We start from the raw sequence: 115343 nt of genomic DNA on the forward strand, positions 1-115343 counted from the left end.
TCCACGATTGGCCCAGTATTGGGAAAGCTCTGGGGGTAGCTGCATTAACTCGGCAGTCTGGACCATGTTATAGCCGTGATTGGCCAGTCGCAGGGTCTGGTCATTGAGGTACTTATACAGGTCGCGCTGCTTTTTCAAATGGTTGACGACCTTCTCCGGCCCCCAGGTGGGCCAGTGGTGTGGAGCAAAGAGCACCTCCGCCTGCCCCCCCCAACGCTGAAGTGTCTCATTGAGATAGCGAGACCAGGCTCGGGCATTGCGCACCTTGGCGCCGCGCAGGGTGTAAAGGTTGTGCAGTGTGTGAGTGGCATTCTCCGCAGCAGTAAGCGCCTTTAATTCGGGAATATAAAAGTGCATTTCTGCTGGGGCCTCGGAGCCCGGTGCCATCAAAAACTCAAACGTGAGGCCATCAATTTTTCTTGTTTCACCAGTTTTACTGATCGTATCGGTAGGCTCAATCAGAGTGACCGTACCTGTGGACGTTTCCAGCCCCAAGCCCGACCCCAGAGTACCCATTGGGCCTTTGGGTATAAGGTTGCCATACATAAAACTGGCACGGCGCGCCATATGATTACCGGCAAACACATTTTCACTGACCGCCTCAATTAAAAAATCTTTGGGTGCGATCACTTTCACCTTGCCAGATTTTACCTCCTCCTCATTAACTACCCCACGTACACCGCCGTAATGATCGACATGGCTGTGGGTATAAATCACTGCCACTATCGGTTTATTTCCCCGGTGCTCACGATATAAATCCAAGCCGGCTTTTGCGGTTTCCGTAGAGATTAAGGGATCCATAACAATGACCCCAGTATCCCCTTCAATAAAAGTGATATTGGAAAGATCTGCACTGCGTACCTGATAAATACGCGGAATCACTTCATAGAGACCGCCCTGGGAAATTAACTGGAGCTGGCGCCAGAGGCTTGGATTAGCAGTGGCTGGGGCTTGCTGGTCATTGGCGAATTGGAAGGCCTGCAGATTCCATACTTGATTGCCTTTTTCATTGTTGATAATACCGTCATTCAAAAGCGGGGCAATAAATCCCCTTTTTACATCGGCAAAATCCTCTCGATTGGCAAAGGGCAGCTCTTTCAGCACTGCCTGATTTGCTTTTTTTGTAATCACGCTGGCAGGCTTTGGTTCATGTGCCAGCAGTGAGTAAGGGATGGAAAACAACAAAAATAAGATGAGAGTAGTATTTTTAGTGAAACTATTTTGGTGTTTTTTCATTTTTCTCACCCGATCTTAAGCCGCGCCAAACCCTACAGCGGACCTGTCGATAAACAAAAAATAATGATAGAGACCAAAGCGGAGAAAAAACTCTCCTATAGAGGACATGAGGGATTATAGGCAGGTAGAAGGCAATCGTTTGGAACTGACCCCGCGAAGAAAGGCGGGGCCAGCTAGGGTGTCCTGGCTGGGACACTATAAGGTGCGGCTCCGGGGGCACTGGGCAAGTCGGAAATAGTCGACCTCCCCAGGGCCACAAGTCACTGGCTACATAAATCCATCAACGCACATCGAGTAGATGCCGGGCGATAATCAGGCGTTGTATTTCGCTGGTTCCCTCGTAAATAGTGGTAATGCGTACATCGCGGCTCATACGCTCCAGCGGATACTCGCGGGTATAACCCACCCCACCGTGAATTTGTAGGGCCAGGTAGCAGGCTTCATTGGCTTTTTCACTGGCAAACAGCTTGCCCATAGAGGCCGCAGGGCCGAATGCCTGACCGGCATCTTTTTGCCAGGCGGCTTGTAACAACAGCAAACGGGCGCCTTCCAACTCGGTATATTTATCAGCCAGTTGCCACTGCAAACCCTGGAATTGCGCCAACTTCTTGCCGAATTGCTCGCGCTCGTGCATGTAACTGCGAGCGCAGTCCAATGCCTCAAGACCGATGCCCAGCGCTAGTGAGCCGATACCAATGCGCCCACCGGCCAACTCGCCGGCGGCAATGCGGAAACCGCGGTTCTCTGCACCCAACAGATTGGCGGTGGGAATTCTGCAATTGTCGAAGGAGACTTCATTGGTAACAGACGCCTTCTGCCCCATCTTTTCCTCGGCCTTACCGATAATCAGACCCGGTGTGCCAGCCTCCACCAGAAAGCAACTAATGCCTTTGCCTTTGGCCGCCTCGGGATCGGTTACTGCCCAAACTACAAAAATGCCAGCGAACTCAGCACTGCTGATAAACAGTTTGCTGCCACTGAGCACATATTCGTCACCGTCTTTCACGGCGCGGGTGCGCATGGCTGCGGCATCGGAACCTGACCCCGGTTCTGTCAGGCAAAAAGAACCCGCGGCATATTCACCGCTGCAAATCTTGGGTAAATACTTTTGTCGCTGCTCTTCATTGCCGACGGCCTGGATGACCTCGGCCACCATATTGGTAACGGAAGTGGTCGTAGCCGTGGAACTGCAGCCGCGGGCGAGCTCGGTAATCGCCAGGCTGAAAGCTATGGTGCCGGCACCGGTGCCACCGTAGTTGGGATCGATATTGATCCCCATAAAACCCAGTTCAGCCAAGGCTTTCAGCTTGGCCAGCATCAACTCGCGGTTACCGGTTTTATCGAGCTCTGCGGCGATGGGCTTCAGTTCGCTCTCGGCAAACTGACGCGCCGCATCCTGAATCATCTGCTGCTCTTCGCTCAGTGAAAAATCCATACAGTACCTACTTTATCGTTATCGCGGTTGGATGGGCGGCACAGGGCACCGCTCACTCATAATGTTGAGGATAATAAAATCCTGGCAGACATTGGTTGCCAATTCGCCATTTTCCCCTGGGAAATCTGCAATCAATAGAAAGGTTTGCGGTGCTGGGAAGTGTTTAGGTGTGTAGCCCTGTTCGAGCTTATCCCGGAAAGATACCTAAGAGTGCTCTCTCCCCCACCGTCTCGGCAACCTTGTTTGTTTATTATCTGCCAAGTGGTGAGCGTTTCGGCCATCCTTGACCGTTCAAACGCAGGCCTAGCGCCTGGTAGTTTTACCTTTAGGCTCTGGATCAGGTACCGCCACGGCAGTATCTGTTTTTACTTCCTCCATCACCACATAGGTGTGGGTTTCCCGTACACCCGGTACCGAGGCCAGCTTCTCACCGAGAAAACGGCGGTAACCCAGCATATCCTTAATGCGAATCTTCACAAGATAATCAAAGCCGCCGGCCACCATATGACATTCCTGCACTTCCTCAAGGCCTGCCACATGCTGGTTAAAGGCCTCCAGGGCCTCGGTAGCGGTGTTATTCAACGTCACCTGGATGTATACCACCAAGCCGGCATGAACCTTGAGAGGGTCCAGCAACGCCACATAATCACGGATAAAGCCCTCTCGCTCGAGGCGCTTGACCCGCTCCAGGCAGGGGGTGGGACTGAGGTTCACACGGCGCGCCAACTCTACGTTTGGCAGGCGGCCATGCCGTTGAAGAATCCGCAGTATTTGGCGATCGATACGATCCAGATCTTCCAACTGTCGAGACATTACAAAATACCCTACTGGCAATCACGCATTTAGGCGTGATATTTAACCACAACCGTCGCCAAAATGGCGATTAATTCTAAGCACTTTCGCACATAATCCGGTCTTTTATTCTGACCCTAGATATAGAGCTTGGGAGACGATATGTCGACAAACTTCGCCGGAGATCTCCAGAATGCCCGAGAGCGGGCACACGAGTATTTGCACGCCGACGAAAACCAATGTGTTAGCGAGCTCCTGGCCGCCCCCCGCCCCAGTGACGCCCTACGCAAGAAAATTCTGAACACCTCGCGCGAGCTGGTGCGCCACTCGCGCCAGCAGCGCAGCAAGCGCGGTACTCTCGATGCCTTCCTGCAGCAGTTCGGCCTTTCCAATAAAGAAGGCGTGGCACTGATGTGCTTAGCGGAATCCCTCCTCAGGGTTCCCGATGCTGATACTGCCGACAAACTGATTGCCGAGAAAGTGCATTCCGGCAACTGGTCCAGCCATCGTGGCCAGTCAGATTCTCTGTTTGTGAACGCATCTACCTGGGGGCTGATGCTCACCGGCAGCGTGGTCGAGCTGGACCCGGATATTACCGAGCGCCCCTCTCACTGGATGAAGCGCCTGATCAGCCGCATCGGCGAACCCATGGTGCGCACCTCTATGATGCAGGCCATGAAAATTATGGGCGGCCAATATGTATTGGGCCGCACCATCGAAGAAGCCCTGAAGCGCGGCCCCAAGGAAAACCTGCCCGGCACCCGCTTCTCCTTCGACATGCTCGGCGAAGGTGCGCGCACCATGGCCGACGCCCAGCGCTATTACGACGCCTATATGATGGCCATCGAAGCCATCGGCAAAGACAACAGTAAACGCGATGTCGTCGAAGCTAACGGCATCTCTATCAAACTCTCCGCCCTGCACCCCCGCTACAGCGTATTGCAGCGCGAGCGTGTAATGGGCGAACTGCTGCCGCAGGTTAAACGCCTGTGTGTGGCCGCCGCCAAATACGATATGGGCCTGAATATCGATGCGGAAGAGGCCGAGCGCCTGGATATTTCCCTGGATATTTTTGAAGCCCTGGCCCGCGACCCGGAACTGAAAGATTGGCAGGGCCTCGGCTTTGTTTTGCAGGCCTACCAGAAGCGTGCCCCCCATGTGGCCGACTGGCTGATTGCCCTGGGCCGCGACACCGGCCGCAAGCTGATGGTGCGCCTCGTTAAAGGCGCTTACTGGGATAGCGAAATCAAGCACGCCCAACAAATGGGCTTGAGCGATTACCCGGTGTACACGCGCAAATGCCACACCGACTTGTCCTACCAAGTGTGTGCAAAAAAACTGCTGGACGCGGAAGAAGCGATTTACCCGCAGTTCGCCACCCACAACGCCTATACCGTGGGCCTGATTTTGGAAATGGCCGGCGAGCGCACCAATTTTGAATTCCAACGCCTGCACGGCATGGGTCACCTGCTCTACGCACAGATCGAAGCCGTACACGGCAAGCGTGTACCCGTGCGGGTTTACGCCCCCGTGGGTGCCCACCGCGACCTGCTGCCCTACCTGGTGCGTCGCCTGTTGGAGAACGGCGCCAACAGCTCCTTTGTGAACCGCTTTATGGATGAAGACACACCCATTGAAGCACTGGTGCAGGATACCCTCGATTTAAGCGAAGCCTGCAACCCACTCCGCCACCCGCAAATTCCTGTACCGGAGAATATTTATATGGGCGCAGAGGCCCTGCCACGGAAAAATTCACACGGCATCGAACTGACCGACCCACTCGCAGTAGAACCCCTGCTGGAAGAAGTACAAAAACAACAAGGCAAGCACTTCCTCGGTGGCCCTATTGTTGATGGCGTAATGGGCAAGTCTGAAGAGCCGGTTTACAACCCAGCCAGCGGCGAAGTAATCGGCCATACCGCCAATACCGACAAACATTTAATTGAGCGGGCCTACGCCTCCGCCACCGAAGCGCAGATCGACTGGGACCGACAGGGTGGCAACAGCCGCGCTGAGATTCTCGATCGTATCGCCGACTTCTATGAGAAGAAAACCAACGAACTGGCAGCCATTATCTGCCTGGAAGCGGGTCGAACTCTCAACGACGGCATTAGTGAAGTGCGCGAAGCGGTAGACTTCTGCCGCTATTACGCCAATGCCGCGCGCCAACACTTTGCTGAGCCCACCGAGCTGCCCGGCCCTACCGGTGAAAAGAACCAACTGTTCCTTGGCGGCCGCGGCGTATTTGTGGCCATTAGCCCCTGGAACTTCCCCCTGGCCATCTTTACTGGCCAAGTGGTTGCCGCCCTCGCCGCCGGTAATGCCGTACTGGCCAAGCCCGCCGAGCAAACCCCAATCATCGCCGCGCACGCCGTGCGTATCATGCTCGACGCCGGCGTTCCCCCCAAGGTACTGCACCTGATTACCGGTACCGGCGCCGCCGTGGGTAAACTGCTGATCGAAGATCCGCGCCTGGGCGGCGTAGCCTTTACCGGCTCCACCGAAACTGCGCGCCTGATCAACCAACAGTTGGCCGCTAAAGAGGGCCCGATCGTACCGCTGATCGCCGAAACCGGCGGCCAGAATGTCATGGTCGTAGATTCCACTGCCCTGCCCGAGCAAGTAGTGGACGATGTAATTCAATCCGCCTTCCTGAGTGCAGGCCAACGCTGCTCCGCCCTACGTATTTTGTGTGTGCAGGACGTAATTGCAGATAACCTGCTCAATATGCTCAAAGGCGCTTGTGAAGAATTGACCCTTGGCGACCCCAGTAAACTGGAAACCGATATCGGCCCAGTGATCGACGAAAAAGCCCTGGGCTTGCTGGAAACCCACCGGGAACGTATGGCCAAAGAAGCAAAACCGCTATTTGCCTTCGACGAAAACAAAAAACCCAGCCAAGGCACCTTCTTCGGCCCGCAAGTGGTAGAAATTGAAGATTTCTCCCTGCTCGAGCGCGAAGTCTTCGGCCCCTTCCTGCACGTGGTGCGCTTTAAAGCCGAAGAACTGGAGGACGTGATCCGCCGTATCAACGCCACCGGCTACGGCCTCACTTTCGGCCTGCACTCCCGCATCGAAGGCCGCGCCGACGCGGTATTCAAGCGTGTGAACGTGGGCAACTGCTACGTAAACCGCGATATGGTAGGCGCAGTGGTAGGTGTAAACCCCTTCGGCGGCCAAGGCCTCTCCGGCACCGGCTTCAAAGCCGGCGGCCCCCACTACCTGTTCCGCTTTGCCACCGAAAAAACCAAAACCATCAATACCGTTGCCACTGGTGGTAATACGCAACTGTTTAGCTTGGGGCAGTAAGCCTTCAGAGCTGAGAGAGCGGGCAAAGCCCGCTCTTTTTTACTTCAAAATCACAATCACCTACCACCCCCTCCCCACCTCACAGCCCACCCTATTTAGCCAAACCCACAAATGTCACTGTTAAATGATAATAATGCTTAAAACAATGTAGCTACGGCGCTGTTCGCTCGATTATCCCAAGATCAAAAGCCACGAAATAACAAGGTAACTATGCAGCTTCTTATATCCACATTTTGACGTTCGTACTAATTATGTCTTAAAGACTGAATTTTCTGATTTTTTTCGCTAGGCCGGTAGCTTATGGTGTTGGGATATATGAATGGGGATATAATACAGCTGCTTTTGAATACACTGTTATGAATCAAAAAGGTGAATTTATGGATGAAGTTAACGGCGCAATGGAGAGTGTAAAGGTTGGTTTGTCATTACTCTCAGATGCCATTGGACTTGCCAAAAAAACTAAAGATGCTCTGCCTAATTCGAAAGATAAAGATCTAATTGATAAGGGGCTTAACGAAGCTGAAAAAGCATCGAAATTGGCAGAAGCTCAGATTGCTCAAGCTTTGGGATATAACCTCTGCAAGTGCACATTTCCTCCTCAAATAATGTTGTCAGCAGGTTACAAAGAAAATATAGAAGATTTTCGTTGCCCAAAATGCTCTAAGAGTTCTATTGCTCCAAAGAAAGTAGTTTCCAGACCTCAGACTATCAAGCCTATGGGCCCGAGGTAGAAACTCATAACAAGCACATCAACTTCGCTCCAGCCACTACGTGGCTTCCGCCGAACAGCCCACGCTTTGCACGGTCTGCCGGTTATGCGGGGCGTTATATGTATGGAAGCATCTCATGAAATTTAAAGGTTATTTTTTCATATTGATTCTGGTTGTCTCTGGCTGTACCACCTACCAATTAGAACCCGTAGTGAAGCAAGCAACCAATGAATCTCCCATAAAAATACACTCTTATTCAATTAGTATCAGTGAAAATACAAAAGTATGGACTAGGAATGATATTCTTGAAAAAACCAAAGAATCTCTAAATACTAGCGAACGGCTAGACTCCGTCCCAGTAAACACAGCCCAAGCTAAGAGCAATTACCACCTTGATATAGATATCAAATATTGGCACGGAGGTGCAGGTGGCGATTCTTTTATTAGTGCGCTGAGCTTAGGCCTCATCCCAACTTGGGGAGAAAATAAAGACCTCTTCATATATAAATTTGACCTATATAAAAACGGAGAGCTCCATCATTCTAATACCTATTCAGTTAATGAAAAACATTATAGTCATATACTCCTACTACCTTTTACAATCATAGATTTAGGGTCGCCCAATAAACCACTTGAATACTATGTAGAGACCCTACATGCTAATAAAAACATATAACAAGGCGTTCAAAATGGACTCTGATCTTGCCCCGTTTTAACGGACACCAAAGTCAAACAGACGAGGTGTCTTATGCCGAAATACAACAAACCTAGAAAGACTTGGCAGTATTCAAACGAATTCAAAGTGAAAGCGGTAATGCTTAGCTTGATAGAGGGTGTTCAAGTTAAGGAAGTGGCCGAAACTCGCGATATTCACCCTTTTATGCTGTCACGATGGCGAAAAGAGTTTCAGGAGGGGAAGATTGTGGCAGATAAACGAAGAAAGCTTACTGGTGCAGTCTCTAAAGCAGAGAAAGAACTTTCTAGGGTAAAGCGTTTAAAGGCGGAGAATCGTAAATTAAAGCAGGAGCTTGATTTGTTAAAAAAGTGGCAACGGTTTCTTGCGGAGGAACATCAGCAAGATATCGATTCATCCAGAGGTTCGGATCAGAACTAGGTATCAAAAGAACTTGTCAGTGGCTGGGAGTATCGCGCAGTTGCTATTATGATTGGCTGAATAGGCAGCGATCGCACCGAAAACACCAAGATGATGATCTAAAGGTTCAGATTCAAAAGATTTCGGATGACTCTGCAGGGCGCTATGGTAGTCCAAGAATTTGGAAAGCCCCGCTGACCAAGGGACATGAAGTTAGCCGTAAGCGCGTAGCCCGGCTGATGCAGGAATTAGGAGTCGTAGCCAGAGTTACGAGAGTGACACGTAGGGCACCAGGCATAAAGCGTTTCCTAGCCTCTGGGGAGAATCTTAGACCGGATGGAGCTGTGCCTAAAAGCAAGAATCGAGTTTGGGTTGCTGACATAACCTACCTTAAAATTAAGGGGCAATGGCAGTACTTGTCAGTGGTGATGGATTTGTATTCTCGCCGAGTAATCGGTTGGAGTTTAGATACGAAAAGAACAACAGAATTAACCCGAAGAACCCTGATGAATGCTGTAAGGAAAAGAGGATCACAACCGGGATTAATATTACACACGGACAGAGGTGTAGAGTACAGAGGGTCCGAGTATCAAAAAGAGTTGAAAAAATATGGAATCCAGCATAGCTTGAGTAGAGCGGGTAAATGTACGGATAATGCCCATATGGAGTCGTTCTTTCATAGCTTAAAAGCTGAACTGATTAGAGAAACTAGATTCCAGACAATGAGCCATCTAAAGTATGCTTTGACTCGATATATTAATAATTTTTACAACCGTAGGCGGCTGCATTCAGCTCTAGGCTATCAATCACCAATGGAATATGAGCGAATAGCAGTATGAAAAGTAGTGTGTCCGTTTTATCGGGGCAAGAACAAGTCTCAAGAATGTCAGGGTCACCGACACCAAACAAAAGAATATTTAGACTCAATTAGTCTCACATATAAAAAATTCAAATATAGCCGTTGTCTCTTTGGAAGATCATACTCGCACTCAGTCTATACCTATTTCAATCGAGACATTTTCACTACAATTATTCCGGAATTCGCGCGGTGATTGTCCAGTCCATTTTTTGAAGCTTCGAGAGAAACTACTAGTATCACAGAAACCTAGTTTATAGGCAATTAAAGTGATAGGAAGCTCATGTTGTTTAAGGTATTGAACCGCTTGATATTTACGTATTTTATCCAGAATGATCTGATAACTGGAATTTTTTTCTTTGAGTTTTCTATGTAGGCTACGACAACTAATAGCAAGCTCCCTGGCCACTGCCTCTTGTGAAAAATCTCCTGAGGGCATCAGGTCAATAAGCACTCTATTAGTCATGCTGACTATGTCACTCTTCCGCAATCGCTCTAAATAACTTATCAAGGCCTGTTCATTAATGCTAACTAACTCATTGTTTCCTGAAGCGAGCTTCCGGTCAACAAACTCTTGCTTAAATCTAATCTCACAAGAATCAGCCGAAAAATTGATCGGACATCTATACATCCGTTGATGGTATTTAAGAACGGAAGGTCTCGGTCTCTGTAGATCAATAGATATTAAGTGTTGATGGACATCTGGGCATATCTTCCCAATGGACTTTATTAGCAAAGCCATAAAGGCATCTATAGCATGAATACTTGGCTCATAAATAAAGTCATCGACTTTTTTCCAAGATACTATAACTTGCTTCTTTTCATCATGTATATTAATTCTCATTGCGGTGGTGACCACCTCTGAAAATCGTGCTGACCTCAATAAACTTTCTCTAATGGAGCTACTCGACAAGTGAACATAACTTAGAGCGTGAAGATTTGTATGTTTGACGTACTTAGTAACTTGCAATCCAATACAATCATCACCTGAGATAGCTTCGGCGAATTCCCATAGTTTTTTCATATTATCTAGAGGTATTCTTTGATTTGCATCCTCAATACATTTTGGGTCAATTTCTGCACACCGTAGGATTTCTTGGGCAGAACAATATGGTTTCAAGGTCTCAATAATGGGTAATACCCAGGTTGCAATGGTCGTGTGTCCATACTCAGCCATTTACACATATGTCCTAATTAGTCAAGAGATTGGCCTTATCGGCAAAGAAACCTATAAGCCAATCGATTAGCATCCACTGACTCATTTCCTTGCCTGTCAAGATTATCCTAACAATCTTGGCATGTTAAGTGAGTCTATGCTTTAAAAAAGCTAACCGGCTATAACGATTAAAAACATGAAAAGTCTTATAAAAAAAGTTGTGTATCTTACCGGGCTGGCAGTAATCACTGTGCATCATGTTGCTATTGCCAATGAGCCGACTCAGCTTTTTTGGGGAGATATGCACCTTCATACCTCATACTCATTTGATGCCTTCTTAAGCCAAAATTATTCGGCAACCCCGGATACCGCTTACCGCTGGGCAAAGGGGCAACCGGTCATTCACCCTTATACCCATGCAAAAGTACGTATCGATACACCTCTGGATTTTCTAGTGGTATCGGATCACGCTGAAGGATTGGGTGTTATGAGAGCAGTGGTTAATGAAACAGATGAGCTCGATAGCGAGATGTCCTTTTATCAGTCGATGATGCGCTGGTTTGCCAAGCAGCATATTCGCTATAAGGTATCGATCAATGAGGGTATGGATATTTTCAATGAGCTGCTGCCAGCTAAAGCACTAGACTCGGAAACCTACCTTGATCCTGTCCAGGATCCAGCTAACCAGCCCCCGGAACCAGTGCTTGGAGATTTGAATAAAACCCGGACAAGCGCCTGGAACGATATAATCAACGCTGCAGAGCGTCACAATAATCCCGGTACCTTCACCAGCTTTATTGGCTGGGAATGGAGTTCAACGCCAACCGGGGCTAATTTACATCGGGTCGTGGTATCCCCAGATGGTGCAGAAAAGGCTAAGCAGTATCTTCCTTTTGGGTCTGACCAGAGCCAATATCCAGAGGATTTATGGTACTGGTTAGATGAGACTTCTCAACGAACTGGCAGTGAATTTATTGCCATTCCTCATAACTCCAATGTTTCCAAAGGCTACATGTTCGCAGAAACCACACTGCGCGGTGAGCCAATTGATGCACAGTATGCGCGCACACGTATGCGCTGGGAGCCCTTAGTCGAAATAACACAAATTAAGGGGGATTCAGAAACCCATTCAAAACTTTCACCGCGAGATCCCTTCGCCGACTTCGAAAATTATCCATTTTACTTACAAGCTGATCCAGAGGCTTACCGTATTGCTAAAGGTGACTTCATTAGATCCGCCTTGCGTACTGGCCTGGAGATACAGGATAAAATTGGTGTAAACCCTTATAAGTTGGGTTTTATAGGGTCCACGGATTCACATACTGGTATGTCTACTGCAGAGGAGAACAATTTCTGGGGTAAATTTGCCCATGATTCCATACCAACTAGTAAGCGTACCAACACTGTCATTGGCGGTACCAAGGCTACTGGCTGGAATATGTCTGCTTCTGGACTCGCTGCCGCTTGGGCAGAAGAAAATACAAGAGAGAGCCTTTTCGCTGCGTTTAAACGCCGTGAAGTGTATGCCACTACCGGACCTAGAATACAGGTACGTGTCTTTGCCGGCTGGAACTTCCCTAAGCACGCCATAGATGCTGAAAATATCGCCGAATTGGGATACATCCATGGCGTACCTATGGGAGGAGATTTGACCAAACCACAAGAAGCTAACAAACCAATTCAGCTGCTCATACGTGCGGTTAAAGATCCCAAAGGAGCAAATCTGGATAGAATCCAAGTTGTTAAATCCTGGTTAGATACGACAGGAAAAAGCCATGAAAAAATATTCAATGTTGCTTGGTCTGGGGAACGTACTCTTAACAACCAAGGGAAATTAGATTCTGTGGGTGATACAGTAAATCGAGAAACAGGACAATATACCAATAAGATTGGTTCTATTGAATTATCCACTTTATGGCAAGACCCAGAATTTGATGTAAATGCACGCGCTTTTTACTATGTTCGAGTATTGCAGATCCCTACTCCACGCCATTCACTCTACGATGCCGTAGCCTCAAAAGAAATTAATGATGGAAGTATTCAGATACCACCTGAAGGGCCCGCGGTTCTCCAGGAGCGTGCTTACACCTCTCCTATCTGGTATACCCCATAATATCTTTAATAAACCCGATAACTAAAGAAGCCTGATGGTTAATTTCGTTAATCCATTCTGATGAAGAATAGAAACTCTCTATAAATATCAATGGAGGACATTAAATGCAGTGGAAGTTTGAAGAACTAAGAAAAGAACCCCTGCTACACTTTTTCATTATCGCATTAATACTATTCATCGCTGCAGAATTTCTAAACAAAGATAATAGATTCAATCAAGAATACACCCTACTTATAAACGAAGACAAGATCATTGAGCACCTCCAATTTCAGAAAAAAACATTCAACCAAACATTTGCTAGGCGTTATTGGCAAAGCCTAACTCACACTGAAAAATTCAACTTGATTGATGATTACATTAGGGAAGAAATACTTTATAGAGAAGCGATCAACCTAGGTTTACAGGAACATGATCAAATTATACGAAGACGACTTATTCAAAAGCTGGACTACGTAACTGGAGGCTTTTCTAGCAAAATAAGTATTACAGATGAAGATTTGAAAAATTACTTTAAACTTAATCAAGAAAAATATCGCATCGAAGCATCAATTACTTTCACCCATGTTTTCTTTGATGCGAGGCATTACTCTAAAGAAAATTTAGAGGAGACCGCCAAGCAGACTTTGGATCAACTTTTAAAACAATCAATCCCTTTTGAAAAATCTTCCCTCTATGGGGATAGGTTTCTTTTCCATCGAAACTATGTAGAACGAACTTCTCAACTAGTAGCTAGCCATCTCGGAAATACTTTGGCGCAGAATGTTTTCCGCCTGCCCTTAAACACCTGGTCTGGCCCGCTTGAGTCCCCTTATGGTCTACACCTGATATTGGTTAGCGATCACAAAAAAAGTCGCCTACCCAGCCTTAGCGAGGCCTACCCCTTAGTTATAGAGGATTATCGACGAGAAAAATTGGAAGTGAATAAAAAAATGAAAATTAAAGAATTGCTGGCCGAGTATAGAGTTGAGTGGGACAACTCCTTACCTTATGTGCCTATGGACACAACCTATGCTAAATAGAAGTCTCTACAAGACCATTACAACCGTTATAATTTCGTTACTAGGTACAATCTTTAATAATCTAAGCTTTGCTCATGATGGAAGACCGCTTTACATTGAATTAAAAGAGATCTCGGAAAGCAGATACATCCTTCGCTGGAAAACCCCGCCAGTTATGCAACCAGGTACTGAACCTGAAGTAAGTTTGACAGGAAATTTTTGCCAAAGGCACTCAACTACATTAGATTTTTCTGGGCGTAATGTTAAGAGCTATCTATGTCAAGCCTCCCACCTGCATAATTTTAAAGGAGCAGAGAACACCCTTAAATTAAAAATCTCATACCCAATTGCTAACCCTGCCTTATCAAGCTTAATTCAATATAAAAAACTTAAGGGTGATACAATCAACATCTTTAGTGGCCCAAAGATCTTAGTAATAGACTTACCTTACAAATTAACTATTTGGGAGTGTATTAAACAGTATATTGAGGCTGGATTTCTACATATACTAGAGGGCTATGATCACTTGCTTTTTGTATTATGTTTAGTATTTATTGCCCAAGGCCTTAAGAGTATTTTAGTCGCAATTAGTGGATTTACATTAGGACACTCCCTCACATTGGGGCTCGCAAGTTTAAATCTATTCTCCATTAGAATTGATGTTGTGGAAGTTTTGATCCCATTAAGCATTATGTTTCTAGCCGCAGAAATTGTATACGCCATTGAGCGGGGTAATAAAAACACTTTGACCTGGCGTTATCCTGCTATTGTAGCTGGTGGATTTGGGTTGTTACATGGGTTCGGGTTTGCCAGTGCGTTAACAGAATTAGGTCTTCCACAAAGTCAGAAAATCATCGCTTTGTTTAGCTTTAATATAGGTGTAGAGCTTGGGCAGATACTCTTTGTTTTAGTCTTGATTGCTTCAATTTTCCTGATCAAGTGGACCTTTTCAAGGTGGAGCATTTCATTTTTTTATAAACATATCTTGGCACAGTCAGGGTACATTATTTATCCAGTTGGAGTAGTTAGTGCATATTGGTCAATCGACAGAGCTCTGGGTTTGATTTACTAATCTAACTAAACTGTTAACTGTAGGTTAAACCGATATTAATCCAATAAGGCATTTCGAACCCTGAAAGATCCAAAAGGCTCAGCCATATCGTATTATTTGTACTATCGCTATGAAAAAAATGCTGCGCTTGCAGTGCTGCAACTCAATGAAACATCGTTCAAATCACACCCTGCACGGGTATCAGACCGACATATGATAAGATTCATAAGGTGTCAAGCTTTCCATATCTGGTACATTCCACTTCATCATTGCCTCATAAAGAGGCTAACTAAAACGTCAGTACAGATATTGAAGTCCCGCTGCAGTGTGTACATTGGTGCCAATTAGGTGTAAGTGTTCATAGCTGGCTCTTTTCAGATTCCTCCATCTCAAGCCAGTAATCCAGCCCTTAAAGTCAGTGTGCCAAGAGGTAATTTGCTTGAGAAGTGAGTATGCTAGTATTCGCTCGGTTTGTAACAGGTAGCTATAGGTAAAGGCATTTGGTATATAGCCTCTTCAAAATATGGTTAATATCAAATTTTACTCACAACCTGTCTAGCTATTCCTATACCTTTGGTTAAGTAATTTTCTTACGCTTGAAGAACTAATAATAATGAGAAAATACTGAACATTTAATTTTATCAAGGGATTGCATATGACTCCAGATATTTTCACCGACTTAAAAATCCAACAAATGATCAAATTTTGCTCTGCTGGCTATGATGTATGGGGTAAAATTATCAAGAGAGATGTCAGCAACAACTACGTTGCTGGCCGCGATCGTTCTATAGAAGGTCAGATATATTGGAATCACCTTAACAGTGAAGTTAGTTGTATTTTGGCTATTCACTCCTTTCTCAGGGAATACTTAACTTCTAAAGTGCCAGCTAGTGAAATCTCACAGCTTGACTCGATGAAAAACAGCTTTTTGTTAACGGTTGTAGATTATCAAAGACTTTGTTCCACAGCACACCTTACAAACAATATTGACAAGAAAATTGAGAAAAATAATGCTCTCAAGAAAGACAGAAAAATTAACCTTGGCATTTCAACTTCTTCTTTAGCCTCATCCATCCATGATATCCCCTCAAAGATCAATGGAATTGTGGCTACTATACTTGCACTTAAAAGTCTAAAACAAAATCTTGGGGCGGTGGATACCAGTTGGAGCGAACACTATAGAGCTGTCCGTCGTGATTTTCTGGCTATTGCTTCAAATATCATTGGTCTTTTTGCACCAACAGCAGTAGGAAATACAATTATTGTCGCGTGGATGTATAGCGATATACGTGACCTTAAAAATTTTAATAAAACCGGTCTAGAATTATCAGAAAACAAGCAAAAACTCTTAGATGCTGCTGGCAAATTTAGTGGCGATACATCCATAGGCGACTTCTATACTTACGTACTTGTAACAGCACTGGCAGAGCATTACGGTTTTTCACCGAACAACGGAATTAAGTATAATCCACAGCATCCGCATCTGAATATGGCGAAAGTTATTATGGGGTAGAATATAACTATCGGCTATTTTACATCACAAGAAAATATCTATTCAACGCGCAGAAATAGTACTCTTGGTCAACCTTAGTATCGAGACAAGCTAGGCACATACATCGTTCTTTGCTACTATTTCTGCTCTTAAAATCAACAGGAAGAGTAATTAACTAATTCTCTTCAACTATTTTATAGGATACATCATTGAGCAAGGTGTTAATATTTGGTAACTCAGCCTCAGGGAAATCCACTCTAGCAAAGTATCTTTCCCAGAAGTTAGGACTTGCACATTTAGATTTAGACACTTTAGCATGGCTGCCAACCTCTCCCCCGCAAAGAATGCCTCTAGATGAATCTCAATTGAAGGTCATTGACTTTCTAGAGGAACATGAAAACTGGGTGGTAGAGGGGTGTTATACAGATTTATTAGAAATTCTGGCTGACCAAGCCACTGAAATCATATTTATGGATCTTAGCATTGAGCAATGTATACAAAATGCCAAGTCTAGGCCATGGGAACCGCATAAGTATGACTCTAAAGAAGCTCAAGATTCAAATCTAAATATGCTGGTTAATTGGATAAAGGATTATAAAATAAGGCTAGATACCTTTTCTTACGACTCACATTTGAAATTTTATGAATCCTTCCAAGGAAAGAAATCTATTTACAATAAAAATCAAACTTATACTTAAAAAGGGTGATTCTACAATGCTACTGAGTATTTTTACTGGGCCTAAATAGTAAATAACTAATCAATGCTCCTACAGCTCCACCAACAAAGGGCATGAATAAATAATCCCAGCTCCAGGCCTTTGTTGCCAAAGCCACAGCCGGGTTTAAAATTCCGTATGAAGCGTTGTGGGATACAATCAACCCTAGCAGTAGTGAGCCACCCACAACAATCCCTGAGGTGGCCTTACTTATATCTTTATTATATGTCGTAGACATAACCCCAAAACTAAAGAAAGCAGTCCCCAATGCTTCACCAATACCACTAAAAACAGAGGCTTTATGAGAAACCAGCCAACCTTCCTGCCCCAATTGCATATACATAGTTACCATCAGTAACGCCAAAACTCCTCCACAAACTTGAACAATTACATAACCCAGAAAGTCTCTAAAGCTAATCTTCTTGGAGATTAACATGGAAAAAGAAATTGCTGGGTTGATATGACAGCCAGAAATGCCCCCAAGGAGATATACGCATAAGCCCAATGCAAGCCCCGCAGCAATAGGTGTCGCTATGGGAAAAGGGTTGCTTGGAGTTAGAGAGGTTAATACCGCTGCAGCGAGAATGAAGGTACCAATCAATTCTGCAGATAACTTTTGTATAAAAGTATAATTCATAGGCATCCTCTCCACATCAGCAAATTATTCTCAGCATTAATACAATCGATTGGACTGAAAAATTGTTTTTCTATTGGGCACTTAATAAGTGCCTAGATAATTGTATTAAAAATCATAGAATAGCTTGATTTAGATCTGGTTTTACGTGCTTTTTATTTACCAAAGATGTTTCTATTGATTAAATAGCTTTCAATCATTGAAGAGTGATCACTGAGAATCTATGGCCTCCCTAATAACTTAAGTTAGAGCACCTAATAAATTCTCTAAAGTGCTTCACAAAATCCCCTCTTCTTCATAATCTACCTTCACATCTTTACCTGTTACAAACAAAACACACACTACAAAGCCTGCCAAGGCAAGGTAGGCATTGACTGTAAAAGCTCTATCAATACCTGTGGGAAGATCTGGAGCCATAGCAACGATGGTGGTATTCATTCCTAATCCTAATGCCCCACCAGCTATTTGATACATATAAAGTATTGCTCCAGCTAGACTTGACCGGGATGGATCGACTACCGTTATCGCCGCAGTCGTTATTGTGGAATAGAAGAGCCCAACCCCCGCACCCAGAATCATCAAGCCGGGAATAAGCACCGGATAGGTGGTATTGGCAGTCATATGCGAAAGCATAAACATTCCGATACACATACAAATGGTACCGGCAGAAACAATCACTTTAGCTCCAAGCTTTTCATACAAACTGCCAGATATATAGGAAACTATGCCAAATACCGCCATCATTGGTAACAACCCTATTCCAGAAAATGCTGCTGAGTAACCCCTAACCTTGGTCAGAAACTGAGGGACATAGAGCAATGCTGCAAAAAAGACCACAGAGAGTAGTAATGTTGCCATGCCCGCCGCAAAGAACTTATTATTTGTGGCTACATCTTCAGGGATTAAGGCATTCTTGCCAGCATTGCGTTCTACGATGATAAAAAGCCCCAAAAATATCAAGAAAACTGCAAATAAAGAGACTATCCAGGGGCTTTTAAAGCCAAAGTCTACCGCCAAATCCAGCGCAACGAGCAAGCCAAACAATGAGATAGACAGAGTCGTTACTCCTGCATAATCTATTTTTTCATCAACTTTATCCGGACTGTCATCGGCGATCACCTTCCAACAAACTAGGCAAGCCAGAATCGCAATGGGGATGTTAATAAAAAAGATCCAGCGCCAACTAGCTAAATCAGTTAGTATTCCTCCCAACATTGGCCCAATGGCATTGGATGCTCCGCAGACTGTCATAATTAGGCCACCCGCCAAGCCTGAACGATCCTCCGGCATTAATCCATAGATCATCCCAAGAATGGCCGGCCACATCATTGCGCCTCCAATACCCATTAGTGCCCGAGATATTAGGAGCATCCACATGTCTACAGCCAGTCCACCAAGAAGAGAAAAAAAGACAAAGATTGCAGTGCCGATAAAGAAGATACGTCGGCGCCCAAACATATCGGCCAAGCGCCCTCCGGAGATGATTAGAACGCCAAAAACCAGGGTATATCCGTTTATTACCCACTGAGCCGTAGTGATATCAGAGTTAAACTCCTTCTCCATTGCAGGAATCGCTACAGAGAAAGCTGTGAAGTCATTTGCAATAAGAAATACCGCTAGACTGAGTGCTACCAAACCCCAAAATTGGGTTTTTGTCAGGGGAGTCCTAGTTTCTGTCATGGTATCCTTCCCGGCACTTATTTTTACAGCACGAACTAAAAAATCGTTCTAGAAAGTTTGGCCTATCTGACCCTTTTAGTATTAATTTTTTGCGAGCGCATTACTTTCAGAAAGTCACTCAATTCAAAGTTTTTAGATGTTATTTATTATGCCTACAGATAGAACTGCTATTTTCGACAGTCATTTTCACATTATTACCCCTGGTTTTCCTCTTTTTTCAAATCAAGGATTTACGCCTGATTTCTTTACTACCAGCGACTATTTGGACCGGGTAAAAAATTACGACCTTCTCGGTGGTGCAGTTATTTCAGGGTCTTTTCAGCGAAATGATCATACCTACCTAATGGATGCTCTAAAAAACCTAGGGAAGAATTTTGTAGGAGTGATCCAGCTTCCGCCAGATACCAGTGATGAAAAGATATTGACGCTCAATGAACATGGCGTCCGTGCTGTAAGATTCAATCTAAAGCGTGGGGGTTCAATCTCTGCAGCAACTATCAGGGATTTCGCACAAAGAGTCTATGAACTGGCCAATTGGCATGTAGAACTCTATGTAGATTCAGCCCATTTGGCCCCTCTAGAAAGCACCTTACTAACCCTACCCAGCGTGTCTATTGATCACCTGGGGTTGAGTCAATCTGGGCTCAAGTTGCTGCTATCTCTTGCCGAAAAAGGTGTACGAGTGAAAGCAACAGGATTTGGGCGCCTGGACTTCAATCCATCTAACGCCATTAAGGATCTTTATCAGGCTAACCCTAGCTGCCTTATGTTCGGTTCAGATTTACCGTCTACTAGAGCACCGCGTCCTTTTCGAGATGAGGATGTTACATTAATTAAAAATACTCTGGATGAAACGGGAGCCAACCAAGTTCTTTGGCAAAATGCTAAAGCATTTTATTTTCACCAGAATGAACGGATAGGAAGTTAATGTGTATTTATCTATCAATCAATATTGCCAACTTCAATGTTTAAGGCTTTGAAATTAATTTTTCAATAACCTAGAGCTCCCTCTTATACAAAGCAGCTTCTCAAAGTAAATAATGGTTTGTTTAAGTCCATCGTTTAGCTTTACTTTGGGCTCCCAATTAAGTAAAGATTTTGCCTGATCAATAACTGGTTTACGCTGACGAGGATCATCTCTAGGTAACGGTAGGTAGATCAATTTTGAAGTTGACCCCGTTAATGAAAGTATACGCTGAGCCAGCTGACTAATAGTAATCTCAGATGGATTTCCCAGATTAATGGGGCCCGTTATGTTTGCTGGTGCCCCCATCAAGCGAATCAATCCTTCAACTAAGTCATCAACGTAGCAAAAGCTTCGTGTTTGTTGGCCTGTACCATATATGGTTATATCATCACCCTTAAGCGCCTGAACGATGAAGTTACTTATTACACGCCCATCATTTGGGTGCATTCTTGGTCCGTATGTATTGAAAATCCTACCTACTTTTATTTGCAATCCATATTGACGGAAGTAACTGAAAAACAGGGTTTCAACACACCGCTTCCCTTCAATATAACATGAACGCATACAAACCGGATCTACCTTTCCCCAGTACTGCTCAGACTGAGGATGCACTTCAGGGTCTCCATAGACTTCGCTTGATGAAGCCTGGAGTATTTTGGCGTTAACTCGCTTTGAAAGGTCAAGCATATTAATTGCGCCATTAATATTAATCTTTAGCGTCTGTACTGGATCAACCTGGTAATGAATTGGCGAAGCTGGGCAAGCCAGATTATAAATTTCATCAACAGCAACATATAATGCGTTTGTTACATCATGCTGAATAAAATTGAAACATGAATTCGATAACAGATGTTTTATATTGTGCTTTACCCCCGTGTGTAAATTATCAGCGCAGTAGACATCATGTCCCTCTCCCAATAATTTTTCACATAGATGAGCCCCTAAGAAGCCGGCGCCACCTGCAACCAATATTCGTGACATTATAATTCCACATTTAAAATACCAAACCTATAAATCATAGAATCGAATAATACACACAAGCCATAAAACCTATCAAATACACCATCTTTAAGATAGAGTTAAATTTAGCCACTTATTATTTATGCCATAAAGATAGTTGTATCACAACATTTCACGCCACTGTTAAATGGTAAGCCCCACAAGGATTCATAATTCAACCCATAACAGTAACCTATTAAGACTCAGCCAAATTAGCTAAGGAAACACATTACTACTTGAGAGAACCACCCATTAACACTTATAAACCACTATCGATTAGTATTAATAACAACACAATCTTCTAGAATACACCTTATAAATCATTTATTTATATCAACTACTTGGACTTTCTGAAAATGGCATTAGGCACCCTCTTCTGCTTTGCTCACCGAGGTTACCAAGGCTTATTTAGTGAAAACACGCTACAGGCAATTAGCGAAGCACTGGATTTGAAGGTTGGAGGTGTAGAAATTGATATATGGAATATTGGCGGTCAACTTCTTGTTACTCATGATAGGCGCCTAGGTCGTTTGCAACCTGGGAATACAATTATTACAGACATGCAACCAGAAACTCTTAGAGCTATGCCTCTACCCTGCGGCAGTAAGATTCCAACGCTACAAGAAGTCTTAGACTTAATAGGTGACAAGGCTCAATTAAACATAGAACTCAAAGGCCCTAATTGTGCGACACTATTGGCACAAGAGATTCGTACATTTGTTACAGATAGCGGGGCTACTTTTGATCAATATATAGTATCTTCATTTGATCAATTACAATTATATGAATGCCTACGCCTACTACCAGAAGTTCGTCGCGGTGTAATAATAGTTGGGGTTCCCCTCGATCTAGCCGCATGTACAGCCCCTTTGAAAGCTTATTCACTACATACTGCCTTGGACTTCCTCCACAAAGATTTACTTAATGATGCCAAACATCGAGGGTTAAAAAACTATATTTTCACTGTAAACAACCCCGACGACTTAGCACTACTTTCCTCACAGGGTGTGGATGGAGTATTTACTGACAAACCACAAATTGTCTTGGATTTTAATAAGAAAATTATGGACACATAACCAACCAATCAATCAATAACTCAATCGGAAAATATTTCAACTTAAAAATAAAAACATTTACACGAACATTTAGCACCCATCTTAATTGATTGTCATACCCCTTAGCACTTCAAACTTGCAAAGCGGCTCTTTTTACAGACCAGGGTGACAAATCAAACAAAGGTGTCTCATCCAAAACTAGGCGCTTTAAATTCTCTCCAATCACTGGGGCAAACTTAAAGGCTTGACCTGAACCATGGCTAAAGATAAAAATATTTTTGCTCAAGCGGTCTAATACAAACCCTGCGTCTGTACTCATTGTATAAGGACATAAGTGCGCCTCTGAGCGGGACCTAACACCTTCTATATAAGAAAATACAAAATCGTCTAGAATTTGCAGTAACTCTGTAGGAATCGTCATATTCGCAGAGTGAGTGTAATCTGACCTTTTTAACTTATCTGGTGCCCAATCAATACCTATTTTGATCAAACCTGTGCCGTTCTTCTTATCCCCCATACAAGGAAACCCATAGTAAAGCCCTTGATCAGGATCATTCTTTGCTTTTTCCTGAAAACAGAACCACTGTGGATAGGTATCCATACGATCTCTTTCAATCGTATAGTACGCCCATAACATTGGCCAAATCTGAAGCTGTACCTGATACCCAAATAGTTCAAGGAAATATCTAGACCAAGGGCCTGCTGCTATAATACAACGCTTGGATGAAGCTTTAGTACCATCCTCAAGTAGGACATTTACATCAGTACCATCAGAGACCGAAACCACTTTGGTTCCTAACCTAATTTTATGGCCACAACGAATCACTTCATTTTTCCAAAAACTTAAGGACTCGCAGGATAACACAGCGCCTGCTGCTGGCTCAAATAGCCCTTGCCAGCCGGGCTTGGTGCGCAGTGGCCAGCGCGCACTAATTTCCTTTGCAGTCAACTCTTCAAAAGGTATTGATTGCCTCTGCATGACTTGTTTAGCCGCACAGATACTCCCTTCAATGGTTTCCTCCCCCCAGTCTTCACCATAAAATAACAGGCCATGGGATACTCTAAGTTTTTTACCATAATGTTTTTCCTGAGATTCCCAAAGTACATTAGAATATTTTGCAGCTTGGCAGTAATATGGATTGGAGTACATCGCTCTGAACATTCTCGTACTACCGGAGCTACTACCAAAAGTATTTCCAATCTGGAATTGGTCACAAACTAGAATGGAATCCACAGATTTGCGTAGCGCATATGCTGAACTAAGACCTGCCATACCCGCACCAATGATTATCACATCGTAGTAGCTTGTCATCTTAACGCTCTAACCGTAGCCAACAAACTGTCTTCCTAAATAACTAAGATGGGGGTACCCAGATTCCAATTTTTTAAAGCAGGCTTCAGAAATTTTACTAAATATAAAATGATAGACTTGCCGTGGATTCACAGACCGCCAAACCTCTGGGTTGTAAAACTCAATAGAATCAGCCATCACTGCACCGGCACTAGAAAGTCCTTCATCAAATACTATCGTGCCTTTTTCTTCCAATATTTGTTGAGCTCCAGATACAAAAGGTAAGTTAGCCACACAAACCAATACTCTAGCCTTTAGATTCCTAGCCAAAGCAACATCAATTATCCGGGAGGCTGAGGCGAGAACAACAATATCCCAGTCCTGTGAAATCCAATTTTCTATATTTTCAGAATTGACGGCACCTGAAATACTACCTCGCTCCAAGATATGATCATAGACAGATACCAGCTCTCCCATTTTTACCAACCTTTTAACGATTCTGCTCCCAACAGCACCTGCACCATGCACTAAAACTCTTGCCCTGGGGATATTGAGTGCGGATTTTCCCGCTGCAATAGCACCTAAAGCACCTGATGCCGTAGCTTCTGCATAATGCATCTTTGAACCTAATGCGGCTAACACATATTGGGTTTTCGCAGCTAGATGCATCACTTGTGTATCTCCAAAGTTAAGGTCTGCACCAGTGAACATATCTCCTTTTCTTTTATTGAGCTCTGATGCTGCTATGGTAATAATTTCACCAAAGGATGCTTGCGATATGCTATTGACATTTGCAACAATTTTTCCACCCCTAAATCCTGTATGATAGGTTTGGTGCTTAACCTGCATTCGCTCTGCTAACTGACAGGCTTCATCAGCAGCATATTCATCCTTCTGATATTCTAATACTCTCAGACCGCCATTCGCTGGCAACGAACTTCTTTTAGCGCAAGCGAAATGGATTGTTCCACATGACATTTTAATCGAAAGTAAATCTACACTCATGATAGATCCACCATATCAGCGACGCTCCAAGCGAATATAGTGATGAACATAATCCATACTATATTGATTGGGACTATTGAAAATACGTTCCTGCAACTCATCATATAACTTTGCAATCGCAGTAGAACTCCCTCCATACTCAACAATTGATGTATGGAATGTTCGCTCACTCCAACTCCGTATAGTTTTCATCAGCCCCTCGGAAAAGGCTGAAGCATTTCCATCCAAATCAAACTGACTGCGATATGGGCATGGTGTCATTTGTATTGACACTTCATGCACGATCCAGTTTTTCTTATGATGAGGCATATTAAGAACCTGCCAAATATCTTCATCTGTACGATAATAATTTTGAAATACTGCACCTTCAAAGGCACTTTTCGATATTTCCCCAGCTTCATACAGCTGCAACCAAATATCATACAGCGTGTCAAACATATCTTTATCTTTTGCGTTATTACCCAGCAAATGGCCGCTTTCATCCTGAGCCAAATCCACAAGAACAAATTGACCACCCACCTCAAACTCCCAGGCTCTCGCCTCAAGCAGTGAATCAAAATCATTCACGGACTGCGCTCTGAAGGGTTCGCGCCGAAAGCCACTCACCTTGTTTGCGTGTATGTGTTCTAAAAAAGTGTCAGGCATTTTAGATAGCCAGTGCATTGTGGTAGCCGCCAGAGCAATATTGAGTGAAGCCTGGGGTGCCACATGATTATAAAAGCTACTGGGTTGTATAAAGACCACTAGATTTTCAAACTTAGCTCTTAATTCGTTTAGATTATCAGCGAGTGTTAACAGATCACTGGATGGTAAATCATTAGCGATATGGTATATCGGTTTATCACCGAGTTTTTTAAATAGTCGCCCCCATAATTCCATAGAAGTTCCACCATCTGCAGCGCCATAATCGATAGTGTTACAAAATTTTTTATTTGGTATAGAATCCAAGGCACACAGAAATAAAGGCCAACTTTTATCAATACAGATCTTAGCTCCCAAAGTTTCCTGGGAGTAATTCTGTAACATCCCTATACTCATAGACTAATCCGCCCTCTGTGTTTCTTGCCACTTCCTGTCTAAACAGGAAACATTTAGAGTAATTATAATGTTGACAGATTACCGCAAGGTGGGGCGAACTCTTAATAATTACTAAGCAAACAATACAGACTAGCATTTTAACCATTATTAGAAATAGCCTCTAAAATCTAGCTGTTTTTCTCCGTATCAACTCTTCGTACACTCTCACCCTATACAATTAACTCTATAAAGACTGTTTACCTAAGAATGAATCCTCCTAGAGGTATTTTTCCCAGAAAAATATTTACGCTGGTATAAATATCCAGACAACATTGATTGTTAGAAAAAAGGAGGCTTTAGGCTTTTTGAAAATAAAAGGAACTACTACCCTCTTAGATATTTTATTTTGTACTCCCTACCCTACGAGGCTCCCCCTCAACAAAAAAAACTGATACCACCAGCCCAATGAGTGCTAAGTAGGCATTAATTGTGAAAGCTCGGTCTATACCGGTTGAGAGATCTGGGGCTAAGGCAATTATGGTGGTATTCATTCCCAAGCCTAATGCGCCGCCGGCGATCTGGAACATATAGATAATCCCGCCTGCCAGACTCGATCGGTTGCGAGCAACAATGGTCACTGCAACTGTAGTCACTGTCGAAAAGAAAAAACCAACCCCGGCACCAAGCACCAATAGGCCTGGTATCAACTCCCGGAAACTGGTATTTACTTGTATATGGGAGAGCATGAACATTGCTACACTGATAAATACCGAGCCTATCGCTATGATCACCTTGGCTCCTATTTTTTCGTAAAGCCTACCGGATATATAGGAAACTAAGCCGTAAGCCATCATCATCGGCATCAGCCCAATGCCGGCCAATGTTGGGGAATAACCCCGCACTTTGGTGAGAAACTGTGGAATATATACAAGCGCAGAAAAGAAGACTACTGAAAGCAATAAGGTCACTACACATGCCGCAAAGAAACGCCTGTTACTCATAACATCTTTGGGAATTAGTGCATCACTTCCGGCATTACGCTCAACAGCAGTAAAGCCTCCCAGAAAAAACACGCTAATGATAAATAAGAGGACAACTATCGGACTTTTAAAGCCCAGTTCTACGACAAGATCCAAGGCCATTAACAAGCTAAACAAAGAAATAGAGAGTATCGTCACTCCCAGGTAGTCAATATGCTCGTCAATCTTCTCTGGCTTATCATCAGCGACCGTTTTCAAGCAGCCTAAACACACTAATGCTGCGACTATAACATCGAGAAGAAATATCCATCGCCAACTCGCAAACTCGGTTAAAAAACCTCCTAACATTGGGGCAAAGGAGTCAGAGATTCCACACACACCCATGATTAGACCGCCGGCCAGGCCCGAGCGCTCTTTTGGTATGAGTTCATAGACCATCCCCAATATTGCCGGCCACATCAGCGCCCCACCAATTCCCATCAAGGCTCTGGACACTAGCAGCATCCAAATATCCATGGATAAAGCGGCAAGCAGCGAAAAGAAGGCAAAAAAACCTGCACCTATAAAAAAAATGCGTCGCCGCCCATAAATATCAGCCAAACGTCCACCCGTGATAATCAGAACACCAAATACGAGGATGTAGCCGTTGATAATCCACTGGGCTCTTGTAATGTCAGAATTAAACTCTTGCTCAATGGTGGGGATGGCGGCGGGGAATATGGTTAGATCATTTGCCACCAAAAATACAGCGAAGCTGAGGCCAATCAGCGCCAACAACCTCTCTTTACTTTTGAAAGTATTGGAATCTGCCATTGAGTTCTACCGAGCGCGCTCTTTTATCAGAGCAAAGATCGTTGCTTTGACAGTTTGGCTTATTAGGTTGTAGAGCAACGGACTCGGCGGAAGACTGGCGTGCCTGGAGAACCAGAAGAAATTCAAGAGCGCTTAAGACAGCTCCAGGGGGAGCTGCCAAGATTGATTACTGACTATATTCCTGGATCGGTTGGAAATCAGGGTTGGCGCCACAGGAAGAGCGTACCACCAGTTCGGTTGGCAGCACTGCTGGCTCTGCTGTCTTATCACCGATCAACTGCATCATCTTCTCCACCATCAGCTCACCGCCACGCTGGATATTCTGGCGCACAGTCGTTAGTGGGGGCGTATAGAAAGGCGCGATGGGGATATCATCAAATCCAACTACTGCAATGTCGTCGGGAACCTTGTAACCCTGGCTCTGCAAAGCCTTGATGGCTCCCATTGCAATGCTGTCACTTGCGGCGAAAATCGCATCGAAGCTCAACCTCTCGGTTTTTAGCAAGTCTGCAATGGATTGATAACCGCTTTCGCTGGAGAAAGAAACCTGAATTTGACGCTCGCTATTACCCAGCCCCTCTGCGGTAAGTGCGGCCCTATACCCCTCGTAGCGACCGTAAATTTCGGGGTGCGCAGTATCACCAAGAAAGAGGATGTTACGACGTCCCAGCTTGAGTAGGTGCTCGGTGGCCTGGCGCCCTCCCATCTGATTGTCACTACTTACAATGCAGTAATCGAGATCTGGTTTGGTAGTACCTCCCCATACTACCAACGGATCGCCCTGGCGTTGTAGTTCACGCAGGGGGCTGTCGTCCACCCCTTGTCCAATCACAATTACCCCATCGGCGCGGCGAGACCCCATTAAGTAGGCATGCCAATCGTCACTTGTAACGATACGATTTGAAAACAGTAGATCATATCTGTGCTCGGCCAAGCGATCGGCAATCGCGCCAATCATGTCCAACATAAAGGGGTCGGAAAAAGTCTGGCCTCCGGCGCTTCCGGTATTGATGACGACAGAAATGGTATGGCTGCGTTTTAAACGCAGATTGCGTGCACTCTCGTTGATTTTGTAATTCATACTACGCGCGATTTGCTGAATACGCTCCCGAGTCTTTTCATTGATTAGCGGGTTGTTATTCAGCGCGCGGGAAACAGTGGATTCAGAAACTCCCGCCAGCCGTGCAATATCGGACATGGAGACGGGAGAGGAGGAATCCTTAGGCATGCGTACTTCACCTTGTTCGCGGGAAATACGCCATCTTAGGCGTGCTACAAGAGTTTGTAAAATGAACTCTGATAGCTCAAACCGTCAACTTAGCTGAGGCCCCAACTTCTCGCCCTTCCACAGCCCTACGGAAAAAGAACAAGCTGACTAGAATTACCGAGATCGGCACCAGTGATAAGTAAAAGGCCACCTGACCATCAAAGGCTTCAAAAACCGAACCCGTAATCAGTGAACCGGTAGTGCCCCCTAGCGCAGAAAAAATCACCAGAAGCCCGGTCATCGCCGAATGCTGATGGGTCGGTAGTGAACTCAGCATCACCGAGTTGATTGCCGGATAAATGGGGGCCATAAACAGGCCAATCAGAGGCAGAATAAAGGCCGCAATCGGCGCATTGAACCAGTTGATATCCGGGTTGGCCTGCACATCACTGGATAGCGGCAGAGTCAGTACCACCAGTAATGCCATTGCCAGCAGGCAGACATTCAGCACTGGGTACCAGTGTAAACGCCGCATAATAGCCCCAGCCCCCAAGCGGCCCAAGGCGAGCCCTGCGGCAAAAATACTGGCAGCCTGGACGCTCATCGCCGCTGGTAGCTTCAAAATTTCATTGTTAAACGTGGGCAACCAGCTGCCGATACCCTGTTCGATCAACACATAGATAAAAACGGAAATTACATAAATATAAACCAGGGGCTTGGCCATCAGTTTTATCATTGCCCAGAAATCCTGCCGTGGACTGGTGCCTTCAACCCGGGTACCCGACTCATCCATTTTTGTCAGCGACAATAAAATAAAGGCAAACAGACAAATCGCAGCCAGCACCCAATACACACTCAGCCAAGCTATGGAACCTGGATTGGCTGAGTCGATAAAGGCACTAAACAGCCAATACCCACCAAGAACCCCCACCATAAATACCCCCTCCAGGGTATTCACCATACTCGCATGTTCATTTGGACCACGGGTTAACAGGCCCACAGTTGAATAAACCGCGACCTTCACCAAGGCAAATGCGACTCCCACGGAAAGGAACAGTAGTTTTGCTGTCCAGAAACCTGGCAATAGGGGCATGGCAATACAAGCCCCGGTAACAATAGCGAGCCCCATCAGCATGGCCCGCTTAAATCCGAAACGCGGCAGTTGCGAAGCCACCAGAAAAGATACGATGCCGATGGGGATATCCTTAAAGCCCTCCAATACACTGGCTGCAGATTTACTCACGCCGTAAGTATTAATCACCTGCAGTATCACAGTACCGACACTGTTCAAGAGAATGGCGAATACAAAGTAGATGGCGAATAGGGAAAGCAGTATGCGCTGATTGTTCATAAGGAAATCTTTATCGGTCTATGGCTCAGGCGTGCAGCCGTACCAGCCTGTTATTGTACATTTTTTGATCTCTTAGTGTGGGTTGATGACTGTAAATTTTCACGCCCCCAGAACTCAACAGTATGACTTACCACAAAAGAATTGCAATCGTTTGCAATGTTTCAAACTGCCAAATAGAGACCATTCAGCGATCGCCGGTCAGACTAGCGGGTTACTAGATAACAACAATGCTAATAAATTCATTATTATCAATAAGTTAAAGAATTTTTACACTCACAAATAGCACATAGCTACCGTAGGAGGAGATTTTTTTACCCCCGAAATGCAATCGATTGCATTTTAATGTGTACAAGCGATAGACTGCAGGGAGTTGCTCGAAGCGCTAATCACTTCGGCAAAGCACCTAACCATCAGTTTCTGTGTAAGTGGTATGAAGAAAGAACAACAACATAAGCTTGAAATTCACCCCTGGGGCCTGCTGGAAAGAGAGTTTCAAGCGGATGACTACCCTCTTAACGCCACCCTATTCTCCCTGGGCAATGGTTTTATTGGCCTGAGAGGCACCTTTGAGGAAGGCTTTGATCCCGAGCCCTTTTCTGATGGCTGTTACCTCAATGGGGTCTATGCCAGTGAACCTATTCGCTACGGCGAGGCTGCTTACGGCTACGCCCGCAATAATCAGCGCATGCTAACAGTACCGGACGGCAAGGGTATTCAAATCTGGGTTGATGGAGAGCGTTTCAACCTCGCTGAGGGTGAAATACTCGAGTATGAGCGCCATCTGGATATGGCCAGCGCAACCCTTGCGCGCAGCCTCACCTGGCGTTCACCTCTTGGAAAAACCCTCAGGCTCAAAACCCAGCGCCAAATCTGCCTAACTGAAAAACACCTAGTGCTCATCCATGTTGAAATCACTCCACTGGATTTTGGTGGGGAGATACGCTTGTTAACGGGGCTGGATGGCAATCTCGACCAAGCCGAGCGCAGTGACGATCCACGCCTGGCTTCCCCCATTGACCAAGGGGATATCCAATGGCTGAATAACGTCGCCGATGGTGACTACTTGGCACTGGCGCTCTCAGTTAGAAGCAGTGGCTATGAGATTCGCTGTGCCGCCACACACCGCCTGCAGGCCAGTGCGGGCCACACAATGACTAATCTGCGCCATGAAAACCGAGTAGCCACCGAATACCGATGTGTTGCCCAACGGGGTAAACCCATAGGACTGACCAAATACCTAGCCTACTTCGCAGAGCAAAGGGCTGAGCCGATTGAAGCTGGATCACTTCGCCAATACCTTGAGCTCAACGCCAATAAAAGTTTTGCTGAATATGCCAAGGCCCAACGCATAGAGATGGATAAATTCTGGCAAGAATCCGATATCCAGGTACTTGGCAACGACAGCCTACAGCAAGGTATTCGATTTAATCTTTTCCACCTATTCCAATCCCTAGGCAGGGATGGACGTACGAATATCGCTGCTAAAGGGCTCTCGGGAGATGGTTACGACGGCCATTACTTCTGGGATACAGAAATCTATGTATTGCCGTTTTTTCTCTACACCCAGCCCAATATGGCCCGCCACCTGCTGGAGTATCGCCACTCGATCCTGGATGCGGCCCGTGCCCGTGCCCGAGAGCTGGCGATCAGCAAGGGCGCACTCTTTCCCTGGCGCACCATTGGCGGGGAGGAGTGCTCTGCATACTACCCTGCCGGCACCGCCCAGTTTCATATCAATGCGGATATCGCCTATGCGGTTCGCCACTACAGCCGAGTCACTGGCGATACAGAGTTTCTGCGGGCAAAAGGGGCGGAGCTGGTTATTGAGGGGGCCCGCCTATGGATGGAAATTGGCCACTTCAACCCTCGCCGAAACAACCAATTTTGTATTAATGAAGTCACTGGCCCGGATGAATATACTGCGTTGGTAGATAACAACTTCTATACCAACCTGATGGCCCGTGCGCATTTGGAGTATGCTGCAGAGGTATACCAATGGTTGCAATCCTTTGATCCAGAAGCGTGCCTGGCCTTGGCCCAGCGTATAGAGTTGGGCCCACAGGAGCCCATGCTTTGGGCAAAAGCCGCAAAGGCCATGTACCTTCCCTACGACCAATCCCAAGGTATCCACCCGCAGGATGATGGCTTCCTCGACAAGCCAGTGTGGGACTTTGAGCAAACACCGGCAAATCATTACCCCCTGCTACTGCACTACCATCCACTGGTAATTTATCGACATCAGGTTTGCAAGCAGGCAGATGTAGTCTTGGGACTATTGCTCGAAAGTTCCGAGTTTTCCATCGAACAAAAACGCCGCGACTTCGATTTTTACGAACCGCTCACTACACACGATTCCACCCTATCCGCCTGCATCCACAGCATTATTGCCAGTGAGGTGGGATACCCTGAAAAAGCGCTCGACTACTTCCAGCAAGTAGCACGAATGGACCTGGACAATCACCACAATAATACCCAGCACGGTATCCATACCGCCTGTATGGGCGGCACCTGGATGTGCATGGTGCAGGGCTTTGCCGGTATGCGCCTGCATGGTACCGAATTGAGCTTCGCCCCGTTTGTACCCGAGGGTATGGAAGGGTATCGCTTCCGTCTGCAATTCCGTGGTCGCACCATGGAAGTGGACATCAATTGCAGTAATGCCAGCTATACCCTGATAACTGGCAAGCCCATCAACCTTCATCACATTCATGAACCCGTATTTCTCGCAGTAGGCGAAACCCAAACATTTGAGATAGCACCACCAGTGGAGGTAACACAGTGATCTATCGTGCAGCAATTTTTGATCTGGATGGTGTACTCGCAGATACCGCACGACTGCACCTGAAAGCCTGGCACCAACTGGCCCAAGAACTCAAGCGCCCATGGGCTGAAGATACCGGTGAAAGGCTTAAGGGACTGGAGCGTATGGCCTCATTGGAAGTGATTCTTGGGGAAGAGAGCGATCGGTTTAGTGAAAAGGAAAAGATCGATCTAGCTAGCAGAAAAAATAGTTATTATCAGAAACTGATTCGCAGCTTATCCCCAAAAGATCTACTGCCCGGTGCTGGGGAGCTTCTCGCCTGGTTAAACGAGAAACAAATCCCCATTGCCCTAGCCTCAGCCAGTAAGAATGCGCAGGCCGTTTTACAAGCATTGGAGATATCACATTACTTCTCAACAATTGCCGACCCAGAACAGTCCGCACCTAAACCCTGCCCGGATATTTTCCTCGCAGCAGCGCAAGGCCTACAAGTTGAACCTGAACTCTGTGTTGCCTTTGAGGATGCTGCTGCCGGGGTCGCTGCGATCAAAGCCGCCAACGGAATGACTGCTGTTGGGGTGGGGAGTGAAAATTCCCTGAGAGAAGCTGATTTTATTGTCGGCAGCCTGTCGGAGTTCGTCCCTAAAGACTTTTTTCTTTCTGCTATCCACGCAGCTTCAATCAGTTAAATGTAAGAACTGTTGCAAAATCAATATTCAAGCTGAATAGAAAGATTGCTCTCCTTCTATTCAGCGTTACTTTCTTTCTAATATTGTAAAGAGGTAGCCCACTAAATAGCGACTACTAGCAGTCTCTCCCTAAAGCTAAGCTTTACTGCTGCAACATATTTAACACGTACTAAGGTTACTTCGAAAAACCAACCCCAACAGAAACGAGATATGAAAGAAAGGGCCACCAATCAATAGGTTGGGGAGAAATCACCCTACGCATATATGGAAAATACGTGTACTCGAAGAAATAAAAACCAGAATAAGTATCTGACCTTTCCTAAGAATTCACTGAGTGATTGAGCAAAATTACCAGCCCCATTTCCCCAGACTTATAAACCCCAAACCAGCGATCAACCCCCAAATATAGTAAGGAATATATGACCTACAATGCTATAGATACCCTTTTACCCCTTCATTTGCATGAGAACAACCACCCACCTAAAACTAAATAAACTTCAACATGTCGGAATTTATGAAAATTAACTTTTTAGCCTCAATCGATTGTGAATCTATCAGGCTAAAATCAGCAAATTCAAATCCTGGCCCAACGGAGCAGCCTACCAGTACTGTCTTTCCAATAGGTTCAGCTGCCTGCCAAGTTCCAGCTGGAACAACCTGACAAAACGTATTATTATTGGACGAAATTTCCATCCTCTGAACATTCTTATCCAAGTCATTCCAAGTATAAAGATAGAGTCCTGCGCCTTGATATAAATTCCACACCTCATCCGATTGCACTTTATGAAATCGGCTTACCTCGCCTTTATCTAATGAAAAATAAATGTGAGTGAGCGCTGATCTTCTCTGCCCTTTATTATTGGTCACCACTGCATTGGACCTGAACACTTCAAGAAATCTCCCGCCTTCAGGGTGTTCCGATAATTTGATAGGCTGCATGACTATTCCTTTAAGACCTATAATGAAATTAACAATAACCTTAAAATTGATCTCAACCAAAGAGGCACTTAATTCTCACGTTTTTCTTTTGACAGATTTTTGGCAATATTAGCTATCGCCTCTTCCATTGAAACCAAACCATTCAAGTAAGGTATCCAATACTTATCAAGAAGGGATTTATAATTCCAGCGCCCAACATATAAACCGTTCAGTGTTGCGTAATCTGTGAAATTTGGCTCTTCCTTTGAAATAACTCTTCTAACAACTTCACCAACTGTATAAAAATGAATTGGATGCCAAATATGTTTATGAGCCTTTAAGTCATATTTATCAAACTCACTGCTGATTATCCCTTGAAGTTTGCTTTTGCGATTTACACTGTTAGCATGTGTTAACTCATGAAAAAACATTTCTAATGCAAGCCAGCCTGAGTAATCTGAATAGGTACTATTGATAATAGTTTGAGAACTTCTTCCTGAAGTGGTAGCTCCCTGTCGCATACCAGGCTTATAGACAATATTTACTGTATGCGCATTTACTAGCAGTTTTTCACCAAAGAGGTCTTCGAGCCGGCTAGCAATTGGGTCACCATACACATCCAGCTTCTCCCGTAAACTTAGATACCACCTAAAGTTACTTTCTCTATGCAGACCCCACATTTGCTCATTATAAAGAGTGGAAAGCTCCTGCAAATGAGCAGATAAGTTATTATTAACTGATTCAGAATCGACAGGAGTGCCGGATAAAAGCAGGGCTGTTAGATCTGCCACTTCCCCGCTAGACCGAATAATATTAATATTTTGTTCAGCCCCATGTGTAATATAATCATTGATCGCCCTCTCGAAGAGGTACAACTGATCAGCAACAATGCCTTCCTCCTTCTTTAGAGCCGCATATAGATTTTTATCTCTTGCCAATTCATACAAATATAGATGTAAATTCAATAACGGCTCATTTTTAAAGCTCACCAATCGCCAACTATCTAACTGGTCAGATGCCTTTTCTTCTGCGAGAACGGGAAAAACTAAAGAGAGAAATATTAGAGCAAGTAGAAATGGACGAAGCATTAGAAAAGCACCAGCGGGTTATTCTTATAAGGCAAGGGAAGAGTGACACTGATCGATCATCCTCCCAATATGGTAAGAATATAACTTCCAGAAGGAGCCCCTGCAAATAAGTACTGCTGTTCAAGCTGGGGGCAATCCTCAGTCACGGGTATAAAATCAATTGCGTGCAGCGAAACAATGCCAACTTTTTACCCGTACTCTTACAAACTACAGAAGCATCCCATACCTGAGTGGTCCGCCCCATATGAACAGGTGTTGCAGCACAAAGAACAATCCCGTCCCGAACTGTTCCCAGATGATTCGACTTCAGTTCAACAGTAGTAAAACCAGAAGCCTTTTCTGGTAAGTTCGCCAAGCAGCCAATACCACAGGCCGTATCGGCCAAAGAAACGACGCTACCAGTATGTAAGTAGCCATTAGGTGCCAAATGAGACTCCAAAATTTTCATCTCTGCATGGATCTCGCCCTCAGCAACTTTCACAAGTTCAATCCCCAGAAGCCCTGGAAGCCCTGGAAGCCCTGGAAGCCCTGGAAGCCCTGGAAGCCCTGGAAGCCCTGGAAGCCCTGGAAGCCCTGGAAGCTTACCTTCGCAAATCTTGTTGTAATAGTTATGGTCCTTCATATAAATCCTTATTAACAACTAAACAGTCATAAAAACAATCCAATTAAGGCAAAAATTTCTCTTTAGCCCTACTAAACATCTTCTTATATCTAGGTTACACAGCAAACTTACAGAGGGGTGTAATTTTTTCTATACATAATAATTATTTTTCTAGAGCTCTACCCCACCTAGCACCCCCTTGCACATTACTATTTCTGATAGAAAATTCTGCAACTACTTGGAAATTACCTTATAGCAGGGAACATACTCTTTACCCGGCAGCTTCATTCTCTGTTGTTTCACAAAAGACTCCAGCATAATATCAATGCTGCGCATAATGCTCGAATCACCACGCAGCTCATAAGGTCCATACTCCTCAACCATTCGAATCCCTTCATTTTTTACATTACCAGATACGACTCCAGAGAATGCACGTCGCAGGTTGGCAGCTAAGAGATAGGGTTCTTGGCTTTTATGTAAGGCGAGGTTCAGCATACTTTCATGAGTTGGTATAAACGGCTGCTGAAATTCATTAGCAACTTTTAACTTCCAGTTAAAATAGTAGGCGTCATCCGTTGCTTTGCGGAAAGACTTGACTTCCTGTATGCCTACCGACATTTGTCTAGCCACTTCCTGTGGGTTATCAATAATAATTTGGTATCTTGAACGAGCTTCTTTGCCCAAAGTAGAGGAAATAAATTCATCAATACGAACAAAATATTCCGTTGCACTAGGTGGGCCGGTGAAGATAACAGGGAATGGCTGATCCTTATTTTCTTCGTGTAGGAGTATCCCCAGGAGATAGATGATCTCCTCAGCAGTACCTGCCCCCCCTGGGAAAACCACAATTCCGTGGCCTGTGCGTACAAAAGCTTCTAAGCGTTTTTCAATATCTGGCAGAATAACCAGTTGATTGACGATTGCATTTGGCGCTTCTGCAGCAATAATACCGGGTTCGGTAACACCAAGGTACTGGCCATGGCGATCGCGCTGCTTGGCATGGCCTATTGTGGCACCTTTCATTGGCCCCTTCATTGCTCCCGGCCCACAACCGGTACAAATATCAAGGTGGCGCAAAGCCAACTCATAACCTACCTGCTTAGTATAATCGTACTCTTCAGATAAGATTGAGTGCCCTCCCCAGCATACTACCAGCCTAGGCGTGCGGACTCTATCGAAGGTACCGGCATTTCTCATAATATGAAAAACCGCATCGGTAATGCCCTGAGAGGAGGTTAAGTCATGTAACTTACTGCCGGTGATTTCACTATTTACATAAATAATATCTCTCAGTACCGCAAACAAATGCTCTGCAATACCACTGATAATTTTGCCATCAACAAAAGCACTGGCTGGAGCGTTTTTAAGCTGTAGTTTTATACTGCGCTCTGTGGGGACAACAGAGATATCAAAATTAGCAAAGGTTTCCAGAAGCTCCTTACCATCATCCATAAAACCGCCACTATTTAGCACCGCTAGTGAGCAGTTTCTAAAGGTTTGGTATTGTGAACCACGACTCTCGCTACTAAGCCGATTAATTTCATACTTGGATAGGATCTCAAACTGCCCTGTAGATGAAACCTGTGCATCGATAAGATCAATAGACATGCAACCCTCTTATTGAACTGAGATTGGGATCTTTACATAAAATAGTGTTCTGGTGCTATAGAAGTGTAATCTAAGTTGATGACTAGGCTTCTTTTTAATTAAACCGAGGCAATTGGATTTAATAGCCAAGAAAAGTTGACGTACAACTAAACCATTCACCTGAGACAGGAAGTGCCAACAGAGGAACACAGGCTTAACTCTTTGGGACTGAGTCGCGATTCACATTATTTTGACCCAGTTTACATCTTGATCACAGGTACTCTTTGGCTGGTCATTGCAAGTAGGCACTACTTATTAAGCCCGCACCATGAAAACCATCCCACCTATTGGTTCAGGCTTAATTTGACCATTACCCTTTTTAGGGACAACACATTACCAGATCAACCCTGAACACATTTATAAAAATAAAAATTCTCACTAAAATTGAGCCCGGGGTTCTTTAATAGCATCAAACTTTAGTTTGATGTCCTACGTCCCAGGCCTTCTTCAGGGGAAGGCTTAACTTTAGATAAAAGTTGATCCAGCTCTTCAAGTACAATCCACGGATCGGTTTTATCGTACAGATGCGAGGAGTATTTCATAATTACATGCTTGGCGTTGTCACTAATCTTGGTGAGTTCAATTTGCGACTGATCCCAAGTCCTGTTGTAAGCATCTACATCTGCATAACTCATTTTAGTCTGACGAATTGTGGTATGTGGCAACCCTCTACTCATAACCGTGATTGGAATCTCTTTCTTTAACTCATAACGCTCTGGTTTTGATGCAGACTCTGCAAAATCTTCGAAGGAATGCTTTTCCTTTTCCCACGCCATAATCCACTGCATCGTTGCCCACCCCTCCTTGGATAAAGAAGACTTCAGGTTTCCGTACCAGGATTCATGGGCTGCATCCACAAATAGAAGGGCAGACACCCTGCTGGGGTTTTCACTTGCAAATGCCCTTGCTACTAAACCACCAAATGAGTGGGCCACAAGAACTACGGAGTCCCATTTTTTAAACTCCACGAAAGCCTCAAGCTCAGCAGAAAGCACATCCATCGATCTAACTTTTGGAACGGCATGCGCACTTTTTCCAACTCCAGGCCGATCGTAGATACAAAGCATAAAATCATTAGAAGAGAATTTATGAAAGGTATTTTTATAGGTACTATGCGCATCTAACCCCATACCTGAAACCATCAATACTACTTTTTTATCCTCACCCTCCTCTTTACAAAGATAGGATATTGTATTCCCTCCAATGGTAACAAACTCATATTTATGCTCATCTTGCGCCCAAACTGAGCTACAAAGAACACTGAGTAAAAATGCGGTATAAATTTTTATAATCTTCCTTGGAATTTATAGCTTACATAATATCTACGGTGAGTATCGGCACCCAAAACATTGTCAAACCGGTAACTCCTGTCCCTCATTCACCTAAATCAAATAACACTATTTACCCGACACAGACGTAGCTCTTAATGCTGCATATTTAACTGAAAAATATACCTGCCGAAAGAACAACTCGTACAACTTACCAATTTAGCCAGCAACATCTACAAGCACTATCCCAGAAAACCTTTGCCAGGGAAATCACTATAATATTTACTTTATAAGAGGCTCGTTAATTGATAGGGACAATAATCAATCTTAATAATGCTGAAAATTCGACCAAGTCGAGCATTTTAAGGACAAGTGGCAAGAAGGCATAAAAAAGCCGCACAATAGAAATTGTGCGGCAAAGCTCATAAAACCTGCGGGAGAGGTTTGAGTCAAACTAGAAGTCGTAAGCGATGCTTAACTTGATATTGCGCGGCAGGATATAACGAACATTGGTTGCCTGAGGATCCCTTGGGTCTCCCTCGGTGATACCCTCCTCATCGGTGAGGTTATCCAGTGCAAGCTGAACGGTAATATCGTTTAAGTAGGCCACTGCTCCAAAATCCACTTTGGTATAACCCGGCAGCGTCACCGAGTTTTTACTGTCATTGAAACGATCACCCACTCGGCTTACTCCACCAAACACCGCCATATCAATATTGCTGATCGTGAAATCATAGTTCTGGCTTAGGCGTACTTGGTACTCGGGCTGGCGCATCACTTGATTACCTTTATAGTCACCGCTGGTGATTTCTGGCTTCTGCAAAGTTGCATTCAGGCCCAAAGTGAAGTCACCCCAGTGGACCTTGCCATCAAGCTCAAGGCCCAACGCCTCTGTTTCCAGGCGGGCGCATGTGGTGCTACCAATAATGCAATCAGGCATTCCCTGGGTTTCATTGTAGAAAAGGGTGGCAAACAGCGAGTAGTCTTGATCCTGCAGCTTGTAGCCCAGCTCATATTGGTCGATATCGATAATCAGATCGGAACCCGCGCGGAAGCTCTCGCCAAACTCGCGATAATTATCAAAGTCCGCAAATTTGAAGCCTGAATTTATACGGAAGAAAGCCCCCATATTCTCAGCGAAGGCCCAATCTACTGCAGCTGTATAGGCAGTACCCTCTTCATCCGCCTTATAGGTGTTAAAAATCCCATCACGAACACCTTCATCTACTGAGTAGTTAGTTTCACGATTTGCTGAGCGCACACCCAAATCAAAAGTGAAATCGCCCAGGTAAAACTCACCAGCAATGTATAATGCGTTTTCTCGGGCATCACCTACCGCTTCAAGATCATGGCTCCAACAAAGAACTGGGTCGAGTTCTTTATCATCACAAGAAATATCGCCAGCAACTTGCTCACCATCATGACCAAGTACATAGTACGCTTGGTTTCCAAGACTCCACCACTCATCAACTTCCCAACTAGAAGTGTAATAGCCTGCGGTTACCTTAAAGTTATCCCACTCTTTGGCTAGGCTGATATCGTTGGTCGTTGCCTCAATATCTTTTCGTACTACCCAAGCACCGAATTGCTGCAACAAAGTTTCATTACTGACCTCAGCCCCAGACACGGTAGTAGCTGAAGTTACGCTTGTACCATCGTCGTATCGCAACTCACTAGGTAATACCGGGCGACCATTGGGTACAAAACCTAAAGTATCAGCATTACCACTGGTCAAACCAAAACGCTCAGTAAGGCTCCAGCCATTACCCAGGTCCAGCTCAAGGTAGGCGCCAGCTACGATGCCGTCCCAACCACGGCCTTCTCCCATATCAAAAGTTTCCCAGCGCGTTTCGGAGCCACCATTTCCGTCGGCCTGGGAAATGGGCACTGAAACCTTGCGATTGCTGGGACCCACTTGGGTGTAGTCAGTTGCCAGGAAGGAAGCATTTGGCAGATACCAGGTGCCAGTATCTTTAGTATCTCGTACGTAGAAACCGGCTTTGCCGTTGTCCATCTCTTTAGTCAGGTGCAAGGTGAACTGGTGACCTTCTTCTGCATCAAAACCGGCATCGCGAATACCGGGAGAAGAACTCACATACCCACCCATCATGTAGTACACATCTTCGCTGAGCTTCCCAGTCAGAAGGGCATCAGCCCTTTGAAGGTCATAGTCCGAAGTGGTGTATTTAAAGCGACCCTCGGTTTCTTCGGTCCCCTCTTTCAAAATGAAATTGGTCGTGAGACCCGGCTGGCCGTTAGAGTAGACCGGATTAGGGCCACCGCGCAGGCCTTCTACACGCTGGATCGTCTCATCCACACGGAATAGAGAGGAGTTTTCCATGAAAGAAAGAGTCGGTGCCGGGTAAAGTGGCAAGCCATTCATAGAGACCGTCACAAACGGAGCGTCACTGCCGCCCGGAAATCCCCGTACATCAATGTTTGCACCAGATACGCCGCCAGAGCTTTCAACCCAAAGACCTGGGATAGACTTCAGCAAATCTGCAGTGCTAGACGGGGAGGCTTTACCGATTTCATCGTCACTCAGGGTTGTGATTGAAAAGCTCGCATCCAGCTTTTTTATACCGGCACCACCTGGGGTTCCCGTGGTGATCACTTCCTCAATCACCCTATCTTCAGACGCCAATGGTGAAGTGGCTTCCTGAGCTGTGGCATAGCCCCAGGAGCCCAGCTGCATGGCCCCAAGAGGTATAGCCAGCGCTAGAGGATTCTTCTTCATTAAAACTTCCCTCTCATCGTCATTCTTATTGGATTTTGAGATGTGTCTGGCACACGCCAATGCAAACGATTGCAATTTATGTACCCGTCCTGTGAGACGACACTTTGGAACAACTATAAAGCAGAATTGCAATCGATTGCAATGCGGTTGACAGGGTAATTTGTGGCTATTTCCTGTATTTGGTCATATTTGCTAAGGAAGTAAGATTCCGCCAGACATCCTCCCGGTGAAGTGAACAGACGCTGCCACAGACCCTAAGACGTATTTATTGCTTTGAAAGGGGTCAATGCGTTTCTAAAGTAGAATTATGCGAATGCATGGAAGGTATCCTTGTTGTAGCTGACAAGGATGTATTTAGAAGTTCAGTGCTATCATTGAGGGCTCAAAATGACCAGTTCTTCATGTCATCAGGCGGACAACCACTCCCATAAGCACGGCCCCCACTGCGGGCATGCCGCTATACGGCATGGAGACCATGTTTGTTATTTGCACAATGGCCATCTACACCATCCCCACCATGGCCACTATGATGAGCACGTGCTGGAAGTCAGCAGCAAAAATCCCGCGAGCTGCAACCCTGTCACTACCAGCACACACGCCACTCATGTCCATGGGGAAAACTGCGGACACGAACGTATTCCCCATGGAGATCACTTCGATTATCTGGTAGATGGACACCTGCATCATGTACACGGTGATCACTGTGATGATCATGGCCCAGTGGAAATGATACAGGAGCAGTAGGGGCCTACTGAGAAGCATAGGCGGGGTTGATTGTGCGAAGAGCCAAACAAACTTAAGGTTACACTATCAACCCTAGCCTGCTTTCGAAAAAGGTGAATACCCCTTTACAACCAAGAGACCCTCAAATAAAAACTCTTAATAAAGGCTCATTTTCTGACTTAAACCCAAGACTCCGATTATCTCCCCAATAACCTTCCTCTCCAGATAATTACGCTGCATCATCTAAAGCAAAGGTACAATTTGGATTTCCTCATAACAAGACACTACTTTTCAGGGGAAGTACTGATCCCAGGGTTATAATCCCCCAGCTACAAGTCCCCTAGGAGCTTTCTTTGTGCCCGAGATTCATATTTTGACCGCCTTCCTTGGTGCATCTGCCCTATTGGCCATCTCACCAGGTCCAGATTTAGTATTGATATCGACCTACTCCGCCACAAGAGGTTTTTTGGCTGGATTTTTAATCGGTTTGGGGATTTTCATTGCAGGACTTATTCAAACGCTACTCGTCGCATTTGGCCTCGGCCAAATAATGCAGGCCATGCCATTGGTCGCCATAGTAGTAAAAACTGTCGGAGCCCTCTATCTTGCCTGGCTTGGATTTAATCTATTGCGTAGCTGGCGCGCCAACCTCTCTGTTCAGAACACTAAACCTGTAACAGAAAGGCTAACTCCTTGGCAGCTCGTCAGTAGAGGCCTGATTAATAATTTAATGAACCCGAAGGCGCTTTTATTTTTTAGCTTGTTCTTACCGCAGTTCACCACAAGTACAGAGCCCCTTACGCCCCAAATATTACTTCTTGGCATTCTGCTCAGTACCACAGCCCTCATAGTCAATACAATATTTTCTCTTTCATTTAGCCGGTTGGGACACGTATTTAAACAGCCTGCAGCATTTACTCGACATTCGGAGGGCATCCTGGGGGCTATTTTCCTTGGCCTTGCCGCTCGCCTAGCAACAGAACGCTAGCCGGATAAAATTCAGCCATATTAAAGTTTACATGAAACGTAAAATTGCAAGAGAAGGCATTTATGGATAGCTATAAACCATGGGGACTAGATAGAAATACGTTTCTAATGCTCCTACACCTGAGTCAACTGGCCTGGATTATTATTCCTGGTGCAGGCTTTGTATTACCAGTCATTATGTGGGCAACCACAAAAGATCAGGTTCCAGAGATTGACAGGCATGGAAAGATGATTTTCAACTGGATGATCAGCCTGTTTATTTACTCTATTGTGAGTACTATTCTTATCGTTCTCGGCGTAGGTCTTTTGGGGTTGGTCGTGCTCGCTTTAATCAATGTAGCTTTTATTCTTATTGGGGCCATCCGAGCCAATGAGGGCGTTTTTTGGCGCTACCCACTCAGTATTCGCTTTTTTCAATAAGTTTAAAGATTGCCTGCTCCAGACGTGTATAGCTTAAGTGGTATCCGCGTAATTTTAGCGACTAACAGTCGTCAAACTAAAAAGCCGGAAAAAACCCCGGCTTTTTTCTAGTCAAAGACTAGAGGTGCAAGCAACTGCCACTAAATATAAAATGACGGCTTGCTTTGATCATATAGATACAGCGAGTTATTAGTAATAACCTGCAATATCATCTACGATCGGGCCAATTGCGCGGTACGCGTTTGAGATATCAACACCATTTCTTCTTTCACCACAAGGTAAACCATCACAGGCTACCCAATCCGGATCTGAGAAAATATCAAACTGGGTTGTAGTACCGAATACATGCGGATAAGCCATAATCGTGGTAAACCTATTTTGTACACCATGGCCATAGCCATAGGAGTACACGCCAGGAGTACCTTGCTGAGCAGTAGAGTGACTCAGGCCCATATTGTGGCCAAGCTCATGAACGAAAGTGTTGTAGCCACAGTCTACGGCAGTGATACTATAAGCTTGATCACGGGTAGAAGCATACATTGTGCCATTGCTACCTTGACCAACCCAGGCGATACCACAAGTGGTATAACGACCATCAGTTTCGGCCATGCCCAACAAAATGATCATGTCCGCTTTTTTTGAAGCACGCCAGTTCTGGTAGCTGCTACTCGCGGTAATAGTATCGATGTCACTTTCTGTAGGGCGGCGATCTGTGGAGGTTCTCGCTGTACCTACCAAGTTTAGCTGAATATCAACAAGGTTATTTTTAAAAGAATTATTGGCATAAGCAATATACTGATCAATTTTTGCAGAAATATCGCCAGTATAAGCTGCCGCTTGATCTGTATATACAATGCCTACATCAACAGTTTCAGCCTGTGCAAAACCGGAAACTGCAGCAGCTGCAACGGCAGCAGCTAAACTTTTTTTGAGACTCATTGTAGTCTTCCTTTTTTTTATATAATTAATGCATGTACTTTTTTTGGCAGCTGCAAAAATTGATCAACTGCCAACATGACATGCTTTTGCACCCTAACCCGCAAAGAAACTATCCTTTTTTTCCAACCTATCGAGAAAATAAACTCTTAATATTTACGGGTTACCTATAGACACATCCCTTGTCGACCTAAAGATTTGAAACTATGCATCCCTCATCTTTAGATTCTTTACAGCTCATCTTCAACTAAAAGATCGCCGCCTTCTAATTTCTTACCTTGGGACGATGGTTTTCTACGTAGATCACCGTTTTCTACATGACCCTGAATTAAAGCCCCATTAGGCGCAATCCATGCAAAACCATCTTGTGCCTCCATAGTGTAAGAGCCCGATGGCAGGTTCAGCTGAGCATAAACCACATCCTTTCCTAGCGTTATTGTGGCCCCAAAGAGGCGTGCATGCCCCGGAAAGTTTAATTCCAAGCTTTTGTTTCCACTCGCGTGCTGTTGAATACTTCCCACCTGAGCATCGTAGTCACCTTCCACTCCAGGAAGATCCATATCAACATATTCGCCTATCTCTAAATTCCTTAACATATCCACGTTAAGCTCAAGATAAGTTTCACCCTTGAGATCTTTTGGTAGGCGACCATTTTCATGAAGTACCTGCTTGGCTAACTCTGACTCTTCCCAAAGAATATTTTCAACTTCTTCCAGAGGCTCATCCATTGCAGATGCCTCACCTTCAACAACTTCATCCAAAGAGTCTTCTACAGGAAACCTATCAATAGCCAGTTTAGGCTCTGGAATTTTTGCGACCTGTCTTTCAGTATTAGACTGCCCTTTAGACCAAAAATAATATCCAACCCCTAGCAAGATCACCAAAACAGGAATTATCAACTTCTTCACAGCTCACTATCCCAACATTCATTTATTAAAATAACACTCCCGAAACCCCAAGCTTCAGAAGAAAATTTTTTCTCGCAACATCAACCAGAAAAGGTTACTTCCAGACATTCTCGCCATCACCCAGACTCAGACGAAGAATGGTATCAGGACCTCAAAATATTTTTTTTAAAACACTTCACAGATAAGAAAAATAAAAAAATGATCGCAACTGAAGCCGACAACAAAATCATAAAAAACTGCAAACCTCATCGCAACCAACAAATATAAGTCCTTAAAAATATTGAGAAGTTCATCCACTTGAGGAGCTTAAATGGTTATAAAGCTATAACCAAAAAAAAGGATGCGATAAATTACACCAAAAGATAAAAAAGACACCTGCAGAACAAGTCAACCCAAAAGTTAAAGAACAAAAAAAGGGAGGGCAAAGCCCTCCCCAAAACAATGGAGTTAACAGTCAATAACTTCTCAACAAATCAAGAGAGTAAAAGTAGATTAATAATAGCCAGCTACATCATCAATAATCGGCTCCAATGCTCTATGAGCATCAGCCCGATTTCTCTCGCCACACGGTAACCCGTTGCAGATTTTGCCTGGATCAGAAAATGTATCCAGTCTTTCAGCGCTTCCAAATGCAGATGGATACGCCATAATAGTGGAGAAACTGTTATTTATACCGTAACCAAGTCCCCAACGGTAAACATAACCACTGGTATCACCTTGTTGGCGAGAATGAGTCAGCCCCATGTTGTGGCCCAGCTCATGAATAAATGTAAGATCAGTACCCCCACAATCAACTGCAGTCAAACTATAGGCCAAGCGCTTGGCACTAGGATCCATTACACCGTTACTACCTATTCCGCCCCAGGCTACTCCACAGCGGGTACCAAGAAAGCGTCCATCTTCCCAAACTTCTTCGCCCTTGCCTAACAGAGCAACCATGTCGGCTTCAAAAAGTTGACGCTGCACCCCAACTGGGCCGGGAGCAACTTGCGTAATTTCAGCGTAGGTCGGCGTACTATCCTCGGCAAAGTACTCAGTTAAGCCAGAAAATTCATTGAGGTTGTCTCCATTAATGAGGAGGTCCTCCTTGGAATACTCTCTTGAGTCTACCAATTCCAGCTGAATATCCAGGCCATTATTCTCGTAGATACGGTTAGAAGTACTGATCAGATTATCAACCATTACGGAAATATCACCAGTATACTGAGCCGCAGGGTCGGTATACCAAACCGCAATTTTTATCGTCTCCGCACTTGCCGCCCCAGAGATGGTAAGAGCCGTTATAGCGGCAGCCAAACTGTTTCTTAGCTTCATAGCAGTTCCTTTTATTATTAAATTATTTACCCCAACCTTTGTGATCCAACCAATGAAACCGGTTACATCTTTGGTTAAACTGATCAAATCACAAAATGCACTCGCCTTAACTGGAAAATAGATTACTCCCTACTCTCTTTTCCACCTGTAAAAGCAATCGCTTCTGGCAGTAACAGGCACTTCAAGCAGCACTCCCTTGGCTGCTAGCCAGGTAAGGTAACTCCTACCCCAACATTAGATAAATTCTTACTTTAATTTTACCTCTTCTTCCAAGTGACTCCTGGTTAAATCTTTTTTCGAAGCCACCCAAGCATAATTTCCCTGCGCCTCTAGGGAGTATGAGCCTGAAGGCAATGTTAAATTACCATATACCGAGTTTTTGCCAATTGTGAAATTTACAAAATACACGCTACCATAACCAGGCAGGTTCATTTGTACACTTTTATTCCCACTGGCATGCTCCTGGACTTTATCCACCTGAGCATCGTAATTTCCCTTCACCCCAGGCATTTCTATATCAACATAGTCTCCAATAGATAAATTCTTCAGAGCCTCTACATCAATCTCAAGATATGTCTCTCCATTTAAATCAAGCGGCAAGCGTCCTGACTCATGTAAAACCTGCCTTGCGACATCCGATTCTGCCCACATCAAGGCACTATCAGGGTTCGCCTCTTGCTCTTGGGCGGAAGGCATCACTACCACTTCTTCTGTAGATTTAGTTTCAGCTGGAACAATTTTCTTGGAGGGAGGTGAGACTGGTTTTTCAGTAATCGGTTGTGGGCTATCTGTTTGACTCTTTGCCCAGAAAAAATACCCTCCCGCACAAAGGAGAGCAATCAGTGGAATTATTTTTCTCATTAGCTTCTCACTGCAAAATATTTATGCTAGCTCAGAAAAAATCTCAATGGTGCTGATTACTTAATGAGCTACAGCAAAACCGAGACTTAACCTTTCCTAACATGGACCACTATGCTGAGACGCTTAATGCTAATTTCCACGCAATTAATTTTTCAGAATTATTTCACAAAAATGTCATTCCTGTACGGGTAGCCTGTGAGTGTTCTCTGACTTTACCTGCTGGATACGAAAAAATATCGACAGGTTCCTGAAAAATAACAACAACATTAGCTCAAAATTTTTTCTGCCAAAAAAGAAAAAGCCAGCAACGCTGGTAAGAATTGCTGGCCTTAACTGATCAAAAAGTGACTTTAGGATTGGCTTTTATTGCCAAGGGTAATCCCCAATGCCTAGATATGGGTCACTCGCTGCCCTCCCCCCTCAAAAAAGCGCTCAAAAAATACGCTAATAAATCCAGTGATAACAATTACCAACAGTAATAACCACAAGAAGTCCCGGGGCTTGTCCTGAGCTGTGGGCTCTTTTACTTGTTCTAGTTTCTGCCCACTAACTTGCTGAGACGCGGGAGCGCTGGCAGCGACATTATCTACCGTCTGGCCACTCACAAGCGGGGCAAGACCAAATCCAAGGGCCTGCTGATTCACAAAGTCAGTAAATTTCTCATTGTCTGTTGCTACGTCGTGCTGGTTGGCGAGCTCGGTGTAAGTCTCCACCATTTTCCTTAGCGTTTCTGCATCGGCAGGCCAGTAGCCTTTGCGCACAGCCTCCAGCATGCGCTCCAGCATTTGCGCCAGGGCTTCCGCATTGTGCTCCTCAAAGAACTCACGCATATCCATTTGGTATTTATCCTCCACGTAAACCTCAAACATCTCCTGCCATTGGTCGTCACGGATGGTTTCCGGAGTCATCACCTCCCAGCCCCACATGTTGTTCACGCGATCCAGGATTGCCGTTGCGCCGGCATAGCCGGATTCCTGCATCGCCTCAATCCAACGGGGATGGAAATAACGGCTACGCATTTCCTGATTGACAAATTCTCCCAGGGTCTGGGTCTTAATGTTGTCCTTGCGACGCAAGTTGGAGACATACATTTCGGGTGTCTTACCGTCGAGATTGCGCACCGCAAGCCCCATACCACCAAAATACTGGAAAGGGTCATCATTAGTCATCATTGCGTAGAGATTGGTGGAGCGCGAGAATATCACTCCATCGGTACCGGAAAGCACCTTGCTATAAAGTGCAACATTGCGCTGGTCATCGCTCCAACGGGATTCATCCTTACCATAGGCAAAGCCCATGCGGCGCATATACAGATCGGCCAGCTTGTCGTCTGTCTCCCAGCTGTCGGAAGCCAGGCTGGCACCATTCAGGCCGGTACCATAATTGCCACTTTCATTGGAGAAAATGCGTACAGAGGAAAGATAGCGCGCATCTTCTTCGGAACTGCCTTCTTCCTTTAATTGCTTTAATAAGGCCTGACTGTGGCGATAGACAAAGTTGTTCTCCTCCTTCATCTGCGCCACTTTATCGATGGCTTCCGCCAGCCACAGCATCACATTAGGGAAAGCATCGCGGTAAAGACCAGTAGCAGAGATCACCACATCGATACGAGGGCGCTTTAACTCTGAATAGGGAATCACCTCAGTTCCAGTAACATTGCCCTGCTGATTCCATTTGGGCTTGAGACCCAGCGCATGCAGTATTTGTGCTTCCAACGCACCCTGGTGGCGCATCGTCTCCAGGGACCAAAGGGAAAATGCCAGCTTATCCGGGAAACGGCCATGTTTTTCCCGATAGTCGGCAATGGTCTGCTCCATCAGTTGAACACCGGCCTCATAAGCCTCCTTGGATGGCACCTTAGCCGGGTTGAATCCAATCAGGTTGCGACCGGTAGGCACTGCCTGCGGGTTACGAATAGGGTCACCCCCATAGCTCACCGGAATGTACTCACCGTCAAGCGCCAACATCAAGTTTTGTAGCTCGGCGATACCGGCAAAGTTATCGGCATACTCCCGCCCCTGCTGGAGGTGATTTTGCAGATCTTCAGAAAGTTCCGGCAATTGGTGGCCAGCCAGGTAGGCATTTAACAGCTGATAACCCGGCTGTGCTTCTAAGGCGACTACATTGCGTTCATCCAGCAGCTGCTCCGCCGGCAAAGCCAGGCCCTGCTCCTTCTCATATTGGCCAGCAGCTAAAATATAGTTTTCACCCAGCATTTGCAGCATGGTGCTGGTGAGATGCTCTGACTTGGGCAGCTGACCAAAACGATGGATACCCAGTGGTTGGCTCATTTCAGCCAGTTGGGCCAAGTGGTCCTGAAGACGACTGAGCTGGCCATCGAAATCAGCTTGCAGGGTTTCAGCGCTGATTTCCAGATCCTTGAGCATATTCAGCTTGTCCGCCAGGGTGATAATACGCTCCTGGGTATTCAGCCGGGTTTGCCCTTCTTCCAGAATCAAGTAATTACCAATCAACTCAGAGAGTTCTGCCACTTCGGCATAAAGACCCGCTTTAGCGAAGCCTGGTGTTAAATGGCTGATCATCGTCGCACGTCCGCGACGCTTGGCCTGCATAGCTTCACCTACATTATCAATAATGTAGGGATAAAATACCGGGATATTACCCAGAGCCAAATTTGGGGCGTCGAACACAGAGAGCCCGCGCTCCTTACCGGTTAACCATTCCTGGGAACCATGTGTTCCCAAGTGAATATAGGCATCTGCCCCGAAAGTTTTGCGCGCGTAGAGATAAACCGCCAGGTAGGTATGATTTACCGGCGTTTTCATATCGTGGTAGAGGGAGGCGTGATCTTTGGCATTATCCGCGCGCACCCCTTGTGGCAGGACAATCAGGTTACCCAATGTCATGCGTGGGATAACGAAAGCCCGCTCACCATCATAATCTGCCAACATGGCGTTATCTTCCGGCTTACCCCACCGCTCCACAATGGGATCACGCACAGAGGCCGGCAAACGATTAAACCAATCGACATAGGTGGAAAGTGGCATCCAGTCCGCCAAACCTTTATCAATCAGTGCCACGCTGTCTTCACGGCGATAGTAAGGGCGCAGCAATTGGCCTGCCCAGGCGATCAGGGTCTTGGAGTCCTGCTGTTCTATTTGATAGCCACGCTCCTCCATGGCTTTGGCGATAGACTCAATAGAAGAAGGGACATCGAGGAAGGCCGCACCAATATTCTTCTCACCGGGAGGGTAGTTCCAGATAAAGGTAGCCACTTTTTTCTGGTTGTTTTTTTTGTAGCCAAGAGAGGCATGACTCCAGGCGCGTTCCACCAACGCATCGAGCTGGTCTGCCATTACAACCTTATTGCCACCTTCACTTGCGGCAACAATTACCGGATCGATACTACCGGTGTCTTCAGGCATCACCAGGAAGAATGGAGTTAACGAAGGAGAAACCCCACTATTATCAGCAAGGTAATCCGCTTCACTGCCCTCGGTATAGTTCAGGGCATGAATCACCGGGACACCCAACTTTTCGAACTCCGCACGACGTTTACTCACATAATGGAGAGAGCGGTAATTGATCATCAGATCAACACGTGTTTGCCCTGCTTCGTCTTGCAGTAAATCCGGATAGGAAAGCGGCAGATCCTCACCTTCAAAGAAAAAGGCAAAAGCCTTAGCACCTTTTTCTTCCAGGCCAGCCAAGATGGCATCTACAACCTGCTGCTGCTCGTAATCCACGACTGAGCGATGGATAGCCAGACCTATAACCGGCTGCTCTGCAGATACCTGCAGCCAATTAAAGAAATCCCCTTCGCTGTCAGTCACCAGGCTTGGCAGACGCGGATGATAAAAACCCACTTTAGGCACAATAATTGGGTCGACTACAGACTGCTCAGAGAGGCCAAAGACTTTGGAGGAGAGGAACTGCATCAAGTGCCGGTAGTTCTGACGCCCAGCATTATTGAAATACGCAGCGATGGATTGGTGCTGTTCAGCAGTCAGTCCCTGGTTCATGGAGGCGTTATCGGCATCCCCCAGGGAAAGCACAGGCACTTTGGGGAACTGGGTTAGCAGCGGCTGGTATTTTCCAAACATAAATTGGGAGAGTGCCGGATTGATACCGTCAAGCATCACCAGGCTGGAGGAACCCCAGGCCTTCGTTATTTGCTCTTCACTCTTCCCTTTGCTGTTAAATATCTCCAGGGCAAACGGCTGGTCCGCAGCCAAATCAGATAACAGCTCCCCCTTGGCTTTCGCGGTATGGCTGGACATCATCAGCAAAACTTTGGGTTTATCGTTAGCCTGCACCATCATCGTAGTGAAGGCTATTACGACGAAGTATGCCAATTGCATACAAACCTTCTTCAACATGACTATTTACCCCCTACAGCCTTGTCTTTTGCAGACTCTTCTTTTCCTTCCGGTACATAGACCAGGCTGCCGTCTGCCATCTGGTAAGCAACACCAGCGCGAGTGCCCTCTCCGGAACCAATTTCACCGGTGGATTTGTACTGCTTAATTTCTTCCCCATCTTTTACGATGACTTCCATATTGGGCTCACCGGCATTTTTGATGACTGTGACCTTTTCATTGGAAAACACGTTTAGCGGGTTTTGTGCGATAGCGATAAGCAGTGCGGCAATAATCACCAGAAAAACATCAATCAAGTTAACCGCACTCAAAATCGGGTTGAGCTCTTCATCTTCATCCAGGAAGCGCATTAAACAGCCTCCTTCAATTTGCGAATGTTAATTAGCTCAGCAGCAAACCAACGCTTCTTTACCGAGGCCGGCCAGAAGGTCAGGGTAGAAATTGCGAGACCCCAGATCACAGCAGCAAAAGCGATAATCAGGTTTTCACTGATCCCCTGGATATTGCCATCGGCCAAGGCTCGCAACGCCGGCCCCATCGGGATCATGGTGGCGATCAAGCCCAACATGGGGGCAATGCGTGTTGCCATACGCAGCATCTCCAACTTTTTCAGTGCAAAAACTTCCAGCTCGTCATCACATGCCAAAGGGTGTCGCACGTAATAGTTGTGCACCTGATAGCCGGGCAGCTCCTCTTTCCGACCTTGCTTTAAGGCCAAGCTGTAGGTGCCAGCATTGCGGCGTCGCATCAGCCATAGGGAGATAAAGCGTCCCGTTGCGTAAAGTGCGTAGATAAAAAGAACCAGAATCGCCAGTAATACTGGGGCCATAAACAAATCAGCCACATCGGCCATCAGGTTCTCAATTATCGAAATATTCATTGCAAGTCTCCTCAGCCCAGCACTTTCGTTCTGTATTAATGGCCGCGGAAACTAACGGAACTCCCTATCAACGTCAAATTTAATCTAATTGATAGTGATTCGCATTTAGCTTTACATTAAGAAAATCGTCCCTATAATCCCCCCTCAATCGGCGCCAGTGGTGAGCAACCAACCACCGCCGACCAACAAGAGCAGAAGTACAGAAATTACCTCAAGGACAACACCATGAAACTTCGCCCAATTGCAGCGGCCATACTGGGCCTGGCTTCCGTCGCTAACCTGCATGCCGAAACTTCAGGTTCAGCAGCCAACAGCGACCTGGAACTGATTGTGGTCAGCGGCCGCGCGGAAAAGCCGCTGAAAGATGTCACAGGAAGTGTTTCTGTTGTCACCAATGAGGAAATCGAACAGCTTCAGCTGAACGATATGAATCAGCTGTTCCAATACGAGCCCGGAGTTGAAGTAACAGGCGCCGCCGGCAGTGCACAAAATATCCTGGTACGCGGCATGGGTGGCGACCGGGTACTGATTATCAAAGACGGTATGCGGGTTAACGAAGGCTATGGAGCCAATGGTAAAAATGACATCGTGGGCCGCGGCTTTATTGAAATAGATACCCTGAAACAGGTAGAGGTGGCCAAGGGCGCTGCGTCTTCTTTATACGGCTCTGACGCTCTGGCCGGCATCGTGGTATTCACCACCAAAGATGCCAGCGACTATCTGGAGGGTGGGGAGCAATTCGGTGGTGCAATCAAAACCGGATACACCGGTATTACCGCTCAATCACACATATCCCCTACCCTGGCTCTGCGCACCGGCAACTTTGAACAACTACTGCATACCACCTTCCGCGATGGAGAAGAACAGCAAAATTTCAACGAGAGCCAGGCCCCCTTCGAAATTGAGTCAAAGAGCCTGCTTTACAAGGCCAAGTACAACCTTGGCGGTGAGGACTTTATCAGTTTCAGCATCGATCACTGGAATCAGGAAAGCACCGGCGACAGCGCCGACGGCCTGCTTCACTACTTCCGCGGGCTGGCCGATTACGGCTACAGCGTCGTCAAGGAAGAATCGATCTCCGATAAAGAGGTCCGCGCCTACCAACTGCGCTACCACAGCGAGACTCCCAGTGCAGTCTATGACCAGCTGAATATTAGCCTGTATAAAAACGAATCCGAACAGCAAGATGAACAGTATGGCCAGCTGGACATCAACGCCCCTATGTTTGGAGTTTTTGAAATCCGTGATATGTGGGAAACTGGTCTTTATAGCCAAGATACTATTGGCTTCCTCTCCAATGCCAGCAAGACTCTGAGCGAGACCCACACGCTGGGATACGGCCTAGACCTGGAAAAAACCGAAAGCCGCCGTACCCTACTCCAGTACCGCGAAGTGGCTGGTACATCCACAATGAATATCCCAACAGAAAAGTTCCCCGAAAATGCAGTCTCCCGTGCGGGATTATTCCTGAACGATGAAATGACTTTTGCCAATGGACAGCTGATTGTAACCCCAGGGGTACGCTACGATTGGTACGAAATGGACCCCGATGGTGCAGAAAAAGCTGACGGTACTCCTTTTGCCACGATTGAGGAGAGCAACCTCTCCTTCAATCTGGGAGCCCTCTACAAAATCAACTCTCGCTTGTCTGCCTTCATCCAATACGGCCAGGGTTTCAAAGTACCAGCCTACGATCTGGCATATATCGAGCACTATAAACAGCCAACTTCTACTTATGCTTACGAGGTATTACCGGCTGATGATCTGTCTCCAGAAACCAGCGACTCTTTCGAACTAGGCTTGCGAGGACACCTGGGCCCCATCGCCTTCAGCGCTGCCGCCTTCACTACCGAGTATGATGATTTCCTCCAAACTGAACTCATAGACAGCGAAACTTTCTTCAACAACGATGGCAGTTTCTCGCACGCGTTTGAGCAATACCAATACCAAAACATCGACTCAGTGACGATCAAAGGAGTGGAGCTGAGCGCAAATTGGTACTTGTCTCCAGCATTCGAGCTATTTGCAAATGCCAGCTATCAACGCGGTGAAAACGATACCACTGGCGAATACCTCACCAGTATCAGCCCTCTTTCTGGTGTTGTTGGTGCCAGCTACACAGTCGCACAACTTTCCAGCCAAGTACTAGTGCGCTGGGCAGACCGCATGGAACATGTCAATGAAGGCGAAACAGGGACTCCAGGCTATGGCTCTGTAGATTGGACTCTGGGCTACCAGCTGATGGAGCAGATGTCTCTCAACCTGGCCGTCAACAACCTGCTCGACAAGGAGTTTGTGCCCTACCTAAATGTTGCTGGCTGGGATGAAGACAGTGATATCTACGTAAACTCTGCTCCGGGCCGTACTTTCTCTGCATCCATTAAGTACGATTTCTAAGTTATTAATCCGGCTAATTTGTGGATAGCCGGATTGATACGACGCAAGGAAGTGTCGTCGCTGGTCACGGCCAGCAAAGCCCCTGAAATACAAATCACTCTGCGCTTTTGCGCAATTTCAGAGGCTGAATCAGGTAGGTCACGGACGACCTTTTTTGACTAGCGGAGAACGCACCCTCCTTTTCTCATACTCTCCTATAAGTCCCTTGCGGCCGCCCCCATGCGGCCTTTTTTTATTCTGCTGCATCAATAGAATATTTATCTGCGGAAAAAATTAACTAAGAGGCTTAATATCAGGCTGACAATAATCATCGAGACAATTGGAAAATAAAAACGAGTGCGGCTAGATTCAATCCGAATATCCCCCGGCAACCGGCCAAACCAGTTAAATAGCCAGGGGGCAAAGTGCAGCGCTATACCAACGACTATCAGGACCAATCCAGTAATTATCAACCAGCGTGACATAGCTCTCCTCTCATTTTGCTCTATTCAAGTGATAAGAAGAATTTGTTTACCCCTCTAACCCTCTAACCCTCTAACCCTCTAACCCTCTAACCCTCTAACCCTCTAACCCTCTTGAGCATACAGGATTAGATAGCTACCATAAGTGACTAACTGACACTTAGTAAAGCAATGAACGAGAAAGAATTCCTCGCCGCCTACAACAAGGGCAACTTTGAAGCCCCTCTAGTTACCGTAGATGCCGTCTTGTTTACTTATCAAGATGGTCAACTCAAAGTTTTGCTGGTAGAGCGCTCCAATCATCCCGAACAGGGAAAATGGGCGCTGCCGGGAGGTTTCATTTCCGAGAGCGAAGATAAGACCCTAGAGGATACGGTCACCCGAAAGCTCAAGGAGAAAACCGGAGTTGTTCCCCCTTATGTTGAGCAGCTAGCTACCTTTGGTGGCGCCTCCAGAGATCAGCGGGGCTGGTCTGTAACCATTTGTTACACGGCTCTGATCGCTCATCAGGCCTGTGAAAGCGAATTAGAAACCACCTCCGATGTCGCCTGGCTGCCTTTCGAAAAAGTTAAGAAAATGAACTTGGCCTTTGACCATCTCAAAATTGTTAATAAGGCACATGAGCGTCTTACTCAAAAGGCTCTTTACAGTATTATCCCAGCCTACGCACTGCCCAGAAAATTCACTCTACCCGAGCTTCAACAGGTGCACGAAGTCATTATCGGCAAGCCTCTACAGAAAAAGTCCTTTCGCAGAAGGATTGAGCAGGCAGATCTTCTGATAGATACCGGTGAAAAACGTACTGAACGAGGTCGCCCGGCCGCGTTGTACAGTTTGCGTCCAGGTTCAGGGAAACATACTTTTGTGCGGAATCTGGAGCAATAGCCCTGCCCCATTGTCCCTAATTTTATTTAGCAATCACTCTCAAACAGGTATAAGAAGGATTTTATAGGTGAATATTGAAACGCTAAACAAGGTAAAAGGCTGTTTAGTCGGACTCGCATGCGGTGATGCTGTGGGTACCACGTTGGAGTTTAAGTACAAAGGGGAATTCACTCCGTTATCAGACATGGAAGGTGGAGGCCCATTTGGATTAAAAAAGGGGCAATGGACCGATGATACCTCCATGGCGCTCTGCCTGGCCCACAGTTTACTCCAGAAAAAAGGCTTCAGTGCGACTGATCAGATGAATCGTTACTGTAACTGGTACCAGTATGGGTATATGAGCTCTACGGGTGAGTGCTTCGATATTGGTTCAACAGTTTTATCCGCATTAAATCGATATCTGCAAACAGGTGATCCTTTTAGTGGTTCAACATCTACTCGCTCGTCAGGTAATGGTTCACTCATGCGCTTAGCGCCAATTCCCATATTTTTTTCTTCATCAGCTTCGGATGCCATTTATTTCGCAGGGGAAAGCTCCAGAACCACTCATGGCTCGGACGAATGCATCGAAAGCTGCCGACTCCTCTGTAATCTTATACTTTCCATATTTATTGGCATCAATAAAAATGAGCTTCTCGCCTCTATCGAACAAACTCCAACTAATGAAAAAGTAAAAACCATTGCCAGTGGGCAATTTCTAGACCAGCACTATGAAGAGTTAACCGGAAGTGGTTATGTTATCGAGTCCCTAATATCGGCGCTTTGGTGTTTTTTCAATACCAATAGTTTTCGGGAAGCCATTCTTTTGGCAGCCAATATTGGCAACGATGCTGATACAACAGCAGCCATTTGCGGACAAATAGCCGGAGCTTACTACGGAGTTTCTGGAATACCTGAGGAATGGGCCCAGCAAATCTCTTTGTCGGAAGAAATTCACACCTTGGCAGAAGATCTCTATAAGGTTGGGCTATCAGTCGCCAATGAATGGTAAAGCCGGTATAAGCCGGCTCTTGAACGCGATGTAATAAGAAGAGCTCAGATAGCTCTTGCCAGCATCCCCTCCTGTGTGGGCATTTCTGCCAGTAAGCGGACGGCCTCAAAATCCTGATCGACCAACAGCTTGCCATCGCGAAATACCCGGCGAAGCTGATTGATACCCTCTCCTAACTGCTGCTCGCGAATCGTTTGGTACTGGCCATCGTGAGCGCTTCCATAAAACTATATTACAAGAGTTCTACCAACCATCGTTGCGACGAAAGATCTATGGATCAATAGAAGACCTACAAAAGGATCTAGAAGAATGGCTCGTATATTACAATAATGATCGAACTCATCAGGGTAAAAAGTGTTGTGGTCGCACACCGATAGCAACCCTTGAAGAGGGTAAAAGCATCTGGAAGGAGGAGCTCGTAAACTGAATTTGACCTGACAGAGCACCTTCTGAAAAACCGGTGACTGTCAGATCAAGTCTGAACTACAACAGATTAATAATTTGATATGTTTATTTATCTGTTAATTTTGAGCGCTACCGTTACCGTTACCGTTACCGTTACCGCCACGAGGAGGCTCTGAAATTTCAAGTACCGTCCAATTTTTTGCTAGGAGTTGACCTTGTAAAGTTTCATTCTCATTTCTGACGTAGGCATCGGGCCCAAACCTTAGATGGTCGGGTCCCACTGGATAAGCTATGAGTGCCCCCGTGTTAGCATAGGTGCTTAAAGAAGTGGCCATTTGGTTGTTTATCAATGGCGCATTTCCATTTTGTCCATATCTAGGATCATAACGCCTTCCTTGTTCTGCAGAAAAACGATAGGGCTGAGCATCAGTATTTAGACGATAGCCTTGATCAGCAAGCTCGGCGCTAATTGCACCTCTCAAAGAGGGGTCGTATGTAAGTAGGTTTTGATCACCAATTAATGATAATTGTTTCTGGGCCCCACCATTGGAATAGAGTCTATCATTAACTTCAATAGGTTCTTCAACTGCTATCATCGTGTCGGGAATATTTAAAATTGCAGTTGCAGTATTTTTTGCAGCTGCTCTTATATCCTGAGATTGTGCGCCATGCCTTTCTCCCATTATGAGAAGTGCACACATGTCTCCTTCATGATACATAAGTATCGGAGGTGGCATTTGAAAGTCGGCTCCAGTGTCCGGTATTTGTGCGAAAGCATCGCTCATTGTGGCGACCACATAAATATTGTACTGATCTATTGCACTCCAAATTGCGCGAGCATTAGGTAATTGGCTAAGTTGTGTTACTGGCATCATTAATTCCTATCTTAAAAAATTACAGAGTGTTCAATAAGCTACATTGACATAGCTAGCAGAAATCTAGGGCTAACTAGAAAGGTTTTTTGTCTTTATGTTTCTCCTTTTTATATACTCTTGGCATTTACTTTGTATCTTAATCCTTAGCTTGATTACATATACATTTATTTCATGGTGAATAGATCAAGCATTGGAGAAGCCGCTAACGAGCGGTGTAGAAAAACAGATTAACCAAGCCCTCTATCCAATCAATCGTCGCTCATCTAAATTTCTGAAGATTTTTTCTAAAGAACTAGAATTATCTCAATACATAAAAATTTGGTTTCTTGTAAGCGACCTTAAATCACAGCCAAATGGCCGAAATGAAATGGCTGGAAGCGACCGATAAAAACCGAAAAATCATAATCTGGCTGCATTGCAGCAAGCTCCTTGCTGTATTTTCTCTCCCCGGTCTCTCCAGGAAACCCCACGAGTTATTGCCCTCTAGTCACTAAAGGTCAGCTGGAGCGCTATGTTAACTTTTATCACTCTTTTGATGGACCATTTCAAGAGCATACTGATAAGCTTCTCTGACATCGTCTTTTAGTGAGTTGACACCTATACCACTTAATACTTCCTTATAGCTGGTATTGGATGGATTCTGAAGCCACTTCATCATCACACTATTTTTTAACATGATATTGCTAAGTCTTTCATCCCTTAACGAGTCAGATTTTCCTTGTAAAATGTGAATTCCTTGTAGCTCTACCGCGTTTCTCACAATTTGCTTGGAAATATTACTTACATCCGGCTGAAAAGTATTTTTAGTCTGATTACTCATTATCTTCACCTTGCCCCTTTATTTGGTCATCCATCTCAAAGCCTGTAGTTGATATATCCGAAAAGGATTTTGTCAATGCATCGTTAACTTCTCGACAGATAGCCATGATTGACTGCTGTAGCTCTTCACCCAAGTCAACATCGGTGCCTTGACTGCTAATCAGTTTATCCAGCTGCTCTTCAAAATCCGGAGGGAGGTAACTTTCTCTTGTAGGTTTTGTATTAGGCATAAGTTGAAATCCTTAACGCATGAACATTGAAAGCAACAGCATCAAGAAACTCTGAATCACAGCCACGATCAACTGTATATGTGCAACGATGATTATCAGCAGGAAGATGAGGTTGAATGGTTGGGTCAACCATTTCTGAAAAGCTTTCCCGGCAACTGTAGAGGTTTGCAAGGCTGTATCCCTTACATGATCGGCTGCACTTTGAACTAAAAAAGAGGAAGACATACGCTTCCCTTCTTTTGCCGCCCCCCCCTCGTCCTTCATAAAATTACAAATCAACTATTTTATTTAGCTGCTTAGTCATCAACAACATACGCTGGTTGCGCGCATTGACTTGATCTTGCAGCGTAGTTTCCACAGCGCTATTGATGGAACGCTGCAAGTAAGCACTAGACATCACATCAATCAGCCTCCCCTTCCCTGCGGAGAGTTCCCTAAGCGTTGGTGTATCATCATCCTTTGCCATCTGTTCATCCTTTCAGACAGTAAATTAGAAGGTATCTCTAAATGTGCGCGCCCCAACTGCCGACATTTGCAGGATTGAATTTGCTGTTGCCTGCATTTGAGTTGCGCCGGTATGGGTAAATTCACGTACTTGTAGTTTAGATAGTGCAGACAAATCGCGCAGACCATCTAGATGAAGGCTAAGTGCTGAAGAAGTTGCCATCTGATCAACCACTTTAGTCGCCAGGCGATCTCGGAAAGTATCTCTCATAACTTGCTCCTTTTATTAAGGGGTAGCGATAAACCGCTACCCCTTGAAGGTCAAAAACCTTACTTACCGCCATCCATGATGTAATTTACGGCCTTTGCACCTGCCGCCGCCATTTGCGTCATAGCATTGGAGGTTGCTTGCATTTGTGTTGCACCTGTGTGAGTAAACTCACGAACCTGCAGCTTGGAGAGTGCAGACAGGTCACGTAGACCATCCAGATTCAGGCTTTGTGCTGAAGAACTGGTTGTCTGGTCAGAGACTTTAGGGTCAACACGATCGCGATAAGGGGAAGGTTGAATACCGTCTACAGTATTGGTTTCATCAGACATAATTTTTTCCTTTCAATCAGTTAATTAATCAACCCAGTTATTGGGCTATATCACTGTACGGAAAATCCCAATCACTGATAATCGGGAAACTTTTCTCCATCAGCGATTAGATAGCTGTGCAGTATCTTTCTGCCCCTCCCCTTTACTACCATTATCTAAAATAGCATTTACCGCAGTGGCGCCAGCCGCAGCCATTTGTGTCATGGCATTGGATGTGGCCTGCATCTGGGTAGAACTGGTATGAGTAAATTCACGTACCTGTAATTTGGAAAGTGCAGACAGATCGCGCAATCCATCTAGATTTAGGCTTTTCGCAGCACTTGAAGTGGTTTCATCAGATACTTTGGGGTCGAGCCGATCCCGGTAAGGCGAGGGATCAATTCCTTCCAAGTTGCTATCAGTTTCATCAGACATGTTTTTTCCTTCTCTTAGAGGGTTGCTAGGTATGTAGCCCGATCACTCTAAACCGCGATTTATAACCAGTTAATCGGGAATTGCTTCCTCCTTTTGGCTTAGCGAGACATCGATAGGCTCCAAGATTTAAACCAAGTCAAGGAGCTATCATGAAGTCATTCAATAAAAGTTGGATTTTCCTTCTCTCAGCAATGATCCTCTCAGGAGTCATTATCTATGCCTGCAAGATCCCGAAGAATCGACTCAACAGTATCCTGGCAATAGATACGTTAACTGTCGCCACACGAATGGATGGAGTGGGCTGTTATTATCATCGTGGTCAGCCTGCTGGGCTGGAATGCGATTTACTACAAGCTTATGCAGAGCACCTGGGCGTAAATATTGAATTCAAAAAAGCGTCATCGATTAACAAAATTTTAACTTTAGTGAAAGAAGGAAACGTAGACATAGCAGCTGCAGATCTTACTCACACCAGCAAACGGGAAAAACAAATAACGTTTAGTCACACATTATTTGAAACACGGGAGGTACTCGTACAGCGCAAAAAAAAAGCTTTAGCAGTATTCAAGGATCTAAAAGGAAAAACACTCACTATTCATCAAGATAGTGCCTATCTTGATGAGATAGAGGAGAAAGCACTATCTCAAGAAATTCCCCTGACCTATCCCGGAAGCTCAAAAAACATGAAAGCAATCAGAATTGGTTTTGCGGATAAAGGAGTATCAATTCTTGAGCTCATTGATGCCGTTAGCATGGGGGAAATAGATTTCACTATCGCCGATGAACATATCGTGAATGGAAGTAATGGTTACAGAAATAACTTAGATACTTCGCTAGTATTTGGGGAAAATCGAAAGGTTGCTTTTGCTTTAACTAAGGATAATGATACCTCTCTCCTCGACGACCTCAACAGTTGGCTGAAAAGTGCAGAGGCCCAGACAATACTCCAGAAATTTCTGAGCCAACTGAACAAGCTAAGAATAGGCTACCAACAAGAATATATCCTACCCAATAATACGCTAAGCCCCTGGGACAAGCTCTTTAAACGCTATGCGATTGAACCTTTCGATTGGGTATGGCTTGCCGCACAAGCATCTACAGAATCCAACTTTAGGCCTAATGCCATATCCCGCGCCGGGGCACAGGGGCTAATGCAGTTAATGCCTGAAACTGCCAATGAAATGGGAGTAAAGGATAACTTTAACCCGGCACAAAATATCCAAGGTGGCTCCAAGTACAATCTGAATCAATATCAACGTTGGATGAATTTACCGAAACGGGATGCCATGGCCTTTACTTTTGCTTCCTATAACGCAGGTGCAGGACACGTCTTAGATGCCCGCCGACTAGCTCTGCAGGATGGGATGAACCCTAACCAATGGTTCTCAACCACCAACAGCAAAGGAGTTGAAGATTACATCGTACTCTTGCAAAAAGCAGAGTTCTACAATAGTCCAGAGGTAAAATATGGCTATTGCCGCGGCACAGAAACCCGCCATTATGTTCGCAAAATATTTCAGAGAGAAGCCGATTATCGAACCCAGCTTGAGAGCCTTAAGAAAAACAGTGAAGCAATTCCCGATGATAATACATCACCTCGGAACCACACCATATAAGCTCTGACAATCAGATGAGGAAATGCTCATGAGGGATCAAGACTATCTGGATTTTTATTTCAACTTTGATGGTAACGTAACGCGGCGACAGTTCTGGCTGCTTTTTATAATACCGGTGCTCTGCATTCAGTTTATTACTGGGCTAATATTGGAATATGGCAATTTTAATTTCAGCGATGGAATTTGGAAAACTGCAGAAATATTTATGGCGGTAGTCAGTATCCCGGTTCAGCTAAGCATAATCTGGGTTTCGCTAACAGTATGCAGCAAACGCCTTCGCAGTTCTGGGCTACCCCGTCGTATGTTGATCGTTGCCATACCAGGCATTGGAGCAATATGGGTTTGCGCAGAGTTATTTTTTGCCCCCAATGCAGCCAGGAATTCAAACAGCGAAAAGTTGCTAGAACCTGAAGACACCTTGTACAACAGACCTGACACTCAGTAGGAAAATAGCGCCTGGCCATCCGCTGGGCGCACTTACATCAAACATTACCATACAGTGCCACCTATCATATCCAGACAACCACCCTCCTAATTACAAAATAGTTTTTAGCCAGCTTCAAAACCAAAATTTATTAAAAACACTGACACCTCTAAGAAAAAACCACTAAATTCTTAGAGAAATAATACCCCACAAGCACTATTGCGATTCTACATGGAGCCAATTTTTAAGACTTAAACTCTACACATCAATGTAATTCACTTACACAGCAAGTGAATTACATCACAATTCAAAAATAAATTTTTAAACTCTTACTTTCTATTTACCTCTTTTAATCAAATAAAGACAAGTAGAGCATCCTCATAAGCTGTAAAGTAAAGTCTGTACCGCAAAGAAGATAGGGAGCAAAGTAGCCTCAAACACCTATATAGACTTCTCTTCCCATAGAATGATAGAAGGGCGTGCGGCATGTGCATTCAACTCTTGAATGCCACCCCTCACCCAATAAACTAACAACTATTCTCTAAATTGAACATTCTCTTTCATCTTTTAGAATCATCCTACTTATAAATCACAGCTAAAGAGCATAAAGCACCAAAGGATTGACTCCTAGGAGTATGGGCAAACATTACTCCTCTGATAGCTGTATCAACTTGATTTTAAGCGGCTACTAACTTTTATCAGCTCCTCTCCCAGACAATCATTTCAAGATAGCTTGCCTCATAGAACGCCTCTTAAAAAAGAAAGGTTTAAGTAGAGATCAACCAACGATTAATTCCACCTAACCAAGAAGCATTAAATCATTGACATTTAGTGAAAATGTCAAGCTTCATCATTAACAACGAGCCACCATAGAGCGATGAATTAAAGTATTTGGCTATCGGCTAGCAGGTCAATGCCTTTGAGCCCACATATATTCCCTAAATATCTACAAAAATCAAAATTCAACCCCGGATACTGCAAACTCCGATGTTACTTTTCCCCACAACTTGTAAATACTACCTTTCCTTTCATCATAAAATCTTTTTTCACTTTCATCCATTCCTAAAAAAATCAAAAGAGCACAAAGCCACACCATAACGCATTGGGAACCATTTCACTCTACGCCAGGGTATATCGTTAATCGTACTCTCGTTGCATGTTATATCTGACAAGGATGACAAAATGCAGCAAGGGAACCAAAACCGCTTTTATAATGTGGAGATTGATCACAAAAAGCTACCAGATCTGATGCAAGAGCTTATCGAGCTAATTGGCTATAGCGATATGCTTATACTGATAGCTTCTTTTGGAGGGCAGGATGTTTATATCCCTAAATATCCAGAGAGAAGCAAGCTGATAGATATCCTACCCATCCAATCCTTGCAAACCCTTAGTGACATCTATGGCGGTACCTATCTCACCTTACCCACATCACGACAAATCGACATTCAGGCACGTAATCGTGAGATTTTACAAGCTTTGCACTTTGGTGAATCTCGATCAGCAGTTGCCAAAAGGTTCGGGCTTGGGGTAAGGCAAGTGGCAAATATAAAAGCAACTGCTAAACACAACAATCGTCACTAAGACAAAAGTATTAAAATAGTTTTGTTTGAAATAAAAATATAAAGAGCTGCTTAACACGTTATTTCTATCTCAACAAATAACAACCCTAACTAGTAGATATGGCTTATTATCCTGCGTAAAACTAAATTATTAGTCACCTGAGTAACAGATATTCACCAATGAAAGGAAAAGCAACAGGCTTTCTTTAACTCCAGCCTGTGCCGGTAGCCATTACTCCTTGGTTGATACATGGAGTACATGTATGCTTGCTTTCAAAAAGAAGGGAGTTAACTTCTTTGTTTAGCCTCAATGAGGCTGGGGTAGAATCCGCTGAAACATCAGATTTTCTTGAGAAGAACTCTTTAAGAGTTGCTATAGCCTGCTTGACTATCAAGGCCTGTCAATGTAGATCTTAAACCCCAGAAAATGAAGGCCATAGCATTAACATAGGTATTACATACCACGCTCAATTAATATACCGCTTAACCATAAAGTCTATAAATTCCAATTACATACCCTAAACAACCATCCCCCTTATCTATTTTTTTCACCAAAAGAGCTGATATTCCCCCCGTTATCTGCTATTCATTGACACCCATCTACTCCCACAAGTCAAAAGTATTTTGGCGCCACATCAACTAATTTCAGTACCATTATCACAATCTCGACATAAGTAGAACGTTGAAAAACCTAAAATATTTTGGGTAAATTATTCTCCTACTACTTTTAGCTGATAAGCTGAAAAGCTGAAAAGCTGAAAAGCTGAAAAGCTGAAAAGCTGAAAAGCTGAAAAGCTGAAAAGCTGAAAAGCTGAAAAGATTGATTATCTCACTATTGAGTTTTTACAAAATAAAAAATAATTCAGTATAGACTAGGTAGCACTAAGAAAGAGACTCTTCATGCAATGCGTAGTGCTCATTGCACTAGGCAAATCGACATTGTTGTCAATAGCCCTATTGTTATACTGTTCGGCACACCCACCTACCCCAGGGGTCGCCTAAAGTGAGAAGGATTTCTTTTTATACAACATTATTAGCTTTCACTTGCACAATCACCTCTGGTGTAAGCTCTGCTGATACTTTTCTTTCCCGGGGCGCGATCCCCGTGATAGACAAAATTAAGATTAGTAAGGTGACAGGCCCTATTCCATATCCATGGGGTATAGCCTTGCTCCCTGATGGCACTCTAATCATCACTCAGCGAGATGGTAAGTTACGCACCATAAGCAACAATACCCTTTCCGAAGCTATTGATTTTCCAGCGCAGGTTTTCTTTGAGGGGCAAGGAGGGCTTCTGGATGTAATTGCCAGCCCAAACTTTGACAAAGACCAGCTACTTTATTTTAGTTACGCTAGTGGCAATACCGAAAGTAACCGCCTAACTATTGGTAGGGGAAGGTGGCTAAGTGGCCAGCTGGTGGACTTTCAAGAGATATTCAAGGCAGCTCAAGGTAAAAAGAATAGCGCACATTTTGGTTCGAGATTTGCCTTTCTCCCTGACGGTACCCTGCTGGCCAGTATTGGGGACGGCGGCAATCCCCCACAGGATTTTCTCGACATCTTTGCCCGTGAGCAGGGACAAAATCTACAAACACACTTTGGCTCAATAATCCGTATTGGCCCTGATGGCTCAGTACCTGATGACAACCCCTTTGTAAATACCAAAGGCGCCCTCCCAGAGATTTGGAGTTTTGGCCACCGCAACCCTCAGGGGCTTGCTATCGACCCTGAAAGCCAGGTTATCTGGTCCTCAGAGCACGGTCCTGCAGCTGGAGACGAATTAAACCAGGTCCAAAAGGGCGCTAACTACGGTTGGCCTAGAGTGACCTTTGGTAGGGATTATCGGGATGGATCCAATATCTCTTTCAAAATTGCCAGCCCGGAATTTACCTCTCCGTTCCTTGCCTGGATTGATACCCATGCCCCCGGCGGCCTCACCATTTATACCGGCACAGCATTTCCACAGTGGCGTGGTCACCTCCTTTCCGCTGGTTTGGTCACCCAAGACCTGAGGGTAATCAATCCGCAAGGGGATCCGCTGAATATTGAGAGAAGAATTGTCATCGGTGAGCGGGTTCGAGACGCTGAAATCGGAGCAGACGGCAATCTCTACATCATCACCGATGGACCCCAGGGCCATTTACTTCGTATAGAACCCGATCAGTAAGAAGCCCCCTACTCCCACACTCATTAACCCAGTAGCCATTTAATCTACTTTTCAGGGGGCATGAAGCCACCATAGAATGGCCAATAACGAAAACAACAAGGCATTCCAATATGCGTCTAGCCCAAACTTTGGCGGCGACACTACTTGCCGCCACTTCTATCAGCTCCCAGGCAGTGACACTCATCCATAACTTTTCAGGATACCAAACCACGGATAAAGCGTTAATTCAGTTCAATGCCATGGCCTTCGACCAGGGCAAGGTGCTGGAGACTGGTAATTTTACTGAGCTGGATGAAAAGTATTCAGATGCTGAACGGATAGATGCCAAGGGCAAGACCTTATTGCCCGGCCTGATTGATGCTCACGGACATATGCTGGGCCTTGGGCAACTTAATGAGTTACTGGATCTGCGCGACCACTCTCTGGAGGATTCCCTTGCGGCGATAAAACACCAAGCCGAGAGACTGGAACCAGGCCAGTGGCTGCTTGGCCGCGGTTGGAACCAAGTCACCTGGCCCGGTAAACAATTCCCCAGTCGAGAGCAACTGGACGCTCTGGAGATTGATCATCCCATCTGGTTGCGTCGGGTAGATGGCCACGCAGGCTGGGCAAACTCCAAAGCCCTGCATCTTGCCGGTATCGATAAGAGCACGCAGGCCCCTGAGGGCGGAGAGATTCTGCGGGATAGCGAAGGGGAACCCACTGGGATCTTAATTGACAACGCCATGAGCCTGCTACAACAGGCAGTACCTTCCCCCACCCTAGCCCAGGAAAAAAAGTCCCTGCAAAACGCCTTTACTACGGCGCTTTCTCTGGGATTGACCAGTGTGCACGATGCGGGTATCAACGAACAAACCCTCACTGCCTACCGAGAATTGGCCAAGGAAAACGCCATTCCTATGCGGGTTTATCCAATGTTATCGGTGGACAGCCACAACTATGTTAAGTTACTGAAGGCTGGCCATATCGGCAGCCCAGAAACGCGACTCTATATGCGCAGCATTAAATTATCTGCCGATGGTGCCTTGGGCAGCCGTGGCGCAGCGCTTCTGGAACCCTATCACGACCGCCCACAGGAGAAGGGGTTGCTGCTCTACCCAGAGAGCAAAATGTTATCGCTACTGAAACTGGCCACGGATAACAACTTCCAGGTGAACGTACATGCGATTGGCGATAGAGCCAATCATATCGTACTCAACCATCTTGAGGCCCTGGATAAAAAGAAAAGCCAGCAAGAGTATCGCCACCGCGTAGAGCACGCACAGGTTATAGAGGTGAAGGATATTCCCCGCTTCGCACAGCTCAACCTGATTGCCTCCATGCAGCCCACCCACGCCACTAGCGACAAAAATATGGCGGGTGACCGCCTTGGTGATAAACGCCTGATCGGCGCCTACGCCTGGCAAACACTTCTCAACCAGGGCACACCAATAGCCGCTGGCTCCGACTTCCCGGTTGAACCCGCTAACCCTTTGTTTGGCCTTCATGCCGCAACCACCCGCCGCGACCGCCAGGGTAACCCTAGCAAAGGCTGGCGCACCAAAGAAGCAATGACGCTGGAGCAAGCCCTACGCGCATTTACCCTGGATGCAGCCTATGCCGGCCACCAAGAGAAAGTAATAGGCAACCTACAGCCCGGAAAATTTGCCGATTTTATCTTGCTAGATAAGAATATTTTTGAAATAGATTCACAAGAAATCTGGCAGGTACAAGTTTTACAGACTTGGATTGAAGGGGAAAAAGTGTATCAGCGATAGCCAAAATTGGCTTGGCACTACCATTTTTCGATAAATCGCTACATGCTTGGGTAAACCCATACCGATAAGCAGGCGATCCGGGGCTCCTGGAGCCCCAATGGATCTATAATGTACCATTAAAAAATAAGCCTATAACTTTTCAGTAGCAAACTCGCCGAACATGGATTTTTGCACAAAAGTAATCCTTACTTTTGTAAAAAGCCTTAAATGCCACCATAGAAGTCTTATAAATTAACTACTGGAGAAAAAATGAATATAAGGTCAAGAGATCAACTTATCGACTTCGTAGATAACGGAAATACAGTTAATTATGTCTTTTTTTGGGGGCATCAAGAAATAGATAACCAGATCTCAAAGAGCTGTCTTAGCCAGTGGTATGACACCAAATTCGAGGAAGATGGGTATCATTTTATTACCGCTGAGCACTACATGATGTATCACAAGGCCAAACTTTTTAAGGACCATAAAGCCTGTGAGAAGATTCTAACCTCAGACCACCCAGGTAAAGCCAAGGAATTAGGCCGGCAGGTTGTTGGTTTTAACCATGATATCTGGATAAAAAAACGATTTGAGATTGTCGTTAATGGTAACCTTGCTAAGTTTTCCCAAAATAATGACCTGAAGAGATTTCTGCTCAATACAAAGGATAGGATCCTGGTGGAGGCTAGCCCCGTTGATAAAATTTGGGGGGTAGGTCAAGCGCAGGATAGCTCGACAATACAAGACCCAAGAACCTGGGCAGGCCTTAACCTTATGGGCTTTGCACTTATGGAAGTGAGAGATCAACTGAGCTTTAACCCCTCCTAGGATGAAGCCCTAAGTAGTTTCAACCAATATCGCCAATAAAGTATGACCCAACCTTCCCTAAGTCGCTTTCACTGAATCAAGCACACACACAAAATATTGCAATTGATCAATTTTTTAAAAGCAAAGCAGGCAATGGGTTGATTTAAATTTAAATCAACCCATCACCCAAAATAAATAAATTACCTAGCCGTTAATAATCAACACTTAACCAGAGATTTTCAAAATCAGTGTAGCCATAAACGGTGACATACCAGACGCCTGCTTGAGGCGCACTCACATTTATAGACTCATGACTGGTCCAGTTTTCTGAAGTGAAATCCGAGTTGCTCACAGAAGCCTCCTCACCGTACTTTATATACAAATCTGCATCACCAAGAGAAGCGATAAATGAAGGTCCGGTGGCAATAGAGAGTTTGGCTACACCCTCTGGCACTTGAATTTTAAAAGTGAGCGCATCACCCGCTTTGCCACCCAAGTCGGCGATGGTCTCACCAGCTACGAGGAACTCTTCTGGGGTAGACGTTTTGAAGGAACCCATTAAAGAGACTTGCTCAAAATCCGCATAACCCAATAGAATAATATGCCACTCACCGGCTTTGGGATTAGCAATTGAAGCAGTTTCGTCATTACCACCTAAATAGGGGCGGTAGTCGTAGACAGATTCCGTTGGCTTCTCACCAAAACGCACATAGAGATCTGCATCACCACTGCCGCCATTCATGGCAAACTGTAGATCTTTAGCATTTTGGGGAACGTTCATGGTGAAATACAAGGCCTCCCCCTTGCTGGCAGCCAACCCACCTATTTCCTGAAGGTTGACTAGCTGGTTGCCAGGCTCACCTCCCAAATCCAGAGTCGCGGTTAGATCCACGCCTTCAAATGAACGCTCTACCGGTGTGAGCAATACATGCCAACGGCCTGACTGAGGCGAGATGATCTGTATGTTTTCGATATTACCGGCATTTTCAGACTTGTAGTCAAAATCTGTGGTATCGGGTAGGCGGTTATGAGCCACATATACATTCATCTCACCGCCTATTTCCGACTCTTCTGTTTGAATAGTCAGTTTTTGAGCATTTTCAGGGACATCAATGTGAAATAGCTTGCCATCTTTCCCCCGTAAGTCGACCCTTGGTTTGCCAGAAATAAGTGTTCGCTCCGCCTCTTCATCACAAATAAATGTTTCACCACCCTTAACCGGGCTGTATTGAATATTACCGCCCTCGATCACACCATTGATAAAAGTGAGCATTTCACAGGAATAAACATCCAATAAATTATTGGTGAAATCTACCTCTTTTAGGAAAGGCTTATCCATTACCCACTCAAATTGAACGGAATCCAAATGGTTGCCAGAGAAATTCATAGACTCCAAGCGCTTGGGTAACTCAGGAATCTCGGTTAGATTTTCACTAGCAACAGTAAGATGTTTTAGATATCGAAAAAGATGTATACCTTGCAAAGATTGAATTTCACCGTTTCCAGGAGTATGAATTTTCTCAACCTTCGCCGCCTCTAAACTACTTATTTCACCATTATTATCGGCATCAAAGTAAGCAAGCAAATAAGATTTAAATGCCGGATCAGGAATGTTGATATTCACAGTACCATAGTGAGAAGCCGCCCCTACCTGATCACCAGCTCCGAGGTCAACGCGCTGTCCTACAATGCCATCATATTTCTCATAGCCTTTTTTGGGGACAATTGTCGCACCCCCATTAGCACTATATGCGCGGGAGGGATAGTGCATGACTGACAGGAAGTCGTATTCGCTGTAGTTGTGTGATTGGCGAACATCAAAATTGTAGATATACGCTGGCTTTATATTGTCTTCCAGGATCATCACATATTGATCCCGATCAGAACGCTGCTGCTCATGTCTCATGCCGATGGCATGACCCAGCTCATGAACAATAATATATTTCATACTCCAGTCTTTCATACTGAAAAACTGCCCGCCACCAGACATTCCAACCATAGATCGATTTTCACTGCCATTTCGCACGTAGATATAATTGGTTTGGTCTTTGCGCAATTTAAAATGTAAATCTGCGACCTCTTCCCAGACCTTGGTAGCATCAACGAATCGCTGGCGGTTTTCTTCTGTTACGTCTTCATGAAAATCATAATAGACAACACCTTCAGGCCACTTATTTGCTGACAACTCAAAGGCTGACATTATACTGACCTGCCCGGATTCCTGTGGAACCAGCTCCAGCATATCCCCAGTTAACTGATAGAGTTTGCCATCAACCATCACCTTCCTTGAGGAGAATTGCTCTTCCAGTTGTGCAAATTCATTCTCGGTAAAGCTTGGAATGCTATTAGCCACTGCCTGGCTTGATGCCAGTGTCAATTGACTTAATAAGGCCAAGCCTGTGGTAACCCCCAGCACTGCACCGGTTAACTTTTTCATTTTCATGTTCCTTCTCTGAAAATTCACGGATTTGTAACCTAATCTGGTGTTTAAGATTTTGAAAGACGACAAAACCAATTGATATAAGTCAAAATAATAAAATACCAATGGGCATGTCGCCGCGGGCAAGAATACAGCCGTTGAAATTTAAGGTCGATAGGATATTTATTGCTAATTTATAAGCACAAAGGCAGAAAAAGAGAAGAATACTTCAACGAGCGACCTAATATTTTTAATTAAATTTTTTTAACAAATAACAAAACAAAAAAACAACGACCAATCAGAAATGGAACATAAGAACCAGCTATCTGATTCCGCTAAAAATACTTGGCAGCAGATATAGCTAGGGACTTACTTTTAGAAATGAAGACCTTGCCCAGTATTGAAAATTCGTCCTAGAAATAACTTCTGGGTATCTACTAACCAGCCAAAGAGGGGATCACGAGACCAATACTGAATAGAAAATTTTTACAATGCAGATTGCATACGCCGCAAACATATGGTGAATGTATTTTTTTATTCTCGAGCACTTCTTAACTCAAAGACCACTTAAACAAAAAAAGCCGCATCCAAAGATGCGGCTTTTTCATGAACAATTTATTAAATCAATAAACTAGTTCTTGGAGGCAACCGCACTCTCTTTCTTCTCCGGGATCGGGAAGCCACGATCGCGCATCAACGCTTCGATATTGGCATCACGACCACGGAAAGCACGATAAGCATCAGCGGGGTCTACAGCATTACGCGGTGCAAACAGGTGTTTCACCAACTTGGCTGCTACCTCTTTGTCGTAGAAGCCACCTTTAGACTCGGAGAAGGCCTCAGAGGCGTCGGAAGTCAGCACGTCGGCCCACATGTAACCATAGTAGCTAGCTGCATAACCTTCACCAGAGAAGATATGGCCAAAGTGCGGGGTGCGGTGACGCATGACCAGCTCTTTCGGCATGCCCAGCTTATCCAGAGTTTCACGCTCAAACTTATCTGGGTCGATACCCTCTGGATCAGCAGTGTGGAACTTCATATCAATCAGCGCAGAGGCCAAGTACTCAGTAGTGGCAAAACCAGAGTTGAACTTGGCGGCTTTCTTAATCTTCTTCACCAGATCCGCAGGAATAGGCTCACCAGTCTTGTAGTGCACCAGATAGTTATCGATAACCGCATCGGTAGACAACCAACGCTCCAGCAGCTGGGATTGGAACTCGGTGTAGTCGCGAACACCGCTGTTCAGGGTCGGGTAAGTCACGTTGGAAGCAAGGAAGTGCAGTGCGTGGCCAAACTCGTGGAAGAAGGTCTCGGCATCGTCCCAGCTCACCAGCACAGGCTCACCCGGCGCGCCCTTGATAAAGTTGGAGTTGTTAGAAGACAAGACGTTCTTCTTGCCATCAAAGGTGGAGTGGTCACGATACATGGTTGCCCAGGCACCGGAACGCTTGCCAGCACGGGCAAATGGGTCCAGGTACCAGAGGCCGATATGGTCGCCACTGGTCTTGTCAGTGACTTCCCAGACTTTAACATCTTCGTGGAATACCGGTACGGAACCTTCTTTCACCGGGGTGAATTTGAAGTTGAACAACTCACCAGCTACGTAGAACATAGCTTCACGCAGGTTATCTAGCTGCAGGTACTGCTTCACTTCATCGGAGTTCAAGTCGTACTTGGCCTTGCGAACCTTCTCGGCGTAGTAACGGTAGTCCCAGGGCTCAATAGTGATATTGGCTTTCTCGGCATCCGCCACCGCCTGCATATCAGCTACTTCTTCTTTTACGCGGGCAACTGCTGCGGGCCATACCGCTTCCATCAGGTCCATGGCCCGCTCAGGATTTTTAGCCATACGGTCTTGCAGGCGCCATTCAGCGTAGTTATCGAAGCCCTGCAGGCCTACGCGCTCATCACGCAGCTTCAGGATTTCAGCGATGATGGCGTTGTTATCGTGCTCATCGCCATTGTCCCCACGGCTGTAGTAGTTGGTCCATACTTGCTTGCGCAGCTCGCGATCATCGGAGTAAGTCAGGAATGGATCCATAGAGGAGCGGGAATTGGTTATTGCGTACTTACCCTTCTCGCCCTTCTCTTCCGCCAGTGCTGCCGCCGCTGCAACGAAGGATTCCGGCAGGCCGCTCAACTGATCTTTGCTCAGGAAGATATCGTAGCCTTCCTCATCTGCCAGTACATTGTTGGAGAACTTGGTATAAAGTTCAGCCAGGCGCTTGTTGATTTCCGCATAGCGCTCCTTGGCCTTACCTTCCAGGGTGGCACCATTGGTAGAGAACTGGGTATAGATCAGCTCAACCACACGCTTCTGTTCAGCATCCAGGTCCATCGCGTTGCGCTGATCGTAGATCGCCTTGATGCGCTTAAACAAGTCTTTGTTCTGATAAATTTTGGACTCGTAATCAGCCCAGATCGGTGCCAGCTCTTGCTGAACTTTGCGGAACTCTGGTGAAGACATATTCGCAGCCCAGATTCCATAGTAAGCCGTTGCGCGGCTTAGCTCGGCGCCACTGCGCTCCATCGGCACAATGGTGTTAGCAAAGGTTGGTTCAGCGGAATCTGAAGCGATCGCACCTAGCTCGGTAAGGCTTATCTCAATACCTTTTTCAATTGCGGGCTTGAGATCTTCCAGCTTCATCTTGTCAAACGCAGGTACACCACCAAAGGGACCAGTCCACTCTGCCAGCAGCATGTTACTGGCGTGCTCTGGAGTTACAGCCATGGACTCTTCGGCTTTCACAGTGTCTTTAGCTACCTCAGCCTGTTTTGCCTTTTCACCACAACCGCCCACAACCGCCAGGGATGCGGCTACGGCTAGTGCGATCATTGTCTGACGCATTTGCTATCTCCTCGTAAAAAAGGGTCTTTTAATAGTTTTAAGAGCGGGATTCTACCCTCTCTTGGCCTATGCCGGCCAATTCTACCGTCTCAGCAGTCTGAAACTGCGGCTAAGTGAGTGATTTGTGCGACAACCTCCCCCTTTGGACTACCGGCGCCACCATGGACATAAAGAGTATACTTTATCTTGATAACGATTTATTAAGTGATTTCATTTGAACTTATAAATCATTCGAATAATTAGCCAATGTGGCTCATTTAGCCTCTCAATAAAGTAAGTTAGGCGATCTCAATACGGGTGCTGCTGCCCAAGAAATCTACAGAACATCAAGTAGACAACAGTGGCACGCCCGCTAAAACATTGAGTTCTCACCGCCGGAAGAAATATTGTTCGTGTAAATACGAAAATTAAGGAATTTAAGACTCAACTTTAATGGCAGGCCTCTTTTCTTAGCCTATTTCTACTGGCTCTATAGCTTAGGACCTTGGTGAACGTCAAAATCTATAAGTCCTTTTTCCAACAAGCCAGCATTGCCATTGGCGGAACACATTTAGAGCTTTCCAAATCTCCACACCAATTACCCACATTCTTCCCGAGTTCAACAAACTTCTGTAGAGATAGATTACTTTCAATTGCCGCCATCAAAATATCTGACAAGGTGTGATGAAAATTATAATTTTCTTTAGCCTGATATTTTCTACCATCCAAATAGCCCAAACCTTGATCATCCTTTTGCGGCTCGCGATTGAAATAAGACATGGCAATGTGTGAGGGATTACCTTCCTCATACATATTTAGAACCGGATGTATTTCTTCCATTAAAAGATAACCACCCGGCTTCAGCAGCGAAGCACAGATACTCATAAACCGCTTCAGGTCCGGCATCCAGTTCAGTACGCCAATGGTGATAACCGCAAAGTCAAAACGGCCGATATACTCATCAGGCAACTCATAGATGTTAGAACATACGATTTCTACATCCGAACACCTTGAGGCATTTACCAAAAGCCGAGCTTGATCGACAAAAGCTTGGGATCCATCAATCCCCACACAGAGCCCGGCACCTTTCTTTTTGATGGAGATTAAATCTTTCGCATTATTGCAGCAAATTTGAACCACTGACTTTCCGGAAAGATCAAACTCATCCAACATGCCATCAAAGTCTTGTTCTAAGGCATTAAAATTAGACTCGGAGACTTTCTCAAGTAGCCGCTTGCTGAATTCCCAGTGAACAGGCCCAGCCTCATCCCAGGAGGCCAAGGATTTACTGACAAAAAAATCTGTATTTTCTTTCATGGAACACCTCTTTAGCACCCAGCTTATATTTTAATAAACTTGACTGATCCATTCTGAGACATTACAACGCCCTTACCCTGAAAATGAAATGAAAGATCTCTTTGGAGCGCTCCTAAATGCACCTTATATACGTCCCCAGTTTTTAGCAATGGTCCACTGAGTCCTCCCCAACTAACCATTATTTTATCACCCTCAATATAGAGTTTTTGCTCCGGCCAGCCATTACTATTCACATAGATACCAAGCAAGTTTCTTGGGAAATTTTCGGCGCTCACAACCAAGGCAGGATCTGGCGCTTCCAATAGCTCGCCTCGAACAGATTTCTTCAGTCGATTCATCTCCTGCTCAAACAGCGTATCTCTATTTGCTTTATTTAAAATTGAGTTATAAGTATAATTAGCTATTACATGGGGTAACATATAAGCCGCATCCTGATTGGTAAATGCAATTACACCTATCTCTCTTTTTGGTATAAATGATACATGGATGCTATATCCACCATAATTTCCAAACCGAGTTAAAAGAGTCTCTTCATTATACTCTGCCAGATCCCACCCCAAGGTGTAGCCTGTTCTCTTATAGGTGAAATAGGTTTTTGATTGATCTACCTGCTTTTCATGAAGCTCATCAAAAATATTAATCTTAGATACATTTGACCTATCTTTACTTATATTTACCTGAAGCCATGTCGCCAAATCACTTACAGTAGAAACCAAGCCTCCTGAGGGGTGCATCGTTTGATCAGACTTGAAATGTCCTGAAGTGAAGATATTACCATCACTGGAGGTGATAATAGATGGAAGAAAATTATCCACTTTGGATACCTTATTCGTAGTCGAATTCATATCCAGAGGCTTAGTTATATACTTCTCTATAAGCTCTCCCCAAGCTTTTCCAGTGACATTCTCTGCAATCATCGAGGCGACTATCGGGCCCGTATTTGAATACCTAAAGTTGTAATCTGGCGCTATAAGTAGATTTTCACTTAATGAATGTACCAGCTCCTCTGGACCGAAATAACCTAAAAAAGCTGACTTAAAGGTATGTTGAACACTTGTAAATCCAGACGTATGGGTAAGTAAATCCCTAACACTGATTTTATTGGTGTCAACTTTTCCCTCAAGCCCCAGTTGGAGCTTATAAGATGATATGGGTTTATCTAAATCTAACTTGCCCGAGTTATGCAGGATAGCCATCAAAGTACTGGTAAAAGACTTTGTGTGACTTGCGATTAAGAAAGGCGTGCTCTCTGTAACTTGAGGGCCACCTTCAGAATAGGCATAAAAGAAATCAAGCCCGTTCTTATCAACTACCGCAACAAAATGTGAGCCAATTAAGCGGTTGCTATTAGACAGCTCTTCCAGAGCTGATTTTATTTCTTTTCCAACATTATCATCTATGGCATAACAGTTACTAACGACAATCAAAGCCATTGTGATACTAATGAGAAGCCTTATTATCATATCTAAAATTCTTTTTTAAATGAGCTCAAACCTGGAAAAGTTCACTGGCAACGGATTCAAACACTAATTTCATCTTTGAAACAAGCAGCAACTATGCAAAATACGATAAATAGAATGTATGTATAGGTATTCCGCAAAAAATACAATTAAACCATATCTGCTTTAAAGAACACTCTTGCCCGGGACTCACAGTTGCCCCCCAAGTACAACCACAATTTACGTTACTGCTCATTATTTTCCAAACACCCTTCACAGGCCTAAATTTCTCTTTAAGGCTAAGTATCTAACTTCAGATCCAGGAGTAAAATTTGTATACTTGCTATTATAGAAGCAGGATTTAAGACCATGGCTCCGCTGAGTGATCTCCCAAGAAAGAAAAGCGCAGAACCCGATCGCAAGTTTATTGAAGCCCTCGCCCGAGGACTGGATGTTCTGCGGGCATTTCAGCCCGGTGATGGCTTTCTGGGTAACCTTGAAATCGCCCAACGCACAGGCTTGCCTCGCTCCAGTATTTCACGGTTAACCTATACTCTGACAAAATTAGGCTATTTGACCTACTCAGACCGACTGGAAAAGTACCAATTAGGTAGCGGCGTACTAGCGCTGGGTTACTCTTTCGTCTCCAATCTGGCTATTCGGCAGGTTGCCAAACCCCTAATGCAAGACCTTGCAAACTCCACAGGAACTGCTGTAGGGCTGTCTGACCGTGATCGGCTCGACATGATATTTGTCGAGTTTTGTGCAGCCGCTAATGTTACGACTTTTCGCTACGAAATAGGTAACCGTGTTTCTTTAGCTACCAGTGGTTCAGGAAGGGCTTTCCTGGCAGCGCTACCTCAAGAGGAGCGCGAGTACTTTTATGGGCACCTGGAGAAAAGAAATAGCGAGCGCTGGCCTAAAATCAAGGTTGGAATTGAAGAAGCGGTAGCAAGCTATAAGCAGCGCGGCTTTTGTAGCTCCTTTGGCGACTGGAACCGCGATGTTAATGGTATTGCTGTCCCCCTACAATTAAGCCAGGGGCGCATTTATACATTTAATGCGGGCGGACCTGCTTACCGCCTGAGTCCAGAATTCCTGGAAGAAGAAGTCGCCCCCTTATTGAAAAATATGGTCGGCAATATAGAGGCCATGCTGATCCGCTACTAGATAGCTTAACCCCAGGTTAGTAGCGCAATGCGACCAACCTGGGGGATAACTCATCACCTCACGGTTGCCTGCCTCGCTAGTGCCCGGCAAATCGGCGAGTATGATAATCTGTACTACCGAAGAAATACTGGATTGTGGTTAAGCGTTTAAAATAATGGCTCACATCCAACTCCTCTGTAACCCCTATACCGCCATGTAACTGAATTGCTTCCTGGCCTACTAACCGGGCAGCTTTTCCAATGCGGCTTTTTGCTGCAGAAATTGCCTTAGGGGCAACGCCATTATTCACATCCAACTGTAACGCTGCCATTAATAGAATAGAGCGGGCCTGTTCATATTCGGTAAACATATCCACCATCCGGTGTTGCAAGGCCTGGAACTTACCAATGGGAACGCCAAACTGCTCCCGGGTCTTTGTATATTCCACGGTCTTTTTATAAATTTTCTCCATGGCCCCTACTGCCTCGGCACACAGCGCCAGTGTGGCCCGGTCAATTGTCTGTTCGATTACAGGTAAAGCTGCTCCCTCTTCCCCAACTCGGTTTGCCACAGGGACCATCACGTTATTAAACTTTACCTCAGCCGCACGGTGCCCATCCACAGTGGCATATCCCTGGCGATGAATACCCTCAGAGTTGGCATCTATCAATAATAAAGTGATACCTTCACAATCATGTTGGCCGCCGCCAGTACGTACTGCCACCAATAGTTTATCTGCGGCTGAGCCGTTCAAAACAACGGCTTTGTGGCCATTCACTACGTAGCTGTCTCCTCTCCTTATAGCTTTAGTGGCAATATCAGACAGATTGAAACGGCTCTGGGGCTCAGCAAATGCAAATGCCAGCTGCAACTGGCCTTCCATCAACAAGCTAATTAGCTCTCGCTTCTGCGCCTCATTGGCACCGCTTGCTATTAGTCCACCACTTAAAACTGCACTGGCCAGGAAGGGTTCCACTACCAGGCCACGACCAAACTCTTCCATCACTACCATCAGATCAACAGCAGAGCCACCCAAACCACCGTCTTCTGCATTAAATGGAACCATTAGCCAGCCCAGCTCAGCAAATAACTTCCAGTTATCTTCACTAAACCCAGTATCACTGTCTATTAACTTACTGCGACGATCAAAGTCATAATCCTGTTGAATAAATTTGCTCACACTACTTTGTAGCATCTGCTGCTCTTCACTATAGGAAAAATCCATCGTTCCAATCCTCATTAAACGTCGCGTTTACAGGCCAAGTACCCACTTGCTGATAATATTTTTCTGAATTTCGTTACTGCCACCATAAATCGAGGATTTACGGTTATTTAAGTAACGGGGCACACTGCTGGTAATAACTCCAGGGCCTACATGCTCGCCATCAAATCTGCTTTTAAATTGTTCCCGGACAAATGGCATTCCGTAGTAACCCGCAGTTTCCATGTAAAGTTCATCAATAAGTTGGGCGATTTCAGTTCCTTTAATTTTTAAAATGGAGGATTCCGGCCCCGGTGCATTACCGGTACTCACTGCCGCAAGTGCTCTTAGCTCAGTAAACTCCAAAGCTAAAAGATCTATTTCAACTTCTGCGAGCTTTTGCGCAAAGGCTGGATTTTCCAGGAGGCTGACGTCACCATCACAAGTATCACCTGCCAGCTTTTTTAAAGTCTGTAAACGTTTTTTGGAAGTGGCAACCCGTGCAATGCCCGTGCGTTCATGGGTCAACAGTACCTTGGCATAGGTCCAGCCGTGACCTTCCTCTCCAATACGGTTGGCCACTGGTACCCGTACATTATCAAAATGTACTTCATTCACTTCATGATGACCGCCCAAAGTCATAATGGGCGATACAGTAATGCCCGGGTGGTTCATTTCAATTAATAGGAAAGTAATTGCGGCCTGGTTTTTGACTTCGGGGCCTCCGGTACGAACCAGGCAGAAAATCCAATCGGCCCAGTGTCCCAGAGTAGTCCAGGTTTTGGTGCCATTAACGATATACTCATCACCGTCTCGCACTGCTGTGGTTTTTAACGACGCCAAATCAGAGCCCGCATTTGGCTCCGAATACCCTTGGCACCACCAAACATTACTTGCCAAAATATCTGGTAAAAACCGCTGTTTTTGCTCTTCACTACCATAAGTGAAGATAACCGGTGCAACCATTTTAAAGCCGAAAGGAATTACATCTGGCGCGCCGAAGTTGGCACACTCATTGGCCCATATGTATTTTTGTGTTGGCGTCCAACCGGTACCCCCATATTCAACTGGCCAGTTAGTCGCAGCCCAACCCTGTTCGTACAGGATCTTTTGCCAGCGTTCATAGTCCTCTTTTCCCAGGGGAATTTCATCCAGAGTCCTCTCACTGATATCCGCCGGAAGCTTCTCTTGCAGGAATTGCTTAACTTCCTGCTGAAAAGCTAATTCTTCGGGGGAAAAATCTATATTCATTCGCTTGCTCCTGTTTATATGGGTGCAATTGGCAGAGATTTTTCAGCTAACTTCCTTCACCAACTTGCACAATCAACATGTACTAAATTCGGAAGTTCCCTTATACAAGCGGAATAAATTCACTTTCGATCTGGCTCGGCGAGCTCCACTCTTTGTCTTAAGTAAACCTATCTACAAACAATTTCAGGCTGATATTGATATCTGAGCATCGCTATTTTGACTTTTTCCGACTCACGCAAGTAGGTCCTCAATTATCGAGCCAACTCTATTGACGCAACTTTCTACTTAGTGGCATTTATATATAGCTGGTGTAAATATTTATCCGCCAATTCCCACCAATTAGCTTTTAAATAACTACTCGACGCACAAAACATTACCATTGAATTCCGCAGAGTGGAATGCTCTTTTCACTTTTGATATTGTCACCAACATAATAACCATAGTGAGAGAAGCCCCCATGTCTATCACGTCCACTTCCACTGGCAGTCCCATGCTGCAATCTCTTGCAGAAATCCAGGAATATGAAAAAGTACCTTTGTTACAACGTTATCCCTGGGAAAACACCTACGATTTAATTCGGCAGGCCGCCCGTCTTTACCAACAAGATGCAGCCATCGAATTTCTTCCCACCGCTGTACCAGATGAAGAAAGTGTGACTGTGAGCTACTCGCAGCTATCCGAAAAAGTTCACCAAACCGCCAATCTACTCCATTCTCTCGGAGTTAATTCGACAGATACCGTTTCATTACTATTACCCAACCTTCCTGAAACACATTTTGCACTCTGGGGTGGACAAGCCGCGGGAATCGCCAGCCCTATCAATCCGTTGCTGGAACCGGAGCATATCGCCGAGATCATGAATGCCACCAAAGCCAAGGTATTAGTCAGCCTTGGGCAGGATCTCAGTGAGGAGATTTGGGAAAAGGTTGCGCAGGTCATTAAGCAGGTTCCAACCTTGAAGGCACTGCTGCTAATCAGTAAAAAACCGGTTAGCACCCTATCCATACCTTCCGGCATTAAGGTAGAGAATTTTGTATTGGCTATTGCCCAACAGCCAAATGACCATTTAATTAGTGGGAGAACTATTCAAGGCGATGAAATTGCCAGTTACTTCCACACCGGAGGAACAACCGGGCGGCCTAAAATTGCACGCCTGACCCACAGCAATATTGCGTTTGTCGCACAGCTGAGTGTGGACACGACATCCAGTAAGGGGCGATTTGCTACCCTCAGTGGCCTTCCTCTGTTTCACATTTTCGGCACTGTGGTCGCCGGCATAGGCACTCTGCTCGCCGGCCGCACGATTGTTATAATGACCCCCTCAGGTTTTCGCTCCCCCAATGTGCTCCCCAACTGGTGGCATCATGTCGCCCGCTTCCGTGTACAGGGCTTTGGCGCCGTGCCCACTATTCTCGGCATCTTGATGCAAATCCCTGTGGGCGACAATGACATCAGCTGCCTGACAGATGTTGGCTGCGGGGCCTCGCCTTTACCCGCAGCGCTTAAGAGTGCGTTTGAGGAAAAATTCAATGTGACGGTAAGTAACGGCTATGGCATGACAGAGTCCAGCTGCCTGCTGGCCCGCCCCCCAACAGATATGCAAGCACCCGAGGGCAGCGTCGGCCGCCGCCTCCCCTATATGGAAATGAAAATTGCCGAAGTGGATGGAAACCGGCTAGTGAGAACCTGTAACACCGGTGAAGTCGGTATTGTACTTGCACGAGGGCCACATATTTTTTCAGGCTATCTCTCCGAAGAGGATAACGCCAAGGCTTGGGTTGACCACAGTTGGTTTAATACTGGCGATATGGGATATGTCGATGGCGATGGCAATCTTTATCTGACCGGGCGAGCCAAGGATTTAATCATTCGTGGCGGCCACAATATAGATCCAGCCTTGATTGAAGAACCGCTAAGCCGTCACCCCGCCGTGGCTATGGCCGTTGCCGTTGGCCAGCCCGATGCCTATGCCGGTGAGGTTCCGGTGGCCTATGTCACTCTATATCCGTCCGAAAATTCTCCCACGGAAGAGCAGCTTATCGACTACTGCCGCACCCAGATTACTGAACGTGCAGCGATACCCAAGCGGATAGAGATCATTGATGAAATCCCCCTAACCGCTGTAGCCAAGGTATTCAAACCCGCTTTGCGTAATCGCGCTACCGAATATGTTATTGGTCAAGCACTTCAGGAAAAAAATATATCTGCAGAGTTTTCTGCCCGTTTTGATAGTGCCCTGGGCCAGGTTGCAAAAGTTCGTCTGGAAAAACCTTCAGCTAAAACGGTAGCAGAGGAGGCATTGGAAAACATTCCGGTAGCGCTGGAGTTTGATTAAGCGCGGACATTTACTACTGCTCACAAAACAATAATCAATCATTGGGAAAACTGACAATGCCACAAGCTTATATCTATGATGGCGGCCGAAGTGCTTTTAGTCGCCATGGAGGTAGCCTTTCCAGTATCAGGCCTGACAATATGCTCGCGCATGTCATTAAAACCCTGGTTGAACGTAATAATTTCGATCACAAGCAATTTGAGGATGTGATTGCCGGAAATACCAATCAGGCCGGTGAGGACAGTCGTAATATCGCCCGCTTTGCCGGGCTAATTGCAGGACTGCCAATCTCCACCGGTGGTATTACGGTAAACCGCCTATGTGGTTCAGGCTTATCTGCCGTTGCCGATGCAGCACGTTGCATCAGGGCCTCGGAAGGTGATTTATTCATTGCCGGTGGTGTTGAATCCATGAGCCGTGCCCCTTTGGTCCTCTCCAAAGCAAGCAGCCCTTTCGATCGCACCCAGCAACTGGCGGATACCACTTTGGGTCCGCGCTTCACCAATCCCGATATTGTTGCAGAATTTGGCAGCCATACTATGCCGCAAACTGCAGACAATATTGCCGCAGACCTGAATATTAAGCGAGAAGAGTGCGATATCTTTGCACTAGCTTCACAAGCAAAATATGAAAGCGCGCGTATTGATGGCTTTTTTATTGATGAAATTATCCCTATCGAGGTGCCACAGGGCAGAAAGCAACCACCTCGCCTTATCGATACTGATGAACATCCCCGCCCCGATACTAGCCTGGAGCGCCTGCAAACACTACGCCCATTGTTTGAAGACGGCGTAGTGACTGCCGGAAATGCTTCCGGAATCAACGATGGTGCCGCAGCACTCATTATTGGCAGCCAGGAAGCCGGCCAGGCCGTAGATCTCAAGCCCCGCGCACGTATTCTCGCCAGTGCTATTGCGGGAGTGGAGCCAAGAGTAATGGGTTTAGGCCCGGTCCCGGCTACCCGTAAGGCATTGGCTCGTGCAGGCTTGAGCCTGGGAGATATGGATGTCATGGAGTTTAACGAGGCATTTGCTGTACAGGCCATGGGCTGCCTGAAATTGCTCGAGATTGATTACGAGGACTCCAGGGTTAACCCCAATGGTGGTGCAATTGCAGTTGGGCATCCCCTCGGCGCCAGCGGAGCCCGCATTCTACTCACAGCATTACGCCAGCTGGAGCGTAGCGGCGGGCGCTACGGGTTAGCCACCATGTGTATTGGTATTGGCCAGGGAATCGCAGTGATTATAGAGCGTATATAAAAACCGGCGAGACCCTCTAGGAGAAACAATCTAATAGTCATTTAAGATCTGGAGATAACAATGTCTACCGTAAATTATGAACTTATTGGCGATATTGGTGTTATTCGACTTAACAACCCCCCTGTCAACGCGCTTTCCCACGGGCTGCGCGAAGGCATTTGGGGAGCGATCAAGAGTGCCCAGGAAGATGCCTCTCAGGCACTGGTTTTGATATGTGAAAGCCGCACTTTTATTGCTGGTGCAGACATCACAGAATTTAGTAAGCCACCACAGGCACCTGCCTTATCTGAAGTGATTACCGAAATCGAAAACTCTCGTAAACCAGTGATTGCCGCTATTCACGGTACCGCATTGGGCGGGGGCTTTGAGGTGGCACTGGCTTGTCACTATCGCTGTGCCCTGGCATCTGCCAAAGTCGGCCTGCCTGAAGTTAAATTGGGGTTATTGCCTGGGGCCGGTGGTACTCAGCGCACTCCACGTCTGGCCGGCGTTGCGGCTGCATTAGAAATGATCACCAAAGGTGCCCCAATCCCGGCCGCGAAAGCCAAAAGCATGAAGCTGATCGATCACGTGGTTGATGATGATCTATTCGAAGGGGCCCTCGCCTTTGCTCGTGAGCTAATTGACCAGAAAGCCCCACCACGCAGAGTCCGGGACATCACAATAGATCTTGCCAGTATTCCAGAGGGCTTGTTCGAGGATTTCCGCCAGCGACTGGAAAAAAGAGCACCTGGTCAACTGGCCCCACAGAATATTGTCTCCTGTGTGGAGGCAGCGGTTAAACTGCCATTCGATAAAGGGCTGGCTAAAGAGCTGGATCTATTTATCGAATGCCTACTCTCAAGTCAGTCCGCCGCCCTGAGGCATATGTTCTTTGCCGAGCGACGTGCGACAAAAGTTCAGGGTCTCTCCAAAGATAGCTCTATCAGAGAAATAAACAGTATTGGCATTATTGGCGGCGGCACTATGGGGGGAGGTATCGCCATGAATTTTGCCAATGCCGGTATCCCAGTCAAGCTGCTGGATATCGATCAAGCTGCCGTAGAGCGTGGTCTGGCAGTAATCGACAAAAATTACAATATCAGTATGAAAAAGGGGAAGATTACAGAGCCCCAAAAAGCACACTATCTCTCACTAATCCAGAGCACCACTGACTATTCCGACCTGGTAGAGGTAGACCTCGTTATCGAAGCTGTGTTTGAGAATGTAACGCTTAAAAAGGAAATTTTTTCCAAGCTGGACCAATACTGTAAACCCGGCACCATTCTCGCAACAAACACTTCCTACCAGGATATCGACCAGATCGCCGCTGCTACCAATCGGCCAGAAGATGTTATCGGCTTACACTTTTTCAGCCCCGCCAATGTTATGAAACTTCTAGAAGTCGTTCGTGGCTCAAAGAGCGCCGACGATGTTATTGCCACCGCAATGCGGTTGGCAAAAACTATCAAGAAAGTTCCCGTGCTGGCCGGAAACTGTTATGGGTTTATTGGCAACCGGATGCTGCGGCCCTATGCCCGTGAAGCGCAACTCTGTTTGATAGAAGGAGCCACCCCGGAGCAAATAGATACCGTAATGCAATCCTGGGGCATGGCCATGGGGCCCATAGCGGTTGGAGATTTGGCCGGTCTCGATATTGGCCACAAGGCCCGCGAGGGCCTGAGCGAAGCAGAAAAAGGCGACCCCAAAACCTACTGCATTGCGGATGCTTTAGTAGAGATGGGACGCCTGGGCCAAAAGAGTGGAGCCGGTTATTACCGCTATGACCCAGAAACTCGCGCTCGTACCAGTGACCCCGAAGTCCAAGCAATTATAGAGGCTCAAGCCAAAGCGTACGGGATAGAGCGGCGAGAAATCTCTGATAAAGAAATTCTTAATCGCCTTACTTTCTCTCTAATTAACGAGGGAGCCAGGATTCTGGAAGATGGAATAGCCCAACGTCCCAGTGATATTGATGTTGTGTATGTTTATGGCTATGGTTTCCCCCCCCATCGTGGCGGCCCCATGTTTTACGCAGATAGCATAGGCTTGAAAAAGATCTACGATACTATTTGCACATTCCGTGACCTATATGGCGAAGCCAACTGGACTCCTGCACCATTGCTCGTCCAACTGGCAAAAGAAGGTAAAACATTTACGGACTGGGCAGACGATCAGCGATAGTATTCGCTTCTCAAGGGTAACCGGTAAAAGTACCGGTTACCCTTTTTGCCAAAGTTGAGAGATTTTTAGTTGGCAACACAATGATAAGGCCTGATACGTTAATAGAATCGAAACTACGACCGAGCCAAATGCGTCTTAATGAGCTGCAGCTCGAACAGTCACCAGAACCGCCAGATCACCACAAAACGATCCAAGCCAGGGTTAAGAGAAACAATTGGAAAGGCATAGGTTACGCACTGGCCACCGCTATGGTTGCCAGTACAGCCGCTGCAGCCAGTAAATGGATATCACCCGCGGTACCAGTACCTTTAATAGTTCTCAGCCAATACAGCATCTGCTTACTATTACTTATTCCCTGGCTGGTGCGCCAGTCACCCCAACAGCTCATAACACAACACTGGAAAACCCATTTATTGCGCGGCTTTGCAGGCTGGCTCTGCTTCTTTTCCTACTTTTATGCACTCAGCCGTATTTCATTGATGGAGGCAGGCTTACTGCGCAATGCCGCCCCAATTTTTGTTCCGCTTGTAGCTTGGCTTTGGGCGCGTGCACAGATTCCCGCCACAAGCTGGCTACCCATTGTGCTTGGGCTACTTGGTATCGCACTGATTCTTCAACCTGATATCCATGGTATCAGCAGTGGCCACGCCTTCAGCTTACTGTCAGGTATTACTCTAGCTGCCTCTATGGTAGGCACACGTATTTTGTCACACACTGATAAGTCGAGTCTTATTTTGTTTTACTATGTCCTTATCTCATTTATGTGCAGCCTGCCCCTGGGTATCTACTACTGGCAATCAATACCTAGCTGGACTATTCCCTACCTGGCTTTTAATGGAGTTTCTATTTTATTAGCGATATGGCTCTATACCAAAGCTTATAGTTATGCAAAACCCAGTGTAGTTTCACCAATCAGCTATTTTGGAGTGGTTATTGCTGGCATTTTTGGCTGGCTGATATGGCAACATCTACCTAACACAATTGCGCTGATAGGAATTTGTATAGTGGTCACAGCAGGTCTGCTTACAGTGTATTTCTCCACCCAGCAGGCTGCCCGAACGCACCCTGCTCCTAACTAACTTCCCAAAAGGTAAGTCCAAATGAGCTGGCAAAATAAAAAACAACCACCGTTTAATGATCATTTGGGTGTGAAAATTGATGAGTGGCAGGAAGGCCGTGTGGTGATCAGCGTAACCGTACTTCCTGAGCATTTGAATAGCCACGGAGTACCCCATGGGGGATTTATTACAACGTTAATTGATATTGCCGGTTCCTACTGTGGTCTCTACTGCCCATACCCAAATCGTCGGCGTAAGTCCCTCACGCTTTCATTAACAACCAATTTCACCGGTCGAGCCAAAACCAATCAGTTAACCGCCATAGGTAAGTTGACCAGCTCAGGGCATAAAATCTTTTATTCCTATACCGAAGTTTATGACAGTGTAGGAACTCTGCTTGCAACTGGCCAGATGACAATGCGTTACCAAACTGGTAGTGAAATACTAGAGGGAGAAGCCATTGAAGAGTATCCTGCAAAAACACACCATAGAATTGAAGTGTGAAGCCCCCGACTGACTAACAGCTGTCATAATAAGGACTCGGGCGTTCAGTAACTAACTCCTAAAATGCTAAGCGGCTAAATACTCCCCCTAAACTTAACTAAAAATTAATGGTCAAGTAGCTCCGCATTAGTCGAGTACTTTTTAAGGAGTTCAATAAGTTTTTTAGTGCCATCTACAGGCTTAAGGCCGGCAAGCGTTCTTCGTAAAGTTCTTATCGTTGCAATATCTTTCGAGTTAAACAGGACTTCCTCACTGCGAGTACTGCTTTTAGCAATATCCAAGGCAGGGAAAATTCGCTGTCTCGCAACTTCCTTGGACAATACAACCTCCATATTTCCCGTGCCCTTAAACTCCTCAAATATCACCTGGTCCATTCGGCTTCCGGTATCCACGAGTATCGTTGCCAGAATCGTAAGTGATCCACCATCTTCAACCTTTCTCGCAGCGCCAAACAGCTTTCTGGGTATCTCCATAGCCCTGGCATCTATCCCACCTGACATTGTACGTCCCCTACCACTCTGCTGCGCATTATGCACCCGTGATAGCCTTGTCAACGAGTCAACCACAATCATTACATCCTGGCCTTCACCGGCTTCCTTACAGGCCCTATCAAGGAGTTCATTAGCTGCCCGCACATGCTCTTTATAGCTATGATCAGAAGAGGAAGCATAAACTTCCGCCGGTACACTTCGCTTAAAGTCAGTAACCTCCTCTGGCCTTTCATCAATCAGCAAAGCGTACAGCTTTATTTCGGGGTAAGCCTTCCCCACGGCTTGGCAGATATGCTTGAGGATAGTGGTTTTGCCACAGCCCGGTGGAGCCACAATCAAGCCTCGTTGCCCCTTGCCAATTGGCGTAATCAAATCCATCGCCCGTACCGTAAGTTGCTGAGAACCTGACTCAAGGCGAATAGGCTCAGATGGATTAATAGCTACGCCATTTAAGAACCGCTTCTTTGGATCAGAAGTATCCTCTTGCTTTTTATCAACCTTTTTAGGCTCCGTATTTCTTTTTACCTTTAAGGATAATATTTTTCTAGACATAATATGCGCTTTACAAATCATTCCCCATTGGGGAGCACTTTAACTTTTGAAACAAAAATACAGAGAACCAGATTTTCCTGATCCTCTGTGTTTATCGACACGAAACCACTCTAAATACAAGGTAAGTAAAGCAGGGGCTTATTTATTATTTATCATTCTCCATGGCAGAAAGAAACTGATCGAGCACCTGATTAAACTCTCTAGGTCTCTCCCAAAACATCATGTGTTTTCCCATATAAACAGCAGTGGCTGATGGCGTATTGGCCTTAATCCATTTATCCGCAACGTTTTTAACTTCCTCTCTCACAACATACAATAGGGGCAATTTACCTTCCAATGCTACAAGATCATCACTATAGTCCAGGTAAAACCCGGTCGCGTTGGTAATTGAAGCGACACTACTAGAGGTCTGATTAGCAATCTGGGTAACCCAGGCAATATTTTCCTTTGAAGGGTTTTCAAGCATCCATTTCACAAATTCACTAATTACATTATCTCGATCTTCTATAATGCCCTCAGTAAATGAGCGTGAATAGCCGTCCGAATCATCATTTAGATACCAAACCCACTCATCACGACTTGCTCCCGCTATATCTGGTCCAGTATCAATCATGATCATCGCTTTCAGTTTATCGGAACCAAACTGATTCAAATAGGCCAATTGCTCTGTTACGCCATATGACCAACCTGCCAAGATCACGCTGTCTAGATCCAATGTCTCTATTAACTTAGCCAGGTCTCTAGCATGTTGTTGATAGGTGTGCCCCTCGACGGGCTTTGATGATTTGCCCTGCCCACGGGGATCATATGCCAGCGCGCGGTACTTTTTAGAATCTTTAAAGTGGGCAAGTTGATGCTCAAAAACGTCTGCCGACATCATCCAGCCAGGAATAAAAATAATGGCAGTATCGCCACTCCCCGATTGTTCATAATAAATAGTGAGGTCTTTATCTATCTCGACTTCTTCTGCAGCCACATTAACCACAGATAAACCAATCCCAATAAAGATCATTCTTAAGAAGTTTCGTATTTTCAACACTCTTCCCCACTCCCAATCACGTTGTTAAATCGTCACCCCAATGAAAATTGGGGCATTAAAGCCTGGTAATTTTCTACCGTCAAATTAACTGACTTACTAAGCTGGTACCACTTCAAAATGGCTTGATTAATTAACAATTCCATCTCTTTCGAAGAGTCATTAACTAATCCATGGGCTCCAGCTTTTTAGTTGAAATTATACATTCAGCGGAAACTCGCATCTTCTCGCCTTCGATAGCCATAGTACCTTTAGCTTTTAAAATGATATACATCTCCTCAATATCACAATGGGCATGCTCACCCACAGAGCTAAACCGTGGCATCCCAACAGGAATAGCAAAGTCTCATGCTCTATTACAATCTCTACATTTAAGGGCTTGATATATTTCTACGCCACCCTCTCCGACGTGCCCCTCATATTCAACTTCTTATTGCACGAACAAAAATCAAAAGTCATTTGTTTTTCTGATAAAATTGCGTTTCTAAAGATCTCATTTATTCAGTACTCCCAGAAATCTCTATGCCCTCTCGTACCTTTATGCACTTTAATATCAACTACAGAATACTAGGCACTCTCTCTCAACAAGTTTACAACCCAATTATGTAAAGCATCATGATCTGAACGTGGGTGCCATGCGGCTATAACATCAAACTCTATCGATTTGTTTTTCAGATTAAGAATGGCAAGGTTTGAATCACTCGCTACCCGATTAGGTAAAAAAGCAAGCATATCTGTTTTCTTGAGATATTGTGGAACCGTGGTAAAACATGGTGTAGACATAACAACATTTCTACGCAAACGGTGCTTTGCAAACCAACCATCAATAATTCCTGACGCCCCAGACTTAAGCGGAGACGCCATAAGATGTGGCTCAGAAGCTATTTCTTCCAAACTCAGTTTCTTCTTGGCCAGAGGTGAACTCTTTGCCGTAACGCAGACATAGTAATCAGTAAATAATATGATAGAGGAGTACAGCTCAGAATTTACATCCGAATCTGCGACGATTAAATCCACCTTCGCTTCACTCATTAACTCTTCCAGTCTGTCTGTAGCAATATCCCGTATTACCACTTTCAAGTTGGGAGCTAACGCTCTGAGTTTAGGCAATAAGCTGGGAAGCACCACTTGCTGGGAATAATCTGTCGCAGCGATGGTATAGGTTTGCGCTATTTTAGCTGGGTCAAAAACTACTGGCTCCAGCAATTTATCTAACCCTTGGAGGATCACATCAACCTTTTTCCCTAAGTTTATTGCTGTCGGCGTTGGAATTAGTCCATTGCTTTTCCGGAGAAAAAGTTCATCACTAAAAATATCTCTCAACTTTTTTAAATGTTCACTAACAGCTTGCTGAGTAAGGCCGATCTGACTTGCGACACGAGATACACTTCTTTCAGATATTAATGCCTGGAATATTCGGAGCTGCTTGACCTCCAATCGATTTATTTGGTTCACACTTGTATCTCTTACAAATAAATACTGTTTAACATTGTATCACAATAAAACTAGCATTCTCCTAGTAATTGAGCAGCATCGCATTGCAGCAAATAGCAAATTCTTCATATAAAACAGGTACTTATAGTGAAAAACGTTATCCTCATTGGCGCACAAGGTAAAATGGGACAGGCCGCATTAACAGGGTTAAGCAGCCACAGGGTTATCACAGCAAGTCGCTCGGGCAAGGGATGTGACTATCAGGTTGATATTACTGATGAAGAGTCTATCAGGCGACTGTTTGAGACAGTGGGTGACTTCGATGCTGTCGTAAACACCGTTGGTTTCTGTGAATACGCAGACTTTGTCGATATGACTGAGCAGCAATGGATGACAACGGTAATGAGCAAGATGATGGGGCAAATCAATCTTGTAAGAATCGGTCAAGAGTATATCGCCGATAAAGGATCCTTTACGCTAATATCCGGTATTCTAAACATCAAGCCGATCCCCATGGCAATTGCCGATGCAACAACTAGTGGAGCAATTGATACCTTTGTCAAATGCGTTGCTTATGAACTCCCCAGGGGAATTCGAATCAATGCGGTTAATCCGACGGTATTGGAAGAAGCCTGGGATGTCTACGGTGACATGATGCCAGGCTTTGAGCCCGTACCGGGGCACTTGGTCGGAAAAGCTTTTGAGCGTTCTGTAGATGGATTTATAACTGGCGAAGTAATCTTCGTTGATGCCTAGTAGCCTCCTTTCTTGCGTGAAGGAACTAATTATAATCGTTGAGCGGACCCCCTACGATTTCTATAAGTATCCTTCACGGATTGGTACAGTTTATACTGCAACAAATCCTCTACTAGAGACTTACGGGAGTGACAATAAATACCATCCACCTACAGATATCATACATACATTTTAATATGCTCCCTTTCGTTTATATTCATGAATCCTAGATTCCCACAATAACCAACACACTTGGCAATAGTAACGGAGTCCAACTAGCCGTAGGCTGATTCACTTCCACACAAACAAATCAAGAACCCCATGAGAACCCACACCAAACAGCTGACCTTGAAAGAGCGATACCAGATCGAAGCCCTCATTAGACAGAGCTATTCAGTTCGAGTCATTGCGCTATAGCTCAATCGCTTTCATCCTTTTCAGCAAGCAGCTGAATCTATGATATGGAACTTTGATTCTCTAAGGATTAACTGCTCATTAACTGCCCAAATATGAAGCCAGCAAACCTTTATCGTAACCAGGCACTCCCTATACCATTTGACAAAATAGAAACACTTCATTTACACGACCTATTGAATACTCGATTGGAATTACAATAGGACAGCAAAAAAAAGCCTATCAAAATTGAATAAAATTTAATCGGGGAAGTAATTCTTTGTGAGCTGAAAACTCCAGTTTTTTTGCGTCTATAAAAAAATTAAAACCGAGGTCACGATTATCCCTTTCAAGCTGAACTTGATAAAATAAAATTAATTGAATTTCTTGAGTTCACATACTCCGAAACTCTGGAGAAAAAAATTGGAGCAAGTCTTCCAGCCCCCCCTAAAAGGTCGCATAAATAAATATACTATATGTATTGAGAAATCATTGAATCCCAAGTGATACAATTCAATCTATTTGGTTTTACTGCAAAAAAGCTTCCTCCCAAACCTTAAAAAAACGATATATAACCCTACAATTAGTAAAGTGTCTGAACTAGATAAAGAGTCAAAATTTTTTATCGCCTTTGCATAGACATATCGCATCCCCCTCCCTATCCGTGACAAATACCATCTATAGAAGTAATTTCGACTCCTTCCTTCTGAGCTCTGATTAGAGCAACGAGATGTACTAGAGAAGCAATAACTGCAAATGCATCCAAAAACTCATCAATCACACTTAAGCTATTCCACAAAACACTAAAGTTTAACCCTCACAACCTCCCTTCCTATTCCTAAAATTAACTATTATGCCGTAGAAAATTTTTATCAGTAAAAATCTGAGCATTTCAAATCACATAGATCTATTCTCGCAATAAGATATACATTAATCCTTTCCAAATCATCAGAGTCATACTCAAGTATCTGGTACACTATATTCTTCCAACAATTCACAAGGAAGAGATCTAGCTTCATCATATAATGCCATAATCTCACGGTACTGATCTAACAACCACACATCCCAATACTTTTGATCATGAGAGTCTAAAACCCGCTTCCTTCCAAACTTACCAATCGAATCAAGTTTTTCATCATCATAGATGATAGAATTTATATCCTGAAACAATTCACCAGATATATAATCTTTTTCACCAACACCTCCAAAGTTTGAATAGGAACCTTTATACCAATTTCCTTCATCTATAGCACCAATATAGCCCTGTGAACCAATCGCTATTACCGGCCGATTACTCGCCAGACAATCGAGAGCGCTCCGCCCTGGTGCCACTACTAAGTCAGCCGATTGATAAAGAGCATTAAGCTTATCCTCCGACTGCCAACCTAAAAACGTTATGCACTTATGGCCAAGATACTCATTAAGTTCATTTGCCGCCAGCTCTAAATCAGCTTTTCCAGGGCCATCACCAGCTACAATCCACCGCCAAGAGTCTATCTTATACCTAGCCTGATATATCCAGGCATCCTTAACGCAGTTTAAAATAAATTTTTTATCTATCCCCATTCGACAAGAAAAAATAATTATTCGACAGCCCTTTATCATATTATTATCAATAAAACATTCAACTTCTTTAAGACGATCTAATCTACTTTCATGGCCGGCGTAGAAAACTTCAGTGTTAACTGCATTTGGGTACACAAAAATCTTATGAAGGCTTTTAATACCGTTTTTAACAAGATGATCCCTGACTCCAAGACTGACGCAATAAATACGGCTGAATTCATCACAATCATCTACTAAAGTATCAGTGTACTTACCGTGGACTGTAAGTAATATGGGTATATTTAAGTTTTTGGCAATACCTTGGCCTATCTCCCGGGATGCAAAGGGGTGCGCATGAATGAGATCGAACTTAAAACTTTCAGATATTTCAGCAATTGATTTGGATAAATCACTAAAATCATCCTCAATAATTTCTATACCACTATCACGACACTGTTGTGCGAAAGGGCCAGGCTTACATAATATAGTGCAACGCCATCCTTCACGGATAATTGCTTTAGCTTGAGCGTACACATGTGAGTGAAGCCCACCTAACGGCGCCTTAAAAAAGACAGGAACAAGAATATGCATACTCCCTCCTTAAATTTATATTGAAGACCGACTTCTCATAGAGCATATCCTGCTATTAAAATCAAACCTAACAAAAGATATAGATACAGCAGGCTATAGAGATAATTAGGCTAGCATCAATCACCATAGTCAACCTCAAACTGAACATCCCAAGTTAATACCCTAGAAAGTTAAGACAAGAACTTTAAAATGCTCCAAGCCAGAAACATTCACAAAAGCTTCCCCATACTTCATAGACCATGATAAAATCAGAAAGCAATCAATTAGAGCTCAAGTAATTTTATTCGAAATTTTTCGAATAAAATTAAACTCCTTTTTACTTGCAATTAATGAAAGACCACTCATTCTCCGACCAGCGTCTGATGTATAAATACCAGCACTCAAGACTATAATCGCCCCAAGTATTGTAAATCCATCTGGGAATTCGCCAAAGATAAAAAAACCAATCGCTATCGCCCAAAATAACAAGGTATAGTTAAAAGGCTGCAAAGTTGAAGCTCGAGCATAGGTAAGAGCTTTAATCAATAAATAATGGCCCATTGCACCAAAAAGCCCATTAAGTATTAATAGTTGCCAGCCAATAAAAGTTGGGTCTACCCAGTTAAAGGGTGCTAGTCCACCAAATACAATGAGGCCTATAAAGGCCGTATAAAAGACTGTTGTAGCGGAACTATCAAATTGGCTGACATGACGAGAAAGGACTTGATAGGATGCCCATAAAATGGCTCCACTGATCGGTATAACAACATACCAGCTCAAAATACCCAATCCAGGGCGAATAATAATCAAAGCACCTATAAAGCCAATAGCGACAGCAATCCAACTTCTTCGGTCTACCTTCTCCCCAAGAAACCATCCAGCCATTAGCATAGCGAACAATGGGGCCATTGTAGCGATTGCATGGACATCTGCTAATGGCATCATGCTAAAAGCAAGTATAAATACCGTAACCTCAACCACAAGTAAAAGTGACCTTAAAACTTGAGTACCCCAAATATTACTTCGAACCTGCTTGAGATCACCTTTGAGTGAAGCTATAAGCATTACAATAATAAAAAAAGTTGCAAATCGAACAGCCATAATTTGCACAATAGGATAGGTTTGAACAAGTAGTTTACCGGTTGCATCCATACCGGCTATACAGAGCATGGCTACAATGCTGAGAAATATTCCTCGACTGCTTTTTACCTTCAATTTTCTATATCCATCAATAAAAATCAAAATTCACAAGAAAACACTTTAATCCAATACCCTCCCATATAATTTCAACCTTTTAAAACTGCACTAAGAAAATCACGAGCTAAATGTATTAAAAATTATATCTGTCGATCACCAACTTAAAACATCAACAGATCACCTAGCAAGCTTAGGGAGAGATATTTCAATGTAGATACCACCTTTATTCAGTTTATACGAAAATTTTTTCATACTACCTCAAATTTTGAACCCAAGTAAACCATATCCTATCTCTCAGCACTTTATTGGCTTTGTCAAACTTTCAAATAGTACAAGAGACAATTTTACCAAGACCAAACACTTTGACTTTTCATTTGCGAAGTTACTCAACTGACGCATCACAAAATTCAACCCCCTTATTTTCGTACAAATGGGGCGCTTTGCTTTTACTACACTCTTGATAAAACAGTCTAGAAGCTGTTTCATAACTTGAAATCAGTTATTCTTGCGACCTCATGGAATGATAAGACCAGTAAGTGTGAGTGGATTTAAGTCAGAATTAACTGACGCTCAGTGGAAATTAGTTGAGCCTTGCCTTCCCCAGCTAAAACGTGGAAAAGGAGGTCCCAAACCCATTGATAACCGTGCATGTTTTGAAGGTATCTTGTGGATTTTGCGCTCAGGAGCACGATGGAAGGATCTCCCCCCATCTTACCCTTCGCCGAGTCTTGCTGAAGAAGGCTCCAGTTTTGGGAAGAGCAAGGCGCTTGGTTGGAGGCTTGGAGAAAATTTCTCGGACAGCTCGATCAAAGATCCCTGCTTAATTGGGAAGAAGTCTTTTCGGATAGTAGCTTTGCTTCAGCAAAAAAAGGGGAGCAGAAGTCGGAAAAACTAAGCGAGGCAAGGGTACAAAGTGGATGGTAGTGGTCGATGGCGAAGGTATTCCATTGGGAGGCACCGTTACTTCGGCCTCACCAGCAGAAGTAAATTTATTACATCCACTACTCGATATTACCTATGAAAATACAAAAAATCGACGTCTAGTGTACGACAAGGCTGCAGATTCTGATCCACTACGCCATAGTTTGGCCCGCCGTGAAATTGACCTGATTTGCCCTCACCGTAGGAATAGAAGAAAACCTTCGAAACAAGATGGCAGAAAGCTTAGGAGATATGTGCGACGTTGGAAAGTTGAGCGAACTTTTGCATGGCTAGGGAACTACCGTCGTTTAGTTGTAAGGTGGGATCGCTACATATCTTCATACAGAGCTTTTTTCTATATTGCCTGCATGTTAATTACGCTAAAGAAGTTATGAAACAGCTTCTAACACATACTCTTTGAAAAGCAACGCCTGCCCTAGAATACTGAGATGGACCGTTTTAAATTAAATGCCTCCACCAGAGGTACTTAGTTCAACCCAGATCGGAAGCATTTTTTCTTAATGTGTAGACATAAGGCAACACAATCACACTTGATTTTGAAATGCTAAACAATCCTTGACTATCAACTCTTTTTTCATGTTATTTTAAAGCTCAAAATGTTCTTCCGAGAGCTGTATACCAGTTTTTACCTGCAAACATTTCACCTGCTTCTATTAGATACCGGATATCTTTAGTATCAATATATTTCTGACATAAACCTCCCATATCACTATTTTTCAATTCATCTGGAAGTTTTTCCCAATCTCTTAGGTCATTATGTACTAGGGAGTAAAAAGCAAATGTGATCGCTCTCCAATCTTCTTTATTGGCTTTCATCAGGTAAAGTTCATGGATAAGTCTTATGCATAACGCTCGTAGGATGAGAAAAACGAAGGCGTAGAAACTGAAAAAGACATTTCCTCGCCCCACTTTCCTCCTTCCTTCATGTTCTTGTTCACCTCCAAGATATAGAAAAAACAATGAACCCAACTGCCAACGCGGCGATACAGGATATTAAAATAAGATTTAGCTGACTAAGGCTATTCCATCTGTACTCATGATCACCTAATGCCTGCTGGACAGACGGTAAAGCTGCACAGCGATTTGGAAGCCCAAGATACGAAGTGGCCAGTTGTGCTTGCGCTTGCTATACATTTTCATCATCCGGGCCATATATATCAAAATCCACTTCAACTCCACGCTGCCCCAACGCAAGCAGCGCTTCTGAGCTTATACCTATACCCTCCATCGAGCGCCCCATGAAGAGACCACAAAATAAATCTAACCTATATTTCTCTGAGAGTTTTTTCCAAACTTCTAAATCATGAGTCAACTTATTTAGAATTTCGAATATTTGAGAATCTAAATCACCTGGCACTTTTTCATTAGCTTCAATACGCCACATTCCAGACCTTGCTATGCGAGGTTTTCCACTATGCATCCACGAAAATGGCTCACCTTTAATCATCTTCACTGTAGGCTCACTGCCTAATAACTCACTGATTTCGTCAGGTAATAATTCATCTCCGATAACCCTCAAGCTTGCTTTAGTTTTTGATAGAGTCGCCATGATTTTATGTATATCTAACACTCCAAGGTGGGGCAATAACAGGTGGGCCATAATACGGAACGGAGTGACGGGAGCCCACGTATAATTTTCCCGCTTACTTGGTTTGTTAGCCGCTCTTCGCCAAGGCCAATTTAGTGCCAAATCCAATAAATACAACACCCGTAATAGAGTTTAACCAAGTTTTGAATTTAGGGTGGCTGGTAGTATTTTTTACCTTGGTTAAAGTGAAGACCATAGCCGAAAACCATACAACATTAACCAGTGAGTGTGCAGTAACAAGAGAGTATGCACTGAAAGCACTGCCATCTACGCACATAAATTGCGGAAAAGCAGCGAGATAGAAGATTGATACTTTAGGGTTAAGAGTATTAGTTAAAAAGCCTTCAAGAAAAGCCCCTTTTATAGATGTTGGCTTTTGCTGCAATACTGCCTCTAAGTTATTTGCAGCTGTGCTTTTACTTATAGCATTTCTAAGTGCTTTTAAACCCAGCCAAATTAAATATGCAGCGCCCAGCATTTTAAAAACAAGAAAGGCGTTTGCAGATTGCACCAAGAGAATAGATATACCAAATATAGATAGCGTACCATGTACATAGAAAGCAGCCACGAACCCCGAGATATTGGCCAAACCAGCTCGATACCCTGACAAAGGAACTGTTTTCGTTATGAGGAATCCATTAGGCCCAGGAGAAATCACGAGCAATGTTGCCACAGCAATAAACGTAAAAATATTGTTCCAATCCATTTCAATTCTCTGAAAAAAAGTAAATGCTAAATGGCAGCTAACGAGACTGTAGAAAAACAGTTTTAGAAAAATCTGCCATTTCCCAGATTCCTCCAATTGAAATTTCGGCCAAATTTTATCTATACCACCAAATTTCATTCATTGTATTAAATTTAGGCATCTTGATGCCCTTAATTTATACTCAATCAGTGGATACTGCCATATCTCATCAACTTTTCAATGTTATGTACCAAGCAGAACATCTGCCATTGTCCTTGAACCTTACTTTTTCCTCGTAGCGAGAAGCGATTCAATCGTTTATTGGTACCAATGTTTCCAAATACCGGTTCGACAGCAGACATTCGATGTCCATAAATGGTCTTGCCCTCGATACTATCAACCCTCTTCTTCATCCAGTCGGTGGCTGTCCGTCCGTTTGTCCACGTAAGGGATACTTGCCTTCCGTGTCCTTTTCGAGAGTCAGCAGAGTCTGGGTTTCGCATACACTGACTTTTAAGGCTGCATGCCCTGCAGTCGGTGAGGCGCCCTTCGAACAGTAGTTTCTTCTTACCTTCACTGACATGCTCTTCTTTTAACAAGAGCATGGCTTTTCCTGCAGGACAGATACAGGTTTTCTTTTTCTTGTTGAATGTAAATTCACTAGCTGGGGTAGTCTTCTGGACATTAGCCCTACCTTTTTGATTGCGCTTGCCATACTTGGTTTTTTGCGTTGTAAAAGCTTTATCACGTGAACGGAATTTATTATCAGGTATGTAGGCATTGATGCCGTTCTCTCGCAGGTAGTTGTAGTTAGCGTCGTTGGAGAATCCAGTATCAGCAGTAATGATGACCTGTTTGGCCAAGATGTCTTCATCTATTCCTATATTCTGATAATGGCAACTGATGCCATCAAGAATAGGTTTCAATGTATGATGCTCCTGGCCCTCTCCAAAGGCCTGGGCCTCAACAACTATCTGATGCTTCCTATCAACTGCGGCAACACCGTTATAGCCCTGGATGGTTCCCTTGCTGGTAGTCATCTTAGCTGATTCATTGTCCGTGATATTACTTTTCACTTCTTTAGGTTTTTTACCTTGCCCCATCCTGAGGGAATGATTCTTTAAGAACTGATCAATTTTATCAAAGTGTTTCTGCAGCGTATCCGCCGCTTTAGCTACCGCTTGCTTTCGCTCTTTTTCTTTAGGCTTCCTGCCATCCAGCCTCTTGTGCTCTTTGAGGAAATATTTGATCTTCTTGCGAATTTTTTCCTGCTTCTGTGCTAGCTCTCTAAAAGTCCCCGAATGTTCTTTGCTGGCATTGGATGGCATCTTGCATCCATCTATTGCGAAAAGTTCGTTTCCAAGCAGTCCCTGCTGATCGCAGACCAGTAACACTTGCTCAAACACCGACTCAATCGCATCAGGATAACTGCTTACGAAACTTGCAATACTAGTAAAATGCGGAACGGTATCGCATGACAGTGCTTTGAAGAGGATATTGTTCTCACATTGCCATTGAATTTCACGACTTGAGGTAATGCCTTTTGAGTAAGCAAACAATATGATTTTCAGGAGGATAGCTGGATCATAAGCGGTTCGCCCGCCGCTATCATTTTGATATTTTTTATGGAAGGCAGAGAGGTCGATATGATCATCAATCAGATGATGAAGTGTAAACTCAAAGGTTTCAGGTTGTAATTGTTCTTCGAAATTGATGACGACCATTGCATCTTGGTTGTAATCGTAACGTTTGAAGTTGGGCATATGGATAATCTCGACATCAAGACCTCCATTTTAACAAAAAAGCTACCTTTTAAGAGTTTTTCTACAGCCTGAACGCCCAAAGCAGCGACGCGCTTTAGCGCGTCCAGACCGGAGGCGAAGCGAAGCCTCCCCCCTTAAAGTAGACGCCACCTTATATTCATCTTATGCGGCCATTCTTTCATATTCATCTGGGCTTTTGAACCCAAGTGAACCATGTCTTCTTTTAAAGTTATAGTACCTATCAAGATACCAAGATAAGTTGGTTCTTAGCTCCTCAACGGATTCAAAATTAAATCCTTTGAAACTCTCAGTTTTCAGTGTTTGAAAAAATGATTCTACATACACATTATCATTCATAAATCCTGGACGATTCATGCTCGGCTCAATACCCAGTTCCTTGAGTCGGTTTTGGTATGCATAAGCACCGTACTCAGAACCTCTGTCGCTGTGAAATATTAGATCTGATTCTATATTTCTGCAACGGACAGCTTTATTTAGCGCTGACAGTGTTAGCTCAACAGTTCGAGTGTCCGACAGCTCCCAACCCAACACTTTCCGGGAGTAAAGATCAATAATCACAGCTAAATATTGCCATTGCCCATTGATCTTCAGATAGGTTACATCACCAGCCCATTGAGAGTCTGGTTTACTCGGCATACCATGCTCTTTTTGTAAGTTTTCAATCTTAACGCAAGGATTTCCAGGCAAAGGGCGTCGACAATAGATCCTTCCAGCTTTCCCCACGATTCCAGCTTCTCTCATAAGGCCTTCAACGCGTTTATAATTTATTCGTTCACCATTAGCTTTCAGCTCTGCGCAAATTCTTGGGCTTCCATAATTACCATCATGCTGCGCATAGATAGTTTCGATACACGCTAGAATTCGCCTATTTTCTATTTCTTGAGTTCTCTCATCGCGGTTGAGCCACTTATAAAACCCCTGGGGTGAAACATTCAAGTATCTACATAAGTACCTGACACCAAAGTCTGATCGATTAAGAGCTATGAACGAGAATCTTTCGGCTTTGGATCTTTCAGGTACATTTCCCACTTTTTTAGAAAATCATTCACCTTTTGCAATTTCTCAACCTGCTTTTTAAGACGTTTTATCTCTTTATCATCAGTTTGAGACTGAGTTTTCGTTATCTTTGTCATACTTATTCTACGACTGGGCTTCTCGACCAGCTTGCCTTCTCTACTTTCCTGTCGCCATCTATACACCATTGCTGGATGCAAACCAATAATGTTAGCGATAGTAGTCGTATCTACTTTCAGTTGATTAGTGAGAGCTACCACTCTAACTTTGAACTCTGTTGAATATTCAACAACCCGCTCTTCACTCAGTTTTTTCGGCATTTTTTCCTACCCTATTCAAAAGGTAGACGTCTACTCCATGGGGAAGGTTTCGTCCCACGGAGGGCCGAAGGCCCGGAGTATTCTGCCCGGCTTTGTTATGCATGATGCAGGTCTTGAAGTCGCTTAAGGACTGGATCTAGAAGCCTATTTCTGAGTGTTAGCTCCCAGGAACCCTCACAAAATCTTTCTGCTCTCACCGCTGCAGTTAAAGCCCACCTGACTTCTTCAAATGTAGCTCGATCTATCGAATCTAAAATACTTCTAATTTTCTTTGGCTGATACTCATATGCTACCCAAGGCGGGCGCTCTAAAAGATTCATAAAATCAGAGATCTCATCTGGATAATAAGGATATCCTTCATGACGAGTTACTTTTGGAAGCGCCAAAATCGCCAACTGATAGCATGACAATAAATTCTCTATACTTTCAATATTCAATGCTTCAGTTCTCATGTGCATAACGTTGACAACACGTGCATGAGGCACGAGTGCCACTGTGATTGTCCTTGTTATTTGTGCTCATTCCAGCCAGCATATTCTATTTCCCTTTTCATCTCGGAAATAATTTCCTCAAGAAGTACATTTGCATCTGGCAAATTTAGTGAAAAATCCCAAGTTTGATTGTCATGACCGATCCCAATAAAAAGCTTGCCGTCATCGATACTCCAAAAAGCACTACTATCCGCAGAAGTGCTAATTCTTAAACCTCCATCTTCCCAGCTAGCACTTGATACCTTGTCAAACAAACACAAGTCAGTAATTGGCACCCATATGTTTAATACGAAGTTTTCATGACCAAGGGAAATAATAATAAATTTCCCTTCTTCAGATTCTCCCATACTACCGGAAACGGATACCTTCATTTAATCTCTCTACTAGTACAAATAACGCTGTCCCGCGGAGGGCCGAAGGCCCGGAGCATTTTGCCTGGCTTTGTTAAATGTAGACCTCATGACGAAACCCGAATCCAGCCTCATTAATTATTTTTGTACATTGCTCTAGAAACTGAAGGGCTTCAGAACTGGGCTCATACTTGCAAACAACCGTGATTTTCAAATTTTTACCCTTTGCATTAGGGTATGCACTGTAAATTTCACCAGACTCAATGAATGCCAGATACTTATTGATTTTTTCTTGCAACAAAAACAGGCTGTTCTCACTCCATTCCAAATGATTGGAAATGGTGAGATCAACGGTTCCGTCACTAGCGGCTCCGATTACATCTATTACGCTTTGATCTTCAATGCTCATAACATTTAACGCCTAAAGCACGGGCGCAGCTTTGCTGCGTCCAGTGCCTTTACTTGTTAAGCCTAGCTCGGTACTCGCTAAGCTTTTTGATATATTGTTTGATGAATTCACTGTATCTGTGCTCTTTATCTAGTTGTAGAACTCGCTGAGCCTCAGTGCTTATTTCTTCACATTGTTCGATGGTAGCACCATTGTTACCATACAGAATTCCACTAGGCCATTCATGCTCAGAATACTCTAGCCAAACAACTGTTGCCTTGAGCAGAAGTAACCTAGCTTCATCATTTGATGGATCTAATTCGTGGCTTTTATTATACAAGCCTAGCTCGGTTACCCAATCTAACTCTTCGTGAAGTTTCTGAGCCTGATAGATATTTTGTACGAGCTTCCCTAGCCAAAGAGTGCTAGAAAAATCGTTGTTTTGGTAGCCACTCTTTAATATTGGGTACACTAGCTCATTGAATATCTCATGCCGAATCCTTGAGTGCCTATTTGTCTCCAGCTTAGGTAGGTATTCCCATACCCATTCATTTATCTCTTCGTTGTTTTCAAAAGATGAAATAAAAGCACGAAGAGCTTTTGAAGCTTGTTTCTTCAATCCCTTTTCTTCGAATTCCCTGAATTCTGTATAGTGCTCGATATTCATAGTGGCTTAACATTTATATAGTGATCATCACTACCACTATTATCTTGATTACTATTTCAGATGCAAATTCCCGCCATGGCTCTGACTTGCCCTCAAAAATCAACTAGATACAATCAAGTGGCACCATCTTCACAAATTGAAAAATGGTCATCATGACCACTATCACAGATTTCTTGCCGTATCCAACCCATTGATTTCATTAGGCTTTCATCACCAATCTACAAATACTCAGAAATAACGGTCACGACGACCGAAATCTCTGGTCTGTTTGGGTCACGAAATGGATGTAGGTTTCAAATTTGAAGTTATTGAACGCTGGAACTATTAACTGGCACTTAAGCTGGAGTGCCATTTCTTAGCTCCCGGCTTTGAACTCTCAGCTTTAATTCCAGTAAAGAAAAACCCCTTGTCCAATTAACGATCTCAGAGCAAGGGGTTTTAATGTATTAGTATTTATATTAGGCCGTTAGGCAATTCGCCCAGCACGCAGCCATTCAGATACGCAGAAAGCCAGCTCCAGCACTTGGTCGGCATTCAGTCTTGGGTCACATTGGGTGCGATAGCAGCTGGCAAGATCCGCTTCGGAAATTTTCCAGGCGCCACCGGTGCACTCAGTCACATGTTCACCGGTCATTTCCAGGTGGATACCGCCGGGGTGACTACCTTCGGACCAGTGTACCGAGAAGAAGTCGCGGATCTCTCGTAAAACTTTATCGAAATCGCGGGTTTTGTAGCCATTGCCAGCTTTTACCGTGTTGCCATGCATGGGGTCGGTACTCCAGACCACAGAGCGCCCCTCTGCTTGCACTGCACGCACCAGTGCGGGCAGCTTATCGGCGAGGATATCGGCTCCCATACGGGTAATTAAGGTAAGGCGGCCAGCTTCGTTCTCAGGATTGAGCTTATCGATCAAGCGCAGCAGCTCATCAGGCTGCATATTGGGGCCGACTTTTACGCCGATAGGATTGCAAACCCCGGAGAGGAATTCCACATGGGCACCATCCAGCTGGCGAGTTCGCTCACCAATCCAGAGCATATGCGCAGAACAGTCATACCATTTACCGGTGAGGCTATCGGTGCGAGTGAGCGCCTGCTCGTATTCCAGTAATAGTGCTTCGTGTGAAGTGTAAAGCACCGTCTCTCGAATTGCGGGAGTATTTTCTGAGGTAACACCACACACCGCCATAAATTCCAGCGCTTCTTGCAGGCGTTCGGCTAAGAGTGCGTATTTTTCACGCTGCGGATTGTTCTTAAGAAAGCTCAGGTTCCAACCATGCACCTGGTGTAAATCAGCCAGGCCGCCCTGGGCGAAGGCGCGCAGCAGGTTGAGAGTCGCCGCCGACTGGTTGTAAGCGGTGACCATACGCTGAGGATCTGGCTGGCGAGCTTCCGCAGTAAAGTCGATACCGTTGATAATATCTCCACGGTAACTTGGCAGCTCAACACCATTAATCGTTTCAGTATCGGCAGATCGGGGCTTGGCATACTGGCCGGCCATCCGAGCCACTTTTACTACGGGTAAATTACCTGCAAACGTCAGTACTACAGCCATTTGCAACAGCACTTTAAATGTATCGCGAATGCGGTTTGCGTTGAAATCGGCAAAAGATTCGGCACAGTCGCCGCCCTGTAACAAAAACGCCTTACCCTCCGCTACCTGAGCCAATTGACGGCGCAGCTCACGCGCTTCGGCAGCAAATACCAAAGGTGGGTGGCCAGCTAACTGTTTGGCAACCTGGGCAACATCATCGGTGGAGGTGTATTTGGGCTGTTGGTGTGCGGTGAAGTTTCGCCAGCTCTGCGGGGTCCAGATTTGGGTGGGGGATTCAGACACTGGGACTCCTAGCTCAACTTCCATCTTTCACTCTTACTTCTTTGGGTAAAACTTAAGGGTGAGCAATACGCTCACCCCCAAATGTGCCGAATTTACAGCACGCTGGCAACTGCCTTGCAGAAGTATTCCATATTGTTGGAGCTCAAACCGGCAATACTGATGCGGCTGGAGTCCACCATATAGATGGAATAGTCCTTCTGCAGCTGCTGCACCTGCTCTGGACTAATGCCCAGGAAGGAGAACATGCCTTTCTGCTGGCGGATAAAGCCGAAATCACCAGCAGCTCCGGCAGCGGCCAAGCCTTCTACCAAACCGGCGCGTAGCCCGTTGATACGTTCACGCATCTCGGTCAATTCCGCTTCCCAGTTCGCTTTAAGGCCTGCATCTGTAAGGATAGATTCCACAATCGCTGCACCGTGGGAAGGTGGCATGGAATAGTTCCCACGAATGGCACTCAGCATCTGGCTATGGCCTTTATCAGCGCTCTCACCGTTGGCATAGATCACCATCGCCAGGCCTACACGCTCACGGTAGAGGCCGAAGTTTTTAGAACAGGAGGCTGCCACTAACATCTCGGGCACAGATTCAGCCATCAGGCGCAGACCATAGGCATCGTCTTCCAAGCTTTCGCCAAAGCCCTGGTAGGCCATATCGATAAATGGGGTGAAGCCCTGTTTTTGCGCCATTTCTGCCAGTACTTTCCACTGCTCGCGAGAAAGATCCGCACCGCAGGGGTTGTGGCAGCAGGCGTGGAACAGAACCACATCACCCTCACCCACGTTCTTTAGGGTCTCCACCATTTTGTCGAATTGCAAGCTGCTGGTAGCGCGGTCGTAATAAGGATAACTCTTGATGTTGAGGCCAGCGTTACCAAGAAGCGGAACATGGTTCGCCCAGGTAGGATCGCTCACCCAAACCGTGGCCCCAGCCTTGGCGCGATTGATCAGCTCTGCTAGAGCGCGCAGGGCTCCACATCCACCGGGGGTTTGCGCTGAGCGCACTCGGCCTCCAATCATGGCCGAATGGCCAGCGCCCAGTATCAGCTCCTGCATCACCGAATTGAACCCTGGGGTACCCGCAGGGCCAATATAGGCTTTGGTTTCCTCGCTTTGCAGTAAGCGAGTCTCTGCCTCTTTTACCGCCTGTAAAACGGCAGTGTGGCCGGCCTCATCCTTGTAGACCCCTACCCCAAGGTCAATTTTGCTGGGGTTTTCATCCGCACGGTAGCTGGCCAGCAGGCCGAGAATTGGGTCTGGCGGTAGGCTGCTTAAATGCTCAAACATTTGAAAACTCCTTTATTTATCCTATTTATTGGTCTATCAAGCCGCGCTCGGACCACTCCTTAGCGCGAACCATCAGTTTTTCGATAATGCCATCCAGTTGCTCCCGCTCCTCAGAGGAGAGCGAGGCGATCAAATCATTTTCATACTGCTGCGCGAGCGGCACTATGCGCGCATACACCTCACTCCCCAGCTCAGACAGGTTCAACACCTGACGACGGCGATCCGCAGGGTCTTCACTGCGAGTGATGTAATCATTCTTCAGTAGAGAGGAAACAGCGCGGCTAATGGCCACTTTATCCATGGCTGTCTGCTCCACCAGCTCAGCGGCGGAAAGATCGGGAAAGCGTCCGAGAATGGCCATCACCCGCCAGGCGGGAATGGTTAGATGGAAGCGCGCACCATACGCTTGAGAGATGGCGTTACTCACGCGATTCGAGAGCACCGAAAGGCGATATGGCAAGAACTTCTCCAGGCGCAACTCATCCTGCTTTACCGCCGCATCCGGCGAATTGTGGTCATTGGTCATGGCTGCTCTCACACCTGCCTATCTTCGAACCCCGGTTGTACCAGATGTCCAATTTAACTAACATTGGTTTCAATTGTAACCACTGCACGCGCGAATGTTGCGCAGCAACATCCTGGAGCACCGGACAAAATTGGTCGCACAGTATAGGGTTTTCAGCGCCATTTTTGTTACCAGTCTGCCGGTTAAACGCAAAAAACATGCGTGGCATGTCCATCGAGTTGATCAATGTTCCGCCAGCCGCCCTGCGAGCAAGATGCGAGGCCGCCCATGAACAAGTGGATTCGCTTTCCCCGCGTTGAAGGGAAGACCAGCCGACAAGCCCATGCAGATTTCCCGGCCAATACCTTTGAGAGGGAAATGGGCAAGGAGGGCTTTTTTGGCCCCTGTACGCATTTCTACCATAGCCATCCCCCCACAGGCTGGAGTCAATTCACAGGCCCACTGCGACCACACGCCTTCGACAGCACCAAACTGCAACATTCAGGCGATAGCCCCTGGGACCAGAAACCCCTTCTGCGCAATGAAAATAGCCTGGTGGGCCTGTGGATTTGCCGGGAACCCATGGACCACTTAATACGCAATGCCGATGGCGACCAACTTCTCTTCGTCCATAACGGCAGTGGGAAGCTGTTCTGTGATTTTGGCCGGCTGAGTATCCGCGATGGTGACTATATACTCCTACCGCGCGGGACCATGTGGAGACTCTCCCCCACTGAAAACGAGCCCCTGGAATTACTGCTGATCGAGGCAAGCGGTGGGCATTTCCAGCTCCCAGAGAAGGGGATTCTCGGCCCCAATGCTATCTTTGACGAGGCAATCCTGGATGTGCCGAGCATCGACGAAGCCTTTCTCGCCCAACAGGGAGACACCCAGTGGCAGGTAGTGGTGAAGGCACGCCAACAACTCTCCAAGATCACCTACCCATTTAACCCACTAGATGCCACTGGTTGGACCGGTGACAACCTCGCAGTAAGAATCAATTGGAGAGATATTCGCCCAGTAATGAGTCATCGCTACCATCTGCCCCCCTCTGCCCATACCACCTTTGTGGGCCCGGGCTTTGTCGTAGCCACTTTTGTGCCGCGCCCCATTGAGAGTGATCCCGGCGCTCTAAAAGTGCCGTTTTTTCACAGTAATGACGATTACGATGAGCTTATCTTTTACCACCGCGGCAATTTTTTCAGCCGGGATAATATTCACCCCGGCATGCTCACATTGCACCCCATGGGATTCACCCACGGGCCCCACCCAAAGGCATTTGCCACCGGCGTAAAACATGCTCGCAAGGCAACCGATGAAGTGGCGGTAATGATCGATAGCCGCACCCCATGGGATATACTGCCGGATGCCGAGGCGATAGAGTTTGAAGATTACGTGAACTCCTGGAAAACGCCACAATAACAGGGGAAAGAATTAATAAATTAATCGGCAGCTTTCCCAGCCGCCACCATAATGACTGACAATAAAGGAAAGAGAATGGACCTTTACGGATACTTCCGCTCCTCCGCAAGCTACCGAGTGCGTATTGGGCTTAATTTAAAGGGCCTGAGCTATAACTATCTCCCAGTCAATCTAGTGAAAGGCGATCAACACAGCGAGCAGTATCGCCAGTTAAACCCCCAGGGGCTTCTGCCAACGCTCAATGACGGGGACATCAGCCTCACTCAATCTATGGCTATTTTGGAGTGGTTGGAAGAAACTCACCCAGAGCCAGCGCTCTTGCCCAGAGATGCCGAGGCTCGCGCCCATATTCGAGCCCTGGCACAAAGCATTGCCAGCGATATCCAACCCCTGCAAAACCTCCGCGTGCTCAAATATCTGGTTTCTGAATTCAAAGTGACTGAAGAGCAGAAAATTCAGTGGATTCAGCACTGGATTCACTTGGGATTTGCCGCCCTGGAGAAGCAGCTAGAACCCGCGCCTTTTGCCGCTGGTGACACCCCTGGGCTTTTTGAGTGCTGCTTACTGCCGCAGGTGTATAACGCCGAACGTTTTGGTATGGATATGAATCAGTACCCCAAAATACAAAAGATCACCCAGGCCTGTAACGAATTAGCGGCCTTTATTGATGCTCACCCCGAAAAACAGCCCGATAGCACTGTATAGTCTATTTAAGTAAGCCAGATCCCGGCTTATCCGGGCTCTGGCTTACATGAATATCCAGTCATAAAACTCTTGACAAAACTCAACTGTTATCCCAGCTTTTACACTTGCCCACCATAGCCCGCAGTGGTTAAGATTCTGCACATAGGCAATAAAATATAACCACCGCAGTATCTATCACTGAGATCAAAAAATGCAGCCTGAGCAAGCAACTTCTGCAAAAAAGAAGGAAGCCATCGAGCATGTAAGAAAGCTCAAAGGCTTTTACCAACACCTAATTACATATTTGATAGTGATTGCTGGACTTTTAATAGCTAATTTAATCCTCACCCCAGAGTACCTTTGGTCTCTCTGGGCAGCCCTTGGTTGGGGCATCGGAATCGCCTCCCACGCTGTGCGAACTTTTAAACCTTTTACATTGTTTGGGCCTGAGTGGGAGAAAAAGCAGGTAGAGAAAAGATTAAAAAAGAAGCCTTAAGTCAAGACACAGCCTTACCGCTTCAAGCCTGGTTACGCTCTCCTCCGTGTACACCTTTATAAAAGATCTACAAACCATTTTAATCAGTGCAGGCGCTCTTTAGTTATTAACGCCTCGAGAGAGCATGCTTGCTAAATTTAACCCACTAGTCGCTGAAAAATCCAAACGCACAGTCTGTCCTCTAGAATAATGCTTTTAAATAAAAATCGAAAAGCATGGTCAATGCCGTGAAAATATAACATCTCATTAGATGTCATATCATTTTCACATACCCATACTAATATTGCCGCCCCATCAATTAGGGCAGCCTTATAATAACAGTCGAAATGGATATCCTTATGCCAAATAAAGTTAGTTTTTCATTTTTATTTCCCCTACTCTTATTTTTTTGTGCAAGCCCACAAGCAAGCATCGCTTCTACACCGCAATTAACAGCGGAGCCCCCTCAAGATGATCACCGTATCGACCAACTCTACTACCTCCAACCTCACAACAGTTATGAGCGCCTTGCAACTGAAGAAACTCTTACGGATTGGCTGGATAAGGGCTTTCGCTCGTTGGAACTGGATGTTGTTGACCACGGCCCCTGGCAGGGTAGTAATCATGGGCCCTATGTAGCCCACGGCCAGAGTGATATCGGCAATCATATGTGTCGTAGTAATGGCGACAATGATCGACTGGTTCATTGCCTTGACGACATCAAGGCATGGCTTGACAACAACGAACTCAATGCACCGCTAATGCTATATATTGATATGAAGCCAGACAGTAATTGGTTCGCTGCCTGGTATGCCGATGAGATCTATGTGTTGGATCAATATATCAAGCAACAGTTAGGCGATTTGCAATTCAGCTACCAGGACTTACTAGCACATCTACAGGCAAGCTCCCCCTCCTCCGATTATCGAAACACCCTAAAGAATATAGGTTGGCCTACTTTGGGCGAGCTGCAATCGCAGAATAAGAAAGTCCTGGTCATGTTTACCGGTGGCCAGAGTGGCAATGTCAATAATCGTATGGAATCGGCACTGGATAACTACCCATTACATGCCTTCCTCTGCCCTGATGTAGATACTGCCGATCCTGAAGAGTTTTCTGGCAATATAGATTCCATGGATTCCAGCAGCTCCCAGAAGGTATTTTGCGGTAATGTAAAAGCCGGCGATCACTACCAAATAACAGCCAATGAAGCGGCGAACAGTAAACAATTGATGCATTTGTGGAGCAGCTCTGGCGATTTCAGCAATACAGATTTTGGCTATTCCTATATCGCGGCTGCACACGGCGCTACCGCTATTGGCATGGATCCAAATACCGTCAATGACACGCCGAGCCATACCAGCCAAGCCATACCCTTTGTCGGTGTGCGAAGAAGCCTACCTGGTTATTTTCGTATTCAGTCCAGCCAAAACCCAAATTTCTGTATGAATGTTTCTCAAGGCTATGGCAATGGCTCCAACCTGACCTTGGCCAACTGCAACTCGAGCAACGAACAGCAGTTTGTCTACACCGCTGAGGGACAGTTAAGACCTAAAGGCAACAATAAATACTGTGTCGACTACAACACGGGCTCTGCAGACAATGGTGATAAAATGCACCTGTGGGATTGCGATGGTGGCAATTCAGAAAAATGGCAGGTACAGGAAAGCGGTATTATTCAAAATCGCGACAAAGATTGGCAATACTGTATTGATACACCAGGGGCAAGTGCCGACAATGGAGAACAACTTCAAATTTATAGGTGCAACAGTAGTGACACTGGTCAGAAATTTTCCCTGAATGCTGTGAATGAATGGAAACAAACAAGCTTTTAAGTATTACTTTTTATTCAGACTCTCAGGAATTAAGTATAAAGAAGAGTATTGTTGCAGTTAGTAAAGGCGTCGGTCTTAAGATTGATCAAAGATCGACAGCCTTACAGTAGAAGCACCAGTTAACTCGGGCATGTAGAAATCTCTTAACATGCCCAGTTAATCAGTAATTAGTTCAGTTCGCCAGCTTCACACTGCCCCCAGTCACCGAAGGTGCCGTCAACTGCGACTAGGTTTCATAGATAAAGGTAGTTATATAATGGAGTAATGTAGGGCAAATTAGTTAAATGCTAATATACAAAGGACATGATATCTCAGCACCATTAGTCACCAGACTCTTACCACATAATCCAACTTACTTTCTTGATTAACATCAATTTCCACCTCGTTTTCTACATAAAACAATCCCACTAACGATACCTAAAAAATATTCATTATACCCACCCAAGAAATTAGTGGGCACCCATTGCATTTATAGATATAGTGCTTAAAAGGACTAAAAAGGAATAAAGATGTACGAGGTAGTACTTTTTTTGCATTTGCTAGGTGCAACTATTTGGACTGGGGGGCATCTGGTGCTGGCATGTACAATCCTCCCTTCCGCCCTAAGAAGTCAGGATATAGAATTTATCTCAAGGTTCGAAAGCAGCTATGAAAAAATTGGTATCCCTGCCCTTCTTGTACAGATTATTTCTGGCATCTATCTAGCTTTCAATCTCTTGCCCGATATATCCCAGTGGTTTAACTTCTCGAATCCGGTTTCGAGACTTATTTCATATAAGCTAATCATATTGGGCTGTACATTCCTTCTTGCTATTGACGCAAGACTCAGGATTATTCCGCATCTTTCCACCAGAAACCTAAAAGCACTCGCTTATCATATAATTCCAGTAACACTTCTCTCCGTTCTATTCGTATACGTAGGAATTTCCTTCAGAACAGGCTGGCTATATTAAACTATCATTTATTGGCTCAGCAACTAACTACCCGGCGTAAGTACAAGTTAATCACTCACTTATTGAAACTCCACAGAATAAAAGCTTAACTAGTTAATGAGGACTGCTTAACAGCAGCCCTCACACTCAATCAATTAGATATACAAATATTGAATTTTAGATTAATTAAAATCAAAGTAACGAATTAAAAAACTTCTTCCAAATGCTTTAAAAAGGGTACCACGGTTTGATCTCTCACAGCTGGGTACATATCTCGATCAATAGTAATATGATCCAAATTGACCCAACTTTGAGCATACCAACCTAGATTGATATCTTCTGCTGCATAGACAAAAGAGTGCACCCCTGTAAATTCGATAACTTCGTCACCGCCTGCCAGTTGACGGATGTATAAATTGTCCTTATAGGGGAACTGAGCATTGAGATCAGTATAGTAGCTCAAATAAGTTGAGTTTTCGGGGTTGCGAAAAAAAGAAGAAGTTACTCCCATTTCATTCTGATCCCATTTACAGACTCCATCAAAACTATGAACAATAGTTCGAATGCTACGAAAGTCCGGATCATTACGCAGAGCCTTTGCCAAGCGCATTGCTAAACAGCCCCCTCTGGATGATCCCGCCAAGTAGATGGTTTCTAGGTTTGATACATAAGCTTTTGACTTTAACCAATTAAGGTAGGCACTTTCTATACGCGATTTCTCACCACTATTCACCATATAGTTAAATTGTGCATCAAAAGCTACGGCAAAGAAGGTGTCATCTGCTGGAAAATACTCTGAATCCAAAACCTGCCGGGCAAGCGAGCGGCCATCTATGCTTCTAGAACAGGATTCTTCTGAGATACCACAGTTTCTTTTAAAGTTATCCCCTTGTCCTGTTACCGCACTTTCAGAACCGTATCCCGGAGGCTGTTGCCCAGCTGCAATAAACACCAAATTTCGCACATCTTCTCGTTCTGGCTGCCGCACTCTTGCAATCTGAGTGTATAATTGATGAGTATTACTGACACCTTCTTGCTCCCAAGCTAGATACTCAGATTGAGTAGCTTGCTGGGTACACCAAAAGTTTTGACAGTAGCGGACACGCTCCAAGCTCACCGATAAATCTGATTTTGGCTCAAATGCCTTAGCCTGAATAGAGCCCAAAAGGAACACCCAGCAAGCTAAAAGCCTTATTATTTGATTATTCATTTTTCACCATTTTCAATATGATCATTCTTATATTTAGAAGGTAAAACCCTCCATTCAATCAAATAAACCAACCCCTTATCTGACCGCTTATGATTTTAACAGACGAAAAGTCGCCAAACAGAGAAACCAAAAAAAAACAAATCTTAAATTTTCAAATAAGAAAAGATCAAATCCAAGACAAAAAAACACAAC

General features: G+C 45.1%; 100 protein-coding genes and 2 pseudogenes (1 of these 102 running past the window's edge). 42 read left to right on the plus strand and 60 right to left on the minus strand.

The features are described from left to right. The 3 genes from ACJJIV_RS02390 to ACJJIV_RS02400 form a co-directional block, all read right to left on the minus strand. Positions 1-1236 carry the 5' portion of an alkyl/aryl-sulfatase gene (locus ACJJIV_RS02390; RefSeq protein WP_444890627.1) on the minus strand. The gene continues 777 nt to the left of window position 1, outside the view, so only the first 1236 of its 2013 coding nucleotides appear in the window; its start codon is at positions 1234-1236; its stop codon lies beyond the left edge, outside the window. 280 nt (positions 1237-1516) lie between these two features. Beyond that, a complete protein-coding gene (locus ACJJIV_RS02395) occupies positions 1517-2671 on the minus strand; it encodes an acyl-CoA dehydrogenase family protein (protein WP_444890628.1) in 1155 nt (384 codons plus the stop codon). A 303-nt stretch (positions 2672-2974) separates the two neighbouring features. Beyond that, the gene (locus ACJJIV_RS02400) at positions 2975-3484 is read right to left on the minus strand and encodes an Lrp/AsnC ligand binding domain-containing protein (protein WP_252085528.1); all 510 of its coding nucleotides are present in this window, start codon (positions 3482-3484) and stop codon (positions 2975-2977) included. A 141-nt stretch (positions 3485-3625) separates the two neighbouring features. Between ACJJIV_RS02400 and putA the strand changes: the two genes are divergently transcribed. The 4 genes from putA to ACJJIV_RS02420 all read left to right on the plus strand — a co-directional run bounded on the left by putA (position 3626) and on the right by ACJJIV_RS02420 (position 9414). After that, complete coding sequence (gene putA / locus ACJJIV_RS02405; protein ID WP_444890629.1) at positions 3626-6772, plus strand: bifunctional proline dehydrogenase/L-glutamate gamma-semialdehyde dehydrogenase PutA; 3147 nt, start codon at positions 3626-3628, stop codon at positions 6770-6772. Positions 6773-7128: 356 nt separating this feature from the next. Then, entirely contained in the window at positions 7129-7503 is a 375-nt protein-coding gene (locus ACJJIV_RS02410) for a hypothetical protein (protein WP_444890630.1), read from the plus strand. A 115-nt stretch (positions 7504-7618) separates the two neighbouring features. Next, complete coding sequence (locus ACJJIV_RS02415) at positions 7619-8158, plus strand: hypothetical protein (RefSeq protein WP_444890631.1); 540 nt, start codon at positions 7619-7621, stop codon at positions 8156-8158. Between the two features lie 72 nt (positions 8159-8230). Continuing rightward, positions 8231-9414 (plus strand): IS3 family transposase gene (locus ACJJIV_RS02420; RefSeq protein WP_444890632.1). Its coding sequence is split into 2 segments (ribosomal slippage): positions 8231-8513 and positions 8513-9414, totalling 1185 coding nucleotides; the frame shifts between segments, so codons are not numbered across the junction. 150 nt (positions 9415-9564) lie between these two features. On the opposite strand, the gene ACJJIV_RS02425 is transcribed toward ACJJIV_RS02420, so the two are convergent. Continuing rightward, positions 9565-10608, minus strand: coding sequence for an AraC family transcriptional regulator (locus tag ACJJIV_RS02425; protein WP_444890633.1), 1044 nt, complete (start codon positions 10606-10608; stop codon positions 9565-9567). Positions 10609-10783: 175 nt separating this feature from the next. Here ACJJIV_RS02425 and ACJJIV_RS02430 point away from each other — a divergent pair, with 175 nt between their 5' ends. The 5 genes from ACJJIV_RS02430 (at position 10784) to ACJJIV_RS02450 (ending at position 16939) form a co-directional block, all read left to right on the plus strand. Beyond that, positions 10784-12700 (plus strand): DUF3604 domain-containing protein, encoded by a 1917-nt coding sequence (locus tag ACJJIV_RS02430; protein WP_444890634.1) that lies wholly within the window; start codon positions 10784-10786, stop codon positions 12698-12700. A 104-nt stretch (positions 12701-12804) separates the two neighbouring features. Further along, a complete protein-coding gene (locus ACJJIV_RS02435; protein ID WP_444890635.1) occupies positions 12805-13719 on the plus strand; it encodes a peptidylprolyl isomerase in 915 nt (304 codons plus the stop codon). After that, positions 13709-14770, plus strand: a complete 1062-nt coding sequence (locus ACJJIV_RS02440; protein WP_444890636.1) for a HupE/UreJ family protein — start codon at positions 13709-13711, stop codon at positions 14768-14770. The genes ACJJIV_RS02435 and ACJJIV_RS02440 overlap by 11 nt, the downstream gene beginning before the upstream one ends. A 634-nt stretch (positions 14771-15404) precedes the next feature. Then, positions 15405-16262 carry a hypothetical protein gene (locus ACJJIV_RS02445; protein ID WP_444890637.1) on the plus strand — a complete coding sequence of 286 codons (858 nt, stop codon included), beginning with the start codon at positions 15405-15407 and terminating at the stop codon, positions 16260-16262. Between the two features lie 197 nt (positions 16263-16459). After that, positions 16460-16939: an AAA family ATPase gene (locus ACJJIV_RS02450; RefSeq protein WP_444891687.1), complete on the plus strand. Its 480-nt coding sequence runs from the start codon at positions 16460-16462 to the stop codon at positions 16937-16939. A 19-nt stretch (positions 16940-16958) separates the two neighbouring features. On the opposite strand, the gene ACJJIV_RS02455 is transcribed toward ACJJIV_RS02450, so the two are convergent. Both ACJJIV_RS02455 and ACJJIV_RS02460 read right to left on the minus strand, forming a co-directional pair. Next, entirely contained in the window at positions 16959-17594 is a 636-nt protein-coding gene (locus tag ACJJIV_RS02455; protein WP_444890638.1) for an MIP/aquaporin family protein, read from the minus strand. A 273-nt stretch (positions 17595-17867) separates the two neighbouring features. Further along, entirely contained in the window at positions 17868-19271 is a 1404-nt protein-coding gene (locus ACJJIV_RS02460) for an MFS transporter (protein ID WP_444890639.1), read from the minus strand. Positions 19272-19407: 136 nt separating this feature from the next. Here ACJJIV_RS02460 and ACJJIV_RS02465 point away from each other — a divergent pair, with 136 nt between their 5' ends. Next, positions 19408-20199, plus strand: a complete 792-nt coding sequence (locus tag ACJJIV_RS02465) for an amidohydrolase family protein (RefSeq protein ID WP_444890640.1) — start codon at positions 19408-19410, stop codon at positions 20197-20199. Between the two features lie 54 nt (positions 20200-20253). Here ACJJIV_RS02465 and ACJJIV_RS02470 read toward each other — a convergent pair whose 3' ends face one another. Continuing rightward, complete coding sequence (locus tag ACJJIV_RS02470) at positions 20254-21219, minus strand: UDP-glucuronic acid decarboxylase family protein (protein WP_444890641.1); 966 nt, start codon at positions 21217-21219, stop codon at positions 20254-20256. 374 nt (positions 21220-21593) lie between these two features. On the opposite strand from ACJJIV_RS02470, the gene ACJJIV_RS02475 reads away from it, so the two are divergent. Beyond that, a complete protein-coding gene (locus tag ACJJIV_RS02475; RefSeq protein ID WP_444890642.1) occupies positions 21594-22313 on the plus strand; it encodes a glycerophosphodiester phosphodiesterase in 720 nt (239 codons plus the stop codon). 109 nt (positions 22314-22422) lie between these two features. Here the strand turns inward: ACJJIV_RS02475 and ACJJIV_RS02480 are convergent, their stop codons facing one another. The 6 genes from ACJJIV_RS02480 to ACJJIV_RS02505 form a co-directional block, all read right to left on the minus strand. Then, a complete protein-coding gene (locus tag ACJJIV_RS02480) occupies positions 22423-23604 on the minus strand; it encodes an FAD-dependent oxidoreductase (RefSeq protein ID WP_444890643.1) in 1182 nt (393 codons plus the stop codon). A gap of 9 nt (positions 23605-23613) precedes the next feature. Continuing rightward, the gene (locus tag ACJJIV_RS02485) at positions 23614-24588 is read right to left on the minus strand and encodes an NAD(P)-dependent oxidoreductase (protein ID WP_444890644.1); all 975 of its coding nucleotides are present in this window, start codon (positions 24586-24588) and stop codon (positions 23614-23616) included. A 15-nt stretch (positions 24589-24603) separates the two neighbouring features. Then, positions 24604-25626 (minus strand): class I SAM-dependent methyltransferase, encoded by a 1023-nt coding sequence (locus tag ACJJIV_RS02490; RefSeq protein ID WP_444890645.1) that lies wholly within the window; start codon positions 25624-25626, stop codon positions 24604-24606. A 380-nt stretch (positions 25627-26006) separates the two neighbouring features. Beyond that, on the minus strand, positions 26007-27398 hold the full coding sequence (locus ACJJIV_RS02495; protein WP_444890646.1) for an MFS transporter: 1392 nt from the start codon (positions 27396-27398) through the stop codon (positions 26007-26009). Between the two features lie 166 nt (positions 27399-27564). Continuing rightward, the gene (locus tag ACJJIV_RS02500; RefSeq protein WP_444890647.1) at positions 27565-28626 is read right to left on the minus strand and encodes a LacI family DNA-binding transcriptional regulator; all 1062 of its coding nucleotides are present in this window, start codon (positions 28624-28626) and stop codon (positions 27565-27567) included. Between the two features lie 76 nt (positions 28627-28702). After that, complete coding sequence (locus ACJJIV_RS02505; RefSeq protein ID WP_444890648.1) at positions 28703-29956, minus strand: MFS transporter; 1254 nt, start codon at positions 29954-29956, stop codon at positions 28703-28705. 430 nt (positions 29957-30386) lie between these two features. On the opposite strand from ACJJIV_RS02505, the gene ACJJIV_RS02510 reads away from it, so the two are divergent. Together ACJJIV_RS02510 and pgmB are read left to right on the plus strand one after the other, a co-directional pair. Next, on the plus strand, positions 30387-32738 hold the full coding sequence (locus ACJJIV_RS02510; protein WP_444890649.1) for a glycoside hydrolase family 65 protein: 2352 nt from the start codon (positions 30387-30389) through the stop codon (positions 32736-32738). Next, complete coding sequence (gene pgmB / locus ACJJIV_RS02515) at positions 32735-33406, plus strand: beta-phosphoglucomutase (protein ID WP_444890650.1); 672 nt, start codon at positions 32735-32737, stop codon at positions 33404-33406. Before ACJJIV_RS02510 ends, pgmB begins: the two co-directional genes overlap by 4 nt. A 486-nt stretch (positions 33407-33892) precedes the next feature. On the opposite strand, the gene ACJJIV_RS02520 is transcribed toward pgmB, so the two are convergent. From ACJJIV_RS02520 to ACJJIV_RS02530, 3 genes are all read right to left on the minus strand, one after another. Next, positions 33893-34345, minus strand: a complete 453-nt coding sequence (locus tag ACJJIV_RS02520) for a cupin domain-containing protein (RefSeq protein ID WP_444890651.1) — start codon at positions 34343-34345, stop codon at positions 33893-33895. A gap of 68 nt (positions 34346-34413) precedes the next feature. Next, on the minus strand, positions 34414-35412 hold the full coding sequence (locus tag ACJJIV_RS02525) for a hypothetical protein (RefSeq protein WP_444890652.1): 999 nt from the start codon (positions 35410-35412) through the stop codon (positions 34414-34416). Positions 35413-35554: 142 nt separating this feature from the next. Beyond that, positions 35555-35860, minus strand: a complete 306-nt coding sequence (locus ACJJIV_RS02530; protein WP_444891688.1) for a PaaI family thioesterase — start codon at positions 35858-35860, stop codon at positions 35555-35557. On the opposite strand from ACJJIV_RS02530, the gene ACJJIV_RS02535 reads away from it, so the two are divergent. After that, a complete protein-coding gene (locus ACJJIV_RS02535; protein WP_444891746.1) occupies positions 35833-36066 on the plus strand; it encodes a hypothetical protein in 234 nt (77 codons plus the stop codon). The two genes, ACJJIV_RS02530 and ACJJIV_RS02535, sit on opposite strands and share 28 nt — an antisense overlap. 181 nt (positions 36067-36247) lie before the next feature. Here ACJJIV_RS02535 and ppnN read toward each other — a convergent pair whose 3' ends face one another. The 3 genes from ppnN to ACJJIV_RS02550 all read right to left on the minus strand — a co-directional run bounded on the left by ppnN (position 36248) and on the right by ACJJIV_RS02550 (position 41665). Next, positions 36248-37621 carry a nucleotide 5'-monophosphate nucleosidase PpnN gene (gene ppnN / locus ACJJIV_RS02540; protein ID WP_444890653.1) on the minus strand — a complete coding sequence of 458 codons (1374 nt, stop codon included), beginning with the start codon at positions 37619-37621 and terminating at the stop codon, positions 36248-36250. A 455-nt stretch (positions 37622-38076) separates the two neighbouring features. Continuing rightward, positions 38077-38964 (minus strand): alpha/beta hydrolase, encoded by an 888-nt coding sequence (locus tag ACJJIV_RS02545; protein ID WP_444891689.1) that lies wholly within the window; start codon positions 38962-38964, stop codon positions 38077-38079. 418 nt (positions 38965-39382) lie between these two features. Beyond that, positions 39383-41665 (minus strand): TonB-dependent receptor, encoded by a 2283-nt coding sequence (locus ACJJIV_RS02550; RefSeq protein WP_444890654.1) that lies wholly within the window; start codon positions 41663-41665, stop codon positions 39383-39385. Positions 41666-42052: 387 nt separating this feature from the next. Between ACJJIV_RS02550 and ACJJIV_RS02555 the strand changes: the two genes are divergently transcribed. From ACJJIV_RS02555 to ACJJIV_RS02565, 3 genes are all read left to right on the plus strand, one after another. Further along, positions 42053-42409 carry a hypothetical protein gene (locus tag ACJJIV_RS02555; protein ID WP_444890655.1) on the plus strand — a complete coding sequence of 119 codons (357 nt, stop codon included), beginning with the start codon at positions 42053-42055 and terminating at the stop codon, positions 42407-42409. 334 nt (positions 42410-42743) lie between these two features. Next, a complete protein-coding gene (locus tag ACJJIV_RS02560; protein WP_252085497.1) occupies positions 42744-43376 on the plus strand; it encodes a LysE family translocator in 633 nt (210 codons plus the stop codon). A 62-nt stretch (positions 43377-43438) separates the two neighbouring features. Beyond that, the gene (locus ACJJIV_RS02565; RefSeq protein ID WP_444890656.1) at positions 43439-43795 is read left to right on the plus strand and encodes a DUF4870 domain-containing protein; all 357 of its coding nucleotides are present in this window, start codon (positions 43439-43441) and stop codon (positions 43793-43795) included. Positions 43796-43984: 189 nt separating this feature from the next. Here ACJJIV_RS02565 and ACJJIV_RS02570 read toward each other — a convergent pair whose 3' ends face one another. From ACJJIV_RS02570 to ACJJIV_RS02600, 7 genes are all read right to left on the minus strand, one after another. Further along, complete coding sequence (locus ACJJIV_RS02570; RefSeq protein ID WP_252085495.1) at positions 43985-44734, minus strand: M12 family metallo-peptidase; 750 nt, start codon at positions 44732-44734, stop codon at positions 43985-43987. A 227-nt stretch (positions 44735-44961) separates the two neighbouring features. Continuing rightward, positions 44962-45639 carry a protease inhibitor BamI-like protein gene (locus ACJJIV_RS02575; protein WP_444890657.1) on the minus strand — a complete coding sequence of 226 codons (678 nt, stop codon included), beginning with the start codon at positions 45637-45639 and terminating at the stop codon, positions 44962-44964. A gap of 492 nt (positions 45640-46131) precedes the next feature. Further along, positions 46132-46953: a reprolysin-like metallopeptidase gene (locus ACJJIV_RS02580; RefSeq protein WP_444890658.1), complete on the minus strand. Its 822-nt coding sequence runs from the start codon at positions 46951-46953 to the stop codon at positions 46132-46134. Positions 46954-47199: 246 nt separating this feature from the next. Next, the gene (locus ACJJIV_RS02585) at positions 47200-47814 is read right to left on the minus strand and encodes a protease inhibitor BamI-like protein (protein WP_444890659.1); all 615 of its coding nucleotides are present in this window, start codon (positions 47812-47814) and stop codon (positions 47200-47202) included. Positions 47815-48203: 389 nt separating this feature from the next. After that, positions 48204-52136 (minus strand): cobaltochelatase subunit CobN, encoded by a 3933-nt coding sequence (gene cobN, locus ACJJIV_RS02590; RefSeq protein WP_444890660.1) that lies wholly within the window; start codon positions 52134-52136, stop codon positions 48204-48206. A 20-nt stretch (positions 52137-52156) separates the two neighbouring features. Beyond that, a complete protein-coding gene (locus ACJJIV_RS02595; protein ID WP_020414951.1) occupies positions 52157-52504 on the minus strand; it encodes a DUF2149 domain-containing protein in 348 nt (115 codons plus the stop codon). Then, entirely contained in the window at positions 52504-53034 is a 531-nt protein-coding gene (locus tag ACJJIV_RS02600) for a MotA/TolQ/ExbB proton channel family protein (RefSeq protein WP_444890661.1), read from the minus strand. The genes ACJJIV_RS02595 and ACJJIV_RS02600 overlap by 1 nt, the downstream gene beginning before the upstream one ends. 225 nt (positions 53035-53259) lie before the next feature. Here ACJJIV_RS02600 and ACJJIV_RS02605 point away from each other — a divergent pair, with 225 nt between their 5' ends. Continuing rightward, entirely contained in the window at positions 53260-55431 is a 2172-nt protein-coding gene (locus tag ACJJIV_RS02605; RefSeq protein ID WP_444890662.1) for a TonB-dependent hemoglobin/transferrin/lactoferrin family receptor, read from the plus strand. A gap of 257 nt (positions 55432-55688) precedes the next feature. On the opposite strand, the gene ACJJIV_RS02610 is transcribed toward ACJJIV_RS02605, so the two are convergent. Beyond that, entirely contained in the window at positions 55689-55895 is a 207-nt protein-coding gene (locus ACJJIV_RS02610; protein WP_252085488.1) for a DUF2905 domain-containing protein, read from the minus strand. Positions 55896-56063: 168 nt separating this feature from the next. On the opposite strand from ACJJIV_RS02610, the gene ACJJIV_RS02615 reads away from it, so the two are divergent. The 3 genes and pseudogenes from ACJJIV_RS02615 to ACJJIV_RS02625 all read left to right on the plus strand — a co-directional run. Beyond that, positions 56064-56777, plus strand: coding sequence for an NUDIX hydrolase (locus ACJJIV_RS02615; protein WP_444890663.1), 714 nt, complete (start codon positions 56064-56066; stop codon positions 56775-56777). Positions 56778-56844: 67 nt separating this feature from the next. Next, a complete protein-coding gene (locus ACJJIV_RS02620; protein WP_444890664.1) occupies positions 56845-57768 on the plus strand; it encodes an ADP-ribosylglycohydrolase family protein in 924 nt (307 codons plus the stop codon). Between the two features lie 175 nt (positions 57769-57943). Beyond that, a pseudogene (locus ACJJIV_RS02625) lies at positions 57944-58195 on the plus strand (integrase core domain-containing protein); the annotation flags it as partial. Positions 58196-58289: 94 nt separating this feature from the next. On the opposite strand, the gene ACJJIV_RS02630 reads toward ACJJIV_RS02625, so the two are convergent. The 8 genes from ACJJIV_RS02630 to ACJJIV_RS02665 all read right to left on the minus strand — a co-directional run bounded on the left by ACJJIV_RS02630 (position 58290) and on the right by ACJJIV_RS02665 (position 61555). Then, the gene (locus ACJJIV_RS02630) at positions 58290-59045 is read right to left on the minus strand and encodes a hypothetical protein (protein WP_444890665.1); all 756 of its coding nucleotides are present in this window, start codon (positions 59043-59045) and stop codon (positions 58290-58292) included. A 517-nt stretch (positions 59046-59562) separates the two neighbouring features. Beyond that, positions 59563-59868, minus strand: a complete 306-nt coding sequence (locus ACJJIV_RS02635; RefSeq protein ID WP_252085484.1) for a hypothetical protein — start codon at positions 59866-59868, stop codon at positions 59563-59565. Beyond that, entirely contained in the window at positions 59861-60097 is a 237-nt protein-coding gene (locus ACJJIV_RS02640; protein WP_444885327.1) for a hypothetical protein, read from the minus strand. Before ACJJIV_RS02640 ends, ACJJIV_RS02635 begins: the two co-directional genes overlap by 8 nt. Positions 60098-60109: 12 nt before the next feature. Next, on the minus strand, positions 60110-60361 hold the full coding sequence (locus ACJJIV_RS02645; protein WP_252085482.1) for a hypothetical protein: 252 nt from the start codon (positions 60359-60361) through the stop codon (positions 60110-60112). Positions 60362-60365: 4 nt separating this feature from the next. Next, entirely contained in the window at positions 60366-60563 is a 198-nt protein-coding gene (locus ACJJIV_RS02650) for a hypothetical protein (protein WP_152453974.1), read from the minus strand. A gap of 24 nt (positions 60564-60587) precedes the next feature. Continuing rightward, a complete protein-coding gene (locus ACJJIV_RS02655) occupies positions 60588-60812 on the minus strand; it encodes a hypothetical protein (protein ID WP_252085481.1) in 225 nt (74 codons plus the stop codon). 59 nt (positions 60813-60871) lie between these two features. Continuing rightward, positions 60872-61141 (minus strand): hypothetical protein, encoded by a 270-nt coding sequence (locus tag ACJJIV_RS02660; protein WP_152453976.1) that lies wholly within the window; start codon positions 61139-61141, stop codon positions 60872-60874. A 99-nt stretch (positions 61142-61240) separates the two neighbouring features. After that, positions 61241-61555, minus strand: a complete 315-nt coding sequence (locus ACJJIV_RS02665) for a hypothetical protein (RefSeq protein WP_444890666.1) — start codon at positions 61553-61555, stop codon at positions 61241-61243. 149 nt (positions 61556-61704) lie between these two features. Between ACJJIV_RS02665 and ACJJIV_RS02670 the strand changes: the two genes are divergently transcribed. The 6 genes from ACJJIV_RS02670 to ybiA all read left to right on the plus strand — a co-directional run bounded on the left by ACJJIV_RS02670 (position 61705) and on the right by ybiA (position 69888). After that, positions 61705-63171, plus strand: a complete 1467-nt coding sequence (locus tag ACJJIV_RS02670) for an MltF family protein (RefSeq protein ID WP_444890667.1) — start codon at positions 61705-61707, stop codon at positions 63169-63171. 28 nt (positions 63172-63199) lie between these two features. Further along, positions 63200-63616 (plus strand): DUF805 domain-containing protein, encoded by a 417-nt coding sequence (locus ACJJIV_RS02675; RefSeq protein WP_353505474.1) that lies wholly within the window; start codon positions 63200-63202, stop codon positions 63614-63616. A gap of 1161 nt (positions 63617-64777) precedes the next feature. Beyond that, positions 64778-65179, plus strand: a complete 402-nt coding sequence (locus ACJJIV_RS02680; protein ID WP_252085478.1) for a hypothetical protein — start codon at positions 64778-64780, stop codon at positions 65177-65179. A 1083-nt stretch (positions 65180-66262) separates the two neighbouring features. Further along, entirely contained in the window at positions 66263-67324 is a 1062-nt protein-coding gene (locus ACJJIV_RS02685; RefSeq protein ID WP_444890668.1) for a PQQ-dependent sugar dehydrogenase, read from the plus strand. A 110-nt stretch (positions 67325-67434) separates the two neighbouring features. After that, the gene (locus ACJJIV_RS02690) at positions 67435-69081 is read left to right on the plus strand and encodes an amidohydrolase (RefSeq protein WP_444890669.1); all 1647 of its coding nucleotides are present in this window, start codon (positions 67435-67437) and stop codon (positions 69079-69081) included. Positions 69082-69330: 249 nt separating this feature from the next. Beyond that, a complete protein-coding gene (gene ybiA / locus ACJJIV_RS02695; protein ID WP_444890670.1) occupies positions 69331-69888 on the plus strand; it encodes a riboflavin biosynthesis intermediates N-glycosidase in 558 nt (185 codons plus the stop codon). 190 nt (positions 69889-70078) lie between these two features. On the opposite strand, the gene ACJJIV_RS02700 is transcribed toward ybiA, so the two are convergent. The 4 genes from ACJJIV_RS02700 to ACJJIV_RS02715 form a co-directional block, all read right to left on the minus strand. Then, positions 70079-72304: a M12 family metallopeptidase gene (locus ACJJIV_RS02700; RefSeq protein WP_444890671.1), complete on the minus strand. Its 2226-nt coding sequence runs from the start codon at positions 72302-72304 to the stop codon at positions 70079-70081. Between the two features lie 613 nt (positions 72305-72917). Further along, positions 72918-75134: a M3 family metallopeptidase gene (locus ACJJIV_RS02705; RefSeq protein WP_444890672.1), complete on the minus strand. Its 2217-nt coding sequence runs from the start codon at positions 75132-75134 to the stop codon at positions 72918-72920. Between the two features lie 501 nt (positions 75135-75635). Continuing rightward, on the minus strand, positions 75636-76430 hold the full coding sequence (locus ACJJIV_RS02710) for a class I SAM-dependent methyltransferase (protein WP_444888680.1): 795 nt from the start codon (positions 76428-76430) through the stop codon (positions 75636-75638). 23 nt (positions 76431-76453) lie between these two features. Beyond that, positions 76454-77863, minus strand: a complete 1410-nt coding sequence (locus ACJJIV_RS02715) for a serine hydrolase domain-containing protein (RefSeq protein WP_444888679.1) — start codon at positions 77861-77863, stop codon at positions 76454-76456. A gap of 375 nt (positions 77864-78238) precedes the next feature. On the opposite strand from ACJJIV_RS02715, the gene ACJJIV_RS02720 reads away from it, so the two are divergent. Beyond that, entirely contained in the window at positions 78239-79039 is an 801-nt protein-coding gene (locus ACJJIV_RS02720) for an IclR family transcriptional regulator (protein WP_444885339.1), read from the plus strand. 76 nt (positions 79040-79115) lie between these two features. Here ACJJIV_RS02720 and ACJJIV_RS02725 read toward each other — a convergent pair whose 3' ends face one another. Both ACJJIV_RS02725 and ACJJIV_RS02730 read right to left on the minus strand, forming a co-directional pair. Beyond that, positions 79116-80243: an acyl-CoA dehydrogenase family protein gene (locus tag ACJJIV_RS02725; RefSeq protein WP_444888677.1), complete on the minus strand. Its 1128-nt coding sequence runs from the start codon at positions 80241-80243 to the stop codon at positions 79116-79118. Positions 80244-80270: 27 nt separating this feature from the next. Beyond that, a complete protein-coding gene (locus ACJJIV_RS02730) occupies positions 80271-81470 on the minus strand; it encodes an acyl-CoA dehydrogenase family protein (protein ID WP_444888676.1) in 1200 nt (399 codons plus the stop codon). Between the two features lie 457 nt (positions 81471-81927). On the opposite strand from ACJJIV_RS02730, the gene ACJJIV_RS02735 reads away from it, so the two are divergent. The 5 genes from ACJJIV_RS02735 to ACJJIV_RS02755 all read left to right on the plus strand — a co-directional run bounded on the left by ACJJIV_RS02735 (position 81928) and on the right by ACJJIV_RS02755 (position 88789). Further along, on the plus strand, positions 81928-83805 hold the full coding sequence (locus ACJJIV_RS02735; RefSeq protein ID WP_444890673.1) for an acyl-CoA synthetase: 1878 nt from the start codon (positions 81928-81930) through the stop codon (positions 83803-83805). 56 nt (positions 83806-83861) lie between these two features. Then, positions 83862-85064: a 3-oxoadipyl-CoA thiolase gene (locus ACJJIV_RS02740; RefSeq protein WP_444890674.1), complete on the plus strand. Its 1203-nt coding sequence runs from the start codon at positions 83862-83864 to the stop codon at positions 85062-85064. A gap of 60 nt (positions 85065-85124) precedes the next feature. Further along, on the plus strand, positions 85125-87227 hold the full coding sequence (locus ACJJIV_RS02745; protein ID WP_444890675.1) for a 3-hydroxyacyl-CoA dehydrogenase NAD-binding domain-containing protein: 2103 nt from the start codon (positions 85125-85127) through the stop codon (positions 87225-87227). Between the two features lie 128 nt (positions 87228-87355). Continuing rightward, positions 87356-88306 (plus strand): DMT family transporter, encoded by a 951-nt coding sequence (locus tag ACJJIV_RS02750; protein WP_444890676.1) that lies wholly within the window; start codon positions 87356-87358, stop codon positions 88304-88306. Between the two features lie 21 nt (positions 88307-88327). Further along, a complete protein-coding gene (locus ACJJIV_RS02755; protein WP_444890677.1) occupies positions 88328-88789 on the plus strand; it encodes a PaaI family thioesterase in 462 nt (153 codons plus the stop codon). 104 nt (positions 88790-88893) lie between these two features. On the opposite strand, the gene rho is transcribed toward ACJJIV_RS02755, so the two are convergent. The 3 genes from rho to ACJJIV_RS02770 form a co-directional block, all read right to left on the minus strand. Continuing rightward, positions 88894-89832, minus strand: a complete 939-nt coding sequence (rho, locus tag ACJJIV_RS02760; protein ID WP_444890678.1) for a transcription termination factor Rho — start codon at positions 89830-89832, stop codon at positions 88894-88896. Positions 89833-89977: 145 nt separating this feature from the next. Further along, the gene (locus ACJJIV_RS02765) at positions 89978-90871 is read right to left on the minus strand and encodes an alpha/beta fold hydrolase (protein ID WP_444890679.1); all 894 of its coding nucleotides are present in this window, start codon (positions 90869-90871) and stop codon (positions 89978-89980) included. A 564-nt stretch (positions 90872-91435) separates the two neighbouring features. Beyond that, positions 91436-92323 (minus strand): LysR family transcriptional regulator, encoded by an 888-nt coding sequence (locus ACJJIV_RS02770; RefSeq protein WP_444890680.1) that lies wholly within the window; start codon positions 92321-92323, stop codon positions 91436-91438. Positions 92324-92449: 126 nt separating this feature from the next. Here ACJJIV_RS02770 and ACJJIV_RS02775 point away from each other — a divergent pair, with 126 nt between their 5' ends. Both ACJJIV_RS02775 and ACJJIV_RS02780 read left to right on the plus strand, forming a co-directional pair. Continuing rightward, a complete protein-coding gene (locus tag ACJJIV_RS02775) occupies positions 92450-93058 on the plus strand; it encodes a short chain dehydrogenase (RefSeq protein ID WP_252085459.1) in 609 nt (202 codons plus the stop codon). Between the two features lie 300 nt (positions 93059-93358). After that, entirely contained in the window at positions 93359-93454 is a 96-nt protein-coding gene (locus tag ACJJIV_RS02780) for a helix-turn-helix domain-containing protein (protein ID WP_444890681.1), read from the plus strand. Positions 93455-94390: 936 nt separating this feature from the next. Here the strand turns inward: ACJJIV_RS02780 and ACJJIV_RS02785 are convergent. Beyond that, positions 94391-95566, minus strand: a complete 1176-nt coding sequence (locus ACJJIV_RS02785; RefSeq protein ID WP_444890682.1) for a glycosyltransferase family 4 protein — start codon at positions 95564-95566, stop codon at positions 94391-94393. A 270-nt stretch (positions 95567-95836) separates the two neighbouring features. Further along, complete coding sequence (locus tag ACJJIV_RS02790) at positions 95837-96760, minus strand: DMT family transporter (protein WP_444890683.1); 924 nt, start codon at positions 96758-96760, stop codon at positions 95837-95839. Positions 96761-97262: 502 nt separating this feature from the next. Here ACJJIV_RS02790 and ACJJIV_RS02795 point away from each other — a divergent pair. Together ACJJIV_RS02795 and ACJJIV_RS02800 are read left to right on the plus strand one after the other, a co-directional pair. Next, positions 97263-97637 carry a transposase gene (locus tag ACJJIV_RS02795; protein ID WP_444890684.1) on the plus strand — a complete coding sequence of 125 codons (375 nt, stop codon included), beginning with the start codon at positions 97263-97265 and terminating at the stop codon, positions 97635-97637. Then, positions 97627-98058 (plus strand): annotated as a pseudogene (locus ACJJIV_RS02800) (IS5 family transposase); the annotation flags it as partial. The gene ACJJIV_RS02795 and the pseudogene ACJJIV_RS02800, both read left to right, overlap by 11 nt. Before the next feature lie 217 nt (positions 98059-98275). Here the strand turns inward: ACJJIV_RS02800 and ACJJIV_RS02805 are convergent. The 13 genes from ACJJIV_RS02805 to ACJJIV_RS02865 form a co-directional block, all read right to left on the minus strand. Next, complete coding sequence (locus ACJJIV_RS02805) at positions 98276-98500, minus strand: hypothetical protein (protein WP_444890685.1); 225 nt, start codon at positions 98498-98500, stop codon at positions 98276-98278. A 310-nt stretch (positions 98501-98810) separates the two neighbouring features. Continuing rightward, positions 98811-99380 carry a DUF4279 domain-containing protein gene (locus ACJJIV_RS02810; protein ID WP_444890686.1) on the minus strand — a complete coding sequence of 190 codons (570 nt, stop codon included), beginning with the start codon at positions 99378-99380 and terminating at the stop codon, positions 98811-98813. Then, positions 99340-99978, minus strand: coding sequence for a LysE family translocator (locus ACJJIV_RS02815; RefSeq protein WP_444890687.1), 639 nt, complete (start codon positions 99976-99978; stop codon positions 99340-99342). The genes ACJJIV_RS02810 and ACJJIV_RS02815 overlap by 41 nt, the downstream gene beginning before the upstream one ends. 185 nt (positions 99979-100163) lie before the next feature. Then, positions 100164-101720: a transposase gene (locus ACJJIV_RS02820; protein ID WP_444890688.1), complete on the minus strand. Its 1557-nt coding sequence runs from the start codon at positions 101718-101720 to the stop codon at positions 100164-100166. A gap of 162 nt (positions 101721-101882) precedes the next feature. Further along, a complete protein-coding gene (locus tag ACJJIV_RS02825) occupies positions 101883-102770 on the minus strand; it encodes an IS3 family transposase (RefSeq protein ID WP_444890689.1) in 888 nt (295 codons plus the stop codon). Then, positions 102722-103075, minus strand: coding sequence for a transposase (locus ACJJIV_RS02830; RefSeq protein WP_444890690.1), 354 nt, complete (start codon positions 103073-103075; stop codon positions 102722-102724). The genes ACJJIV_RS02825 and ACJJIV_RS02830 overlap by 49 nt, the downstream gene beginning before the upstream one ends. A 95-nt stretch (positions 103076-103170) precedes the next feature. Next, positions 103171-103569, minus strand: coding sequence for a DUF6508 domain-containing protein (locus ACJJIV_RS02835; protein ID WP_444890691.1), 399 nt, complete (start codon positions 103567-103569; stop codon positions 103171-103173). 14 nt (positions 103570-103583) lie between these two features. After that, positions 103584-103937, minus strand: a complete 354-nt coding sequence (locus ACJJIV_RS02840; protein ID WP_444890692.1) for a hypothetical protein — start codon at positions 103935-103937, stop codon at positions 103584-103586. A gap of 73 nt (positions 103938-104010) precedes the next feature. After that, entirely contained in the window at positions 104011-104325 is a 315-nt protein-coding gene (locus ACJJIV_RS02845) for a DUF6572 domain-containing protein (RefSeq protein ID WP_444890693.1), read from the minus strand. Between the two features lie 49 nt (positions 104326-104374). After that, entirely contained in the window at positions 104375-104971 is a 597-nt protein-coding gene (locus ACJJIV_RS02850) for a hypothetical protein (RefSeq protein ID WP_444890694.1), read from the minus strand. 466 nt (positions 104972-105437) lie between these two features. Then, positions 105438-106829 (minus strand): class II 3-deoxy-7-phosphoheptulonate synthase, encoded by a 1392-nt coding sequence (locus ACJJIV_RS02855; RefSeq protein ID WP_444890695.1) that lies wholly within the window; start codon positions 106827-106829, stop codon positions 105438-105440. 68 nt (positions 106830-106897) lie between these two features. Further along, a complete protein-coding gene (locus ACJJIV_RS02860) occupies positions 106898-108088 on the minus strand; it encodes an amino acid aminotransferase (RefSeq protein ID WP_252085439.1) in 1191 nt (396 codons plus the stop codon). 25 nt (positions 108089-108113) lie between these two features. After that, positions 108114-108614, minus strand: coding sequence for a MarR family winged helix-turn-helix transcriptional regulator (locus ACJJIV_RS02865; RefSeq protein ID WP_252085438.1), 501 nt, complete (start codon positions 108612-108614; stop codon positions 108114-108116). 267 nt (positions 108615-108881) lie between these two features. Between ACJJIV_RS02865 and ACJJIV_RS02870 the strand changes: the two genes are divergently transcribed. The 5 genes from ACJJIV_RS02870 (at position 108882) to ACJJIV_RS02890 (ending at position 113962) form a co-directional block, all read left to right on the plus strand. Continuing rightward, positions 108882-110015 (plus strand): homogentisate 1,2-dioxygenase, encoded by a 1134-nt coding sequence (locus ACJJIV_RS02870; protein WP_252085437.1) that lies wholly within the window; start codon positions 108882-108884, stop codon positions 110013-110015. A 75-nt stretch (positions 110016-110090) separates the two neighbouring features. Further along, entirely contained in the window at positions 110091-110720 is a 630-nt protein-coding gene (gene maiA / locus ACJJIV_RS02875; protein ID WP_252085436.1) for a maleylacetoacetate isomerase, read from the plus strand. 190 nt (positions 110721-110910) lie between these two features. Further along, positions 110911-111195 carry a 2TM domain-containing protein gene (locus ACJJIV_RS02880; RefSeq protein WP_444890696.1) on the plus strand — a complete coding sequence of 95 codons (285 nt, stop codon included), beginning with the start codon at positions 110911-110913 and terminating at the stop codon, positions 111193-111195. Positions 111196-111533: 338 nt separating this feature from the next. Beyond that, on the plus strand, positions 111534-113009 hold the full coding sequence (locus ACJJIV_RS02885; RefSeq protein WP_444890697.1) for a ricin-type beta-trefoil lectin domain protein: 1476 nt from the start codon (positions 111534-111536) through the stop codon (positions 113007-113009). 509 nt (positions 113010-113518) lie between these two features. Continuing rightward, positions 113519-113962: a CopD family protein gene (locus ACJJIV_RS02890; protein ID WP_444890698.1), complete on the plus strand. Its 444-nt coding sequence runs from the start codon at positions 113519-113521 to the stop codon at positions 113960-113962. A gap of 184 nt (positions 113963-114146) precedes the next feature. On the opposite strand, the gene ACJJIV_RS02895 is transcribed toward ACJJIV_RS02890, so the two are convergent. After that, entirely contained in the window at positions 114147-115151 is a 1005-nt protein-coding gene (locus tag ACJJIV_RS02895) for a hypothetical protein (protein WP_444890699.1), read from the minus strand. Positions 115152-115343 lie beyond the last annotated feature (192 nt).

It is taken from the genome of Microbulbifer mixtoriginis (SeqCode) (genome assembly GCF_052466765.1).

Excerpts from the sequence above, each read along its gene's own strand:
- ACJJIV_RS02885 (WP_444890697.1), top strand. The coding sequence starts at position 111,534 with ATGCCAAATAAAGTTAGTTTTTCATTTTTATTTCCCCTACTCTTATTT.
- ACJJIV_RS02630 (WP_444890665.1), bottom strand. The coding sequence starts at position 59,045 with ATGCCAGTAACACAACTTAGCCAATTACCTAATGCTCGCGCAATTTGG.
- ACJJIV_RS02830 (WP_444890690.1), bottom strand. The coding sequence starts at position 103,075 with ATGCCGAAAAAACTGAGTGAAGAGCGGGTTGTTGAATATTCAACAGAG.
- ACJJIV_RS02855 (WP_444890695.1), bottom strand. The coding sequence starts at position 106,829 with ATGGAAGTTGAGCTAGGAGTCCCAGTGTCTGAATCCCCCACCCAAATC.
- ppnN (WP_444890653.1), bottom strand. The coding sequence starts at position 37,621 with ATGTCTATTGATCTTATCGATGCACAGGTTTCATCTACAGGGCAGTTT.
- ACJJIV_RS02565 (WP_444890656.1), top strand. The coding sequence starts at position 43,439 with ATGGATAGCTATAAACCATGGGGACTAGATAGAAATACGTTTCTAATG.
- ACJJIV_RS02890 (WP_444890698.1), top strand. The coding sequence starts at position 113,519 with ATGTACGAGGTAGTACTTTTTTTGCATTTGCTAGGTGCAACTATTTGG.
- ACJJIV_RS02615 (WP_444890663.1), top strand. The coding sequence starts at position 56,064 with ATGAACGAGAAAGAATTCCTCGCCGCCTACAACAAGGGCAACTTTGAA.
- ACJJIV_RS02650 (WP_152453974.1), bottom strand. The coding sequence starts at position 60,563 with ATGGCAAAGGATGATGATACACCAACGCTTAGGGAACTCTCCGCAGGG.
- ACJJIV_RS02735 (WP_444890673.1), top strand. The coding sequence starts at position 81,928 with ATGTCTATCACGTCCACTTCCACTGGCAGTCCCATGCTGCAATCTCTT.
- ACJJIV_RS02880 (WP_444890696.1), top strand. The coding sequence starts at position 110,911 with ATGCAGCCTGAGCAAGCAACTTCTGCAAAAAAGAAGGAAGCCATCGAG.
- cobN (WP_444890660.1), bottom strand. The coding sequence starts at position 52,136 with ATGCAATTGGCATACTTCGTCGTAATAGCCTTCACTACGATGATGGTG.
- ACJJIV_RS02740 (WP_444890674.1), top strand. The coding sequence starts at position 83,862 with ATGCCACAAGCTTATATCTATGATGGCGGCCGAAGTGCTTTTAGTCGC.
- ACJJIV_RS02600 (WP_444890661.1), bottom strand. The coding sequence starts at position 53,034 with ATGAATATTTCGATAATTGAGAACCTGATGGCCGATGTGGCTGATTTG.
- ACJJIV_RS02520 (WP_444890651.1), bottom strand. The coding sequence starts at position 34,345 with ATGCAGCCTATCAAATTATCGGAACACCCTGAAGGCGGGAGATTTCTT.
- putA (WP_444890629.1), top strand. The coding sequence starts at position 3,626 with ATGTCGACAAACTTCGCCGGAGATCTCCAGAATGCCCGAGAGCGGGCA.
- ACJJIV_RS02505 (WP_444890648.1), bottom strand. The coding sequence starts at position 29,956 with ATGAACAATCAGCGCATACTGCTTTCCCTATTCGCCATCTACTTTGTA.
- ACJJIV_RS02865 (WP_252085438.1), bottom strand. The coding sequence starts at position 108,614 with ATGACCAATGACCACAATTCGCCGGATGCGGCGGTAAAGCAGGATGAG.
- ACJJIV_RS02655 (WP_252085481.1), bottom strand. The coding sequence starts at position 60,812 with ATGAGAGATACTTTCCGAGATCGCCTGGCGACTAAAGTGGTTGATCAG.
- ACJJIV_RS02480 (WP_444890643.1), bottom strand. The coding sequence starts at position 23,604 with ATGACAAGCTACTACGATGTGATAATCATTGGTGCGGGTATGGCAGGT.
- ACJJIV_RS02860 (WP_252085439.1), bottom strand. The coding sequence starts at position 108,088 with ATGTTTGAGCATTTAAGCAGCCTACCGCCAGACCCAATTCTCGGCCTG.
- ACJJIV_RS02710 (WP_444888680.1), bottom strand. The coding sequence starts at position 76,430 with ATGAAAGAAAATACAGATTTTTTTGTCAGTAAATCCTTGGCCTCCTGG.
- ACJJIV_RS02665 (WP_444890666.1), bottom strand. The coding sequence starts at position 61,555 with ATGTCTGATGAAACTGATAGCAACTTGGAAGGAATTGATCCCTCGCCT.
- ACJJIV_RS02785 (WP_444890682.1), bottom strand. The coding sequence starts at position 95,566 with ATGCATATTCTTGTTCCTGTCTTTTTTAAGGCGCCGTTAGGTGGGCTT.
- ACJJIV_RS02410 (WP_444890630.1), top strand. The coding sequence starts at position 7,129 with ATGAATCAAAAAGGTGAATTTATGGATGAAGTTAACGGCGCAATGGAG.
- ACJJIV_RS02495 (WP_444890646.1), bottom strand. The coding sequence starts at position 27,398 with ATGGCAGATTCCAATACTTTCAAAAGTAAAGAGAGGTTGTTGGCGCTG.
- ybiA (WP_444890670.1), top strand. The coding sequence starts at position 69,331 with ATGAATATAAGGTCAAGAGATCAACTTATCGACTTCGTAGATAACGGA.
- ACJJIV_RS02400 (WP_252085528.1), bottom strand. The coding sequence starts at position 3,484 with ATGTCTCGACAGTTGGAAGATCTGGATCGTATCGATCGCCAAATACTG.
- ACJJIV_RS02485 (WP_444890644.1), bottom strand. The coding sequence starts at position 24,588 with ATGAGTGTAGATTTACTTTCGATTAAAATGTCATGTGGAACAATCCAT.
- ACJJIV_RS02570 (WP_252085495.1), bottom strand. The coding sequence starts at position 44,734 with ATGAGTCTCAAAAAAAGTTTAGCTGCTGCCGTTGCAGCTGCTGCAGTT.
- ACJJIV_RS02465 (WP_444890640.1), top strand. The coding sequence starts at position 19,408 with ATGTTATTTATTATGCCTACAGATAGAACTGCTATTTTCGACAGTCAT.
- rho (WP_444890678.1), bottom strand. The coding sequence starts at position 89,832 with ATGTCTAGAAAAATATTATCCTTAAAGGTAAAAAGAAATACGGAGCCT.
- ACJJIV_RS02475 (WP_444890642.1), top strand. The coding sequence starts at position 21,594 with ATGGCATTAGGCACCCTCTTCTGCTTTGCTCACCGAGGTTACCAAGGC.
- ACJJIV_RS02445 (WP_444890637.1), top strand. The coding sequence starts at position 15,405 with ATGACTCCAGATATTTTCACCGACTTAAAAATCCAACAAATGATCAAA.
- ACJJIV_RS02490 (WP_444890645.1), bottom strand. The coding sequence starts at position 25,626 with ATGAGTATAGGGATGTTACAGAATTACTCCCAGGAAACTTTGGGAGCT.
- ACJJIV_RS02435 (WP_444890635.1), top strand. The coding sequence starts at position 12,805 with ATGCAGTGGAAGTTTGAAGAACTAAGAAAAGAACCCCTGCTACACTTT.
- ACJJIV_RS02555 (WP_444890655.1), top strand. The coding sequence starts at position 42,053 with ATGACCAGTTCTTCATGTCATCAGGCGGACAACCACTCCCATAAGCAC.
- ACJJIV_RS02755 (WP_444890677.1), top strand. The coding sequence starts at position 88,328 with ATGAGCTGGCAAAATAAAAAACAACCACCGTTTAATGATCATTTGGGT.
- ACJJIV_RS02395 (WP_444890628.1), bottom strand. The coding sequence starts at position 2,671 with ATGGATTTTTCACTGAGCGAAGAGCAGCAGATGATTCAGGATGCGGCG.
- ACJJIV_RS02510 (WP_444890649.1), top strand. The coding sequence starts at position 30,387 with ATGAAGAAAGAACAACAACATAAGCTTGAAATTCACCCCTGGGGCCTG.
- ACJJIV_RS02680 (WP_252085478.1), top strand. The coding sequence starts at position 64,778 with ATGCAGCAAGGGAACCAAAACCGCTTTTATAATGTGGAGATTGATCAC.
- ACJJIV_RS02550 (WP_444890654.1), bottom strand. The coding sequence starts at position 41,665 with ATGAAGAAGAATCCTCTAGCGCTGGCTATACCTCTTGGGGCCATGCAG.
- ACJJIV_RS02430 (WP_444890634.1), top strand. The coding sequence starts at position 10,784 with ATGAAAAGTCTTATAAAAAAAGTTGTGTATCTTACCGGGCTGGCAGTA.
- ACJJIV_RS02460 (WP_444890639.1), bottom strand. The coding sequence starts at position 19,271 with ATGACAGAAACTAGGACTCCCCTGACAAAAACCCAATTTTGGGGTTTG.
- ACJJIV_RS02440 (WP_444890636.1), top strand. The coding sequence starts at position 13,709 with ATGCTAAATAGAAGTCTCTACAAGACCATTACAACCGTTATAATTTCG.
- ACJJIV_RS02610 (WP_252085488.1), bottom strand. The coding sequence starts at position 55,895 with ATGTCACGCTGGTTGATAATTACTGGATTGGTCCTGATAGTCGTTGGT.
- ACJJIV_RS02795 (WP_444890684.1), top strand. The coding sequence starts at position 97,263 with ATGATAAGACCAGTAAGTGTGAGTGGATTTAAGTCAGAATTAACTGAC.
- ACJJIV_RS02850 (WP_444890694.1), bottom strand. The coding sequence starts at position 104,971 with ATGAATATCGAGCACTATACAGAATTCAGGGAATTCGAAGAAAAGGGA.
- ACJJIV_RS02425 (WP_444890633.1), bottom strand. The coding sequence starts at position 10,608 with ATGGCTGAGTATGGACACACGACCATTGCAACCTGGGTATTACCCATT.
- ACJJIV_RS02415 (WP_444890631.1), top strand. The coding sequence starts at position 7,619 with ATGAAATTTAAAGGTTATTTTTTCATATTGATTCTGGTTGTCTCTGGC.
- ACJJIV_RS02675 (WP_353505474.1), top strand. The coding sequence starts at position 63,200 with ATGAGGGATCAAGACTATCTGGATTTTTATTTCAACTTTGATGGTAAC.
- ACJJIV_RS02700 (WP_444890671.1), bottom strand. The coding sequence starts at position 72,304 with ATGAAAAAGTTAACCGGTGCAGTGCTGGGGGTTACCACAGGCTTGGCC.
- ACJJIV_RS02605 (WP_444890662.1), top strand. The coding sequence starts at position 53,260 with ATGAAACTTCGCCCAATTGCAGCGGCCATACTGGGCCTGGCTTCCGTC.
- ACJJIV_RS02780 (WP_444890681.1), top strand. The coding sequence starts at position 93,359 with ATGAGAACCCACACCAAACAGCTGACCTTGAAAGAGCGATACCAGATC.
- ACJJIV_RS02805 (WP_444890685.1), bottom strand. The coding sequence starts at position 98,500 with ATGAAAGCCAATAAAGAAGATTGGAGAGCGATCACATTTGCTTTTTAC.
- ACJJIV_RS02645 (WP_252085482.1), bottom strand. The coding sequence starts at position 60,361 with ATGAAGGACGAGGGGGGGGCGGCAAAAGAAGGGAAGCGTATGTCTTCC.
- ACJJIV_RS02730 (WP_444888676.1), bottom strand. The coding sequence starts at position 81,470 with ATGAATATAGATTTTTCCCCCGAAGAATTAGCTTTTCAGCAGGAAGTT.
- ACJJIV_RS02500 (WP_444890647.1), bottom strand. The coding sequence starts at position 28,626 with ATGCCTAAGGATTCCTCCTCTCCCGTCTCCATGTCCGATATTGCACGG.
- ACJJIV_RS02845 (WP_444890693.1), bottom strand. The coding sequence starts at position 104,325 with ATGAGCATTGAAGATCAAAGCGTAATAGATGTAATCGGAGCCGCTAGT.
- ACJJIV_RS02705 (WP_444890672.1), bottom strand. The coding sequence starts at position 75,134 with ATGCGTCAGACAATGATCGCACTAGCCGTAGCCGCATCCCTGGCGGTT.
- ACJJIV_RS02585 (WP_444890659.1), bottom strand. The coding sequence starts at position 47,814 with ATGAGAAAAATAATTCCACTGATTGCTCTCCTTTGTGCGGGAGGGTAT.
- ACJJIV_RS02670 (WP_444890667.1), top strand. The coding sequence starts at position 61,705 with ATGAAGTCATTCAATAAAAGTTGGATTTTCCTTCTCTCAGCAATGATC.
- ACJJIV_RS02690 (WP_444890669.1), top strand. The coding sequence starts at position 67,435 with ATGCGTCTAGCCCAAACTTTGGCGGCGACACTACTTGCCGCCACTTCT.
- ACJJIV_RS02745 (WP_444890675.1), top strand. The coding sequence starts at position 85,125 with ATGTCTACCGTAAATTATGAACTTATTGGCGATATTGGTGTTATTCGA.
- ACJJIV_RS02720 (WP_444885339.1), top strand. The coding sequence starts at position 78,239 with ATGGCTCCGCTGAGTGATCTCCCAAGAAAGAAAAGCGCAGAACCCGAT.
- maiA (WP_252085436.1), top strand. The coding sequence starts at position 110,091 with ATGGACCTTTACGGATACTTCCGCTCCTCCGCAAGCTACCGAGTGCGT.
- ACJJIV_RS02640 (WP_444885327.1), bottom strand. The coding sequence starts at position 60,097 with ATGCCTAATACAAAACCTACAAGAGAAAGTTACCTCCCTCCGGATTTT.
- ACJJIV_RS02895 (WP_444890699.1), bottom strand. The coding sequence starts at position 115,151 with ATGAATAATCAAATAATAAGGCTTTTAGCTTGCTGGGTGTTCCTTTTG.
- ACJJIV_RS02870 (WP_252085437.1), top strand. The coding sequence starts at position 108,882 with ATGAACAAGTGGATTCGCTTTCCCCGCGTTGAAGGGAAGACCAGCCGA.
- ACJJIV_RS02750 (WP_444890676.1), top strand. The coding sequence starts at position 87,356 with ATGCGTCTTAATGAGCTGCAGCTCGAACAGTCACCAGAACCGCCAGAT.
- ACJJIV_RS02660 (WP_152453976.1), bottom strand. The coding sequence starts at position 61,141 with ATGTCTGATGAAACCAATACTGTAGACGGTATTCAACCTTCCCCTTAT.
- ACJJIV_RS02455 (WP_444890638.1), bottom strand. The coding sequence starts at position 17,594 with ATGAATTATACTTTTATACAAAAGTTATCTGCAGAATTGATTGGTACC.
- ACJJIV_RS02530 (WP_444891688.1), bottom strand. The coding sequence starts at position 35,860 with ATGAAAATTTTGGAGTCTCATTTGGCACCTAATGGCTACTTACATACT.
- ACJJIV_RS02815 (WP_444890687.1), bottom strand. The coding sequence starts at position 99,978 with ATGGATTGGAACAATATTTTTACGTTTATTGCTGTGGCAACATTGCTC.
- ACJJIV_RS02470 (WP_444890641.1), bottom strand. The coding sequence starts at position 21,219 with ATGTCACGAATATTGGTTGCAGGTGGCGCCGGCTTCTTAGGGGCTCAT.
- ACJJIV_RS02725 (WP_444888677.1), bottom strand. The coding sequence starts at position 80,243 with ATGGATTTTTCCTATAGTGAAGAGCAGCAGATGCTACAAAGTAGTGTG.
- ACJJIV_RS02525 (WP_444890652.1), bottom strand. The coding sequence starts at position 35,412 with ATGCTTCGTCCATTTCTACTTGCTCTAATATTTCTCTCTTTAGTTTTT.
- ACJJIV_RS02715 (WP_444888679.1), bottom strand. The coding sequence starts at position 77,863 with ATGGCTTTGATTGTCGTTAGTAACTGTTATGCCATAGATGATAATGTT.
- ACJJIV_RS02635 (WP_252085484.1), bottom strand. The coding sequence starts at position 59,868 with ATGAGTAATCAGACTAAAAATACTTTTCAGCCGGATGTAAGTAATATT.
- ACJJIV_RS02840 (WP_444890692.1), bottom strand. The coding sequence starts at position 103,937 with ATGAAGGTATCCGTTTCCGGTAGTATGGGAGAATCTGAAGAAGGGAAA.
- ACJJIV_RS02595 (WP_020414951.1), bottom strand. The coding sequence starts at position 52,504 with ATGCGCTTCCTGGATGAAGATGAAGAGCTCAACCCGATTTTGAGTGCG.
- ACJJIV_RS02580 (WP_444890658.1), bottom strand. The coding sequence starts at position 46,953 with ATGAAGCTAAGAAACAGTTTGGCTGCCGCTATAACGGCTCTTACCATC.
- ACJJIV_RS02820 (WP_444890688.1), bottom strand. The coding sequence starts at position 101,720 with ATGCCCAACTTCAAACGTTACGATTACAACCAAGATGCAATGGTCGTC.